Source organism: Pseudomonas sp. I3-I5, from assembly GCF_022699445.1.
In the GTDB taxonomy this organism is placed as follows: Bacteria; Pseudomonadota; Gammaproteobacteria; order Pseudomonadales; family Pseudomonadaceae; genus Aquipseudomonas; species Aquipseudomonas fulva.
This window is the reverse complement of the sequence record NZ_CP093940.1, coordinates 229,379-344,721: the sequence shown is the minus strand read 5'-3', so window position 1 is coordinate 344,721 and position 115,343 is coordinate 229,379. Positions and strand designations below refer to the sequence as shown.

Sequence of the window (115,343 nt, the reverse complement as noted above, 5' to 3'; positions counted from 1 at the left end):
GGGGGCCATGTTGCCGGTGGACATGATGCGCAGGTAGTCGCAGACGAACGCAGTCATGCGCTCATCGGCCAGTACGGTCGGGTACTTGGCAAAGATCGGGCTGGCCGAGGCGTCTTCGATGTCGGCCTCGATGGCCATCATGCCTTCGCGGCGGCTCTTGTTGAGAATCTCATAGACCAGCCCCAGCACTTCCAGGTAATAGCCATGGGTGAAGCGCGAGCCGAACATCTTCATCGACTTCTTCAGAACGTGCATCGTCATGTAGCCAGGGTTGGCTTGCAGGAACGCACCAAAGGCCGCGCCGCCGATGATCAGCACTTCGAACGGCTGGATCAGCGCCGCAATCTTGCCGTGGGAGAGGACGTAGCCGCCGAGCACGCTCGCGAATACGACGATGATGCCGATAATTTTAGCCATAGATTCAAAGCACTTGCTGTCGTGGTCAGGGAAAGAGGCGGGAGCGTCAAAACTCTTCTTCTCCTTATCGGCAGAACTGCGCCAGACTATAGCCACTAAAAGCGAAAAGCCAGTTTGGACTGATGTCAAAATGCCAATCGAAACCGAGGTATCCGGCCAGGCCCCACGTACGCTAGAGGCTTGGGTGAAGTTGCTGGAGAGTGTGCGCATTCCTGTGCCCAAGCACAGCTACGACCGGGTCATGGCGGCCATCAACGATAACCGGCGTTCATTGCGCGACATCGCCGAGCTGATGCAGGACAGCCCGGCCCTGGTGCTTTCGGTGATGCGCGAAGCCAACCACCCGACCAACGCCAGCCAGGCCGAACCGGCCGAAAGCCTGGAGATCGCCCTCAATCGCCTGGGGCTTGAGCGTAGCGCTCTCCTGCTCAGGCGCCTGCCAGCCCTGCCGATCGAAGACATCCCGCCGGTGCTGCGCCAGTTCCAGTTGATCAGCCAGCATGCCTCGCAGCAGGCCAGCGGCCTGTTCGCCAGCCGTCTGGCGCGGCTGTGGCAGGAAATTCACTGGGGTAGCCTGCTGTTCCTGTCCCCGTTATGGCCGCTGGCATTGGCCCACCCGAAGCTGCTCGACACCTGGGAGCTGCGGGTCATCCATAAAGGTGAAGACGCCGCCATTGTCGAGCAGGAGCTGTTCGGTGTTCGCATCATGGCGCTGTGCCAGGCCGTGGCCCAGCAGTGGCGCCTGCCGCAATGGGTGACCCAGGGCTATCGCCTGCTGCTCGAGGAGCGCGACCAGCTTGCCCAGGTGTTGAACATCGCTCGGGACGAAGACCTGCTCAATCAACAACAGCGGCTCGATGCCGAGCCCGGCCTGCGGCGCTGGTTCAACCAACCGGCCAACACCGTGCTGCTGGCCAACAACCTGGCACTGGCAGCGCAGGTGGGCTGGGACAATCCTCACCTGCTGCGCTGGCAACTGCTGACCGCACTCTACCTGCAGACCTCGCTCGAAGAGGTTCAACAGCAGGTTCACCAACAAGCTGCGGCCAGTGCCAGGCGTCATGCGCGCCTAGCACTGTTCCACCCTGCCGAGGCCTTGATCTGGCCCTGGCATCAACGCCGCCCCCACCCGGACATGCTGGCGCCCCCGCCCCCTACCGCCGAAGAACTGGCACGCTGGCGGTCGCTCTGTCAGGACTTGCTGGCCCAGCCCAGTCCTTTCACCAATACCGTGCACCTGGCGGCCCAGGCCCGTGAAGCGGTACTAGCGTGCGGCATGCAACGCCTGCTGCTGCTGGGCCTGGACCGTGCCAATGACTGCCTGCGCGTGCAGCAGGCAGCCGGGCTAGCGAAAGAGGCGAGCAGCCTGATATTGCCGGTGGCGGCGAATAAGCTGCTGCAAAAGCTGATGTCCAAGGCCGGGCAACTGCGCATTACACCCGAAAACCACACCCAGTTCGCCTCGTTGTTGCCGCCGCCCTTGCGTGCCCTGTTCCGAGGCGAGCATGTGCTGCTGCGCTCGCTGGCGGTCAATGACCAGGTGCTGATGCTCTTGGTGGCCGACCAAGGGTGCCGGCCCCTGGCCGACATCAGCGTGCAGGCTTTTGGCAAAACCTCGCAATGCATCGAACGGGCGCTATCGGTGTTTGCCAACCGCAAGGGCTGAGCCTTGCGCTACAATCGCCTCTTTGCACACTGGAGACCGTGGATGACCGACTTTTCCGGCCTGCCGCTGGTGATCGAAGCCGCCGACCTGTTGCCACGCCTGGGCTCGCCCGACTTGATCCTGGTCGACCTCAGCAGCGCCAATCGTTACGTCAGCGGGCATATCCCGGGCGCGCATTTCGTCGAGGGCAAGCGGACTCAGCTCGGTCAGCCGCCTGCACCGGGGCTGCTACCGCCGTTGAGCGACCTGGAAAAGCTGTTCGGCGAACTGGGCCACCGCAGCGATGCCGTCTATGTGGTGTATGACGATGATGGCGGTGGCTGGGCTGGCCGCTTCATCTGGCTGCTCGATGTGATCGGTCACACCCGGTACCACTACCTCAACGGTGGCATCCAGACCTGGCCTGCCGACCGGCTCAGTACCGATGTGCCTGCCAAGGGTACCCAGCCGGTGAGTTTGCACCTGCATCCGGAACCCACCGCCACCCGCGAATACCTGCAAAGCCGCCTGGGCGCCGATGACCTGGCAATCTGGGATGCTCGCGCCCCACAGGAATTCACCGGCGAAAAAATGCTCGCGGCCAAAGGCGGGCACATACCCGGTGCGGTCAATTTCGAATGGACCGCCGGCATGGACCTCAATGACCATCTGCGCATCCGCCCGGACATCGCCGAAGTGCTGCAGTCCCTTGGTATCACGCCTGACAAGGAAGTGATCACCCACTGCCAGACGCATCGCCGCTCCGGCTTCACTTATCTGGTGGCAAAGGCCCTCGGCTACCCGCGAGTCAAAGCGTACGCTGGCTCCTGGAGCGAATGGGGCAACCACCCGGACACGCCTGTAGAAGTTTAAGGAACCTGAATGAAATCCCGTCTGTTCATCATCAGCCAGTACCTGCTGCCGCATCACCTGCTGTCGCGCCTGGCCGGCTGCGTTGCCGAGTGCCGCGCCCGCTGGTTCAAGAACGCCTTCACCGCCTGGTTTGCCAAGCGCTACCAGGTCGACATGCGTGAGGCGCTGGTCGAAGACTTGACCGCCTACGAGCACTTCAACGCGTTCTTCACCCGTGCCCTGAAACCCGGCGCACGCCCCCTGGACCAGACCCCCGGCGCCATCCTGTGCCCGGCCGACGGTGCAGTGAGCCAGGTGGGACCGATCGAGCACGGCCGCATCTTCCAGGCCAAGGGCCACAGCTACAGCGCACAGGAACTGCTGGGCGGCGACCCGGCCATGGCGGCCCCCTTCATGGGCGGCGAGTTTGCCACTGTCTACCTGTCACCCAAGGACTACCACCGCGTGCACATGCCGCTGGCAGGCACGTTGCGCGAGATGGTCTACGTGCCGGGGCGGCTGTTCTCGGTCAACCAGACCACCGCAGAAAACGTGCCCGAACTGTTCGCTCGCAATGAGCGGGTGGTCTGCCTGTTCGACACCGAGCGCGGCCCGATGGCGGTCGTGTTGGTCGGTGCCATGATCGTGGCTTCCATCGAGACCGTCTGGGCAGGGCTGATCACGCCGCCCAAGCGCGAGCTCAAGACCTTCCGCTACGACGACGCCAGCCGTGCGCCGATTCACCTGGAAAAAGGCGCCGAGCTGGGTCGGTTCAAGTTGGGCTCGACGGCGATCGTGCTGTTCGGCCCCGACCAGGTCAAATGGGCCGAACACGTGGGCGCCGCCTCGGCCGTGCGCATGGGCCAGCTGTTGGCCACGCCGTTGCAGGCGTAATGGCCTGAGACGTGGCCCCAGGGTTCGGGCGCTAGCGCCAGAGCCCTGGGGCCGCTTTGCGCAAGCGCAGGCTGTATCAGCCGCGTGTGTCGCGATCGCGCAGGCCCAGCAGGTACAGCACGCCATCAAGGCCCAGCGTGGAAATTGCCTGCTTGGCCGACTGCCGCACCAGCGGCTTGGCGCGGAAGGCTACGCCCAGCCCCGCCAGCGCCAGCATCGGCAAGTCGTTCGCGCCATCGCCCACGGCGATGGTCTGTTCCAGTTGCAGGCCTTCTTCGCTGGCCAATTGCTGAAGCAGCTCGGCCTTGCGCTGGGCATCGACGATAGGCTCCACCGCCACGCCAGTCACCTTGCCATCGACCACTTCCAGCTCATTGGCAAAGACGTAGTCGATGCCCAGGCGCGCCTGTACCTGGCGGGCGAAGTAGGTGAAGCCACCCGACAGAATGGCGGTCTTGTAACCCAGGCGCTTGAGCTCGGCAAAGAGGTTTTCCGCACCTTCGGTCAAACGCAGCGATGCGCCGATTTCATCCAGCACGCTGACATCCAGGCCCTTGAGCAGCGCCATGCGCTCCTTGAAGCTGGCCCGGAAGTCCAACTCGCCACGCATGGCCCGCTCGGTGATCGCCGCGACCTGCTCGCCCACGCCAGCGGCCTTGGCCAGCTCGTCGATTACTTCAGCCTCGATCAGGGTCGAATCCATGTCGAACACGGCCAGGCGGCGGTTGCGGCGGAACAGGTCGTCCCGCTGGAAGGCGATGTCGATGTTCAGGGCCTCGGACAAGGCAAAGAACTCGGCGCGCAACGCCTGGCCATCGTCAGGCTCGCCGCGAACCGAAATCTCCACCGCAGCCTTGCCCTTGCTGGTGTCCGCGTCCAGGGCCACCCGGGCCGACAGGCGCTCGATGCGCTCGATGGTCAGCCCGTGCTGGCTGATGATGGCGCTGACACGCTGCAACTGGTCTGGCGAGATCTTGCGGCTGAGCAGGGTGACCACGTGCCGTGCTTCACCATGGCCATCGGCCCAGTGCTGGTAGTCCGCTTCGGAAATCGGTGTGTAGCGCGCCTGCAGGTTCAGCTCGTGCGCCTTGGCCTGGACGCTCTGCAGCAGCTTGGTCGCCACTTCGTTATCCGGAATATCCACCAGGATGCCGAACGACAATGTGCCGTGCATCACCGCCAGGCCGATATCGAGAATGCTCACACCGCCCTGCAGCAGGACGCCAGTGATGGCAGCAGTAAGACCGGGGCGGTCCTCACCGGTGATGTTGATCAGGACGATTTCGCGCACAACCAGGCTCCGACTTCGATGAAAAATGCGCATTCTACCGATTTTCCGTGACCATCGGGCGCTAACGCTACTTTGCCGACAAAACCCGGGTCGCTATACTCCCCCCCACTTCATGCCATTAAGAGCCGAGCTCAGTGAACCGGCCCACCTCAGTCAAAACAGACAATTTCTTCCTGATGATCTATCGCGCCCTGAGTCAACGTCGCGTGCCATTGGCATTGCGCATCGCCTGCACCAACATCTTCCTGGTGGCCCTGGCGCTGGTGATCTATGCCTGCGTCATGGGGTTGCAGTTCAAGCAGGCCATGCACGATCAGGCCGATGCCGTGGGCCAGAGCCTGACGACCCAGACGGCGACGTCGGCGACCGAGTTGCTGGTGGCCAACGATATCCTCAGCCTCAACGTGCTGCTGGGCAACCTGGTGAAGAACCCGCTGGTGGCACACGCCGCCATCTACAGCGTCGACAACCGCATCCTCGCCGAGGCAGGCCAGCGGCCGCGCAACAGCCTGCTGGGTGAGGCCGAGGGCGTCTATCAGACCAAAATCACCTTCCAGGACGTGGCTGCCGGGCAACTGCGCATGAGCCTGGACATGAGCCAGTTCCAGCAGCCCATGTTGATCAGCATGCAGAGCATGGCCATCCTGGCGGCCATTCTGCTGGTGCTTGCCCTGACCCTGAGCCTGCGCCAAGGCCGATTCATCACCTTGCCGCTGCTGCAACTGCGGGTCTGGTTGCGCGATCCGCAGTATTACACGCCCGCCACCGACCGCCAGGACGAGATCGGCGACATCGCCCGGCAACTGCATGCCCGCTTGGCCCCACCGCCTCCGCCAGAGCCGGAACCGGAGCCTGAGGACGACGAGCATTTCGATGACGCGCCCGCCCCCGTTTCCAAGCCTGCTCAGCGCACTACCGTCACGAGCGCGGACGATGACGACGAGGCGTTCGCCGGCCTGCTGGACGACGACGCACCGGCACACGCGGTCGAAGTGGAGTCCGATGAGCCTCAGTTCAGCGCGGTGCTTGCCGTGCAACTGGGTTCCCAGGAGCAGCTGCGGCGCTTGCCGCGCACCCGCCTGACCGAGCTGACCGAGCGCTATCAGGAGTGCCTGGAGCATGCGGCCTCGCTGTACGAGGGCGAAACCCACACCCTCAACGACGGCAGTACGTTGGTCCTGTTCCACAGCCGCCAGTGCGGCGAGGACTACCTCACCAATGCCATCTGTTGCGGCGAGTTGCTACGCGCCTTGGGCCATGCCTTGCAGATCGACGTCGCTGACAGCGGCATCACCTTGCAACTGCAACTGGGCCTTGCCATGAGCAATGACCTCGATGGCCTGGAACTGGTCGACCTGCTGATGGCTGAAAAGGTGCAGGACGCGCTGGCACTGTCTCAACACAGCCGCAACCTGCTGCTGGTCGAGCGTAAGGTCAACGACGACGGTTTGATCCGCCAGCGAGCTCGCATTCGCCCAATCGCAAGCCCGGAAGGGGCATGCTGCGTGGAGCGCCTGATGGAGCCGTACCCCTCGATGCTGGAACGCCAACTGGCCCGCATGCACGAACGCCGCGCCTGAGCCATTACAGGGTCGCTGCGCGGCCCTGTACAGCGCCCACGAAAAAGCCCGCCTTGATGCTAATGCTGTTCACTTAAGCGTGTTGGGGCCGTTTCACGGCCCATCGCGGCACAAAGGCCGCTCCCACGATGCCCAGTGAGCCCGCTAACTCAAGCGTCACGCAGTCACTGTGGGAGCAACTGTCTTGCCCGATTTATTTAAAATCTAGCCCGCCCCCCAGGGGGCGCGCTTGTCGCGCGGCCACGGGCGAAGCCCGTGCCATCCAGCGCGGTATTGGATTGATGGGCAAGCCCGCTCCTGTATGAGTTACGTCGGCTTCCTGCTCTAGGTCCGCATAGGCTGTGGCAAGACCAGATCAAGCCAAGGCTTGCCCGTCCTTAGCATGGCATTGAGCCGTACGATCAATACCCGCATACAGGCTACGAGGGCGACCTTGGCAACTTTTCCGCGTCCGCGCAGCGCCTCATAACGAGCCTTGAGTGCTGGGTTGTACTTTATCGCCACAAGGCATGACATATACAACGATCGCCTGGCCTCAAACCGCCCGCCCGAGATAGAGCGTTTGCCCACGGATTTTCCGCTGTCGTGGTTAAAAGGCGCCACCCCGACCAACGAGGCTATTTCTTTGGACTCTACACGCCCCAGTTCTGGCAGAAGTGTTATCAGCTTGCCCGCCGTTACCAGCCCAATGCCTTTGACCTGGACCAGCTGAGTAACCCGTTCATCTTTCAGGGCTTCCGTTTGCTGGCTGATCGCTTGCTCAATCAGCTTGATCTGCGACTTGAAGTGCTGAAGGTTGGCTTTCAGAAAGTCGGACACCGCGCTGAACTGCGCCTGTTTCAGGCGCCTGCGGTCGTCATCACGCTGCTGAACCAGCCGATCACGTTGCTGCAGCAATTCTCGCAACAGCGCACGCTCCGGGCTGATCCGCAGGGTGGGCTGGTCTGGAATGACCTCAGCGTAGTGGGCCAGTACTTCGGCATCGATGGCGTCGGTCTTGGCTTTGACTCCGATGGATTCTGCGAACGCTCGGGCTCGCCTGGGATTGACGCGTATGACCTTGTAGCCCGCGTCCTGCAAGAACCTCAGGATATTACGCTCATAGCCACCTGTGGCCTCCAGCAGAACACGCTTTATGCTGAGACCGCAAAGGCCATCGAGCAACGCTTCGAATCCCGCCGGATCATTGCTTACATGAAGTCTGGTGCCCTGAGGCCGTACCGCAGCATCAAGCGAAAGACTAGAAACATCGATACCCAGGTAGGAAACCATCGCCTAAATCTCCTAAACTCAACACTGTGAGAGGACTTTGGCTTGGCCCACGCTTGTGATTCGAGATCAGAGCCGCGTCCAACTGTTCGGGCTCTCGCCAAAGTGGAACGGTGAATGGCAGCTTGTGCTCCCACTCGTGCTCAAGGCACCTGCGGCCTTCAGCTTGCCATTCACCGCTCTCACTCCAGATTCTAATCTCTAATCAAGACACAAGCGGCCTTGTGCCGCGATGGGTCGCGGAGCGGCCCTAAATGAACAGCATTACGCCTTGAGGCGGGCTTCTTCATGCCTGGCCTTCGGTTAGAACCGATACACTTCCATGTCGGTACGAATCGGCGAGGCCATCGGGATTTTGGATTTCTCGGGCTGCTTCTTGACCTGCACAGGCGCTGCAGGCTTCTTGGGTGCGGCTTCGGCAATGGCCGGCTGGTTTGCCAACGGCTTCACCGCAGTGCTCAGTTGCTCGGCCAGCTTCTGCAGCAATTGACCTTGCGCCTGTACCTGCGAGGCCTCGCTACCTTCATGCTTCTGCTCCAAATGCACGATGCGGTTGTCGCGCACCTGGCCACGGCGGTCGAGCACACGCCATTGTGCATCCAGAACCGCGGGTTGGTTCTTGCCAGAGTCCAGCCGCGTGATCGACAGCAGCACTTGCACGTCCGGGCTGAAACCTGCCGTCGCCGGCGCCAGCACCACGCGCTGGCTATCCAGACGCCAGGCCAGCTGCCGCACCAGCAATTGGTCGATGTCCGAGGACAGGCTGCCCGCCCAGCGCCCGTCGGTGGCGGCGCTGAGGCTGCCGTCGGCCTGGCGTTGCAGGAACGTCTCACGTTGCAGGTAGTCGGCCACCGAAACCGGGCCGAGCACGACGGCCATGCCCGCGTGTTGCGACGGCTGGCCAGGATCACCGCTGTCGAGCTGGTACAAGGCAACCGGCTGGTGCATGGTGCACCCGCCAAGGCCCAATAGACCCGTCATCAACAGCGCAAAGGGAAGGCGCAGAAATTTCATCATCCCATCCAGGCGGCTGCCTTCAGGCATGCCGCAGTGATACGTATGGATTCAAACGGGCACACGGCTACGCCGGCACCGCAGGGGGCATATCATCCGCGAAATGAGTGCTCGACTCCAGCATTTCTGCCCGCAACGGCGGTGAAATCGCCATTGCGGGCCTGTCTGACGGTCAGGCGGGCAATTCGACCTGCAGCCCATCGACCCGCTGGAAGCCACGTGGCAGCTTGCTGCCGCGCCTGCCGCGTTCGCCCTTGTAGTGCTCCAGGTCATCGCCCTTGAGTGACAGGGTCCGCTTGCCGGCTTGCAGCACCAGCGTAGCCCCTTCGGCTACCACGGCCAGGTCGGTGACATACTCTTCCCGGCTGGCGACCCGGTCACCGGGCACGCCGATGATCTTGTTGCCCTTGCCCTTGCCCAACTGCGGCAAATCACTGACCTTGAACACCAACAGACGGCCTTCGGTGGTCACGGCTGCCAGCCAGTCCTGCTCCCGGTTGAGCACCGGTCGCGGCGTCATCACCTTGGCGCCGTTGGGCAAACTGAGCAGCCCTTTGCCAGCCTTGTTCTTGGCCTGCAGGTCTTCACCTTTGACCACGAACCCGTAGCCGGCATCGGAGGCCACCACGTACAGCGCATCGTCTTCGGGCAGCAGCACGCACTCGAAGGTGGCGCCCGGTGGTGGCGTCAGGCGCCCGGTCAGGGGCTCGCCCTGGCCACGGGCTGACGGCAGGCTGTGGGCAGCCACCGAGTAGCTTCGGCCGGTGGAATCGATGAGCACGGCAAATTGGTTCGAGCGCCCCGCGGCTGCGGCCTTGAACCCATCCCCGGCCTTGTACGACAGGCCCGTGGCATCGATGTCATGGCCCTTGGCACACCGCACCCAGCCTTTTTCCGACAGCACCACCGTGACGGGCTCGGTCGGCATCAGCTCGTTTTCGGAGAGCGCCTTGGCTTCTGCCCGCGCGACGATCGGCGAGCGTCGGTCGTCGCCATAGGTTTGAGCATCCTTGAGCAATTCGCTGCGCACCAACTTGCGCAGCTTCGCCTCGCTGCCCAGCAGCGCCTGCAGCTTGGCCTGCTCTTTGAGCAGCTCGTCCTGCTCGCCACGGATCTTCATTTCTTCCAGCCGGGCGAGCTGGCGCAGGCGGGTTTCCAGGATGTAATCGGCCTGGATCTCGGTGAGGTCGAAGCGGGCGATCAGCGCCTGCTTAGGGTGTTCCTCGGTGCGGATGATATGAATCACTTCGTCCAGATTGAGGAAGGCAGTGAGCAAACCATCCAGCAAGTGCAGGCGTTTTTCCACCTTGTCCAGACGATGCTGCAAGCGGCGCCGGACGGTGCCGGTACGGAACTCCAGCCATTCCAGCAGCAGCGCCCGCAGGTTCTTCAGCTGCGGACGACCGTCCAGGCCGATGATGTTGACGTTGACCCGGTAGCTGCTTTCAAGGTCGGTGGTGGCGAACAGGTGCTGCATCAGCTCGTCGGCATCCACGCGATTGGAGCGCGGGATGATGACGATACGGCACGGGTTTTCGTGATCGGACTCATCGCGCAGGTCAGCGACCATCGGCAGCTTCTTGGCCTGCATCTGTGCGGCAATCTGCTCCAGTACCTTGGCGCCGGACACCTGGTGCGGCAACGCCGTGACGACGATATCGCCATCCTCGACCCGGTACACTGCACGCATGCGAATCGAACCGCGCCCGCTTTCATACATCTTGAGGATGTCGGCCCGAGGCGTGACGATCTCTGCCTCGGTCGGGTAATCGGGCCCTTGAATGTGCTCGCACAACTGCTCGATGGTGGCCTTTGGCTCGTCGAGCAAACGCACGCAGGCACTGGCCACCTCACGCAGGTTGTGCGGTGGCACATCGGTGGCCATGCCCACGGCGATACCGGTGGTGCCGTTGAGCAGAATGTTGGGCAGGCGCGCAGGCAACACCGCCGGTTCCTGCAAGGTGCCGTCGAAGTTGGGCACCCAATCCACGGTACCTTGGCCGACTTCGTCAAGCAGCACCTCGGCATAACGCGACAGCCGTGCTTCGGTATAGCGCATGGCGGCAAACGACTTGGGATCGTCCGGCGCGCCCCAGTTGCCCTGGCCGTCCACCAATGTGTAGCGGTAGCTGAAGGGCTGCGCCATCAGCACCATGGCTTCGTAGCAGGCCGAGTCCCCGTGAGGGTGGAACTTGCCGAGCACATCGCCCACGGTACGCGCCGACTTCTTGTGCTTGGCATCGGCGTCCAGGCCCAACTCGCTCATGGCGTAGACAATGCGCCGCTGCACTGGCTTGAGGCCATCGCCGATATGCGGCAGGGCCCGGTCCATGATCACGTACATGGAGTAGTTGAGGTAGGCGTGTTCGGTGAAGTCAGCCAACGAGCGGCGTTCGACGCCGTCCAGACTGTCTTGTAGTTCGCTCATGCGAGCCTCGTCATTTCAGGTTCTGGCGCAGCAGCATGGTGCCGCCGCGCTGGGTAAATTCAAGTAGTTTCAAGGCGCTCATGCCCAACAGCACGGTGGTGCCATCCAGGCCCGGCACCACGATCGCGCGGATGTCGCGCAGGTGGATATCGCCCAATTGCAGGCTGTCCAGCCGGGTGCGATAGCCTTGCGTGCGACCGTTGGCCGTGCTGACGGTTACCGGGCTGCCACGTCTGAGCGCAAGGCCGTCGGCCAGGGATTCGGGTATGGCGACATCGGTGGCACCGGTGTCGAGCATGAAATGCACCACCTGGCCATTGATGGCGCCATCGGCCACGAAGTGGCCCTGGCCATTGCCCAGCAGGCGCACCTCGACGAACCCTTGCCCGTGGGAGGATTGGACCTGCGCATTGGGATTGCGCTGGCGGTCTTCCCACTGCCCGAAGAAGCGCGTAGCCAGAAACAGCGCCGCCGCCCAGGCCAGGATCATCAGCACCCTGCCCGCCCGTCTGCCCGGTGCCTGACTCACGGCTTGGCGCTCCAGCCGCCGGCAGGGGCCGCAAAGCGCCAGACGATCGGTCGGCGCTCGCCATCGGCACGCGCGCCTTCATTGTTGTCCAGGCCGATCCACGCCCCCTCGGCGTCGACCACCAGCGCCTCGGCCACACCGAACAGCTGGTCATAGCGGCGCGGCTCGGTCAACGCGTCGGCCGCAAATGACCAGCAGCGCTCGACCTGGCCGCTGTCGGCATCGCGGCGACAGATGCGATAGGCATTGCGCTCGAGCGTGAACAGTTTGCCGTCGAACCAGGCCAGGTCGGCGAAGTCCCGTGAAACCGGCCGCGCATCGGGTATCTGCGGCGGTTGCATCTCTACACCGGCTTCGCTGAACAGGACGCAGCGGGGCCCGCAGGCCCACACCGACTGTTGGCGCTCGATGGCCACCAGCCCGCGGCGCTCACGCTCGCCGGCCAGCCACAGGCGATCGCCAGCAGGGTTGACGGCCACACCCTCGAAGAGCGCATTGAAGTTCAGCAGCATGCCGCTGGCGCGCGCCTGGCGCACCATGGCCGAATCGATCTTCAGCCAGTCTGGCGTGCCCGAAACAGGCAGTTGCAGCACGGCGGCATGCGCCTCGCTGACCAGGTACAGGTTGCCGGCTTGGTCACAGGTGATGCCCTCGAAGTCAAGGTCGCCACCGCGCAGCCACGACGCCAGCCAGGTCCGCATCTTCAGCCCCCATGGTAAGCCGCTTTCCGGCACCGGTGGGGGGTCAAAGGCCACTGCCTGCGCCTGCCATGCACCGTCCTTGAGCTCGAAACGGTAAATACGGTCGTCGTCGCGGTCCGAGACACCCCACAAGCTGCCGCGGCATTGCGCAAGGCCCGACAGGTTACCGGCACGCATGCCATCGACGGGGTGCTCGCCGATCAGTTTGAGTTCAGGCCAGGTGTCTGCCAAGGTCGGCAAGGCCACCAGCGGCAGGCAAGCCGCCAGGAGCCAACGAATCAAACCATGACCTCGGCCAGGTTGCCCTTGGTTTCCAGCCAGGCCTTGCGATCACCTGCACGCTTCTTGGCCAGCAGCTTGTCCATCAGCTCGCACGTGGTCTGCACGTCGTCCAGGGTGAGCTGGACCAGGCGCCGGGTGTTGGGGTCCATGGTGGTTTCGCGCAACTGGGGCGGGTTCATCTCGCCCAGGCCCTTGAAGCGGGTGACCTGCGGCTTGCCGCGTTTTTTCTCTGCCACCAGGCGGTCGAGAATGCCGTCTCGTTCGGCTTCATCCAGGGCATAGTAGATTTCCTTGCCCAGGTCGATGCGGTACAGCGGTGGCATGGCCACATACACGTGACCGGCTTCGACCAGTGCCCGGAAATGCTGCACGAACAGCGCGCACAGCAAGGTGGCGATGTGCAGGCCGTCGGAGTCGGCGTCGGCCAGGATGCACACCTTGCCGTAGCGAAGCTGGGCCAGGTCGGTGGCACCTGGGTCTACGCCGATGGCGACGGCGATGTTGTGCACTTCCTGGCTGGCGAGTACTTCACCGCCGTCCACTTCCCAGGTGTTGAGGATCTTGCCGCGCAGCGGCAGGATCGCCTGGAACTCCTTGTCACGCGCCTGCTTGGCCGAACCGCCGGCCGAGTCGCCCTCGACCAGGAACAGCTCGGCGCGCATTGGGTCCTGGCCTGCGCAGTCGGCCAGCTTGCCCGGCAGTGCCGGGCCCTGGGTGATGCGCTTGCGCTCGACCTTCTTGCTGGCTTTCAGGCGGCGCCCGGCGTTACTGATGGCCAACTCGGCCAACTGCATGCCCAGCTCCGGGTGGGCGTTGAGCCACAGGCTGAAGGCATCCTTGACCACGCCTGAAACGAAGGCGGCGGCTTCACGCGAGGAAAGGCGCTCCTTGGTCTGCCCGGAAAACTGTGGGTCCTGCATCTTCATCGACAGCACGAAGGTGATGCGCTCCCAGACGTCTTCGGGGGCCAGCTTCACACCACGCGGCAGCAGGTTGCGGAATTCGCAGAACTCACGCATCGCATCCAGCAGGCCCTGGCGAAGGCCGTTGACATGGGTGCCGCCCTGGGCCGTGGGGATCAGGTTGACGTAGCTTTCCTGGATGCTGTCGCCCCCTTCGGGCAGCCACAGCAGGGCCCAATCGACCGCTTCCTTGTTGCCGGCCAGGTTGCCGCAGAACGGCTCGTCGGGCAGGCGCTGGAAGTCACTTACCGAATCCACGAGGTAGGAGCGCAGGCCGTCTTCGTAATGCCACTCCACCTTCTCGCCGCTGGCCTTGTCCTCGAAACTGACGAGCAGGCCTGGGCAGAGCACGGCCTTGGCCTTGAGCACGTGCTTGAGCCGGCTGATGGAAAACCGCGGGGAGTCGAAGTACTTGGGGTCGGGGCTGAAATAGACGCTGGTGCCGGTGTTGCGCTTACCGACCGTGCCGACCACTTCCAGCTCGCTTGCCTTGAAGCCATCGGCAAAGGTCATCTGGTACTCGTTGCCATCACGCTTTACGCGCACGCGCACCTGCGTGGACAAGGCGTTGACCACCGAAATGCCGACGCCGTGAAGGCCGCCGGAGAACTGGTAGTTCTTGTTGGAGAACTTGCCGCCGGCATGCAGCTTGGTGAGGATCAGTTCGACGCCCGACACGCCCTCTTCTGGGTGGATGTCCACCGGCATGCCGCGTCCGTCGTCGCTGACTTCCAGCGAATGGTCGGCGTGCAGGATGACCTGCACCGAACGGGCGTGGCCGGCGAGGGCTTCGTCGACGCTGTTGTCGATGACTTCCTGGGCCAGGTGGTTGGGGCGGCTGGTGTCGGTGTACATGCCCGGCCGCTTGCGAACCGGGTCAAGGCCCGAGAGGACTTCGATGGCGTCTGCGTTATAGGCGCTAGCGCTGGGATTGGCCATGGGGTCTCGTCGTCAGTCTGGTGAATGCAAAAAAATCAAAATACAGAAAAATCGAGTGCAGCGTACTGCGTCGGGGCAACACCGGCGAAGGCCAGCAGGGCCGGCAGGCGCTCGGCGAAGCCTTGAAAACTGTGGTCCCCACCGGCCTGGATACGCAGCGCGCAGTGGCGGTAGTACCGCTCGGCATGGCGATAGTCCAGGGTTTCGTCACCGGTCTGCAACCATACCTGGTAGCGGCTTGGGTCCGCAGGAGGCGGGACCTCCAGCTCGGCCAGCGCCTGGACGTGGTCGAGGGTCAACTCCCACGCCTGGCCTGTGTGATGGTTGTGCTGGGTACCCAGATAGCCGTCGAACGAGCGGTGCGGCCCTACGGCGGGATTGATCAGCAAGGCCTTGAGGCCATGGCGTTCGGCCAGGTAGGTGGCATAGTAGCCGCCCAGTGAGCTGCCCACCAGCAACGGCGCGTCCAGTTCGGCGATGCAGCCTTCAAGCTGCTCGATGGCCTGGCGGGGGTGGTGATGCAGCGCTGGCAGGCGCAGCCGGTCGATCAGCCCGAGGTGCTGCATGACGGCCTGAAGCTGCCTGGCCTTGGCTGACAACGGCGAACTGTTGAAGCCGTGTATATAAAGGATGGAACCCGACATGCTGCTCCCCGAAAGCTGTAGCGTTGCGCCTGTAGGCAGGCGCAGGGACGCGCAGTGTATCGCGTTCGCAAGGTTTTGGCGCCGCGCCGGTTTTTCTGAAACACATTCCCCGACGGGCAGGGTGAAGAGTCACTGAGAGGATTCGCAGCTTTGGTGTAAGCGGCGGGATGGGCGTCTGACCGGCATCTACACGGCAATGTGCTGGCTTGCTGATACGGCACCAGACAGTTGGGCCCACAAGCCCAAGAGCCCGTCAGCTCAGGCACCACACGGCCAATGGAGCGGCCTCGCGGTTCAATACCCGGGGCTATCGAAATCGAGCCTGACCTCGAAATCCAGCGCTCGCTCCACCCCCGTGTCCACCGTCCCATCAGCATGCAGGCGGATCCAGCGGTAGCCAGGATGCTGCTGACTCACCTCGAAATCCTCACTGCCTGGCGCGAACTGAATGCAGGTCGAAGGCGTGGCCAGCAGCCGCAGGTCGCCGCGCCATTGATCCCATTCCTGATGCACGTGCCCCCACAACAGCGCGCGCACCTGGGGATGACGATCGAGCACGGCGAACAGCGCATCGGCGTTGCGCAGGCCGATGGGGGCGATCCATGCGCAGCCGATGTCGACCGGTTGATGGTGCAGGCACACCAGGCAATGGCGCTCCCCTGCCGTGCGTAAGGCCGCCTCCAGCACACTGAGCTGGGCGTCCTGCAGCCAACCATGGGCCGCCCCTGGCACTGCCGTGTCGAGCATGACGATGCGCCAGACCCCGATGTCGGTAACTGGCTGCACCAACTCGGGCGCCACCTGCGCCATCACCTGCGCTTCGTCATGGTTGCCCGGTAGCCAGCGCGCCGGCGCGGCAAAGCCTGCGGTCAATTGCTCAAAGGCTGCGTAGGACGCAACGCTGGCGTCCTGGGACAGGTCCCCCGTGCACACCAGCAGGTGCGTGTCGTGCTGCTCGCGCAACGCCTGCTGCACCACATGGCGCAGGCTGTCGCGGGTATTGAGGCCCAGCATGCTGCCCTCGGGGCTGGCGAACAGATGGGCGTCGGTCAGGTGCACCACGTTAACGGTGCCGGCAGGGTTCGAGTGCGGCAAGGCCGTCTCCTTTCAGCGAGCGCTTACCAGTTCGTGGCCGCAGGCCAGGCAGTGGGAAAGCCATTCACCCAGGAACAGGTTCAGCTGGGCTTTCTCGTCCGGCTGATGCATGGCGGCGTTGGGGTAAGGATAGATGCTACGCAAGCGCCGGGCGTGCTCAGCACTCACCACTTCGGCCATGCGGGCATCGTGGTACACCTGCACCTCCATGACCGGGACCGGCAGCCAGGGCAGACTGTGCTCCTGGCGTATGCGCAGCGTGGTGGTATAGGGGCAGGCCAGGACCACGTCGAGCACCAGCACGCCCAGCATCTGGTCGCCCTGGGTCATGCCGATGCTGCGCGAACTCTGGGTGGTGCGCATGTCCGGGAGCAGGCGCATCAGCCGGGCATAGTTGGCCTCGCAGGCGGCCTGCAACCCGGCCAGGTCGACCCGGTAGCGCTCGCGCAACAGGTTCACTTCCACATACCTCGAACTTCGTCGCGGTTCAGGGCAAGCCATTGCAAGCCGATGATGGTCGCGGCATTACAGATGCGCCCGTCGCGTACCGCCTGCAAGGCATCCTCGAACGACCACACGCGCACCCGGATGTCCTCGCCTTCGGACTCCAGCCCGTGCAGGCCGCCGGCACCCTCGGCGCTGCAGCGGCCCAGGAACAGGTGGACGTATTCGTCACTGCCGCCTGGCGAAGGAAAATAGCGCGTCATCGGCCACAGCGCGCTGAAGGTCAGGCCGGCCTCTTCCTCGGCCTCGCGGTGCGCCACCTCTTCAGGTTGCTCGTCCTTGTCGATCAGCCCGGCGACCATCTCGATCAACCAGGGGTTGGCGACCTTGTCCAGGGCACCCACACGAAACTGCTCGATCAGGACCACTTCATCGCGCTGCGGGTCGTACGGCAGAACGCACACCGCGTCATGGCGCACGAACAGCTCACGGCTGATTTCCCGACCCATTCCACCGGCGAACAGCTCATGGCGAAGGTGGAGCTTGTCGAGCCTATAAAAGCCCTGGAAGCACTTGTCCCGCTTGACGATCTCGACCGCCTGGGGCACTGAATTCAACGTATCCGACATGAAAATCCTCGTTGCATCGCTGCTGCATCGCGCCATCCTACTCTGCACGCTGGCACGTTTCACCCCCCGGCGACAACCGTTGGCGTACATGGCACAGCAGGCCCGGTCTCTGTTAGCTTAGTGGCGAACTGAAGGCCATGCCGACGGTCAAAGGCCGACTTTTCCCTGTTCTTGCAAGGATCATCATGACACTTGTCAAACTGACATCCATCGCTGTGCTGGCCTTGGCGCTGGGCGCATGCCAGAGCCTGTTCGCCCCCAACTACCGAGCGCCGCTCGAGGTCAAGCGCGAAGCCTGGGAACACGTCAAGCCAGGCTGCAGCGAGCGTGATTGCCCGTTGGTGAATATTGACACCGTGCATTTCCCGGCGTTGCCCAAGCTCGACGGCATTGTCGAAAAGCGTCTGCTGCAACTGACCGAGGACAACCAGCACGGGGCGGCACCGACAACGCTGCAAGCCTACGAACAGCACTACCTGGCCAGCGCCGAGAAGCGCAACAGCAGCTACCTGCAGGCCAAAGTACGCGAACAGCATGACGGGCTGGTGATCATCGAGCTGTCCAGCTACCTGGATACCGGTGGTGCCCATGGCATGCCAGGTCGTGCGTTCATCAACTATTCACGCAAGCTGGACAAGGTCCTGACCCTGCAGGACATGCTGGTCCCCGGCCAGGAAGAAACGTTCTGGAAGACGGTGGAGGAATCACACCGGGCCTGGCTGATGAGTGTCGGCATGGACAAGGATGCCGAGTTCATCAAAACCTGGCCATTCAAGCGCTCGCCGCATATCGCCCTGACCTACGGCGCGGTGGTGGTGAAGTACGAGGTGTACGCCATCGCGCCGTATTCCATGGGCCATGTGGAGCTGAAAATTCCCTACCCACGCCTCAATGGCGTAATCAAGCCCGAACTGTTCCCCGGCCGCGGCTGAAGTTCAATACGCCATACAACACCCCTGCCAGCACCAACGCCGGCAGGGTCGCGCCCAGGTCCGGCGCCTGGGCGGCGATGATGTGATACGCCGCCACGCCTGCCGCCCATGCCAGCAATGCCGGCCAGTGCAGCGCCCCCACATGGGCTGGAATGCTGCGACGGCGAACCCAGTAATGGTCCGTCAGCACCACACCGAACAGTGGGGCGAACACCGAGCCGATCAGTAGCAGGAAGTTTTCGTACTGGGCAAGCGGTGCCAACAGGGCGATCAGGGTGCACAGCACGCCGATGGCCAGGGCCAGGTGTTCAACCTTCACGCGTGCCAGCACGCCGGCGGAGACCGCCGCCGAATGAATGTCGGCGAAGGCTTTTTCCGATTCGTCGAGCAGAATCAGTAGCAACGGAATACCCATGCCCGCCCCGGCGAGCGCCAGCAGCAGGGCATTGACTTCGCCTTGCGCCGCGAAGGCCAGGGTATAGGCCACCCCCAGGCTCATCAACCAGGTGTTGCCGATGAAATACCCCACCACCGTGCTGCCGAACACCTGCCTGCCGTCGCGGGCAAAACGCGAATAGTCGGCAATCAGCGGCAGCCAGGACAGGGGCATGGCGATGACGATGTCAAAGCCCACGGCCAGCGACATCGACCCATCCCCGCCGCGCTGCCACAACATCGCCAGGTCGGCCTTGGCGAACAGGTTCCAGGTCAGCCAGACACAGGCGCCCAGCAGCAGCCAGATGCCCCAGGCCCGCAGGATCTTGCGCACGAAAGCCAACGGTCCACTGACCGCCAGCACGGTGGCCAGCGCGCCAAAACACAGCGTCCATAGCACCGGGCTGTTCCAGATGCTGCCCTCACCGAAGGCTCGCGCACCCAACAGGCTGGCGGCATCGCGCATCACGATGATCTCGAAGGCGCCCCAGCCTATCAGCTGCAATACGTTGAGCAGCGCTGGCAAGCGCGCACCCTGCGCCCCCAGGCTGAGCTTGAGCGTACCCATGGCGGACAAACCGGTGTCGCTGCCGATCACACCGGCAGCACCCAGCAACAGCACACCGACCCCGGTGCCCAGGACGATGGCCAGGATGGCCCCGGACAGGCCAAGGCCCGGCGCCAGCATGGCACCGACTTGCAGCACCATCAGGCCGATGCCTAGGGAAAACCACAGTGAAAACAGGTCGCGGCCACCGAATACGCGCTGGCCGTTGGGAATGGGATGATCAGGGGAAAATTGACTGGACGTGGTCATGCTTGCTCGCACTCGGCAATGTGATTGTTGGGGTGGGCGCAAGGCAGGCCGCTAACCAGGTCCCTGATTCGCGGCCTGAGTGGCGCCCACCTTGGCCCAAAGGCTGGGCCTCAGACCTTGTGGTACAGCTGGCTGCCGGCTTGGCGGAAGCGCTCGGCCTGCTCGCGCATGCCCTGCTCCACCGAGACGTCCACGGTTTCGATCCGGGCAGCGTATTCACGCACCTCCTGGGTGATCTTCATGGAGCAGAACTTCGGCCCGCACATGGAGCAGAAATGCGCCACCTTGGCCGACTCCTTGGGCAGGGTCTCATCATGGAAGGCACGCGCCGTGTCGGGGTCCAGCCCCAGGTTGAACTGGTCTTCCCAGCGAAACTCGAAGCGCGCCTTCGACAGCGCGTTGTCGCGAATCTGGGCCCCTGGGTGACCTTTGGCCAGGTCGGCTGCATGGGCCGCAATCTTGTAGGTGATGATGCCGGTCTTGACGTCGTCCTTGTCGGGCAGCCCCAGGTGTTCCTTGGGCGTGACATAGCAGAGCATGGCGCAGCCGAACCAGCCGATCATGGCCGCTCCGATGCCGGAAGTGATGTGGTCGTAGCCAGGGGCGATGTCGGTGGTCAGCGGGCCCAAGGTGTAGAACGGCGCTTCGTCACAGCATTCGAGCTGCTTGTCCATGTTCTCCTTGATCAACTGCATCGGCACATGGCCGGGGCCTTCGATCATGCACTGCACATCGTGCTTCCAGGCAATCTTGGTCAGCTCGCCCAGGGTTTCCAGCTCGCCAAACTGCGCCGCATCGTTGGCATCGGCGATCGAGCCCGGGCGCAGGCCATCGCCCAGCGAGAAGCTGACGTCGTAGGCCTTCATGATTTCGCAGATTTCATCGAAGTGGGTGTACAGGAAGTTCTCCTGGTGATGCGCCAGGCACCACTTGGCCATGATCGAACCACCCCGGCTGACGATGCCGGTGACGCGCTTGGCGGTCAGCGGTACATAGCGCAGCAACACCCCGGCATGGATGGTGAAATAATCCACGCCCTGCTCAGCCTGTTCGATCAGCGTGTCGCGAAACAGCTCCCAGGTCAGGTCCTCGGCCACGCCACCGACCTTTTCCAATGCCTGGTAGATGGGCACGGTGCCGATGGGCACGGGGGAGTTGCGAATGATCCATTCGCGGGTTTCATGGATGTGCTTGCCGGTGGACAAGTCCATGACGGTGTCCGAACCCCAGCGAATGCCCCAAGTGAGCTTGGCCACCTCTTCTTCGATGGACGAACCCAGCGCACTGTTGCCGATGTTGCCGTTGATCTTCACCAGGAAGTTGCGGCCGATGATCATCGGCTCCAGCTCGGTGTGGTTGATGTTGGCCGGAATGATGGCGCGGCCACGGGCCACTTCCTCGCGCACGAACTCGGGGGTGATTTCCTTGGGAATGCTGGCGCCGAAGCTGTGACCGGCATGCTGCGTATCGAGCAGGCCTGCCGCCCGGGCCTCCTGCAGCTTCATGTTCTCGCGGATGGCCACGTATTCCATTTCGGCGGTGATGATGCCCTGGCGGGCGTAGTGCATCTGCGACACATTGGCGCCTGGCTTGGCACGACGCGGGTTGCGCACATGGGCGAAGCGCAGCTTGGCCAGCTCGGCGTCGTTCAGGCGCTGCTGGCCGAAGTGGGAGCTCAGGCCGTTCAGGCGCTCGGTGTCACCGCGTGCATCGATCCAGGCCGAACGCACGTCGGCCAGGCCCTTGCGCACGTCGATCAACACCTCTGGGTCGGTGTAGGGGCCGGAAGTGTCGTAGACCAGCACGGGCGCATTACGCTCGCCCCCGAAATCGGTGGGCGTGTCGGCCAGGCTGATCGCGCGCATCGGTACGCGAATATCCGGGCGCGAGCCCTGGACATAGACCTTGCGCGAGCGCGGAAACGGCTGCACGGACTGCTGATCGACTTGCGCCGATTCGCTGAGGTTCATCGCTTTTTCTTGTTGGGTCATCACAGGCTCTCCAGACGGCTTCCTAGCAGTGGAATGTCGGGGTGAACCTGAAGGACGCGGACGCACTCCTAGACGGGTGCGGTGCCAAAGACGGGGTGTCATGGGCTGCAAACAGCCGATGCTTTCCCGGACCTGGCACAAGAGGCTCCCCGGGAAGGCGAGCAATCTTGTTCCCTACGCAGGCGCTAACCTGATCAGGTTCAACGGGATCCGCACCTATGCGATCTCAGCCTTTGCTTCAAGGCACCCCGACAAGAACATGCGCAGTCTAGACTGGAGTTGCCGGCAAAGCCAAGCGAGCAATCCCGGGAATGATCAACGGCATCAGGGTGATTGTTGCCCGGAGCGCGTGGCACTACACTGCGTCATCAAGCAAAACTCAACAGTTCAGTAATTACATTTCGTACAAGGATTGCCCCTATGCTGCGCAAACTCTCACTGGCCCTGGCCGTGTCTTGTGCGTCCCATACGATGGCCTGGGCGGCGGACGTACCGGCAACGGTGAAAACCGATCTGGTGAGCGTTTACCAGGAAGCGGTAGAGAACAACGCCGACCTGGCAGCCGCCCGCGCCGACTACGGCGCGCGCCGCGAAATCGTGCCCCAGGCCCGTGCCGGCTTGCTGCCCAACCTGTCGGCCGGTGCCGAGATGCAAAGCACCCGCACCAAGCTCGACGAGCCGTCGATCACATCCAACCGCAGCGGCAATGCCTGGAGCGCGACCCTGGCCCAGCCCATCTTCCGCGCTGACCGCTGGTTCCAGTTGCAAGCGGCCGAGGCCGTCAACGAACAGGCCGCGCTGGAGCTGTCTGCCACCGAGCAGAACCTGATCCTGCAGACTGCGCAAAGCTACTTTGCGGTGCTGCGTGCGCAGGACAACCTGGCGGCCAGCAAGGCCGAGGAAGCGGCCCTCAAGCGTCAGCTCGACCAGTCCAACGAACGTTTCGACGTGGGGCTTTCGGACAAGACCGACGTGCTGCAGTCCCAGGCCAGCTATGACACGGCCCGCGCCAACCGCATCATCGCCGACCGTCAGGTGCAGGATGCTTTCCAGGCGTTGGTCACCCTGACCAATCGGGAGTACACCGCTATCCAGGGTGTGGTCCACAGCCTGCCGGTGCAGGTGCCCGTGCCCAACGACGCCAAGGCCTGGGTCGAAACCGCCGGCCGGCAGAACCTCAACCTGTTGGCGACCAACTACGCGGTGTCCGCGGCGGAAGAAACGTTGCGTCAGCGCAAGGCCGGTCACGCCCCGACCGTCGATGCCGTGGCCAAATACCAGAAGGGTGACAACGACAACCTGGGCTTCAGCAACCCATCGCCGCTGGGTGTTCGGTATGGGGGCGACGTGGAGCAGACCACCGTTGGCCTGCAGTTGAACATTCCCATCTACAGCGGCGGGCTGACCAGTTCACAGGTACGCGAAGCCTACCAGCGCCTCAGCCAGAGCGAACAGCAGCGCGAAAGCCTGCGCCGTCAGGTGGTGGAGAACACCCGCAACCTGCACCGTGCGGTGAACACCGACGTCGAACAGGTACAGGCGCGCAAGCAGTCGATCATCTCCAACCAGAGCGCGCTCGAGGCTACCGAAATCGGCTACCAGGTGGGCACCCGCAACATCGTCGATGTGCTCGACGCCCAGCGCCAGCTGTACACCTCGGTGCGCGACTACAACAACAGCCGGTACGCCTACATCCTCGACAACCTGAGCCTGAAACAGGCGGCCGGCACGCTGAGCCCGCAAGACTTGCAGGACCTCAAGCGCTACCTGAAACCCGACTACAACCCGGACAAGGATTTCCTGCCACCGGACCTGGCGGCAGCGGCGGCGAAGAATTTCGAGCGTAAGCCCTGAGGACGGGCAGCCTCATCTGGGGGAGCCGGCTTGCCGGCGATGGGCCGCAAAGCGGCCCTGATCACGCCAACCGCAACCATCGCCCCGACAGTGAGCGCTCAGGGCATCAGCCTTTCCAACCCCTCCAGCAAGCGCTGCAGCGCCCCTTGGTTGGCCCTCATCACCGCCCTACCCGCCTCACCCATGCGCCGGGCATCTTGCGGTAATTCGACCAGCCGTTGCACGGCACCGGCCAACCCCTGAGCGTCATCGACCTGCTGCAACGCACCCGCCTCGCGCAGCATGGCGCTGATTTCGAGGAAGTTGAACACGTGCGGCCCCATGAGCACCGGTAGCGCCAGGGCTGCCGGTTCCAACGGGTTGTGCCCGCCGGTCGGCACCAGGCTGCCACCGACGAACGCCATGTCGGCCAGGGCATACAAGAACAGCAATTCACCCATGGTGTCGCCCAGCAGCACCTGGGTCTGGGCAAGCACCGGTAGCCCGGTAGAGCGACGCACCGTGGCAAACTGCTGACTGCAGATGGCATGAACCGCGTCAAAGCGCTCCGGATGCCGGGGCACCAGGATCAGCAACGCATCCCCATGCACCTGCAGCAACTGCTGGTGTGCCTGGAGGATCAGGGCATCTTCGCCGTCGTGTGTGCTGGCGGCAATCCACACCGGGCGCGAAGTGGCGGCCCATTGCTGGCGCAAAGCCTGGGCGCGCGGCACCAGCTGCTCATCGATCTTCAGGTCGAACTTGATCGAGCCGGTGACCTGCACGCAGGCAGCACGCGCGCCGAGTGCCAGAAAGCGCTGGGCCTCGACCTCGGTCTGCGCGGCAATCAGGCTCATTTCGGCCAGCATGGGCCGGGTCAGCCTGGCAAACCGCCCGTAGCCACGGGCCGAGCGTTCGGACAGGCGCGCATTGGCCAGCGCCACGGGAATACCGCGCCTGGCGCATTGATGGATGTGATTGGGCCAGAGTTCGGTTTCCATGATCACGCCCAGCCTTGGCTGCACATGGTCGAGAAAGCGCCCCGCCGCCCACGGCAGGTCGTATGGCAAGTAGCAATGCTGGACCCGCGGCTCATCGGCGAACAGGGCGCCAATGCGCTCCGAACCGGTGGGCGTCATGCACGTCAGTGTGATCGGCAGCTCAGGGTAGGCCTTGAGCAGTGCGCGCACCATGGGGGCAGCTGCGATGCTTTCGCCTACGGAAACCGCATGGACCCATATGCCGCCCTTGCGCATCGTCGGCAGCTTGATGGCAAAGCGCTCGCCGATACGGCGCCCGTAGGCCGGCGCCTTGCGCGCGCGTAGGTACAGGCGAAGTGCAAGCAGTGGCAGGACAAGGTGAAACAGCAAGGTGTAGAGAGTTCTGTTCATGGCGACGCAGTTTACCCGATCGCACGCAAATGCACCGCAAAGCGCTCGGCCAGCCACTGCGCCGCAGGCCCCAGCGGCTCGTCCCGACGCCAGGCCAGCTCCACCACCAGCGCCGGTGGCCGCCAGTCGCTGGCCAGCTCCACCATATGCGCCTGATAGGTGGGGTACTGCACCACATGCCGCGGCAGCCAGGCCCAGCCCAGCCCGCGCATCAGCAGTTCGGCCATGGCATAGAAGCTGTCGGCCCGCCACACCTGTGGGCTGATCGCCTCACCCCCCGGGTAACCGCTCTGCTGGGGGGTGATCAGCAGCTGGCGATGGCGTGCCAGTTGCTGTCGGTCCGCCCGGCCGGCCTGCGCCAAGGGGTGGCCGACGGCGCAGACCGTGACCATTTCCACGCTACCCAAGGCCCGCCGTTCCAGCGACGCCGGTACGCGCTCATGGTGAAAGAACAACCCCAGGTCGGCACGCCGCTCCACCAGCTTGCGTGCAACGTCGCCCTGCGCGCCGCTGGCCAGTTGAACTTCCAGAAAGGGGTAACGGGTTGCCAACTCATCCAGGCTGTCGATGACAGGCTGATACGGCATCGCCTCATCCTGCGCCACCCGCAGCAGTGCTTCCTGGCCACGCATCAACGCCAGGGCCCGCCCATCCAGACGCTCGCACTGGCGCAGCAGCTCGCGGGCATCGGCAAGCAGCGCTTCGCCGTTTGCGGTGAGCTTCGGCTGGCGCCCACTGCTGCGTTCGAACAGGGTGACCCCAAGGTCCGTTTCGAGCAGGGCGATGGCGTTGCTGACCGCTGATTGAGCCTTGTGCTGTTCGCGCGCAACGGCAGAAAACGAACGCAGCTCAGCCACGCGCATGAACGTGCGCAACTGATCCAGACTCCATTGCTCGGCCATTCACCTATCTCCTTACCAGATAGGTAATGACTTTACCGCATTCGAGTACGGCCTAGAATGCGCCCATCCACTGGAGAACCGTCATGAATGCCTACACCTACCTCGCGATTGCCATCTGCGCCGAAGTCGTCGCCACCGCCTCCATGAAGGCTGTCAAAGGCCTTAGCACCCCATTGCCTCTGTTGCTGATGGTGGCGGGCTACGCCATCGCGTTCTGGATGCTGACGCTGGTGGTGCGCAGCATCCCGGTGGGCATCGCCTACGCGATCTGGTCGGGGCTGGGTATCGTGCTGATCAGCGTGGCGGCACTGGTGCTCTATGGGCAGAAACTGGACATCCCGGCGATGCTCGGCATGGCGATGATCGTCGGCGGCGTGGTGGTGATTCAGCTGTTCTCCAAGACCACGGGGCACTGAGCCGGGCCGTGGCAGCAGCGTCAGGATGCGTGGCGCACGCCAGCCCGTGCATCCGACCCTGAGCCTGTATACTTGCCAGCTGTCCCAGTTTTCGAGGTATCGCCATGCCATCTGCCATTTCCACTGACGTGCTGATCGTCGGCGCCGGGGTCGCAGGCCTCTGGCTCAATGCCCGCTTGCGCCGCCTGGGTTATTCGACAGTGCTGGTGGAGCGCGCCACGGTAGGCGGCGCACAGACGCTCAAGTCCCAGGGCATCATCCATGGCGGCACCAAGTACGCGCTGCATGGGGCGCTGACCGGCGCCTCGGAGGCGATTGCCGACATGCCGCGCCGCTGGCGCGAAGCCTTGGCGGGCAACGGCGAACTGGACCTGCGCCATACGCGCCTGCTGTCCGATGCGCACTACCTGTGGTCTCCAGGCACCCTGGCCGGCAATCTCACCAGCTTCTTCGCCAGCAAGGCGGTGCGCGGCCGGGTGGATCAGGTCAAAGGCGACCAATTGCCTGCGGCGTTGCAGGACCGTGCCTTCAAGGGCAAGGTCTATCGGTTGGCCGAACTGGTGATCGACGTGCCCAGCCTGCTGACCAACCTGGCCGAACTGGCCGGTGACAGCCTCCTGGCGGGCGAACGCATCGAGCCGCTGCGCGACGAGGGCGAGCTGGTGGGCCTGCGTGTGGACGGGCGTGACATCCGCGCCCAGCGCATCGTGCTCAGCGCGGGCGCCGGCATCGCGGACCTGTTGCAGGCACTGGGGCTCGAGCAGCCCGCCATGCAAACCCGCCCCCTGCACATGGTGATGGTCAAGGGAGCCAACCTCAAGCCACTTTATGCCCATTGCCTGGGCGCAGGCCCCAAGCCGCGGATGACGGTCACCACCCACCCGGCCGCCGACGGACAGTGGGTGTGGTACCTGGGCGGCGAACTGGCCGAAGCCGATGGCGTGGCCCGCGAGCCGGCCGCGCAGATCGCCGCCGCGCAGAAAGAAGTGGCCAGCCTGCTGCCCTGGGTGGATCAAAGCCAGTTGCACTGGGCCACGTTGCGAGTGGACCGTGCCGAGCCTGCCCAGTCCGGCCTGGTGCGCCCGGACAATGCGTTTCTTGCCGAACAGCAACGGCTGCTGGTGGGCTGGCCTACCAAGCTGGCCCTGGCACCTGACTTCAGCGACCGGGTTATCCGCCAGTTGCAACGCGACGCCGTGCAACCTCAGGCCCAGGCCGACCTGACCGACTTGCCGCGCCCGCCGCTGGGCCAGCCTGCATGGGAGACCCTCCTGCCATGAGCTTGCCAACTCTCCACGGTTTGCACCGCCCCCTGGGCAGCACGGGCTTGCAGGTTTCGCCCCTGGGGCTGGGCACGGTCAAGCTTGGCCGGGACCAGGGCGTGAAATACCCTTCAGGCTTCACCATCCCCGGCGACGATGAAGCCAGGCTGCTGCTTGGCCAGGCCCGCGACCTGGGCATCAACCTGCTAGATACCGCTCCGGCCTATGGCCGCAGTGAAGAGCGCCTTGGCCCGCTGCTGCGGGGTCAGCGCGATGCCTGGGTGCTGGTGAGCAAGGTGGGCGAGGAATACGACGCCGGTCAATCGCGTTTCGATTTCAGCGCGGCCCACACGCGCCGATCGGTGGAGCGCAGCCTGCGCCGGCTGGAAACCGACCGCATCGACCTGGTGCTGGTGCACTCCGACGGTAATGACCTGGCCATCCTCGAGCAGCAGGCGGTGTATGAGACCTTGGCCACGCTCAAGCGTGAAGGCAAGATCCTGGGCTTCGGGTTTTCAGGCAAGACTGTAGCCGGAGGCTTGAAGGCCTTGGAGCAAGGCGACTGCGCCATGGTCACCTTCAACCTGAACGAACAGGCAGAGCGCCCGGTACTCGACTACGCTGCGCAGCACGGCAAGGCCATCCTGGTCAAAAAGGCCCTGGCCAGCGGCCATGCCTGCCTGGCACCCGGCGTCGACCCGGTCCGTGCCAGCTTCGAGCTGCTCTTCGCCCACCCTGGCGTCAGCAGTGCTATCGTGGGCACCATCAACCCGTTGCACCTGGCCCATAACGTGGCCACCGTCGCCCGAATCCTGGGCCAGCATTGAGTCTGCCTGGCCACGCGCCGGGCGAGCCGTCGCAAGGAGGAGCAACGTGGCGCGAACGCTGATACGCAAGAACCCGAGCAACTTCAAGACGCTGCCGCTGCATGTCGAGGCCACGGCCGAAAGCCTTCTCTACCAGGGCACTGGCATGCCCCTCAATTTCGCCCAGACCCAACAACGTCGCAAACCGGTGGCGGTGGCAGATCCCCAGCGGTTCGTGGTCGAGCTTGCCAACTTGGGTGTTTCGGTGCGCCTGACGCTGAGCTGGCAGAACCGCGACTACTGGGTGCTGGTGCGTCAACGGCGCCAAGACCGCGGCGACGTGGTGCTAAAGCTGATCTCAGGTTACGTGCCCGCTCAGGAACTGAACCTGCCATTGCACACCGCCGTGCAGGAAGTAGCCGAGGAATGCCTGCTGGAAACCACAGAGGGCTGGCTGGGCGGCCGCTTCAACGACACCTGGCTACCTGTGCCCTATGCGGCAGCCTTGCACTACCGAGAAACGCCGCATTTTCAACTGACCCCGCAGTCCGGTGCCGCCCGCCCGGTCCACTGCGGCAACCTGGTCCTGCTGGAGCGGCCCCGTGCTTACGTGCACCTGCCGACCGCTTCGCTGCAACTGATCTACGACATGCGCCTGCAAGTGCCCAGGGAGGCCAAGAAGCTCAGCCTGTTCCATGTGGATGAACGTCTTGAGGGCGACCAGTTGGTGGCGCGGCTGAACCGCAAGCGCCCGGACCTGTACCTGATGCCGCTGCAGGACGGCCAACCCCTGGCCGAGCTCTATACCCTGAAGAAAGACGAACTGTTGCCGGCCAGCACGCGGGGGTTGTACCTGGCCGAAAGCTTCGCCCGGCAGGAGGGCTGGGTGGTCAACGAGGAACGGATACGCTGGAAGGATTGGGTGCGTCAACAAGGCCTGGTGGAACCCAAGCCTGCCCGAGCCTCCCACCTGCAACGGTTCGGTGCCAAGGCCCGAGCGCTGCTCAAGCGGGCGCGTACCTCGCTGCACAAGCCCTGAGCAAAGCGCGCATGCAGCGCGCCCCCGCTGGGGCCGGCGCAACAAGGGCTGCCGCGCAGCCCTGCCCTGTCAGTGCTTGCGGATCTTCTCGACGATGGCAGTGGTGGAGCTGTTTTCGACCAGCCCCAGCACTTTCACGGTGCCGCCATAGGCGTTGACGATGTCGGCGCCAACCACTTGGTCGATGCCGTAGTCGCCGCCTTTGACCAGCACATCCGGCTTGACCTGGCTCAGCAGGTTTTCTGGGGTGCCTTCGGAGAAACTGATCACCCAGTCCACTGCGCCCAAGCCTGCCAACACGGCCATGCGGCGATCGACGCTGTTGATCGGCCGGCCCGGGCCCTTCAGCCGGCTGACCGATGCATCGTCGTTGACCGCCACGATCAGGCGATCGCCTTGAGCGCGCGCCTGCTCCAGGTAGGTCACGTGGCCCGCATGCAGAATGTCGAAGCAGCCATTGGTGAACACGATACGCTCGTTGTGCGCCCTGGCATCGTCGATCGCTACCAGCAATTGCTCAAGGCCCAGCACCCCGCGCTCGGACCCTTCTTCGCGCTGGATGGCGCGGCGCAGTTCCGGCGCGCTGATCGCCGCAGTACCAAGCTTGCCGACGACAATACCCGCCGCCAGGTTGGCCAGGGCCACTGCCTGGGGCAGCTCTTCACCGGCGGCAATGGCGGCGGCAAGGGTGGAGATCACCGTATCGCCTGCGCCGGTCACATCGAACACTTCACGTGCACGGGCTGGCAGGTGCAGGGGCGGATGACCATTGCGCAGCAAGGTCATGCCGTGCTCGCCACGGGTCACCAGCAAGGCGCCCATGTCCAGCTCCTGGAGCAGCTGCAAACCTTTGGCAACCAGCTCCGCCTCGTCGGTACAACGCCCAACGATGTTCTCGAACTCGCTGAGGTTGGGGGTAATCAGGCTGGCCCCGCGATAGACGGAGAAATCCTTGCCCTTGGGGTCGGCCAGCACCGGGATGCCCTTGGCCCGTGCGGCCTGGATCAGCGCCTGGTGGTTTTTCAGCGCGCCCTTGCCGTAGTCCGACAGCACCAGGACCTTGACGCCTTCGAGCAAACCGTCGACTTCTGCGCTGAGCGACACCGGGTCGGTGGCGAAGGATTCTTCGAAATCGATGCGCAGCAGCTGCTGGTGCCGGCTCATGACCCGCAGCTTGACGATGGTCGGCTGATGCGCAATGCGCTGGAAGACCGAACGCACGCCTGCCGCCTGCAGGCTGTTGGAAAGGCTGTCGGCAGCTTCGTCCTGCCCGGTGACGCCCACCAGGGACGCCGGCGCGCCCAGTGCGGCGATGTTCAAGGCCACGTTGGCCGCACCGCCTGGGCGATCCTCGATCTGATCGACCTTGACCACCGGCACTGGCGCTTCCGGCGAAATACGCGACGTACCGCCATGCCAGTAGCGGTCGAGCATGACATCGCCGACCACCAGTACCGGGGCTTGATCGAAACGCGGCATGGACAACTTCATGGGCAACCCATATGACAATAGTGAACAGGGACGGGATATTAGCACAGCGCGGCTGGCGGCTTTAGGGCCAGTTCGCGCTGAGGAATACCCCGAAACAGAAGGGGCACCGAGGCCCCTTGGCAGGTAGAATCAGGTGATGTCGGCCTTGGCCGGCTCATCCAGGCCCATGGCATGCAGGCGCGCATAGTAACCGTTGGCGGCCAGCAGCTCGGCATGGGTGCCCCGCTCCACCAGACGGCCCTGATCCATGACCAGGATCTGGTCGGCCTTCTCGATGGTCGACAGGCGATGCGCGATCACCAGCGTGGTGCGCCCCTGCATCACGCGGTCCAGCGCAGCCTGGATGTGCCGCTCGGACTCGGTATCCAGGGCCGAGGTCGCTTCGTCCAGGATCAGCAGTGGCGAGTTCTTCAACAGCGCGCGGGCGATGGCCAGGCGTTGGCGCTGGCCACCGGAGAGCAACACCCCGTTTTCGCCGATCTGGGTATCGAAACCTTTGGGCAGCTGATCGACGAAATCCTTGGCGAAGGCTGCCTCAGCCGCCGCTTCGATGTCGGCACGCGGCGCCCCGGCCAGGTCACCGTAGGCAATGTTGTTGGCGATGGTGTCGCTGAACAAGGTCACATGCTGGTTGACCTGGGCGATGTGTCGACGCAGGTTGAGCAACTTGAAGTCTTCGATTTCCACGCCATCGAGCAGTATCTCGCCGCTGCTGTGGTGGTAGAAGCGTGGAATCAGGCCGGCCAGGGTGGACTTGCCGCTGCCGGAGCGGCCCACCAGCGCGACCATCTGCCCAGGCTCGACGGTGAAGTTGATGTCGCTCAGCACCTGGCGATCGGTACCGGGGTAGGTGAAGCTGAGGTTGCGCACTTCCAGGCGCCCGCTGACCGCATCGCGCTCGACGGTACCGGTGTCCACTTCTCGCTGCTCGTCGAGCTGCTCGAAGATGCTCTCGGCACCGGCCACGCCCTTCTGGATGGTCGAACTCACTTCCGAAAGCTGGCGAATCGGCTTGGGCAGCAGGCCGGCCAGGGTGATGTAGGCCACCATGTCGCCTGCCGAGGCATCGCCACGAAGGTACAGCACCAGGAACATCAGCACGGCCATGGCAACGTAGATCACCAGTTGCAGCAGGGGCGTATAGATGGCGCTGGTACGGGTCATGCGCAGCTGCTTGTCGGTGTTGCTCTGGCTGGCCTTGAGGAAGCGCTGGCGCTCGTAGGCCTCGCCGCCGAAGCTGCGCACCACGCGGTAGCCCTGAATGGTCTCGGACGCCACGTGGGTGACGTCGCCCATGGCAACCTGGATCTTCTTGCTCTGTTTGCGGAATTTCTTGCTGGCACGGCCCACCATGAAGGCGATCAGCGGCAGGATGGCCAGCATCACCAGCGTCAGGCGCCAGTTCATCAACAGCAGCGAGCCGAACAGGAACACCACCGTCATGCCTTCGCGAATGACCACCTTGATGGCGTCGGTAGCCGCCCCAGTGACCATGGTCACGTTGAAGGTGATGCGCGAAATCAGGTGCCCGGAGTTGTTCTGGTCGAAGTAGCGGTTGGGCAGGCTCAGCAGGTTGTTGAACAGCTGCACCCGCAGGTCATGGACCAGGCCCAGCGAGACCTTGGCCAGGAAGTAGTTGCCCAGGAACGAACCCAGGCCTTGCCAGGCGGCGATGATGATGATCAGCGCCGGCACCGTGTGCAGCAGGTTCAGGTCGCGCAGGTGCGGGACGTTGGGAAACAGCGAGGCATCCGGGTTGGACAGGCCGTCGACGAAATACTTGAGGATGTAACCCAGCATTGGCTGGGTCGAAGCAAAGATCAGAAAGCCCAGGATACTCAGCAGGAACACGCCGATGTAGGGTCGGACATAGCCAAGTAGACGGAAATAGATCTTCATGCTCGATGGGCTCTGGGAGCCGTTGGCGTCTGTCATATCACGGAACATGCTGAAAATGGGGTGCTGACTTTACCACACGTTGGCAGCGACGTCGGACCACTCGGCCCCCGCCGCTTACCAGCAGCAATGCGCGCAAAGCTGGGGTAACATTGCCCGTTCTTTCGACCTGGGCCCTCTTTCTCCATGTTCCCAAGCAGCCTACACAACGCCGGCAACCGCTTTTTCGATTTCGTGTGCCTGTGGCTGCTGCCGGCCGGCATGCTGGCGCTGCTCGGTGCCCTGTTCTTCCTGCCCGAACGCAGCCTGCACCACAAGCTGTACTACGGCCTTTTCAGCATCCCGACCCTGCTGGCGCTATGTGTCCGGCCTCGTGAACTGAAAACCCTGTTTCGTGAACCGTTGCTGTGGCTGTTCGTGGCCTTCGCCGGCTACGCCATCCTCAGCCTGAGCTGGTCACCCTCGGCGGCGCAGGCGGACAACCTGATCAAGCGGCCCCTGCACACCCTGATGCTGTTCCTGGGCACCGGGCTGATGCTGCGTTACCGGCCCGAGGCGCTCAAGGGCCTTTTCCTGGGGGCTGCGCTACTGGCGCTGCTGGCCACGCTGCGGGACCTGACCACGTTCATGCTCACCTACACGCCAGGCAGCCGGCTGATCGGCGCAGGCGCTCTGGATAACCCGCTGCTCAGCTCGCACTTGTACGGTTTCTTCGGGACCTACTGGCTATGGATGGCGGTCAACGGCAAGCGGGCGCTGACCGTGTCGCTGTGCATGGCGGCCTTTGCGGTCATGTTCGCCGCGGTGGTGGCCACCGGTTCCCGCACGCCCCTGGTGGCCATGACCCTGGCGGTGAACTGGATCGCCCTGCTGTGCCTGGACCGTCGTTCGATCCCCCTGTTCCTGGCCGCTCCGCTGTTCATCGCCGCAGTACTGGTGGTGGACCCGCAGTTGATCATGGCGCGCGGCGACTCGTACCGTTTCGATATCTGGCGCATTACCTGGGACCTGTTCCTCCAGCACCCGCTGATTGGCCACGGCTACGACGCGCCCTTGTCCATCGATGTCGGCGTGGGCTACCTGCTGAGCGAGCCCCACAGTTTCGTCATGGGCGTGCTGTATTACGTGGGCATCCTGGGCTTGCTGCCGTGGCTGGGCATGATCCTCTACGCGCTTTACAGCGGCTGGAAGTACCGCACCCACCCTGCCCTGCAGATGGCCTCGGCACTGCTGGTGTTCGGCATTGGTGCGGGCCTGACCGAGGGCGGCGGTATCCTGTCGCGGCCCAAGGAGCACTGGTTCCTGCTGTGGATTCCGCTGGCACTGGTCGCGGGGCTGAACATCGCCCGCCGGGGCGGCAGGCTGGTGGCGGCCAACCGCGCTCGCTTGAGCGAGGCGCAGGCCAGGCAGCTGCATGAGGGTGCCCGCATCATCGAAGAGGACGGGCTTGGGCCCAAGGTCCTGCTCCTGCAAGATGGCAGCTTCCTGAAGTTGTTCCGCCCGCGCGCCTGGTACACCGCCGGCGCCTTCTACCCCTACGCGCGCCGCTTTGCCAGAAACAGCCAGCAACTGGCACTCGAAGGCATTCCCACGCCCCCCGTCGTGGAACTGCTGAACTACGCCGATGGCACCCAGGGTGTGCGCTACATCCCCCTGGCAGGCCAGACCGTGCGCCAGGCGCTGCAGGCCTGTCCCTCGCTGGCAGCACGCAAGGCCCTGGTGCAGCGGCTGGGGCGCTTCATGGGTCAGTTGCACCAGCAAGGCGTCTACTTCCGGTCCTTGCACCTGGGCAACGTACTGCTGATGGACAACGGCCAATTTGGCCTGATCGACCTTGCCGACATGCGCCTGCTGCCTTCGCCACTGTCGGCAGACCTGCGCCAGCGCAACCTGCGCCACATGCAGCGCTACGCCGAAGACAAGCAGTGGCTGTTCGAGGAAAACGTCCAGGCCCTGCTGGAGGGCTACAGTGCAGCGGCCAGCCAGACCATGAGCCACGCCCTACGCCAGAAGCTCGAACTGGCCCCTGGAGCGGATCGCTGACATGGGCTACCTCGCGCCGCTGCTCAGTTTCCTGGTGTTCGGCCTGGCCCTGTTGCTGGCAGGGCTGCTGCTGCGCAGCCCTTGGGTGGCGCGCCATCTGGAGCCGGTGGCGGGGCGCTGGGCCACCCTCGATGGCTTGAGGGGCTACCTGGCACTGGGGGTCTTCATCCACCATGCCGCCATTGCCTGGCATTACCAGCACACTGGCCAGATCAACATGCCACCGGAGCGCTTCTTTGCCCAGATCGGGCAAGCGAGCGTCGCCCTGTTCTTCATGATCACCGGGTTTCTGTTCTGGAGCAGGCTGGTTCGCCAGGGCCGCGCCTTCGATTGGCGGGCCTTTGCCATTTCCCGGGTCATGCGCCTGTACCCCCTGTATTTCGGCCTGCTGGCTGCGGTGCTTGTGACGGTGTTCTATCTGCAAGGCTGGGAGCTGCTGGATACGCCGACCGCCCTGGCACAACAGCTTTCAGCCTGGCTGCTGTTCCACCGTCCCGACATCAACCAGTTGGCCGGCACCGGCAACCTGATCTCGAACGTGACCTGGACCCTGAACTACGAAATCTACTTCTACCTGGCCTTGCCGTTGCTGGGCCTGATGTTCGTCTACCGCGGTACGCTCTTGAGGGCCATTGCCTGCGTGGTCGCCCTGTACCTGCTGGCAAAGCTCGTGGGCTGGGAACATGCGCTGAAGAAGAAATACCTGATGAGCTTTGCAGGCGGCATTGCGGCGGTGTACTGGATACGCAGCCCGAGGCTGGTGCAATGGGCCAAGGGCAGGTACGGCACCTGGATGGCCATCGGCTTGCTGGTGCTGGTGATGACAGTGCTGCACAAGACCTTCGCGGTATTCCCGCTGCTGCTGCTGAGCCTCGTGTTCTGCATCATCGTCTCGGGCAACGACCTGCTGGGCGCCCTGGCCCTGCGCAGTGCCCGCTGGCTGGGTGAAATCAGTTACAGCCTCTACCTGCTCCATGGGCTGGTGCTGTGGTGGCTCGCCTATCGCCTCTACCCCTCTTACGGGTTCACCTACGACGACCACGGGGCATTCATGGCCGTGATCGCCATCGCCTGCACCGTCCTGGTGGTCTTGAGCAGCGCCACGTTCCTCATACTGGAAAAGCCGGGGATCGCCCTGGGCAAGCGCCTGGCTCAGCGCCGGCAGACCAAGCCTGACAACCTGAAGTCAGGTTCGACCCGCCAGGCCTGAGGCGCGCTGCTCGGCATAGGCGAGAAACGCCTGGATATCATCGCTGCACAGCTTGCCCGCCACGTGGGCAATCTCGGCAGGTGGCCAGTCCCACCAGGCGCTGGCCAGCAGTTGCACGCGTACCGCTTCCGGGAATCGCCAGCGCACGACGCTGGCCGGGTTGCCGCCGACCACCGCGTAAGCGGGTACATCCCGCGTCACCACGGCCCCAGCGGCCACGATGGCGCCGCTGCCAATGTTCACCCCCGACAGGATCGTGCAGTTGGAGCACAGCCACACGTCGTTGCCGATGGTCACATCCCCGCGGCTGAAGGCATAGCCCTCTATGACCGATGCCTCGGGCAGCATGGCCGGGAATGGGTAAGTGGTGACCCAGTCGGCCCGATGATGCCCGCCAAGGAAAATCTGCACGCCTTCGGCAATCGAGCAATAGGCGCCGATGCGCAGCGTCGTGCCCTCTTGCCAGTCATGCACCTCGGGCACGCCATAGCTGCCCACGCCGAAAGCGTACTGGGGGTAACGCGCGGCAAATCGCGCCTGCCCGCGCTCGATGGCCGGCAGCTTGCGAATCGCCCGCTTGGCCCGTTTTTCCCGGTAGCGCGATAGCCAGCCCATGGCCCTTCAGCCCTTTTCCAAGGGCGAGAAGAACAACCGCCCCAGCCCGCGCCAGGTCTTGCGCGTATAGGCGCGCAGTGGAATCTGCGCCAGCAGTTCGCGGGCCAGCTTGCGGTCACGGTTGGCCACCTTGAGGAACATCGAGTTCAGCGCCTTGAACTTGACCTGCTCGTAGGCCGGGTGATCCTTGAACTTGGCATAGGTACGCAGGATGTTGTCGATCATGAATCGGTGGTTCTTGTACGAGTTGCTGGCATGTTTGCGGTAGCGCGCCATGACCACGCTCAGGCCATCGATGAAGTACCCGGCATGGGTCACCTTCAGTTCGATCAGCAGGTCTTCCAGGCGGATATCCGGGTCGAAACCGCCCACCTTCTCCAGCGCCTCGCGGCGGATCAGCAGCGTGGGCGCAGGTGGGTAGGGTTTGCGCTCCAGGAACATGTCCTCGAAGTCCAGGCGCCTGAACGGAACCTCGCGGCGCTGCCGCGCTTCGGGGAACAGCTCACCCTGGGAATCGATGAGTTCGATGTTGCCAGCGCAGATACCCACTTCGGGCTTGTCGGCCATGTACTGGACCTGGATCGCGATGCGATCCGGCATCATGATGTCGTCGGACCCGAACGGCGCGATCAGCGTGCCCCTGGCCCGCGCAATGGCCTCGTTGAGCGTGTGGGTCAGGCCTTTGTTGCGCTGCACGCGAAAATCGAAGCCATGTTGCGCCTGCAGGCGCTCGATACGCTCGACGCTGTCATCGGTCGAGCCGTCGTCCACCACCAGCAGCTCGATGTGCGGGTAGGTCTGGTTCAGTACGCTGAGAATGCTCTGCTCGATGTAAGGGCCATGGTTGTACGATGCGATGATCACCGTGACCAGGGTTGGGTCCGCACTCATTTCGGCTCCTTGGCAGCCAAGCCCGACTCGATCAGCGCCAGGTATTGCTCACGGAACACGTCGATGTCGTGGTGTTGATTGAGGTAGTGGTAGGCCTGCTCGCCCTTGGCATGCAACGCCGCGTCATCCAGCGCCAGGTAGCGGTCCAGGGCCGTGGTCAGGCTGTCAACGTCCGCGGGCTTGACCACCTCGCCGCCCGCGCCGGTAATCAGCGGCAACATGGCCGGCACGTCGCTGGCGATGACCGGCAAGCGCCCGCTCATGCCTTCGAGCAGGGCAAGGCCAAGGCCTTCGGCCAGCGATGGCATGGCCCAGATGTCGAAGGCACGGACGTAGCGCAGGGCGTTGTCACGAAAGCCCAGCAGGTGCGCCCTGCCCGTCAGCCCCAGGCGATCGATCTCAGCCTGCAGGCGCGCCTGCTCACGACCAGCACCGATGATCGCCAGCTGCGCGGTGGGGTACTTGTCCTTCAGGGCGGCAAACGCCTGGATCAGGTAGGTATGGCCTTTGACCGGCACCAGGCGGCCCAGCGCCCCGACCATGCGAACGTTCTGGGCCAGGCCAAGTTGCGTACGGGCCTCGGCCTTGTCCAGCTGCAACGCCTGGGCCTGATCCGTGTCGATGGCGTTGGTGATGGCGTGGGTGTTGGCATCGGTGAAACCGCAGCTGCAATCCAGCAGGTACTGCTTGACTGCCGGCGACACGCCTACGAACTGCCAATGCCCGTCGATCAGGCGCTGGGTCTGACGACGGCGGTAGGCGCGGTCGTACTCGCCGAAGCCATGGGAAATGCCGATGCACAACGGGATCTTCAACCAGCGGTTGAGCTGCAACAGCATGTTCACAGGCTTGAAGCGGTTGCAGATCACCACGTCGAAGCGTTCGCGCCGGCAATACCGGTAGAGCTGCCACAAGGCCTTGAGACGCATGCCCTTGAGCGCACTGTCGCTGAAGTCGAAGTACACCGAATGGTCGGCGCGGCTGACCGGTTGGCCAGGCGCAGGCCGGCCCTTGAGAAAGGCCATGGTCGTTTCGAAGCGATCCGCTGGCAGCGCCTTGAAGATCTGCTCGGCCAGGTCGGCGAAATCGTGCTGCTTGATGTTGTAGTCCGGTTGCAGTTGCAGGACTTTGAAACGCTTCATACGTTTTCCCGATGTACACCCTGGTGGCGGTCCGTCAGAACCCAGAACAGCTCGTGGCGACGCACGGCCTTGCGGAAAAATTCGTTCTCGCCGTAAGGCGAACTGCGCCGGCCTGCCAGCCAGCGCTGGATCACCCGTCGCACTCGGCGCTTGAAGGGCGGGCGGGGCTGAAGGTCGTGCATCATGCCCAGAGCCATGGCCTTGTCCAGTTGCAGAGGACGGTCCAGCACCAAGGTGCACGGCTGCCCGACCGACAACGCGTGGGTGACCGGCGGCAAGGCCACGCCTGCACCGCTGTCGCCCATGGGCCAGCGGTCGTTGTCGTGCAGGTGATTGGCATAGCCCAGCAGGATCTCGGGTTGCCACGGCAGGCCCTGCAACGCTTCCTGCAGGGCTTGCTGGGCAGCCACGTGGTCAGGATGCGGATCGAGCACCGGGTGCGGCATCACGATCACTTCCGGACGCGCCTGTTGTATCAACGCGCGCACGTCGGCCAGCAGGTTGTGCCAAGTCGGGACGCCGTCGTCGCCGGGCAGAGGCAACGCGTTGAGGGTACGGAAGGGGCGCGTGTCGGCCATGTCCGCTTCACGCGAGCCGAAGGGGGTCGTCGGTGCCTGCCGCATGGCCGGCAATTGCAGGCAGAAATAGCCCAACTGCACGCAGCGCGCTTGCGCAACGCCTGCCCAGCGAGGCACCGCGATACTGTCCCAGGCCCGCAAGCGCCCCTTGAGCCGCGCAGCCTCGACAGATGACAGGCCCATGGCCTGGTAGTGCTCGGCCTCGATTTCGCCAGCGGTCAGGGTCACGATCCAGGCTTCGTCTGCCTGGCTGTACAGGCCGTAGGCGGCAAGTTCGGCATCATCGGCATGGGGCGCGATGACCATCACCCGCTTACGACGCAGGTCTGGCTGCTGGAACATCCACAGGCGCGGCTGGCCCACCAGCCGGCAGAAGCGCCCGCGCAAGGTGATCTGGCCCTGACGCAGCGCCGTGTCGAGCCCAGTCAGGTTGAGGTAGCGCTTGCCGCGAACACCGCGCTCGAACACCTGCAGGTCTTCGCCACCTGCGCCTTCGATGGACACGCCGGGGTCAAGAAACCTGCCCAGCAGGGCGCAACGCAGCTCAACCTGCAGCACCCACGTGGCGCCTTCTGCGACGGGCAATGCAGGTAGCTGCAAGCGGCCGTCCTTCAAGCTTACGCCCGCCACTTCATCGGCCTCATCGAAGGCGTAGGTGTAGTCGTCGGCCGGGGTGTAGAACAGGTGATCGGCCAGCCACGCCTCGTGGGCCACCCACAGCAGCGGCAGCAGCAACAACGGCAGCCACCAGGTGACCAAACCCAGCGCAATCAACGCCGCCAGGGCCACCAGGAGCGCGAGGCGCTTGTTGCGCCGGTGGCGCTTTAGCAACTGCTGCTTGCGGCTCACGCCTGGTACACCGGCACGGGGTGGCACCAGCGGTCCTTGTACTCGCGGTCGGCACGGCCGAACGAGAACCGCAATGGCTTGTTGCGCGCACGGGCGTCTTCCCAGGCGGCCTGGGTGTTGAGGAAACTCAACACGCTGCCGGGGCTGAACGCCTTGGTCTCGGGGTCGACGCCGCCATTGACGTATTCGACGCTGATCCACTCAGGCGCCTCGACGCGGTACACCAGCTGGATGGCGATAGGCTTGTTTTCGAGCAGCAGGACCGAGCCGATCAGCAGGTCCCGCAGCCGCGCGATCACGTCGCCCATGCGCTCGGCGCCGGTGGCTGCGAACCCCCAGCGACGCTGGAAAAGGTCGCAATACATGGCGGCGATGGTAGCGGCATCGAAGTCGCTGATCGGCCGCACCACGCCACCGGCTTCTTCCAGTAACCGCAGCTCACGGCGCTGGTTGTAACGGAATTTCTTCGACAGGTCTTCGGGCGCACGGGCCATCGCCAGCTGTTCTTTCTGCGCCTTGAGACCAACAAAGCGGCCCTGGTTCAGCTCGGACAGGTAGCGTGCGCCATGGCGCAGCGGCGCAGCGGCGTCGGCCGCCGCCGGCAGGATGATTTCGGCATTGCCCAGGTCAAACAACGCCTTCTTGCCGCTGCGCTTGAGCACGTCCTTGGACAGCGCCAGGTGGCGCCCCCAGGTGGGAATGGCTGCCTTGAGCTCCCCGCCCTGATGCCAGGCCAGGTAACGCACGGGGATCTGCGCCAGGTCCGCCAACTGCGAGACCACCAGGGGATGAGTGGCGACACTGCCGCCGAAACGCGCCCAGGCCTGGGCATAGGTTTGCGCGTCGATGACTTGCCAGCCACGCTCGCGCAGGGCTTTTACATGATTGAACATCAGGCCCCCACCAACGCGCGAACCTGGGGCAGTTGCCAGAAGGTATCGCGCACCGCCTGGTCCGAGAAACGCTCGCGCAGGCGTTCGAGCATATGCTCGGCGCACGCCTGGCGTTGCGAGTCGTCCAGCGCAGCCATGCGTTCGAGGCCTTGCGCCAGCTGGCTGGCCTCGCCCAGTGGGAACAGCATGCCGACACCCTCGACCACTTCCCGCGCGCCGCCACAGGCCGTGGCCAGCACCGGGACGCCAGCGACCATGGCTTCGAGCAGGACCATGCCGAAAGGCTCATGGTCGGAACTCAAGGCGAACACGTCGAAGGCCTGGAAATAGCGACGCGCATCGGGCACCTGCCCCAGGAAGTCGACCTGATCGGCAACGCCCAGCTCGCGGGCCAGGGCCTTCAGTTTGGGTTCCAGGCGGCCCTTGCCCAGGATGGCCAGGCGCGCACCACCCGGCAAGGCCGGCAATGCCTGGGCAAAGCCGCGCAGCAAGGTGGCCTGGTCCTTGTCCGGGTGCAACCGACCGACGTTGCCCACCACCCAGGCCTGCGCATCCAGCCCCAAGGCTTCGCGTGCCTCGGCACGCGGCACCAGGGCAGCTTGCAGGGCCGCGATGTCGATGCGGTTGTACAGCGTCTGGATGCGCTCGGCGGGCCACTGCGCCAGGCAGCGGCGCATGTCGTCGCGCACTGCGTCGGATACACCCAGCAGGCTCAAGCGCTTGCTGAACAGGTTGGCGAACAGGCGCCGGCCTTTGCGCTCATAGTCGCCAAAGGCATGGTGCACGCCTATCACCGGTAACCGGGTGCCGAGCAAGGCGACGTAGATCGGCTTGAAGCGGTGAGCTATGCAGAATGCGAAGTTGCGCTGGGCCGCGACCTTGCGCAACGCCCGAATCGCGCCAAGCTTCAGGCCACGGACCGCCTTGGAGCTGAACTCCAGAAACAGCACTTCATCCGACGCACAGCCGGCCGCCACCTGCGGGTCGGCTGCGCCGGTCAGGAACACGGTCGTAACCTTGTAGCCGCTGCCCTCGAACAGGCTGGCGTATTGACGGGCACAATCCAGGAAAGGCCCGTCATAGCCATGGCAGAACTGCAGGATGCGCGGTTCAGAGCGGCTGTTCATAGGCGGCAGCGCCGTCCTTGACGACAAGGATGTCTTCCATGATCAGGTACTGCAGATCCGAGCCGAAGAACATGTTCAGGGCATCGGTCGGCGAGCAGATCATCGGTTCGCCCCGGCGATTGAGCGAGGTATTCAGCGAGACGCCATTGCCGGTCAGGTCTTCGAGCGCCTTCATCATGTCGTAGTAGCGCGGGTTGTATTCGCGCTTGAGCACTTGGGCACGGGAGGTGCCGTCCTCATGGACCACTTCTGGCACGCGGGTTTTCCATTCTTCAGCCACTTCGAAGGTGAAGGTCATGAATGGCGCCGGATGGTCGACCTTGATCATTTGCGGGGCGACCGTATCGAGCATGGACGGGCAGAAGGGTCTCCAGCGCTCACGGAACTTGATCTGCTCGTTGATGCGGTTGGCAACGCCCGGCACGCTCGGGCAGCCAATGATCGAGCGACCACCCAGGGCACGCGGGCCGAACTCCATGCGGCCCTGGAACCAGGCCACCGGGTTGCCATCGACCATGATCTTGGCGATGCGCTGCGGCATGTCGTCGAGCTTGCGCCATTTCGGGGCGTTGGGATGACGAGCACAGGCCGCGATCACATCTTCGTTGGAGTAGGACGGGCCAAGGTAGACGTGCTCCATCTTCTCGACCGGCACGCCGCGGGCGTGGGACACGTAGGCTGCCGCGCCCACTGCCGTACCGGCGTCACCGGAGGCCGGCTGCACGAACAGCTCCTTCACATCGGAACGGGCAATGATCTTCTGGTTGAGTTTCACGTTCAGCGCACAACCGCCGGCGAACGCCAGCTTGCCGGTTTCGCGCAGGGTATCGCCCAGGTAGTGGTCGATCATCTGCAGGGCGATCTTCTCGAACAGCGCCTGCATGCTGGCTGCGTAATGGATGTACGGCTCGTCGGCGATGTCGCCTTCGCGCTTGGGCCCCAGCCACTCGATCAGCTTGGGCGAGAAGTAGAAGCCCTTGCCTTTTTCCTTGTAGCGACGCAAGCCGATGACGTTGGCGTAATCGGTGTTGATCACCAACTCGCCGTTTTCGAAACTGGCCAGGCGCGAGAAGTCATATTTGCTGGCATCGCCGTACGGCGCCATGCCCATGACCTTGAACTCACCGTCGAGCATTTCGAAACCGAGGAATTCGGTAATAGCGCCGTACAGGCCACCCAGGGAATCCGGATCGAAGAACTCCTTGATCTTGTGGATCTTGCCGTTCTCGCCGTAGCCGAAGAAGGTGGTGGCGTACTCGCCTTTGCCGTCGATGCCCAGGATCGCGGTCTTTTCCTTGAAGCCCGAGCAGTGGTAGGCGCTGGAGGCATGAGCCAAGTGATGTTCCACGGGCTCGATCTTGACCTTTTTCGGGTCGAAGCCCAGCTGCTCCAGACACCAGACGATCTTCTTGCGGTAGCGCTTGTAGCGGCGGTTGCCCATCAGGATCGCGTCGAGGGCGCGGTCCGGTGCGTACCAGTAGCGCTTGGCGTAGTGCCAGCGCGCCTTGCCGAACAGGCTGATGGGCGCGAACGGGATGGCAATGACATCGACGTCGGCGGGCTTGATGCCGGCTTGTTCCAGGCAGAACTTCGCCGATTCGTAGGGCATGCGGTTTTTCGCATGCTTGTCGCGCACGAAACGCTCTTCTTCGGCGGCGGCAATCAGCTTGCCGTCGATGTACAGGGCCGCGGAAGGGTCATGGCTGAGGGCGCCGGACAGGCCAAGAATCGTCAATGCCAAGGGATAGGCCTCTTCATTCGGTAGAGATGCGCCAGCGGCCCGGTGGGCGGGTGGCGGCTAAAAGGCGGGATTATAACGCAAAGCGCAGCGTACGCATGCCTCTGCAAAGGCTACGCCTTCGGCCACGGCACAAACTCCACAAGCACGGCAACCGCGCAACTTGTCCATCACGCGGTCACTGTGGGAGCGCCCTAGCGCCGCGATGGGCCGCAAAGCGGCCCCTGCACTACGCGCTGCGAAGCTGAAACCCTGCGGCCACTTTGCGGCCCATCGCTGACTAGGCCGCTCCACGCTCTGTGGGGCTACTCACTCAGGCGTCACGCGGCCTGTGTGGAGCAGCCTCGCCGGGGCGGCCTTATTCGGCGATCAGCCAGTCCATGCGATAGCTGCCTTCGGTCTGCGCCAACTCCCGGGCGAGCCAGGGCAGCAGCTCCTTGAGTTCATCTTCCAGCCCCCAAGGCGGGTTGGCGATGGCAAGCCCAGATCCATTGAGGCCTTGCGGGCTGTCCTGGTGATGCACATACAGCTCGACGCGCAGCAGCTTGGGCGCCCCAGTGCTGGTAAGGTCCTGGTAGAAACGGGTCAGCGAGCGCTGGTCCTTGATGGGGTACCAGATGGCCGCCACCGTCTGGCGCATCCGACCAATGGCTTCCTTCATCGCGGCTGTGCAACGCTTGAGTTCATCGGCCTGCTCGAACGGCGGATCGATGAGCATGACCGCGCGTTTTTCCTGCACGGGCAACAAGGCGCGCGGCACGTGCCAGCCCTCGCCCAGGTGCACGAACACGCGCGGATCCTTCTTCATGTTTTCCTTGAGCAGCGGCCCGTCCTCCGGGTGCTTCTCGTTGAGCAAGGCGCGATCCTGCTGACGCATCAGGCGACGCGCCAATTCAGGTGAACCTGGGTAGTAGCGCAGCTCGCCGTCTGCGTTCAGACGCTTGATGACGCGCAGGTAATCGGCGGTCATGGCCGGCAGGTCGTCACGGTTCCACAGCCGCGCGACCCCCTCGAGGTACTCACCGGTCCGGCTCGCCTGGTCACCCTTGAGGTCGTACAGCCCCAGCCCGGCATGGGTGTCGAGGTAGGCGAACGGTTGCTCCTTGCGCGACATCAGGGCGATGAGGCGGGTCAGCACGATATGTTTGAGAACGTCGGCATGGTTGCCGGCATGGAAGGCGTGACGATAGTTCATGGCAACTCCTGCGCAGAGCGCAAGTTTACCCTGCCTGGCAAACGACGTCAGGCCTGACGGTCGTCAGAAAACAACGAACCCGCTACCGCAGTGCAGCACGAACCTTTGAAGGCCGTGCGGACACTGCAGGAGCGGGCCCGTCTTTCAGCTAGCAGCGCGCCTTGGCGCTGTCACTTGTCAGCGTGATACGCCGCATCAGCCGTCTCGAAGCGGCTCACCATCGCCTGCGAAGGACGGCCCAGCTTGCTCACCAGGACGATGGCGATGCTGGCGAACAGGAAGCCAGGGATGATTTCGTACAGCCCCATGGTGTCGAAGCTTTTCCACAGGATCACGGTCAGGGCACCCACCACGATACCGGCCAGCGCGCCATTGCGCGTCATGCCCTTCCACAGCACCGAGATCAGCACGACAGGGCCGAACGCAGCACCGAAGCCCGCCCAGGCGTAGGCCACCAGGCCCAGCACGCGGTTTTCAGGGTTGGCAGCCATGGCGATGGCGATCAGGGCCACGGCCAGTACCATCAGACGACCGACCCACACCAACTCTCGCTGGGAGGCATTCTTGCGCAGGAAGGCCTTGTAGAAGTCTTCGGTCAGCGCACTCGAGCACACCAGCAGCTGGCAGCTCAGGGTACTCATCACCGCCGCCAGGATGGCCGACAGCAGGACACCGGCGACCCACGGGTTGAACAGGATCTTCGCCAGCTCGATGAACACGCGCTCGTGGTTTTCGTTCACCGGCCCGGCCACCTCAGGGTGGGCCGAGAAATAGGCGATGCCGAAGAACCCAACGGCGCAGGTACCGGCCAGGCACAGGATCATCCAGGTCATGGAAATACGGCGCGCCTTGGCGATGGACTTCACCGAATCGGCCGCCATGAAGCGCGCCAGGATATGTGGCTGACCGAAGTAGCCCAGCCCCCAGCCCATCAGCGAAATGATCCCGATGAAGCTGGCGCCCTTGAGCATGTCGAAGTGGGCCGGGTTGACGGCCTCGATCGCGGCGAAGGTCTGGTCTAAGCCGCCGGTGGAGATCAGCACGATCACCGGGGTCAGGATCAGCGCGAAGATCATCAGCGACGCCTGGACCGTGTCGGTCCAGCTCACGGCCAGGAAGCCTCCGACGAAGGTGTAGATGATGGTGGCGGCTGCCCCTGCCCACAGCGCTGTCTCATAAGACATGCCGAAGGTGCTCTCGAACAGGCGAGCACCGGCCACGATGCCAGAGGCGCAATAAATGGTGAAGAACACCAGGATGACGATGGCCGAGATGATCCGCAGCAGGCCGCTCTTGTCCTCGAAACGGCTGGAGAAGTAGTCCGGCAGGGTGAGCGCATCGCCGTTGTGCTCGGTCTGCACGCGCAGGCGCCCGGCGACGAACAGCCAGTTCAGGTAGGCGCCGACGGTAAGGCCGGTGGCAATCCAGACTTCTGACAGACCCGCGAAGTAGATGGCGCCGGGCAGGCCCATCAGCAGCCAGCCACTCATGTCGGATGCACCGGCCGACAACGCGGTGACCACGCTGCCGAGGCTACGGCCGCCGAGAATATAGTCGGAAAGGTTCTTGGTGGCGCGGTAGGCAGCGAAGCCGATCAGCACCATTGCTGCGATGTAGACCACGAATGTGATCGTTAAGGGATTACCCATGTGTTGGCCCTGGCGTTTGTTGTTATCTCATGCGCACCCACATCGTTGGTGGTTGCACCCAGGCGGCAGATGCTATTCAACAACGTAAATCCGGTGCAACCATTTTTCACTGTGAAGTTGCACCCAAGTATGCATTTTCAGACAAAGCCTCGTTTTTGCTCCCTAATGGGGCAGATGAGGCTCTTTTTTAGAACAAATCCTTCCTCGCCTGACGCTTTGACCCTCACTGAAAACGACAGCCTGACGAGTTGCACCCTATTCACGACATTTTAGGGTTGCACCTGGTTGCACCCGCGTTTTCCTGAAGATAATCTTGTCGCCAGCTTAAGCCACACTCGTGGCAATAATGAGGATAAGAAATGGCGACGACCACCCTTGGAGTCAAACTCGACGACCCTACCCGTGAACGACTCAAGGCCGCTGCGCTGTCCGTGGACCGCACGCCGCACTGGTTGATCAAGCAAGCGATCTTCAGCTACCTGGAGAAGCTCGAGGGTGGCGCGACCCTGACCGAAATCAATGGCCAGACCCTCGGCCTGAACGATGAAGCCGGCGACGTGCAGCCCGAGCAGGGTCACCAGAGCTTCATGGAGTTCGCCGAAAGCATCCTGCCGCAGTCGGTGCTGCGCTCGGCCATTACCGCCGCCTACCGTCGGCCCGAGCAGGAGATGGTGCCGATGCTGCTGGAGCAGGCGCGCCTGAGCGCTCCGCTTGCCGACGCGGCCAACAAGATGGCTGCCGGCATCGCCGAGAAGCTGCGCAACCAGAAGAGCACCGGGGGCCGGGCCGGCATCGTTCAAGGCCTGCTGCAGGAATTCTCGTTGTCGTCGCAGGAAGGCGTGGCGCTGATGTGCCTGGCCGAAGCGCTGCTGCGCATTCCCGACAAAGGCACCCGCGACGCCCTGATCCGCGACAAGATCAGCACCGGCAACTGGCAGCCGCACCTGGGCAACAGCCCGTCGCTGTTCGTCAATGCCGCCACCTGGGGCCTGTTGCTAACGGGCAGGCTGGTAAGCACCCACAACGAATCGGGCCTGACCTCCTCGCTGACCCGCATCATCGGCAAGAGCGGCGAGCCGATGATCCGCAAGGGCGTGGACATGGCCATGCGCCTGATGGGCGAGCAGTTCGTCACGGGCGAAACCATTGCCGAAGCACTGGCCAACGCCACGCGTTTCGAGTCCAAGGGCTTCCGTTATTCCTATGACATGCTCGGTGAAGCGGCACTCACCGAGCACGATGCCCAGAAGTACCTGGCATCCTATGAGCAAGCCATCCACTCGATCGGCAAGGCATCCAACGGCCGCGGCATCTATGAAGGCCCGGGCATCTCGATCAAGCTCTCGGCCCTGCACCCACGCTACAGCCGTGCCCAGTACGAGCGGGTGATGGAAGAGCTGTACCCGCGCCTGCTGTCGCTGACCCTGCTGGCCAAGCAATACGACATCGGCCTGAACATCGATGCCGAGGAAGCCGACCGCCTTGAGCTGTCCCTCGACCTGCTCGAGCGCCTGTGCTTCGAGCCCGCACTGGCCGGCTGGAACGGTATCGGTTTCGTCATCCAGGCGTACCAGAAGCGCTGCCCGTATGTGATTGACTACGTGATCGACCTGGCCAAGCGCAGCCGCCACCGCCTGATGATCCGCCTGGTAAAAGGCGCCTACTGGGACAGCGAGATCAAGCGTGCCCAAGTCGAAGGCCTGGAGGGCTACCCGGTCTACACGCGCAAGGTCTACACCGACGTGTCCTACGTCGCCTGCGCCCGCAAGCTGCTGGCCGTACCCGAGGCCATCTACCCGCAGTTCGCCACGCACAACGCCCATACCCTGTCGGCCATCTACCAGATCGCCGGGCAGAACTACTACCCCGGCCAGTACGAGTTCCAGTGCCTGCACGGCATGGGTGAGCCGCTGTACGAACAGGTGGTCGGCAAGATCGCCGATGGCAAGCTGAACCGCCCTTGCCGCGTATATGCACCGGTCGGCACCCATGAAACCCTGCTGGCCTACCTGGTTCGTCGCCTGCTGGAAAACGGCGCGAACACCTCGTTCGTCAACCGCATCGCCGACCAATCCATTTCCATCCAGGAACTGGTCGCCGACCCGGTCACCAGCATCGAGCGCATGGGTACCCAGGAAGGCCGCATCGGCTTGCCACACCCCCGCATTCCACTGCCGCGTGACCTGTACGGCACCGAGCGGGCCAACTCCGCCGGCATCGACATGGCCAACGAGCACCGCCTGGCTTCGCTGTCCTGCGCCATGCTGGCCACCGCCAACAACGACTGGAAAGCCGGTCCGCTGCTGGCCTGCACCGCCAGTGACAGTGCGGCAACGCCGGTTCTGAACCCTGCCGATCACCGCGATGTGGTCGGCCACGTTCAGGAAGCGACCGTTGCAGACGTTGACAATGCCATCCAGTGCGCACTCAACGCAGCGCCCATCTGGCAGGCCACCCCGCCAGCCGAGCGCGCCGCCATCCTGGAACGCACGGCCGACCTGATGGAAGCCGAAATCCAGCCCCTGATGGGTCTGTTGATCCGCGAAGCCGGCAAGACCTTCGCCAACGCCATCGCCGAAGTGCGCGAAGCCGTCGACTTCCTGCGCTACTACGCCGTCCAGGCGCGCAACGACCTGAGCAACGATGCCCACCGCCCATTGGGCCCTGTGGTGTGCATCAGCCCTTGGAACTTCCCGCTGGCGATCTTCACCGGCCAGGTAGCCGCAGCCTTGGCCGCCGGCAACCCGGTACTGGCCAAGCCTGCCGAGCAAACCCCGCTGATCGCCGCCCAGGCGGTGCGCCTGCTGCTCGAAGCCGGCATTCCGGAAGGTGTCCTGCAACTGCTGCCGGGCCGCGGCGAAACCGTCGGTGCTGGGCTGGTGGGTGACGAGCGCGTCAAAGGCGTGATGTTCACAGGTTCCACCGAAGTGGCGCGCCTGTTGCAACGCAACGTGGCGGGTCGCCTGGATAACCAGGGTCGCCCAGTGCCACTGATCGCCGAAACCGGCGGCCAGAACGCGATGATCGTCGACTCCTCGGCCCTGACCGAGCAGGTGGTGATCGATGTCGTGTCCTCGGCCTTCGACAGTGCCGGCCAGCGTTGCTCCGCCCTGCGCGTACTGTGCCTGCAGGAAGACTCCGCCGACCGCGTGATCGAGATGCTCAAGGGCGCCATGGCCGAAAGCCGGCTCGGTTGCCCGGACCGGCTGGCCGTGGACATCGGCCCGGTGATCGACGCTGAAGCCAAGGCTGGCATCGAGAAGCACATCCAGGGCATGCGCGAGAAAGGCCGCTCGGTCTATCAGGTGGCGATTGCCGACAGTGCCGAGATCAAGCGTGGCACCTTCGTGATGCCAACCCTGATCGAACTGGACAGCCTCGACGAGCTCAAGCGCGAGATCTTCGGCCCCGTCCTGCACGTGGTGCGCTACAACCGCCGCAACCTGGACCAGTTGATCGAGCAGATCAACAATTCGGGGTACGGCCTGACCCTGGGTGTGCACACGCGTATCGACGAAACCATCGCCAAGGTGGTCGAGTCGGCCCATGCCGGCAACATGTACGTCAACCGCAACATCGTCGGCGCCGTCGTAGGTGTACAGCCGTTCGGTGGCGAGGGCCTGTCGGGCACTGGCCCGAAAGCCGGCGGTCCGCTGTACCTGTACCGCCTGCTGTCGACCCGCCCGGCGGACGCCATCGGCAGCCACTTCCAGCACCAGGACGGCGAAGCCAAGCCAGACCGCGCACTGCACGAGCAGTTGGTCAAGCCGCTCCACGCGCTGAAGGCGTGGGCCGAGAGCAATCAGCTGTCCGACCTTGCCGTGCTGTGCAGCCAGTTCGCCAGCCAGTCGCAGAGCGGTATCGCCCGTCTGCTGCCAGGCCCGACCGGCGAGCGCAACACCTACACCATCCTGCCGCGCGAACACGTGCTGTGCCTGGCTGACAACGAAGCCGACCTGCTGGCGCAGTTCGCTGCGGTGCTCGCGGTAGGCAGCTCGGCGGTGTGGGCCGACGGCGAACCGGGCAAGGCCCTGCGCGCCCGACTGCCCCGTGACTTGCAGGCCAAGGTGAAGCTGGTACCCGACTGGAACAAGGACGAAGTGGCGTTCGATGCCGTGATCCATCACGGCGATTCGGACCAGCTGCGCAGCGTCTGCCAGCAGGTGGCCAAGCGTGCCGGTGCCATCGTCGGGGTACACGGCTTGTCCAGCGGCGATCATCAGATTGCACTGGAGCGCCTGGTCATCGAGCGTGCGGTGAGTGTGAACACTGCGGCGGCTGGGGGTAACGCCAGCTTGATGACCATTGGCTGAGGCTGAGGGTTGTTGAAGGAAAACGGAGAGCTTCGGCTCTCCCTTTTTATGGAGTGCATGACTTGAGACTGGGGATGGGCAGACAGTCTCACAGTCGCCACCCTTTGCAGCGCCGGCGAGACCGAACACCGCGCGGCATCAGCCACACTATCTTTCCAAGATGGGCGATCCAGAGGTACGCCAAAGCCGCCAGATACTCCATCCCTTAATCGCCTCTGAGGCAATTAACAACCCAACCCATATCCAGTTATTGATGCCAGCAACCACCATAGGTAAGAGCAAAACTACCGAAATTGACGGAACAATGAAAAACAATCTGAGTGGTATCTGCACCACCGCCAAAAACACCACGAATTTCTGATACTTGAAAAAACTCACACACGTAACAATAACTGAAAGCTGTAAAAACAGCCCAACCCAAATCACAAACTCTGAACCACCCCAACTCCGCACCACTTCAAGACCACTGCTTAAATCCGACCAGAATGGTATTGCGCCTCGAACGACACTACGTAAGATGTACAAAACAACATAAAACGCATCCATACTTGCCCAAAACAAATGTAAAGATCTTTGCTGATTGATATTTGAGACCATCAATATGCGCCCTTTTTATACTCATACTCTTCGTCGGGCACCACAGGACGCCAGTGCCAAGACTGCCCCGTGATCGCCCATGCATCATCAGCCTGTACATAGTTTTGCGTTATCCGTCGTACATCGCCATATCGATGTATAGCCGACAGCCTGGCGAAACTCCGCTCATTTTCACCCAACGGTACCCACCTCTGACTCACAAGCCTACGGGTATTGGCATAGTCTTTCCCCTCGCTCGAAAAAAGACGCCCCTCATCCCCTCGAGATGTTACAAAGTTTGCGGCCAATGCCAAACCCGACCACAGTAAATTTGTATCAATACTGAATATTTTCCACTTTCCAGGACCTTCGACCACTGGGTATTTACTCTCAGATAGCAGTAGATCCAGCTTTGATTCCGCCCATCTCAAGCAAGGGTAATGCGCTACATCAATCGGAGAAATTGGTTTCTCCCGAATAACAAACCACCTGCCGTCCTCCACCAGCTTCAAAGCTCGCTCGATATCAGCCTGCAGCAGAGGACGCCCAGGCGGCAGATCACAAGCCTTCTGGAAATCACGCAGTCCACTCAGGGTGGTATTTTCCAGCAAAGCTTTCCGAACTACCGAACAAGCAAAAAAAGGATCTTCAACCCTTTCTAACTCTTCTTTCCAGACGTCTCGCCACTCACAAATCCTGTCCATAGAATTCCTCCACAGCGAAAAATCAATATCTACTTCATTTTTCACCATCGCGGTCGTAGGAAGCTTCTGTAACGCACGCAGGAAGCTTCCTGCTGTCTTCTCCGAACAAGTCTCTGATGGCTCAAATTCTGCATGCCGTCAGTGGAATAGCAGAGTTTAAAAGGTGCCAAGGCTGACAGATGCATGTCTTTTGATCTCACAGGAGCTGCAATATTACTGTGAACACCTGCTTCTCTTGACGCTCACTCAACCCAGCCCCTTCGCCCCGTCAACCAACATCAGACGTTCCAAATACGAGAATCTGTGACTGAACATCATCTGAATCAATCATGGTAGCCAGCCCTGTTTGGCCAATCCTAGACTCGCACCAAGCCCGCTCTAGGACCGCCCCATGCCCGAGACCCTGCTCAGCCCTCGCAACCTGGCCTTCGAGCTCTACGAAGTCCTCGACGCCGAAAGCCTCATACAGCGCCCTCGCTTTGCCGAGCACAGCCGTGAAACCTTCGACGCTGCGCTGACCACTGCGCGCACCATCGCCGAAAAATACTTCGCGCCCCACAACCGCAAAGCTGACGAAAACGAGCCGCGCTATGTAGACGGCCGCGCTGAGCTGATCCCAGAGGTCAAGCCTGCCGTCGATGCCTTTCTTGAAGCCGGGTTCCTCAACGCCAACCGCGACTTCGAGGTCGGGGGCATGCAGTTGCCCAGCCTTGTGTCACAAGCCTGCTTTGCGCATTTCCAGGCTGCGAACGCCGGCACCACCGCCTACCCGTTCCTGACCATGGGCGCGGCCAACCTGATCGAGAGCTTCGGAAGCGAAGAACAAAAGCGCCTGTACCTGCAGCCGATGATCGAGGGCCGCTACTTCGGCACCATGGCGCTGACCGAACCCCACGCAGGGTCTTCGCTGGCCGATATCCGCACCCGCGCAGAACCTGCCGGTGACGGCAGCTACCGGCTCAGGGGCAACAAGATTTTTATTTCCGGCGGTGACCATGAGCTGTCGGAAAACATCGTGCACATGGTCCTGGCCAAACTGCCGGACGCCCCACCGGGGGTCAAAGGCATCTCGCTGTTCATCGTGCCCAAGTACCTGGTCGGGCCCGACGGTAGCCGGGGCTCGCGCAACGACGTAGCGCTTGCGGGGCTGTTTCACAAAATGGGCTGGCGCGGCACCACGTCCACTGCGCTGAACTTCGGCGACAACGGCCAGTGCGTGGGCTATCTGATCGGCCAGCCACACCAGGGCCTGGCCTGCATGTTCCAAATGATGAACGAAGCACGCATCGGCGTCGGCATGGGTGCGGTGATGCTCGGTTACGCCGGTTACCTGTACTCGCTGGACTATGCGCGTCAGCGCCCACAGGGCCGATCAGCCGACAACAAGGACCCGCAAAGCCCGGCCATCCCGATCATTGAGCACACCGATGTCAAAAGGATGCTGCTTGCACAAAAGGCCTATGTGGAAGGCGCTTTCGACCTGGGCTTGTATGCGGCGCGGCTGTTCGACGACACCCACACCGCACCCGATGAAAACACTCGCCAGCAGGCCCAAGCGTTGCTCGACCTGTTGACGCCCATCGTCAAATCCTGGCCCTCGGCGTATTGCCTGAAAGCGAACGAACTGGCCATCCAGATTCTCGGTGGGCACGGCTATACCCGGGAGTACCCGGTCGAGCAGTATTACCGTGACAACCGCCTGAACCCCATCCACGAAGGGACCGAGGGCATCCAATCGCTCGATCTGCTGGGCCGCAAGTTGGCCCAGAACGGGGGGGCCGGGCTCAAACACTTGATGCGCCTGATCGCTGTCACTGGCGAGCGCGCCAGCCATCATCCCAACCTCGACCCGCTGCGCCATCCCCTGGAGCAGCTGGTCAACCGCTTGCAAGGTGTCACCCTGGCCCTGCTCGGCGACCTGGCCCAAGGCAAGGTTGCCGGCGCCCTGGCCAACTCGACCCTGTACCTCAAGGTCTTCGGCCATTGCGTGATTGGCTGGCGCTGGCTGCAACAGGCGATTCATGCCGAACTCGGTCTGCTTCAGTGCGGCGCCACTGACCGCGACTTCTACCTCGGCAAGCTGCAGGCAGCCCGGTATTTCCTTACCTGCGAAATACCGGGCTGCCATGCAGACCTGGCTTTGCTCGAGGCGCGCGATGACACCAGCTTGAACATGCAACCAGGGTGGTTCTAGAAGGTGGCCCAAACCCGCTCATCGTTGCGGGCACTCCCCTGACGACCGCACACGTCGAGCGGTGCGGGTGATGGCAATGCCTGTGGCGACTATCGCGATACCCAGATAGGTCGTCCAGTGAATGGCATCGCCGAACATCAACGCCGCCCAAATGAGCGTTACAGGGGGTTCCAGGTAAACCAACGCGGACACCCGTGTGGCAGACAGTTTGGTCAAAAGTATCCACAGGCTCAGGTAGGCGATGAAGGTCGAAAACAACGTCAACCACGCCACCGCCACCCAGACCTGAGCGCTGCCGGGCAGCTCAATCAGGCGCAACGGCACTCCCGTGACGCTGAGCAGTACCAGCGTCGCGCTCGATTGCAGGAAGAGCGGCATCAACAAGCCTTCTTTACTGTGATCCGTGCCCATGACCGACTGTCGCCGTTGGTAGACGGTGGCAATTGATAACGTGATCGCGGCAATCAGCGGTAGCGCATACAGCCAGGGTTCGAGCCGGGTGGAAGACAGGCGGTACTCACCAAGAATCACCACACTGACACCGGCAAACCCAAGTACCAGCCCAAGCCACTCTTGCCTGCCGCTTCGCTCCTGCTGATCCGCGCTGCCCATCGCCGCCGTGATCAGGGGCTGCAGCGCGCAAATGATTGCGGCTATCCCCGCCGGCAAGCCACCGCGTATGGCAATGTAGACACTTATCAAGTACGCGAACTGGGCCAGAAATCCGATGACCGCGTTGTAGCGAACTTGCGCCCAGGACAGGTTGCGTAATCGATGCCATACAAACGGCAACAGACAGCAACTGACCAACAGGAAGCGCCAGAACAGCAAGTTCACCGCGCCTGCATCCTGCGTGCCGAGCCGTGCGCCAATGAAACCGGAACTCCAGGACAGGACAAAGACAACTTGCAAGATCAGCATGTAGAGCGCACTCGAAGGCATGGTCACGCCCCTGTCTGACGTAATTCTTCGAAGGTGATGGGTTCGATACCCAGCCTGGCGTAGTGACGGGCTGCCGATCGATGGAGCGCCCATCGCAAGGCTAACCAATTGGGGAGTGTTCGAGGGATGCCGTCATCCGACGCCAAGTGCCAGAAGCGGTTGGAATCGTCGATGAAGTAAGGGCAATGAAAGGACAACACGAGCGACATTCGTCGCCCACTGAGTACCGGTCGCACACCGTGGAACAACCGACTGCCGAAGATGAACAGCGCATCGCCCGATGCGTTCAGATGCGCCGTCTCGAAGGTCCGGTAGTCCAAGGCGTCGAACGTATCGACTGTGCCATTGTGATACAGGAATTCGCCGCCGGTATAACTGGCCGGTCCCGTTAACACGATGTTCAACACATAGTTCGTGCCGTCGGTGTGCCACATGCCCCTTTGCTGCTGTTGCTCGGGCGGTTTCGGGTAGTAATAGTTGACCTGCGAGCGGGCATTGAGCATCGGATAAGGCACCAGTGGCACGCCCGCGATGCGCGAGACAGCCAACAGAAATGCACGGCTGCTCATCATGTCGTTGATAAACGGCGAGCGTGCCGTCACCCCCCGCGTGCGCCGGGAAATGATCCAGTCACTGTCACCTGCCACGTGCTCAAGGCGTGCGCAGATGTCTTGCAAAATGGTGACGCACTCAGGTGTGAACAGCCGATGAACCGCCGCAACCCCTGTGATCGTATCAACGGCCAAGCTCGCATGTGGGCTCTGGCTGTATCCCAGTTCGCCCAGCGTACGGATGTCTGCAATAGCAGGCCCCACTGGCTGCAGCAGATCGTCCCGCCAGCAAGCGTGACCGTCAGAACAGGCCGTTGATGGCCGAGGCGCGCCCTTGAAGGTCGACTTGAGCGCCAGCTTGATTCGGCCCAGGCCGCGTTCGAACAAGGGCAAGGTATTCGAATGGCTCATGACGTCTATCTCCGTTTGATCACGCTATTGGAGGTATTCAGCGATCTGATAGCGCACCGAACCATCACCGCTGGCAAATTCATCGACCACCCTGCAGTTGCAATGCCGAGCCCGGGTGCGGCGAAACTGCTCCGGGGTGAATTTCAGACAGATGTTGGTCAACAGGAACCCCTCTGTTTGCCCGTGTAGGACAGGCTGCAAGGTGACTGCCACATAAACGGTTTCGTCGAGTATGCGCAGGGACACCAGCAAGGCTTCATGCTCAGCCATGGGGCAGAAACCTTGTTGCAGGGCAACCAAACGGGAGAACTGAACCATATTGGCATTGGCGTAGAAACCGAGAATGGTTTGCTCCAGGCCAGGCTCGTATACCTGCATTTCAGAAAGAACGTAGGTCCCTTTGCCGGCCAATGTACGAATCAGTCTGCCCGTACTGACCGGCCATTCATTGCCTTCCTGGAAGCCCAGCAAGGTAATCAGTGTGATGTCCTCATCAGGATGCAACGCTTCGCGGGTCACGGTGCGATAGTCGGCAGCGATATAGTTGAAGCTGCCCTGGGCGCTCAGGATCGGACCCAGGGCATCCCTCATGGCCGGTTCGGAAGTCTGATTGATGTCGATGGCGGTGTAGCGAACGGCCGTACAGGTGTCAGCCATATGCTTGAGCAAACAAGCACTCTTGACCGGTTCCGGCCCTAGTTCAACGTAGTGAGCACTGCGGTCGCGGCCTAGAGCAGCCAGTCGTTGTGCTACATCACCAATAACGCTGCGCAGTGGTCCCCTGCCTTGCGCATCGGCGCACAAGCCAGGTTCATTCAAGCCCTGCTCGTTGAGGGCGCGCATGAGCAAAAATATCTCTTGGTTGAAGCGGTAGGTGTCTTGAGTGCCCTGTTCAGGCGGCGCGAGGGTTGAGTATTTCTCGTGGTTTTCGACGGACCATAACCGTGCCCGTTGATAGGAAGGGGTATGCACAAGAGCGTCTACAACAAAGTCGTTCAGGCTCATCCGTATCATTCCTTTGCATTTCGGCAGTGGCGCACGCTTTGACCTCACGTTAAGAGGGGCTATAAAGCCTGTACAGTTGATTAAATCGAAGTGCTGATTCGATCCAGCCAAATCAGGTGGTTTCATGGGCAAAGGTCTAGATATCAATGTGTTGAGAACTTTCCAGGCCGTGGCTCGACTCGGTCGTTTCAACGCAGCGGCAGACTATGTCCATCGCAGCCCTTCAGCGGTGACCACGCAGATACAAAAGCTCGAAGAGCAGGTTGGCCAACAGCTGTTTGCGCGTAGCAACCAGGCGGTGGCGCTCACGCCCGCAGGCCGGCATCTGCTGGGCGAGGCGACACGCTTTCTGATCGCCCACGACAAGCTGCTGGCGACGCTATCTCCCCGGCAGCTGACCGGCAAAGTCCGTCTAGGAGTACCGGACGGCTATGCCGCCACACTCATGAGTGAGTGTCTGCCGGTGTTCGTTGCCAGTAATCCGAAGATGGAGCTGGAAGCTGTGGCGTGCTCCAGCGCGCAGTTGCTGGACTTGTTTGCCAGGCAGCAGCTGGACCTGGCCGTGGTGGTCAGCAGCGAGCAGATCCAGCAGGGTGACTGGCTGCGCTCCACAGGACCCCGTTGGGCTGCCGCGAAGGGCTTCATCCGCGATGACAGCCGCCCGCTACCCCTGGCATTGCAATTAAAGGGCTGTCCATACCGGGAGGCAGCGCTCCAGGCATTGAAAGCCAAAGGCATCGCGTACCGTATCCTGCTGGAAAGTGCCAACTGGCATGCGGTACTGGCCTGCGTCAAAAGTGGCCTGGCAGTTGGCATCGTCGAGGCGCTCGAAGCCGACGACGCGCTCGTCTTTTTGCAAGACCAGGATCTGCCGGCGCTTCCCCCGCACGGCATCTACCTGTTGACGGACACCGCGCACCCTGTGGCAGTGCACTTGCACGCACTGCTCAAGGCTGCCATACAAAAAGAAGCCGACTAAGGGTTCGCAGCAACGCAAACGACCGTTAATGCCTGACCAGCACATCAGCAGGCTGCCATAATGACCCGGCATTGCCCGAGCCCGTAGCGCGGCCCGCCTTGGCATTGCCCAGCGCGTGGTTCCAGGGAGCCACCGTGTATCCGGAGGCTTGTCCATGTTCGATTCCAGCACCCTGCTGCGCCAGCGCTTCGCCGCCCTGCGCAGCACGGCCGATCTGTTTTCCTTGCGCCATGTCAGACAGTCGCACCAGGCCTTGTCCGTGCGCCGTAACGTTGCCGAACCGCCTGCCTTGAGCCAGGACGAGGGCGCCATGCTGACCGTGCGCATCAACGGGGTGGAGGCCTACGCTGCCACGGCCGATCTGTCCCAAAGCGGCCTTCAGCGCGCATTGGAGCAGGCTGAAAACCTCGCTCGACAGATTGCCCGCTACAGCCTGCTGGACCTGCGCGATCAGCCTGTGCCCACCGGGCGTCACGATTACCTCTCGCCTCATTTCGACCAGCCCATGCCGGGCCTTGCCGACTGCCTTGGCCTGCTCGCCGAAGAATCGGCCAGCGTGCCGTCGGACTCACGCCTGGTGGACTGGCAGGCGAGCCTTGGCATGAGCCTGGTGGAGCAGACGTACCTGAACTCGGCCGGTGCCGAACTGCGCCAGGCCCAGCGCTTTCTGTTCCCTGGTCTGGCGGTGACGGCCAGCGATGGCCAGGACAGCCAGAGCCGCAGCCTGGGCAGGGAGAACTTCGGTCAGCAGGGTGGCTTCGAAATCATCGAGCGCTGCGGCCTGAGGGGCGCTGCCCGGCAGGTTGCCGACCAGGCCCTGCAATTGCTGCAGGCGCCGAACACGCCCAGCGGCGTGCGCGACCTGTTGTTGATGCCTGACCAGATGATGCTGCAGATCCACGAGTCCATCGGCCACCCCTTGGAGATGGATCGCATCCTGGGCGACGAGCGCAACTACGCCGGGACCAGCTTCGTCAAAGCCGCCGACTTTGGCCGATTGCAATATGGTTCCTCCCTGCTGAACGTAACCTTCGACCCGACCTTGAGCGAAGAGCTGGCCAGCTACAGCCACGACGACGATGGCACGCCGGCCAGCAAGCAATTTCTCATTCAGGATGGCGTGCTGCTGCGCCCGCTGGGCGGTGCCCTTTCCCAGTTCCGCTCTGGTCTGGGCGGCGTGGCCAACAGCCGCGCCTGCGGCTGGAACCGGGCGCCGATCGACCGCATGGCCAACCTGAACATCGAGCCGGGTGATCAGTCCCTGGATCAACTGATCGCAGGAATCGAGCATGGCATTCTGATGCGCACCAACCGGTCCTGGTCCATCGACGATGCGCGCAACAAGTTCCAGTTCGGCTGCGAATGGGGCCAACTGATCGAACATGGCGAACTCAAGGGCATCGTGAAGAACCCGAACTACCGCGGCATCTCCGCACGGTTCTGGCGCAACCTGGCCGCCGTCGGCGACCGCAGCACCTTCCAGGTCCTGGGTACCCCAAATTGCGGCAAGGGCGAGCCCAACCAGGTGATCCGGGTCGGCCACGCCTCGCCGGCTTGCGTGTTCAGCGCCATCGACGTGTTTGGAGGAGATGCATGATGAAACAGGCCTTCCAATCCCTCATCGACACCCTGGACTCTGCCCTTCAGGCAGGCGAACACTACACCCTGGGGTTGAGCGCCGAGCAGTCGCAGTTCGTGCGCTTGAACCACGCCAAGGTCCGTCAGGCGGGCGAGGTAAGCCAGGCCAGTGCTCACCTGCGTCTGATCCACGCCGGTCGTCAGGCCGAGCAACAGCTGACCCTTAGCGGTGATAGGCACCTGGACCGTCAGCGCTTGCTCGACGCCCTGTCGCAACTGCGCCAGATGCTGCCACTGCTGGCAGCAGACCCGTACCTGAGCCTGGATGACAGTGCCTGGCGCAGTGACAGCCAACAGACGCAGGCCCTGCCCGACCTGAATGAGGTGCTGGCCCTGCTGGAACAGGAAGCCGGTGACCTGGACCTGGTCGGCATTTATGCCGCAGGCCCGATCTGGCGCGGTTTCGCCAGCTCATTCGGCGCCTTTGGCTGGCACCAGGCCAATAGCTTCAACATCGACTGGAGCCTGTTCCACGAGAGCGGCCAGGCGGTCAAGGCCAACTATGCCGGGCAGGTATGGCGCGCCGACGACTTTACCGCTCGCCTGCGCCAGGCTCGGGCGCAGTTGGGCCACTTGGGGCGTGCGCCGGTGGTACTCCAACCCGGCAGCTACCGCGCCTACCTGGCGCCTGCGGCCATGGACGAAATCGCCGGCATGCTGTGCTGGGGCGGTTTCTCGGCGCAGGCCCTGGCGACCGGCAGCAGTGCCTTGCAGCGTTTGTACAGCGGTGATGCCACACTCAGCCCACTGATCAGCTTCACCGAGCAGGTCAGCGGCTCATTGAGCCCGGCGTTCTCCGACGAAGGTTCACCGCGCCTGGACGTGGCGCTGATCGAGCAGGGCAAACCAGCACAACGCCTGGCCTGCGCGCGCAGCGCAGCCGAATTCGGGGTGTTGGCCAATGGTGCCGACAGCTACGAGTCGCCCTGCGCACTCAGCCTCGCACCCGGCCAATTACCCCGTGAACAGGTCCTGGCGCGGCTCGGCACCGGCCTTTACATCAGTAACCTCTGGTACTTGAACTACTCCGACCTGCCCGCAGCGCGCATGACCGGCCTGACCCGCTTCGCCACGTTCTGGGTGCAGGACGGGCAGATCCAGGGGCCGGTCAACACGATGCGCTTCGATGACAGCCTGTACAACCTGCTGGGCGACCAACTGGAGGCGCTGACGTGCGAGCGGGAGCTGATCCTCTCCACCAGTACCTATGGGCAACGCAGTACCGGATCGAGTCATTTGCCGGGCGCGCTGGTCAAAGCGCTGACGCTGACATTGTGATTGGAATTTGCCGGCCCCTTCATGGCGGTCGCCACGCCTGCCTTGCCCCGTAGGCGCGGCGTTCGCCGTGAAGAGGCCAGTACAGACAGACGAGGACGTCATGCCCGAACGCACCCCGCTCGACCCCATCACCGCCCGCTGGCTGCCATGGGTGGTGGCGATCGCCTTCTTCATGCAGTCGCTGGACGGCACCATTCTCAACACCGCCCTGCCCGCCATGGCCCGCTCCCTGGCCGAAGACCCTCTGCGCATGCAGGGTGTGATCATTTCGTACATGCTCACCGTGGCCTTGCTGATCCCCGCCTCGGGCTGGATCGCCGACCGCTTCGGCACCAAGCGCATCTTTTTCAGTGCCATCTTGCTGTTCAGCTTCGGTTCGTTGCTGTGCGCGGTGGCCAACAGCCTGGGCTTTTTGATCTTCGCGCGGATCGTGCAGGGGCTCGGCGGGGCGCTGATGCTGCCGGTCGGCCGGCTGGTAGTGCTGCGTGCCTACCCTCGCACCGAACTGGTGCGCATCATGAGTTTCATCACCATCCCCGGTCTGCTCGGGCCATTGCTGGGCCCGACGGTAGGTGGCTGGCTGGTGGAGATCCTGAGCTGGCACTGGATCTTCCTGCTCAACTTGCCGGTCGGCCTGCTGGGCTGCTACGCCGTCTGGAAGTTCATACCCGACCTGCGCGGCGCCGAGCGCACTACGTTCGACGGGCCGGGCTTTTTGCTGTTCGGCGCCGCGATGGTGCTGATCACTATCGCCATGGAAGGCCTGGGCGAGCTGCACCTGCCGCACTTGCGCGTCATGTTGCTGCTGTTCGCCGGCATGGCCTGCCTGGCGGCCTACTGGCTGCGGGCCGGGCGCGACCCGGAGCCGTTGTTCTCTCCCAGCCTGTTCCGGGTACGTACCTTCGCCATCGGTATCTTGGGCAACCTGTTCGCCCGCCTGGGCAGCGGGGCACTGCCGTTCCTGGTACCGCTGCTGCTGCAGGTAGCGCTTGGCTATTCACCGGCACAGGCGGGCATGAGCATGATCCCCTTGGCGGCGGCGGCCATGGTCGCCAAGTCCGTGGCCAGGCCGCTGATCGAACGCCTTGGTTATCGCATCATCCTGACCGGCAATACGGTGCTGCTGGGCGTACTGCTGGCCGGCCTGGGCCTGGTGGACGAGCAGACCCCGTACTGGCTGCTGCTGGTGCAACTTGGCCTGCTGGGCGCCGTGAATTCCCTGCAGTTCACTGCCATGAACACGGTGACGCTGATCGACCTGGACGATGCCAGCGCCAGTAGCGGCAACAGCTTGTTGTCGGTGGTCGCCCAGCTGTCGCTGAGCCTGGGGGTGGCCTGTGCCGGTGCGCTGCTGGGCGGTTTCACGGCAGCAGGCAGCGCCGAAGGCGTGGAAACCACCCTGGGTGCGTTCCAGCTGACGTTCTTCACCATTGGCATCATGGCCATGCTGGCGGCGGCCATCTTCCTGCAACTGGCGCCGACGGACGGAAGGCGTGCCCGTCGTCCGGAAGAGCACGTGGAGTCTTAGGGCGAATGGCGTCGGGGCTGGTAGACTGTGCAGCATTTTTCGCTTCGCACCGTAGGCCCGCCTCGTGACCACCGATTCCACCGCCTTTGCCACCTTGCCGTTGTCCGCCGCCATGCTGGCCAACCTGGACGCCCTCGGCTACACCTCGATGACGCCGATCCAGGCCCAGAGCCTGCCGGTCATTCTCAAGGGCCAGGACCTGATCGCCCAGGCCAAGACCGGCAGCGGCAAGACCGCCGCCTTTGGTATCGGCTTGCTCAACCCGATCAACCCTCGGTACTTCGGCTGCCAGGCGCTGGTGCTGTGCCCCACGCGCGAGCTCGCCGACCAGGTGGCCAAGGAACTGCGTCGCCTGGCCCGTGCCGAAGACAACATCAAGATCCTGACGCTGTGTGGCGGCGTGTCGCTGGGCCCTCAGATCGCCTCCCTGGAGCACGGTGCGCACATCATCGTCGGCACCCCGGGCCGCATCCAGCAGCACCTGGACAAGGGCACGCTGGTTTTGGGCGGCCTGAACACGCTGATCCTCGACGAAGCCGACCGCATGCTCGACATGGGCTTCTTCGATGCCATCGCCAGCATCATCGCCAAGACCCCAGCGCGCCGCCAGACCTTGCTGTTCTCCGCCACCTACCCCTCCAGCATCAAGCAGCTGGCGGCCGATTTCATGCGCGACCCGCAGCAGGTCAGGGTCGAGAGCCTGCATACCGACAACCAGATCGAGCAGCGCTTCATCGAAATCGCCCCCGAGCAGCGCCTTGAGGCGGTGACCCGTGTGCTGGCCCATTATCGTCCCCAGTCCTGCGTGGCGTTCTGCTTCACCAAGCAGCAGTGCGAGGACGTGGTGGCCCACCTCACGGCCAAGGGCATCGTGGCCCAGGCGCTGCACGGTGACCTGGAGCAGCGTGACCGCGACCAGGTGCTGACCATGTTCGCCAACCGCAGCAGCTCGGTGCTGGTGGCCACCGATGTGGCCGCCCGCGGCCTGGACATCGACGGCCTGGACATGGTCATCAACGTGGAACTGGCGCGTGATGCCGAAATCCACGTGCACCGGGTGGGCCGCACGGGCCGCGCTGGCGAGAAGGGTATCGCGGTCAGCCTGGTCGCGCCTGCCGAAGGCCATCGCGCCCAGGCCATCGAAGCCTTGCAGAAGAGCCCGCTGCGCTGGGACCTGTTGGACAGCCTCAAGAACAAAGGCGGCGAGCCACTGCTGCCGGTCATGAGCACGCTGTGCATCGCAGCCGGGCGCAAGGACAAGCTGCGCCCGGGCGATATCCTCGGTGCGCTGACCGGTGATGCCGGCATCCCCGGCAAGCAGGTGGGCAAGATCGCGATCTTTGATTTCCAGGCATTTGTGGCAGTGGAGCGGGCACTGGCCAAGCAGGCCATGCAGCGCTTGAATAGCGGCAAGATCAAGGGCCGCTCCCTGAAAGTCCGCATCGTCTGACATTTATTTCGGGCCGCGTTGCAGCCTGTCGCAAACAAGCCAGCCCCCACAGGGTCATCACAGGCCTCAAGCCGGTGCCGTCCCTGTGGGGGCTGGCTTGCCTGCGATGGGCTGCAACGCGGCCGCGGCTATTGATGAGGTAACACCGTGCACTCCACCGACGTGATCATCCTGGGCGCAGGCGCTGCCGGCCTGATGTGTGCCCAGCTCAGCGCCCGCCGGGGCCGCCGGGTCCTGCTGCTCGACCACGCCAACAAGCCAGGCAAGAAGATCCTGATGTCCGGCGGCGGGCGCTGCAATTTCACCAACCTGTACACCGAGCCGAGCAACTTCCTCTCGCACAACGCGCACTTCTGCAAGTCGGCCCTGGCGCGTTACACCCAGTGGGACTTCATCGAGCTGGTGTGCAAGCATGGCGTGCCCTACCACGAGAAAAAGCTGGGCCAGCTGTTCTGCGACAACAAGGCCAGTGACATCCTTGACATGCTCCTGGCCGAGTGCGACGAAGCCGGCGCCGAAATCCGCATGCACACCAGCATCGAGCAGATCGACAAGACCGACAGCGGCTACCTGCTGCGCACCAGCGCTGGCCCATTCGCTTGCCAGTCGTTGGTGATCGCGACGGGCGGCCTGTCCATCCCGACGTTGGGTGCGACCGGTTTCGGCTACCAGGTGGCCCGACAGTTTGGCCATACCTTGCTGCCAACCCGCGCGGGCCTGGTGCCGTTCACCATCACCGAGCCCCAGCTCAAGGCCATGTGCACCGAACTGTCCGGCACCTCGCTGGACTGCACCGCCAGTTGCAACGGCACCAGCTTCCGTGAAAATCTGCTGTTCACCCACCGGGGCCTGAGCGGCCCGGCGATCTTGCAGGTTTCTTCATTCTGGGAAGCTGGCGATACGCTTGAGATCAACCTGCTGCCTGACCGCGATGCGCTGGACTGGTTGCACACCCAGCAAACCGAGCGCGGCAATGCTGAACTCAAGACCGTACTGGGCGAGGTGTTCACGCGCAAGCTGGCCACTTTGCTGGCCGAGCAGTGGTTCGAATCCAAGCCGATGAAGCAGTACACACCGGCCGAACTGGCCCTGATCGCCGACAAGCTGGCACGCTGGCAACTGGTGCCTGCCGGCACCGAAGGCTACCGCACCGCCGAAGTGACCCTGGGCGGCGTGGACACCCGTGAGGTCTCGTCCAAGACGATGGAGTCGCTCAAGAGCCCGGGGCTTTACTTCATCGGTGAAGTGCTGGACGTGACGGGGCACCTTGGCGGCTTCAACTTCCAGTGGGCCTGGGCATCGGCCAACGCCGCGGCGCAGTTCGTCTAGGGTAGAATCCAACGCGCAGCACGGAACGCTTCTTGCTGGCACGTGCTCAATAGCGGGTGGCGGGGCATCTGGCTGCCCGCTCATCGCTACGGTATTTCTACGATCACTGCCCGGCAGGCCATCATGTCATCGAGCTCGTTACGTCATTCATTGCGTCGCCTGTGGGGCCAGGACAAGTTCAGCTACAGCATCCGGGTGACCATTGCCCTTACCGGCAGCCTTGCCCTGTGCTGGCACCAGAACGAAATGGCCCTGTTGATCCCGCTGTTTCTGGGCATCATCGCCAGTGCCCTGGCTGAAACCGATGACAGCTGGCAAGGCCGCCTCAGCGCCCTGGCGGTCACCCTGGTGTGTTTTGCCATCGCGGCGCTCGCGGTCGAACTGCTGTTCCCCTACCCCCTGATCTTCGTCTGCGCCCTGGCCCTGGCAGCGTTTGCCTTGACCATGCTGGGCGCTTTGGGCGAGCGCTACGGCGCCATCGCATCGGCAACGCTGATCACAGCGGTTTACACGATGATCGGTGTGGACCAGCGCGGCGGGCAGGTGACGGACTTCTGGCACGAACCCATGCTGCTGGTGGCGGGTGCGGCCTGGTATGGGCTGCTCTCGGTGCTGTGGCAGGCACTGTTTTCCAACCAACCGGTGCAGCAAAGCCTGGCGAAACTGTTCTTCGAACTGGGCAGCTACCTCAAGCTCAAGGCCAGCCTGTTCGAGCCTGTCCGCACCCTGGACGTCGAGGCACGTCGGCTTGAACTGGCCCAGCAAAATGGCAAGGTGGTGGCGGCCCTCAATGCGGCGAAGGAAATCATCCTGCACCGGGTGGGCAACAGCCAACCCAACTCCAAGGTCAGCCGCTACCTGAAACTCTACTTCCTGGCCCAGGATATCCATGAGCGGGTCAGCGCCTCCCACTACCCCTACAATGCACTGGCCGAAGCCTTCTTCCACAGCGATGTGATGTTCCGGTGCCAGCGCCTGCTGCGCAAGCAAGGCGCCTCGTGCCAGGAGCTGGCACGCTCGATTCGGCTGCGACAACCTTTCGTGCTGGCCAGCGGCTTTACCGAGGCACTAGAAGACCTCAACGCTTCGCTCGAACACCTGCGCGGCCAGAACAACCCGGCCTGGCGCGGGCTGCTGCGCTCATTGCGTGCACTGGCGGCCAACCTGGCCACGCTCGATCGCCTGCTCGGTGCTGCAAGCAATCCCGACAGCCTGGCCGATGCCAGCGACAGCAGCCTGCTGGACCGCTCGCCGCGCTCGCTCAAGGACATGGGCAAGCGCCTGCGCACGCAATTGACGCCCACCTCGCTGCTGTTCCGCCATGCTCTGCGCCTGCCGCTGGCCCTGTCCATCGGTTACGGCATGGTGCACCTGATCCACCCAACCCAGGGCTACTGGATCATCCTCACCACCCTGTTCGTGTGCCAACCCAACTACGGGGCGACCCGGCGTAAACTGGTGCAGCGCATCATCGGCACCGCCGTAGGCCTGACCGTTGGCTGGGCGCTGTTCGACCTGTTCCCCAACCCGGTCATCCAGTCGCTGTTCGCGGTCGTGGCGGGGGTGGTGTTCTTCGTCAACCGGACCACGCGCTACACCCTGGCCACGGCCGCGATCACACTGATGGTGCTGTTCTGTTTCAACCAGATCGGCGATGGCTACGGGCTGTTCCTGCCAAGGCTGTTCGATACCCTGATCGGGAGCCTGATCGCCATCCTTGCCGTGTTCCTGTTCCTGCCCGACTGGCAAGGCCGCCGCTTGAACAAGGCGCTGGCCAACACACTGATCTGCGCCAGCGAATACCTGCGCCAGATCATGCAGCAATATGCCTACGGCAAGCGCGACGACCTGGCCTATCGCCTGGCGCGGCGCAATGCCCACAATGCCGATGCAGCGCTGTCGACGACCCTGGCCAACATGCTCATGGAGCCTGGCCACTTTCGCAAGGAGGCCGATGTGGGCTTCCGCTTCCTGGTGCTGTCGCACACCCTGCTCAGCTACCTGTCGGGACTGGGCGCCCACCGCGACACGGCCCTGCCGGCCGAGGCACGGGAGCACTTGATCGAGGGTGCGGGCAGCCGCCTGGCGAACAGCCTTGAGGAGATAGCCAATGGCCTGGCGGCGCGTTCACCGGTAGCGATTCACAGTGATGCCGAAGAAGCGCTCGCCACCGCTCTTGAACAGATGCCCGAGGAGGTGGATGAACATCAGCGCCTGGTACAGACGCAACTGGCATTGATCTGCCGCCAGTTGGCCCCTTTGCGCACGTTGGCGGCGCATTTGATCAAGAAGAATGCTTCGGCAGGTAACGCCTCGCGTTAGGTCTGGCGCGAGGGTATATAGCCTGTTTTGCCTACGAAGACGGGCAAATCTCCAAGCGCTGCGGACCGGCCATGATCAGCTGCGAAGCTCAAATCCGAAGCCACTGCCAAGCCGGCGCCTGGGAACGCCACCCGCTCGCCTAGAACCCATACTGATGCAGTAACCGGTCATAACTGCCATCGGCCTTCATGGCGGCGATGGCCGCGTCGAAGCGCGCGACGATCGACTGGTGGTCCGGATGCTTCAGGCTGACCAGGATGTGCAGCGGGTTCTCGCCCAGTACAGGCTCCATCAGCTCTACCTTGTCACGCACATTGTCCGGCTCGCGCTGCAGGTGATAGCGGGCCACGTACTCGTCCTCCACGGCCAGGCTTACACGCCCCGCCGCCAGCATGCGCACGGCGGACGAAAAGGTACTGACCGCAACCTTGTGCAAGCGGGTATTGCCGTCGAACGCGCTCGAGTAGGCGTAATCACGCACCACGGCGATGCTGTAGGGGTACAGGTCCGAGAGGTGCTCGTAATGCAGGCCCGCGTCCTTGCGCTGCAGCAGGCGGATGCGGTTGCTCAGGTAGGCGCTGGAAAACTGCCCGATGCGTGCGCGCGCGTCGTTGTGCCAGGCGTTGATCAGTATGTCGTAACGGCCGTCACCGACGCCTGCCAGGGCCCGCGCCCAGGGTGCCTCCTCGAAGCTGCTGCTGTAGCCCGCCCGCGTCAGCGCCGTGGTCACGATGCTGATGGCCAAACCGCCGCCAGGCATGCTGGCGTCAGTGAAGGGCGGCCAATGGTCCGATACCAGCCGCAGCTTGGCGGCGGCTGCGGCCGGGGGCACCATGACAGTGGCCAGTAACCCGAGAACACAAAGCATCAGCCGCATGCCCAAGCCCTTGTGCGGTGAAGAAACGTACACTGCGAATGAGCTTACACAAAGGCTCTGGCCGGGGCAGCGGCCAATAGTGTCATCTAGCCTCTATTCTGGCCGAACCTGCGATTTTTATTGCAGCGGCCTTAGCGGGTACAGGTCAGGGATAACCCAGTACCTGGCGTACCTGATTCAGGTGAAGCTCGATCCACTGCCGGTCGATGGCCCCCCAGTCCTGTATACGGTAGTGACCTGCGTGATTGCGCGCGCCTTCCTGCTGCTCGAAGGTGCAGACGATGTCCAGATCGGCCAGCGCCGCAAGGGTGTCCTGGGCCGTGCGCCGGGGCATGCCCGTAGCCTGCATCAGCGCAGGCACGCTGGTAGCGGTCTGGCTGTCGATCAGCCAGGCGACGTAAAGACGGCGGTAGAAACTGCTTTTTGTCTTGCTCACTTCCATGCTGCGGGGTCCTCAAGCGTTGCCCGGCAATTCCCGATAGGTCAGGTAGACGCGCAGGTCGAATTCCAGTTGATGGTAGTCCGGCTCCATGTGCTGACAGAGCTGGTAAAACGCCTTGTTGTGGTCACGCTCGCGCAAATGCGCCAACTCGTGCACCACGATCATGCGTAGAAATTGCGGCGCGGCCTCCTTGAACAGCGAGGCGATGCGGATCTCCTTCTTGGCCTTGAGTTTGCCGCCCTGCACGCGTGAGACAGCAGTGTTCAGGCCCAGCGCCCGGTGGGTCAGGTCCAGGCGGTTGTCGAACAGCACCTTGTCCAGCGGCGGTGCACTGCGCAGAAAACGCTGGCGCAGTTCCTGGGCGTAGCCGTACAGGGCCTTGTCGCTTTGTACCTCGTGGCGCTCTGGATAGCGCTTGTGCAGGTACTCGCCAAGGCGGTCGCTGTCGATCATCTGCCGCACTTGCTGTTGCAGGTGCGGTGGGTAGGCTTGCAGGTAGCGTAGGACGGTCATGGCAGTACGGTCGGCGTAACGAGCGCCAATTCTAACCCGCCAGCGGATCAGGCCAGGGGAAAATTGCCGGGAAGTTGCCGGCATCGGCAGCTGTCATGGGGTGCGCTACCAGAAAGCCCTGAACGTATTCGCAGCCTGCGGCTTTAAGCCATTGAGCCTGAGCCTGGGTTTCAACGCCCTCGGCAATCACGGTGATCCCGTAATCGGCACACAGCCCGATGACGCTGCGTGCCAGCGCCGCATCGGTCGACGCGTCCGGCAAGCGCGCCACCAGGTGGCGATCGAGTTTCAGGGTGTCGATGGGCAAATCGCGCAGCATGCGCAGCGAACAGTCACCGGCGCCGAAATCGTCCAACGCCACCCGCACACCCAGCGCACGCAACCGGTCGACCTGCTTGACCGCCGCATCGATGTTGTACATGAGCGAGGTTTCGGCCACTTCCACTTCCAGGTGCGCCGGCTGCAGGCCATAGCGCTGGATGACCCGTTGCAGCTCCTCGACCAGGCTTGGCGAGACGAACTGGGCCCGGCTCAGGCTGATGCCCAACACGATGTCGGTTGCAAAGCGTTGATACCAGGCCTGGCGCTGGGCAGCACTCTGACCGTAGATCCAGCCGGCCAGGCGGTTGATCAGCCGCGCCTCCTCAAGCAGGGGGATGAACAGGCCTGGCGGCACATCGCCAACGCTGGGGTGCTGCCAACGCAGCAGGGCTTCGAAGCCGCGCAGGCGACCATCGGCGAAGGCCACTTGCGGCTGGTACACCAGGGTGAAATCCTGCTGCTCGATGGCTGTACGCACGCCGTCTTCGAGCATCAGGCGGGAGCGGGCGCGGCCATTGAGCTCCTGGTCGTAGAAGCGATACTGCTGGCGCCCTGCCTGCTTGGCAGCGTACATGGCCGCATCGGCTGCGCGCAGCAAGCCTTCTACGTTGCCACCGCAGTCAGGGTACGTGGCGATACCGATGCTCACGCCCAGGCACACGTCCAGCCCATCGATCTGATGGCTGATGGCAATGCGCTCGAGCAGCCGCTCGGCGTAGCGCCCGGCTTGCTCGGCATAGGGCAAGCCGTCGAACAGCGCGGTGAATTCGTCCCCGCCCATGCGTGCCAACAGCGCTTCACTGCCCAGGCAATCCTTGAGTTGCTCGGCCACCCAGCGCAGGACCCGGTCACCGGCATCATGACCAAGGGAGTCGTTGATACGCTTGAAGCCATCGAGGTCCATGTACATCAAGGCCTGCGCCCGGTCCGAACGCTCATTGCGCAGCAACGCCCCTTCGGCCGCCTGGTAGAACCCACGGCGATTGAGCAGACCGGTGAGCGGGTCGGTAATGGCTTGGTATTCGAGTTGTTGGTGCAGGTTGTGCACCGCCGACATGTCCAGCACGGTTACCACCATCGCCTGTTGCTCGGCAGGCAGGGGCGCACATGACAGGGCCACCGGCAGCAGCTCGCCGCTCGGGCGACGCAACTGGGCGTCATGCATGCGGTGGATGCGCCTGGCCAGATAGCTTTGGTGGAACGTCGAATCCTGCCACGTACTCGGCGTGCTCAGCTGCAACAGCCCCAGCAGATCGACGTTCTGCAACTGTTCGATAGGCGTTGCCAGCAGGGAGCAGATAGCCGGGTTGGCGAAGCGGATGATGCCCCCGGCATCCACCACCAGAATACCCTCGGCCGCATTGTCCAGAATCGATGCATTGAAGGCGCGGGCCTCGTCGAGTTCACGGGTCAGCGCCTGCAGGCGCCGCCGATTGCGCTGCTGGTCGAGCAGGGCCTGCACCTTGGGCTTGAGAATCCGCGGGTCGAACGGCTTGAACATGTAGTCCACGGCGCCGTTGGCGTAGCCTTTCAACACGGCGGCCTGGGACTGCTCGTTGGCTGTCAGGAAGATGATGGGCGTGAGTTGGGTTCGCTGGCTGCCGCGCATCAGGCGAGCGACTTCGAAGCCGTCCATCTCAGGCATGTGCACATCCAGTAAAACCAGGTCGACATCGTTTTCCAGCAATGCGCTCAGGGCTTCTCGGCCCGAACTTGCCGTCAGCACCAGCCAATCCTGGCGCGACAACAAGGCTTGCATACTGATGAGGTTCTCTGGGTAATCGTCGACTACCAGAAGCACCGAGCTGCCATCCTGTGGCATGAGTTGAAGGTGAGCGCCATCCATGCTGCATCTCTGTTATATGACCGACTACAAACTGGCCGTTGGATCCAGTTTTACCCCAGGCATGAGCTGATAGCACGCATCACAAGCCAAAAACCATCAGCCACTGACTGAAGGTAGCCGACCGATCGCGGTTTCGCTGACATTCTGTGACATGCAATGGCAGAACGCTTTCGCAGCCACCGCCAGAAACGAAAAACCCGCATCGCTGCGGGTTTTCCGGGGGCCGGTTTGCTTAGTTGACTTTTGCGGCCAGCTCGCCTTTGGCGTAGCGCTGGAACATGCCTTCCAGGGAGATCGGCTTGATCTTCGAGGCATGGCCGGCAGTGCCGAATGCTTCGTAACGGGCGATGCACACGTCGCGCATGGCTTTTACGGTTTCAGCGAAGAACTTGCGCGGGTCGAACTCGCTCGGGTTCATGGCCATGTGACGACGGATGGCACCGGTGGACGCCAGACGCAGGTCGGTGTCGATGTTGACCTTGCGCACGCCGTACTTGATGCCTTCGACGATTTCCTCGACCGGCACACCGTAGGTTTCCTTGATGTCGCCGCCGTACTGGTTGATGATCGCCAGCCACTCCTGCGGTACGGAGGAGGAGCCGTGCATCACCAGGTGGGTGTCGGGAATGCGCTTGTGGATTTCCTTGATGCGGTCGATGGCCAGCACGTCACCGGTAGGCGGCTTGGTGAACTTGTAAGCACCGTGGCTGGTGCCGATGGCGATGGCCAGGGCATCGACCTGGGTCTTCTTGACGAAGTCGGCAGCTTCTTCAGGGTCGGTCAGCATCTGGCTGTGGTCGAGCACGCCTTCGGCACCGATACCGTCTTCCTCACCGGCCATGCCGGTTTCCAGCGAGCCCAGGCAGCCCAGTTCGCCTTCTACCGACACACCACAGGCATGGGCCATGGCAACGGTCTGCTGGGTGACGCGCACGTTGTATTCGTAATCGGTCGGGGTCTTGCCGTCTTCGCCGAGCGAGCCGTCCATCATGACCGAGCTGAAGCCCAGCTGGATGGAGCGCTGGCAGACATCCGGGCTGGTGCCGTGGTCCTGGTGCATGCACACCGGGATGTGCGGGAATTCTTCGATGGCCGCCAGGATCAGGTGACGCAGGAACGGCGCACCTGCGTACTTGCGCGCACCGGCCGAGGCCTGGACGATCACAGGGGAGTCGGTCTTGTCAGCCGCTTCCATGATGGCGCGCATCTGCTCAAGGTTGTTGACGTTGAAAGCCGGTACGCCATAACCGAACTCGGCGGCGTGGTCCAGCATCTGGCGCATGCTAATGAGTGCCATTGTGTATCTCTCTCCCGACAAGCGTCGTTGTTTCGTGCAAGCCTGCCGCAGGGGCAGTTGCTGTTCAAGTAGTGTGGGCCACCTAGCGGCCCGGCCAGTCACGGTGCCTTGCAGCCCCGCCCTATCAGATCGTTGGTCGCCACCCAGTACACCAGGCCTTCTTCGCCCTTGGTGTGAAACGCCAGCATGCCGTCGCTGTACAGCGCGCCGGAGGCGCCGGGCTCGGCCTTGAGCCGGTACACCTGGTCGCCGTCGCCAAGGCGTACGTCAACCTGGTCACGCTGGGGGTCGGCAAACCGCCACAGCACTTCGGCCTGGGTGTCGCAGACCCACCGGGTCCAGTTGTCCGCCGGCGCGGTCTGCGCCGGTTGCAGCATTGAACATCCTGCCAGTGTCGCCAGGGCCATTACGGCCAAGAGCGCTTTCATTCAGTTACCTCGATGGGCAGCACACGGCCCTTCTCCAAGACCACAAACCGGCCTGCAGGTTGCCAGCGGCCCGATCAAGGGCAGCCGGGCGCCTTGCGCTGGTGCTCTTCGTCGTACTTTTCCAGCCCTTCCGGGCCTACGCGCTTGCTGATCACTGGCACGGTTTCGGCTTGCCATTCGGACTGATAGCAACCGCCCTTGGGCGGTTGCGCCGGGTCGTCCTGGGCATCCGGGCTGCCGGCGCAGGCGCTCAGCAGCCCGACCAGCAGCAACACAGGCAACTGCTTGGCCATCAGGCCACTCCTTTTGCCAGGCGCCGTGTTCATCAGGCTTTGGCCCGCTCTTCGAGCATGGCCACCGCTGGCAGAACCTTGCCTTCGACGAACTCGAGGAAGGCGCCGCCACCGGTAGAAATGTAGGAGATATCCTGGCTGACGCCATATTTGTCGATGGCTGCCAGGGTATCACCGCCACCGGCGATGGAGAACGCGGCGCTGTCGGCGATTGCCTTGGCCAGCACCTGGGTGCCATTGCCGAACTGATCGAACTCGAATACACCAACCGGGCCATTCCACAGGATGGTCTTGGAGGACTTGAGCAAGTCGGCGAACTGGGCGGCGGTCTGCGGACCGATGTCCAGGATCATGTCGTCGGCCGCAACATCGGCAATGGCCTTGACGGTCGCTTCGGCGTCTTCGGCGAAGGCCTTGGCAACCACCACATCGACAGGCAGCGGCACGCTGACCTTGGCGGCAATGGCCTTGGCCGTTTCGACCAGATCGGGCTCGTACAGCGACTTTCCGACCGTGTGCCCGGCAGCCGCCAGGAAGGTGTTGGCGATGCCGCCACCGACGATCAGCTGATCGCATACCGAGCTCAGGCTGTTGAGCACGTCCAGCTTGGTGGACACCTTGGAGCCGGCGACGATGGCGGCCATTGGCTTGGCCGGGGCCTTCAGCGCCTTGCCCAGGGCATCCAGCTCAGCTGCCAGCAACGGGCCAGCCGCCGCGACCTTGGCGAACTTGGCAACGCCGTGGGTGGAACCCTCGGCGCGGTGAGCCGTGCCGAAGGCGTCCATCACGAACACATCGCACAGCGCCGCGTACTGCTGGGCCAGCTCATCGGCGTTCTTCTTCTCGCCCTTGTTGAAGCGCACGTTCTCGAACAGCACCAGCTCGCCTGCCTTGACCTCGACGCCACCCAGGTAGTCACCCACCAGCGGCACGTCACGGCCCAGCGCCTTGCTCAGGTACTTGGCAACCGGTTCAAGGCTGTTCTCGGCAGAGAATTCACCTTCAGTGGGGCGGCCCAGGTGCGAGCAGACCATCACCGCCGCACCCTTCTCCAGGGCCAGCTTGATGGTCGGCAGCGCTGCCTGGATGCGCGCATCGCTGGTCACCACACCGTCCTTGACAGGCACGTTCAGGTCTTCGCGAATCAGTACGCGCTTACCTTGCAGGTCCAGGTCGGTCATCTTCAACACGGTCATGAATGCGGTCCTTCAGGGCTGTTTGTTGCGGGTTGGGTGGACGACGTGCAGAAAATGTCCGGCAACGTCGAGCATACGGTTTGCAAACCCCCATTCGTTGTCGAACCAGGCCAGCAGGTTGACCAGGCGCGGGCCTGATACACGGGTCTGGCTGGCATCGACGATGGCCGAATGCGGGTCGTGGTTGAAATCACAACTGGCGTGGGGCAGCTCGGTGTAGGCCAGCAGCCCCTTGAGCGGCCCGGTCAGCGCCGCCTCGCGCAGTACCCTGTTGACCTCGGCTGCGGTGGTGTCGCGAGCGGTCTGCAAGGTGATGTCCAGGCACGAGACGTTGACCGTCGGCACGCGTACCGCTTTGGCCTGGATTCGCCCGGCAAGTTCCGGGAGCAGACGCTCGATGCCGCGCGCAAGGCCGGTGGACACCGGAATCACCGACTGGAACGCCGAACGGGTACGGCGCAGGTCTTCATGGTGATAGGCGTCGATCACTGGCTGGTCGTTCATGGCCGAGTGAATGGTGGTGATCTGTACATAGTCGATGCCAAATGCCTGATCCAGCACCCGCAGCAGCGGTACACCGCAGTTGGTGGTGCACGAAGCATTGGAGACCAGCCGCTCAATGCCGGTCAGGCAGTGCTGGTTGATGCCGTACACCACCGTGGCATCGACGTCAGCCTCGCTGGCCATGGGCTGGGAGAACAGCACCCTTGGCGCACCGGCCTCGAGAAAGCGCTGGCCATCGGCACGGGTGTTGTAGGCGCCGGAACACTCCAGGACCAGGTCCACGTCCAGGGCCGCCCAGTCGATGCCTTCGGGCGTGGCGCTGCGCATCACCTTCACGCAATCGCCATTGATGTGCAGGCAATCGCCATCGACCTTGACCTCGCCGGGAAAGCGCCCATGGGTGGAGTCGAAGCGGGTGAGGTATTCCAGGCTGGCCTGGTCGGCCAAGTCGTTGAGTGCGACGATCTCGAAATCGGCCCTGCTGCCCCGCTCGAACAGCGCGCGCAGAACACAGCGGCCGATACGGCCATAACCGTTGAGTGCAACTTTATAGGGACGCAAGTGGGACATTCGTTGACTCGCTAAGCGTGATGGCTTCGAGGCCGCATGGCGGCCTATCGCGGCACAAGGCCGCTTCCACAGGTACTACGCCGTGGCTGGCGACAGTACCTGTGGAAGCGGCCTCATGGCGCGATGGAGGGCGACGCCCTCCCCTCGCACGACCAGGAGGGCATCCTGCCCTCCCTGATACATCAGTCTTCCAGCAGCTCTTCGGCGGTACCGAGGATGTTCTCCAGGGTGAAGCCGAATTCTTCGAACAGTGCCGAGGCCGGCGCCGACTCACCGTAGGTGGTCATGCCGATGACGCGGCCTTCGAGGCCGACGTACTTGTACCAGAAGTCGGCATGTGCCGCTTCGATGGCGATACGGGCACTGACTTCCAGTGGCAGCACCGACTGCTTGTAGGCAGCATCCTGGGCATCGAACACGCTGGTCGATGGCATGGACACCACGCGTACATTGCGGCCTTGCTCGGTCAGCTTGTCGTAGGCCTGAACGGCCAGGCCCACTTCGGAGCCGGTGGCGATCAGGATCAGCTCAGGCTCGCCAGCGCAATCCTTGAGCACGTAGCCGCCACGGCTGATGGCAGCGAGTTGCTGCGCATCGCGGGCCTGGTGCTGCAGGTTCTGGCGCGAGAAGATCAGCGCCGATGGACCATCCTTGCGCTCCAGAGCGTTCTTCCAGGCCACGGCGGACTCCACGGCATCCGCCGGGCGCCAGGTGTCCAGGTTCGGCGTGGTGCGCAGGCTGGTCAGCTGCTCGATCGGCTGGTGGGTCGGACCGTCTTCGCCCAGGCCAATGGAGTCGTGGGTGTAGACATGGATCACGCGCTGCTTCATCAGCGCCGACATGCGCACGGCGTTGCGGGCGTATTCCATGAACATCAGGAACGTCGCGCCGTAAGGCACCAGGCCGCCGTGCAGGGCCACGCCGTTCATGATGGCGGTCATGCCGAATTCACGCACGCCGTAGAACACGTAGTTGCCGCTGGCATCGCCAGCTTCCACGCCCTTGCAGCCCTTCCACAGGGTCAGGTTGGAACCGGCCAGGTCCGCCGAACCGCCGAGGAACTCGGGCAACATCGGGCCATAGGCGTTCAGGGCATTCTGGCTGGCCTTGCGGCTGGCGATGGTTTCGCCCTTGGCCGCCACTTCCTCGATGTAGGCCTGGGCCTTTTCGCTGAAATCGGCAGGCAGGTCACCGGCCATGCGGCGCTTGAACTCTGCGGCCAGCTCCGGGTGCGCCTGAGCGTAGGCGTCGAAACGCTGGTTCCACTCGGCTTCGGCCTTGGCACCGGCTTGCTTGGCGTCCCACTCGGCATAGATGTCGGCGGGGATTTCGAACGGACCGTGGTTCCAGCCCAGTGCCTGACGGGTCAGGGCAATTTCGTCGTTGCCCAGCGGCGCGCCGTGGGACTCTTCCTTGCCCTGCTTGTTCGGCGAGCCGAAACCGATGGTGGTCTTGCAGCAGATCAGGGTCGGACGGTCGCTCTTGCGGGCGGTCTCGATGGCCGTCTTGATCTCTTCGGCGTCGTGGCCGTTGACGTTGCGGATCACCTGCCAGTTGTAGGCTTCGAAGCGCGCCGGGGTGTTGTCGGTGAACCAGCCATGCACTTCACCGTCGATGGAAATGCCGTTGTCGTCGTAGAAGGCAACCAGCTTGTTCAGCCCCAGGGTACCGGCCAGCGAGGCCACTTCGTGAGAAATGCCTTCCATCATGCAGCCATCGCCCAGGAACACATAGGTGTTGTGGTCGACGATGGTGTGGCCGTCACGGTTGAACTGGGCCGCCATGACTTTTTCGGCCAGGGCGAAGCCCACGGCGTTGGCGATGCCTTGGCCGAGCGGGCCGGTGGTGGTCTCGACGCCAGGGGTGTAACCGTGCTCCGGGTGGCCAGGGGTACGGCTGTGCAGTTGACGGAAGCCCTTGAGGTCGTCGATCGACAGGTCGTAGCCGGTCAGGTGAAGCAGCGAATAGATAAGCATCGAACCGTGGCCGTTGGACAGCACGAAGCGGTCGCGATCGGGAAATGCCGGGTTGCTCGGGTTGTGCTTGAGGTAGTCGCGCCAAAGAACCTCGGCGATATCCGCCATGCCCATGGGGGCACCGGGGTGGCCGCTGTTGGCCTTTTGCACGGCATCCATGCTAAGGGCACGAATGGCGTTGGCACGTTCACGACGGCTGGGCATCGCTGATCTCCTGGGGGCTTGAATAGGTGGTGATACGAAAAAGGCGTCCATTTTCGCCCACTGGGGCGCTTGGGGCAAACATTTAAGCAGCAAGCGGCGTGCATTGGTCCGATCATCGACCGCAATGGCAACACAAGGGTAATGGCTAATGGGCAACGGACCTGCAATATCAAAACTTTTTGATATAGGCCTTGCTAGGGCAACGATGCCTGTCTAGACTCCCGCACCATGAACCTTCGTGCGCAAGCGATACCGGAACAACGCGAGGCACTGGCCGCCCTGTGCAAGGCCAGTGGCGACGAGTTGCGCCTGAATGTGCTGCGCGCCCTGGCCAACGATTCCTTCGGCGTGCTGGAGCTGGCGCAGATCTTCGACATCGGCCAGTCGGGCATGAGCCACCACCTCAAGGTGCTGGCCCAGGCCGACCTGGTAGCCACCCGTCGGGAAGGCAACGCCATTTTCTATCGCCGCGCCCTGCCCGACAGCTTGCGCTTGGGCGGACGCTTGCACGCCGCGCTGCTCGACGAGGTCGATGACCTGGCCTTGCCCGCCGAGGTGCAAGGCCGCATCGCCCAGGTGCAGCAGCGCCGCGCGGCAACCAGCCAGGACTTCTTCCTGCGCGTGGAAGAGCGCTTTCGCGCCCAGCAGGACCTGATCGCAGGCTTGCCGCAATATCGCGAGAGCCTGCTGGCGCTGCTCGACAAGCTGCATTTCGACCCAAGCGCCAGCGCGCTTGAGGTCGGCCCCGGCGATGGGGGGTTCCTTCCGGACCTGGCTCGGCGTTTTGCGCAGGTTACCGCGCTTGACAACAGCCCGACCATGCTCGAACTCGCCCGCCAGGTCTGTCAGCGCGAAGGGCTGGACAACGTGAACCTGCAGTTGGCCGATGCACTGGGTGCAACGGATGTGGTCGCCGACTGCGTTGTGCTGAACATGGTCCTGCATCATTTCAGCGATCCGGCCCTGGCGTTGTGCCAGCTGGCCAAACGGGTGAAGGCAGGCGGCAGCCTGTTGATCACCGAATTGTGCAGCCATGACCAGGGGTGGGCGCGGGAAGCCTGCGGCGACCTGTGGCTCGGCTTCGAACAGGACGACTTGGCCCGCTGGGCCAACGCGGCAGGCCTGTCCCACGGGGATAGCCTGTACGTAGGCCTGCGTAACGGTTTCCAGATCCAGGTCCGCCATTTCCAGCGGACGGCTGGCGACATACACCATCGGTAAATTTCAGGAACCTTCGAGATGAGCGAATACTCCCTTTTCACCTCCGAGTCCGTGTCCGAAGGGCATCCGGACAAAATCGCCGACCAGATTTCGGACGCCGTGCTGGACGCGATCATCGCCCAGGACAAGTACGCCCGCGTCGCCTGTGAAACGCTGGTCAAGACCGGCGTGGCGATCATTGCCGGCGAGGTGAGCACCTCGGCCTGGGTCGACCTCGAGGACCTGGTACGCAAGGTCATCATCGACATCGGCTACAACAGCTCCGACGTCGGCTTTGACGGTGCCACCTGCGCCGTGATGAACATCATCGGCAAGCAGTCGGTGGACATTGCCCAAGGCGTCGACCGTTCCAAGCCAGAAGACCAAGGCGCCGGTGACCAGGGCCTGATGTTCGGCTACGCCAGCAACGAGACCGAAGTGCTGATGCCAGCGCCGATCTGCTTCTCGCATCGCCTGGTCGAGCGTCAGGCCGAAGCACGCAAGTCCGGCCTGCTGCCCTGGCTGCGCCCGGATGCCAAATCGCAGGTCACCTGCCGTTACGAAGGTGGCAAGGTCGTGGGTATCGATGCGGTGGTGCTGTCCACCCAGCATAACCCCGAGGTGTCGCAGAAAGACCTGCAGGAAGCGGTCATGGAGCTGATCGTCAAGCACACGCTGCCTGCCGAACTGCTGCACAAAGGTACCCAGTACCACATCAACCCGACGGGCAACTTCATCATCGGCGGCCCGGTCGGTGACTGCGGCCTGACCGGTCGCAAAATCATCGTCGACTCCTACGGTGGCATGGCCCGCCACGGCGGCGGCGCGTTCTCGGGCAAGGACCCGTCCAAGGTCGACCGTTCCGCCGCCTATGCCGGCCGCTACGTGGCCAAGAACATCGTCGCCGCCGGCCTGGCCGAGCGCTGCGAGATCCAGGTCTCGTATGCCATCGGCGTGGCCCAACCGACCTCCATCTCGATCAATACCTTCGGCACTGGCAAGGTGTCGGACGAGAAGATCATCCAGCTGGTGCGCGAGTGCTTCGATCTGCGTCCATACGCCATTACGACCATGCTCGACCTGCTGCACCCGATGTACCAGGAAACCGCTGCTTACGGCCACTTCGGTCGCACCCCGCAGCAGAAAACCGTGGGTGACGACACCTTCACCACCTTCACTTGGGAACGCACTGACCGCGCTGAAGCGCTGCGTGACGCTGCCGGCCTGTAATTTCCTACAGCGCTGAGCGAAAGCCCCTGCCGAGCAATCGGCAGGGGCTTTTTTGTGACATATCGCCTGACAAACCGCCCGAGGCGAACACCGTGAAAACCCCATAGGCTCGGCACACTTCAAGCCACGCAAGGAAGCGGGCCATGCCAATCGTATTGCTGCTGATCATGGTGGTGTTGCACCTGCCGCCGACCTGGGCCAACCCGTGCCCGGACTGGACACCGGCACGCTCACACGCACAGATCGCCCAACTGAGCGCAACGCTCGCCCATTGGGACGAACGTTATCACCGTGACGGCGTGGCACTGGTGGCCGATGAGCTGTATGACCAGAGCCGCGATCACCTGGCCATGTTGCAGCGCTGCGTTGGCCTTGCGACCGAGGCCTCGCCGCTGGCCAGGGCGGGCGGTCCGGTCGTCCATCCCGTGCCGCACACCGGCGTGCAGAAGCTGGCCGACTTCCAGCGGGTTGCCGGCTGGATGACTGGCAAGACCGACCTGTGGGTACAGCCAAAGGTCGATGGCGTGGCGGTGTCACTGATCTACCGCCAGGGCCGGCTGACCCAGTTGATCAGCCGAGGCGACGGGGTCCGGGGGCACGATTGGAGCCGCCATATCCCACAACTCGAAGGGATTGTCCGGCAGCTGCCCCGCCCGCTCGATCTGTCGCTGCAAGGCGAGCTCTACTTGCGCCTTGAAGGCCACATACAGGCAAGCGCAGGGGGCCTCAATGCCCGTGGCACGGTCGCCGGCCTGCTCGCTCGCCACCAGATCGACGAGGAACAAGGCGCCCGCCTCGGTCTGTTCGTCTGGGAGTGGCCCAAGGGGCCTGAACAGCAAACCGAGCGCCTGTCACAGCTGGCCCAACTGGGCTTTGCGGACAGTCAGCGCTACAGCGTTGCGATAAACACCCCCGAAGAAGCTGCGCGGTGGCGGGACCACTGGTTCGGCACGCCGCTACCCTTCGCCAGCGATGGGGTGATCCTGCGCCAGGGCGAACGCCCGCCTGCCCAACGCTGGCAGGCCAAGGCGCCGTACTGGATCGCAGCCTGGAAATACCCCTACGCACAAAAATTGGCGCAGGTGCGCGAGGTGCGCTTCCAAATCGGACGCACAGGTAAGGTCACCCCCATCGTTCACGTCGAGCCGGTGACCCTCGATGACCGACGCGTGACCCGTGTCAGCCTGGGCTCGCTGTCACGCTGGCAGGCATTGGACGTTCGTCCAGGCGACCAGATAGCCATCAGCTTGGCAGGGCTGACCATCCCCCGTTTCGACCAGATCGTGCATTACTCGGTCGAGCGCCAGCCAGTCACTGCACCGGCAATCGACCAATACCATGCCCACAGCTGCTGGCGTGCCGGAGAAGGCTGTAATGAGCAGTTCATCGCTCGCCTCAGCTGGCTGGCCGGCAAACAAGGCCTGGCCCTGCCAGGAACGGGCCCAGGAACCTGGCGACGGCTGGTCGAGGCAGGCCTGGTTTCGACGATGACCGACTGGCTGGAGCTCGATGCCGGGCGCCTGCAACAGGTGCCAGGCATCAGCACCCTGAGGGCAGCCCAGTTGCTGGCCGCCTTCGAACAGGCCCGCTTGCGTCCATTCACACAATGGGTTCGCGGTATCGGGACACCTATCGGCAAGGGGGTGGCGCTGCCCGGTGACTGGCCGACGGTGGTTGCCCAGACGCGTGGGCAGTGGCAAGCCCAGCCTGGCATCGGCTCGAAACGGGCGGACGAACTTGCGCGATTCTTCGCCAGCGCCGAGGTGCAAGCCATTGGGTCACATCTGGCCGGGCAAGGTGTAGACGGGTTCTCGGAGCAGCCGCTCAGGCCTGAGCAATGATTATTTACCAAAAAAACTGTAGGAAAAGCCGGAGATTTAGCGGCCCAGTCTTATCAAGGGTTCCTAAATGGCCAAAACCAAGGCAGGATTTCCATCCAGAATTTTTCTCGTTGCCCTGCCCCGTCCAGGAGGCTTTTCATGAAACGCTTTTCTTCCCTTTTTCTGCTCGCGGCCTTGGGCCTGGGCGCAGGCGCTGCACAGGCCGCCGCGCCCGATGCCGGCCTGACCGGTTGCGATGCCAAGCGCAGCGCGATCGAGAACCAGCTCAAGATCGCCCGTGAGCACGGCAATGCCGCGCAGGCGGCCGGGCTGGAGGAGGCCTTGCGTGGCGTGGCCAACTGCACCGAGGCCAGCCTGCGCAAAGAGCGTGAGCAGAAGGTGCTCGATGCGCGCCATGAGGTGGCCCAGCGGGAGAAGGACCTGAAAAAGGCCGAGAAGAAAGGCGATGCCGAAAAAATCAACAAGCGCAAGGACAAGCTCGCCGAGTCCCGCAAGGAACTGCAGGACGCGGTAGACGACCTTGACCGCTGAGGCCAGCGCCTGAGGCGGCGCACGGGCCAGCCGCCGCCTGCCGCGTCATTCAATGGTTACGAAATTCGCTGTGGCACGCCCGGCATGCGTTTTCGACCTTGTCCATGGGTGCCTTCAACTGCGCAGCGTCCAGCGACGGCTGGCGGGTCGCTTGCACCAGCGCTCCGGTGGCTGCCTCCAGCTGCCGGGCCAGGTCTTGAAAGCGGGCCTGCCGTTGCCACACCTCGGGGCGCGCCGCGCTGCCTTCGCCCTCGGGTACCTGCGCAAAGTGCTGCCAGGGTTGGTGAGACAGCGTATCCAGGGTGTCCGCCCCTTGGGCGAAGCGACCGGCGTCGAACGGCAGTCGACCACGCAACATGCCGCCCAGGTCCTCGCTTGTCTTGAGCATGTCCTTGAAGATGGCCTTGCGCTTGCCCAGTGGCGAGTTGGGGTCAACGCCCCCGCAACCTGTCAGGCCACTACCCAAGGTCAATGCTGCAAGCACCACAACGCCCAACCGCTTAAACATCTCGCCTACCCATGCCTGGAAAAAGGGCCGGCCAGTATCGCTGCCAATGGGCGAAAGACCAATAGCCACATAAAAAACAAGGGTGAACCGCGTGTTCGTCCATGACAGGAATACACCGATGAAACATGCCTTGCGCCACCTGGCCTGGACACTCCCGCTACTGGCCTTGCTGGCCGGCTGCGACAACGACCAGACGGCAAAGCCCGAGCCCCACGCCATCGCAACCTACGCGCCTGGTACCTGGAAAGACCTGCCCACGGTCAGCGACGAAGACCTGCTCGCCGGTTTCTATGCCTGGCGCAGCGGCTGCGAAAAGCTCAAGCGCGACCCGGTCTGGGCGGCCACCTGTGAAGCCGCTGGGAGCCAGCCGGCAAGCGCTGCACAGGTGCGCACCTTTCTCGAGCAGAACCTTGAGGTCTATGGCCTGCGTTCGGCTGACAACAGTGCCAACGGCTTGATCACCGGCTATTACGAACCTGTCTACCCCGGCAGCCTGACCCCCTCTGCCACCTATGATGTGGCGGTCTACGGCCCTCCCGAAGACATGATCACGGTGGACCTGGCCAGCGTGTACCCCGAACTCAAGGGCAAGCGCCTGCGTGGTCGCCTCGAAGGGCGCGTGCTCAAGCCCTACGACACTGCTGAGGTCATCAACCGCAACGGCGCCAAGGCCCCGGTACTGGCCTGGCTGACCGACCCGATGGACTTGCAGTTCCTGCAGATCCAGGGCTCTGGTCGCGTCCAATTGGAGGACGGGCGCCAGCTGCGCCTGGGTTACGCTGACCAGAACGGTCATCCGTATCGTCCGATTGGCCGCTGGCTGGTCGAGCAAGGGCAGCTGAAAAAAGAAGACGTGAGCATGGGCGCCATTCATGCGTGGGCCCAGTCCAACCCTTCACGGGTTCCCGAATTGCTGGCCAGCAACCCCAGCTACGTGTTCTTCAGCACGCGCCCCGACAGCAACGAAGGGCCACGTGGCTCGCTCAACGTTCCACTGACGGCGGGCTACAGCGTGGCTATCGACCGCAAGGTCATCCCGCTTGGCAGCCTGCTGTGGCTATCGACCACCCGACCGGACGGCAGCCCCGTTGTGCGCCCGGTCGCGGCCCAGGACACTGGGGGCGCTATCGCAGGCGAGGTTCGCGCCGACCTGTTCTGGGGGACCGGCCAGGCAGCCGGAGACCTGGCCGGGAACATGAAGCAGCAGGGCCAGATCTGGATGCTGTGGCCCAAGGGCCAACCGCTGCCTGAAGTGCCCAAGGTCCCGTGACAGGGGCCTCGGCACCGGGCGATGCGGTCAGGCCGAGACCACGAAGAACGCCACGATGATTGCAAGGCCAGCGAACCAGACCAGCGAGCGCAGTGCCGCCCAGTCGGCGAGGTAGCAGATGATGTAGAGCAGCCGACTGGTGATGTACATCACACCCAGCACATCCTGGGTCACCTGTTCGGCGTTGCCGACGATGTCTGCCACCAGCACAGCGGCGGCGAATGCCGGAAAGGCTTCGTAACCGTTCTGCTGGGCTGAGTGCGCGCGGCGCGGCAGCCCCGACAGGGTATCGAGGAAGGCGCGCGGGTCATGGTTGTGCTTCAAGCCGAACCGGCCGCTCGCCAGCTTGGCGATCAGCGCACAGAGCGGCGGCAGGATCAGCGCGATCAGGATGCACCACAGGGCAACGGTCATGGACGGGGTTCCTCATTTGTCAGTCGGTCAGAGCTTCATTACCAGCATACCTGCCAGTACCAGCCCGCAAGCTAGGAGTCTTGGCCCGCCGAAAGGTTCTTTGAGGTAGCGCATCCCCAGCAACACCACAAGGATCACGCTCAGCTCGCGCAGCGCCGCTGCCTCGGCCACCGACCCCAGGTGCATCGCCCAGAGCACCAGGGCATAACTGAACAGCACGCACAGGCCGACGGCAAGGCCCAGCCGCCACTGGGTTTTCCAGAACAGCACGAACGGTGCCCGTCGCGCCACTGCGGCCAGCGCGGGGAATTGCCAGGCACTGAGCAGCGTCAGCCACACCAAGTAGTCCCATGGCTTGCCCCATTCGCGCACGGCCTGACCGTCGAACCAGGTATAGCACCCGATGCACAGCCCGATCAGGGCCACCACCGGCAACATCGACCACGGCAGCCGGTCTCCGCCACCGCCCTGCCACAACAGGCAGGCCATGCCACAGGGAATCAGCAGAATGCCGATGATCTGCTGCTGGCTCAGGGGTTCTCCGGCAAACGCCAGGGTCAGCGCCAGTACGACCAGAGGCGACAGCCCACGCATCAGCGGGTAGACCAGGCCCAGGTCACCCACGCGGTACGCCTTGATCAGCAGCCAGCGGTACAGCTGCTCGGCAAACGCCGAAGCCAGCAACCAGGGCCAGATACCGGCAGGCGGGATGTCCACGAAAGCCACCGCAGGCATCACCAGGGCCAGGGCCACCGTGTCCATGCTGGCAATGACCAGCAGGCGCTCGCCGCTGAATTTGATCAGGGTGTTCCAGGTCGCATGAAGCAAGGCAGCGATCAGCACCAGAGACGTGGCCAACACGCGGTGGGTCCTCAAGGGGTTACCGGACGCAGACTATAAGCCCTGGCCAGGTGAGCGCGTCAATCACGAAGCGGCCTCGCCCCCCTGTTACAGCCCGCCCACCGCCTTTGGCAGGGCGCTAATGGGAGCGATTAATGCAAAATCGGTCAAACCCTGTGCCCCGAACCCCTCGTCAGGTCATCAAAGAGCTGCCCGAGTCATTCGGGTGACGACTTGGAAGCCACTGTTACAGGAATCGGGATGCTTGAATTAGTTGCCGCGTTTATCTGCCTTACCACCCTTCTCACCTATGTGAACTACCGATTCATCGGCCTGCCACCTGCGATCGGCGTGATGGTCACGGCCTTGCTGTTCTCGCTCATGCTTCAGGCATTGAGCCTGATCGGCTTTCCTGGCCTGGAAGCCCGCGTCGAAGCGCTGATGAACCAGATCGACTTCAATGACCTGCTGATGCACTGGATGCTGGCGTTCCTGCTGTTCGCCGGTGCCTTGCACGTGAACTTGTCCGACCTGCGCAGCTACCGCTGGCCCATCGGCCTGCTGGCGACCGTGGGCGTGCTGATCGCCACCGTGGTCATCGGCTACCTGTCGCACTGGGTGTTCGCGATGTTCGGCTGGCAGGTGCCGCTGATCTACTGCCTGCTGTTCGGCGCGCTCATCTCGCCGACCGACCCGATTGCGGTGTTGGGCGCCCTGCGTACGGCCAATGCTCCTAAACCCCTGAAGACCACCATCGTCGGCGAGTCGCTGTTCAACGACGGTACTGCCGTTGTGGTCTTCACCGTGCTGCTGGGCATCATCCAGCTCGGTGAAACCCCGAGCATCGCCGACACGGCGCTGCTGTTCGTTCGCGAGGCCATCGGTGGCGTGCTGTTTGGCGGTGTGATCGGCTACGCCACCTACCGCATGATCAAGAGTGTGGAGCAATACCAAGTCGAGGTCATGCTGACCCTGGCGCTGGTGATCGGTGGCTCGGCGATGTGCTATGAGTTGCACGTCTCGGCCCCTATCGCGATGGTGGTGGCGGGCCTGATCATCGGCAACCTGGGGCGCAACCTGGCGATGAACGACATGACCCGTCGCTACATGGACGGTTTCTGGGAGTTGATCGACGATATGCTCAACGCGCTGCTGTTCGCGTTGATCGGCCTGGAGCTGCTGTTGCTGCCTTTCAACTGGCTGCACATGGCCGCCGGCAGTGTATTGGCGCTGGCCGTGCTGCTCTCGCGCCTGCTGACCGTGGCGCCGGCCATCGTGTTGCTGCGGCGTTGGCGCCCGGTGCCCAAGGGCACGGTGCGGGTGCTGACCTGGGGTGGCCTGCGTGGTGGAGTATCGGTAGCCCTGGCGCTGTCGTTGCCTTTGGGTGAAGAGCGTGACCTGCTGCTGTCGATCACCTACATCGTGGTGCTGTCCTCGATCCTGGTGCAGGGCCTGAGCATCGGCAAGGTGGTACGCAGGGTCAGCGTACAACCCTGAAAGAAGCGGGGCTGCACCCTGCAGCCCCAGACCGTCACTCCACGGCGGAGTCGGGGAACTGGTCCTGCACGTACTTGATTTCGGTACGCCCGTGGGGCGCAGGCAGCCCGTCCTCGCCCAGGTTCACGAAGACCATGCGTTCGACGGTCAGGATGCTCTTGCGCGTGATCTTGTTGCGCACTTCGCAGCGCAGCGTGATCGAGGTGCGGCCGAACTCGGTGGCGGTGATGCCCAGTTCGATGATGTCGCCCTTGCGCGAGGCACTGACGAAATTGATTTCGGACATGTACTTGGTCACCACGCGCTGGTTGCCCAGCTGCACGATGGCATAGATGGCCGCTTCCTCGTCGATCCAGCGCAGCAGGCTGCCACCGAACAGCGTGCCGTTGGGGTTGAGGTCTTCGGGTTTAACCCATTTGCGGGTGTGGAAGTTCATCGGGACTCCTGAGCATCCTGGCTTGCGTAAAACGATGATGGCAGAGCGGCCAGCGCCGCTCCACCCAACATCGACTATCGTCTCGATTAATCGACAGAAAACCTTGGGGATGGTGCCGCACCCGGCTATAATCGTGGCCGTTTTACATGGCCGTCCACAGCGGCGCCATGCCCGCCACCTGTCCGAGGGGCGCTGCAGCAGGCTCGACCTGTCAGGCTCGGATGGGGCGTTGTCCGCTCCCGCGGACGCTCAACGCACAACGGCGCCCATTCGCACACTACGAATGGAGGCTCTGATGAGCGCTGCAAACATGCCTGCTGGTTTTACCGATTTCAAAGTTGCCGACATCTCCCTGGCCGCCTGGGGCCGTCGCGAAACCATCATCGCCGAATCGGAAATGCCTGCGCTGATGGGCCTGCGCCGCAAGTACCAGGCCGAGCAACCGCTCAAGGGTGCCAAAATCCTGGGCTGCATCCACATGACCATCCAGACTGCCGTGCTGATCGAAACCCTGGTCGCCCTGGGTGCCGAAGTGCGCTGGTCGTCGTGCAACATCTTCTCCACCCAGGACCAGGCCGCCGCCTCCATCGCAGCCGCCGGTATCCCGGTCTTCGCCTGGAAGGGTGAAACCGAGCAGGAATACGAATGGTGCCTGGAACAGACCATCCTCAAGGACGGCCAGCCCTGGGACGCCAACATGGTCCTGGACGACGGTGGCGACCTTACCGAACTGCTGCACAAGAAGTACCCACAGGTGCTCGAGCGCGTCCACGGCGTGACCGAAGAAACCACCACCGGCGTGCACCGCCTGCTGGACATGCTGGCCAAAGGCGAGCTGAAGGTTCCGGCCATCAACGTCAACGACTCGGTCACCAAGAGCAAGAACGACAACAAGTACGGCTGCCGTCACAGCCTGAACGATGCCATCAAGCGCGGTACCGACCACCTCCTGTCGGGCAAGCAGGCCCTGGTGATCGGCTACGGTGACGTGGGCAAGGGCTCGGCTCAGTCGCTGCGTCAGGAAGGCATGATCGTCAAGGTCACCGAAGTCGACCCCATCTGCGCGATGCAGGCGTGCATGGACGGTTTCGAAGTGGTATCGCCCTTCCTCGATGGCCTGAACGATGGCACCGAAGCCAGTGTCGACAAGGCGCTGCTGGGCAAGATCGACCTGATCGTCACCACCACCGGTAACGTGAACGTCTGCGACGCCAACATGCTCAAGGCCCTGAAAAAGCGTGCCGTTGTCTGCAACATCGGTCACTTCGACAACGAAATCGACACGGCCTTCATGCGCAAGAACTGGGCATGGGAAGAGGTCAAGCCGCAGGTGCACAAGATCCACCGTACCGGCGCCGGCAGCTTCGATCCTCAGAACGACGACTACCTGATCCTGCTGGCCGAAGGCCGCCTGGTCAACCTGGGCAATGCCACTGGCCACCCAAGCCGCATCATGGATGGCTCCTTCGCCAACCAGGTCCTGGCACAGATCTTCCTGTTCGAGCAGAAGTACGCCGACCTGTCGGCCGAGAAGAAAGCCGAGCGCCTGACGGTCGAAGTGCTGCCCAAGAAGCTCGACGAAGAAGTGGCCCTGGAAATGGTCCGCGGTTTCGGCGGCGTGGTCACCCAGTTGACCAAGCAGCAGGCCGACTACATCGGCGTAACCGTTGAAGGCCCGTTCAAGCCAGACGCCTACCGTTACTGATCGGTACGCTTCAAGCGCCAGGCAGTGCCAGACTGTGGCATTGCCGCTTGAAGTGCACGCCTGAAAGAAACGTGAACGATGCCAGGCCAGGTCGGCCATCACCGACCTGGCTTCTACTTGCAGCTTGCAGCTTTGGGCTTGCTGTTAGAGGAACGAGTGATGTCACAAGAACGCCGTTACAGTTTCGAGTTCTTCCCGACCAAAACCGACGCAGGTCATGAAAAGCTGATGGGCGTGGCGCGCCAGTTGGCCGCCTGCAACCCTGACTTCTTCTCCTGCACCTACGGCGCCGGCGGTTCCACCCGCGACCGCACGCTCAACACGGTATTGCAGCTGGAAAGCCAAGTGCAGGTGCCGGCTGCGCCCCACCTCTCGTGCGTAGGCGATACCAAGGCCGAGTTGCGCGCGCTGCTGGCCGAGTACAAGCAAGTCGGCATCAAGCGTATCGTCGCACTGCGCGGTGACCTGCCTTCGGGCATGGGCATGGCCAGTGGCGAGCTGCGTTATGCCAGTGACCTGGTCGAGTTCATCCGTCAGGAAACGGGTGACCATTTCCACCTCGAAGTCGCCGCCTACCCCGAGATGCATCCACAGGCACGCAACTTCGAAGCCGATCTGGCCAATTTCGCGCACAAGGTCAAGGCCGGTGCCGACAGCGCCATCACCCAGTACTTCTTCAACGCCGACAGCTACTTCTACTTCGTCGAGCGAGCCCAGAAGCTGGGCGTGGACATCCCCGTGGTGCCCGGCATCATGCCGATCACCAACTACAGCAAGCTGGCGCGTTTCTCCGACGCTTGCGGCGCCGAAATTCCACGCTGGATTCGCAAACAGCTCGAAGCCTATGCGGACGATACGGCCAGCATCCAGGCCTTCGGTGAAGAAGTCATAACCCGCATGTGCGAGGAGCTGCTGCAAGGCGGTGCACCGAGCCTGCACTTCTACACCTTGAACCAGGCAGAACCGAGCATGGCGATCTGGAACAACCTCCAGCCGTCTCGTTGAAGCCCGATGGACCACGTGCTGGTAGCTGACCGGCGCCTGGTTCATACGCACGTGTCGCAGGCCCCACCTGCGGCGCCCTGCCTCGCCCAATCCGGCACTGGTCTTGACCTGGCCGAGCGCGTAATCTCCGGGCATGCCAATCTCCGCCCGTCTGATCTGGATCCTGCTGCTTTTTTGCCTCAGCCCGTTCGCGCTGGGCGAGCGCTTGCGCCTGGTAAGCGATGACTGGGCACCCTATGTCTATCAGCAAAACGGCCAGCCGCGTGGCATCGACTACGAGGTCACGACCGAGGTATTGCGTCGTCTTGGGTACGAGGTCCAATGGCAGTTCATGCCCTTCAAGCGGTGCCTGGCAATGATCGAGCAGGGCCAGGCCGACGGCATCATGGATGTCTTCCAGGTCGAGTCCCGCCACCCTTATTTGCTGTATGTCCCGGAACCCATGTCCACGGCCGAGTTGATCCTGTTCCAGACCAAGGCTCGCCGCCATGAGGTATCGAGCCTGGATGCGCTGGCCGGCCTGACCGTGGGCACCTCGCCAGGCTACAACTACAGTGCGGCGTTCAATGAGGCTACCTTCTTCAAGCGCGAAGCGGCGCCGACCCATGAAGCGAACTTTGGCAAGCTGGCGCTGGGGCGCATAGACCTTGCGATTACCGACCGCAGGGTCGGCCTGCATGTCATCCGGCTCATGGGTCTGGAGCAGCAGATCGAAGCCTTGCCGCTTGTCGTCAGTCGCCAGCCCCAGTACCTGGGCCTGGCCCGCAAGCCTGGGCGTGAGGTACTGGCCCAGGCCTTTGCCGAGGAACTGCGGCGATTCAAGCAGGAACCGGCCTACGCGGCCATCATGGACCACTACACACACGACCCTGAGAACCTTGCGAACGCCGTTGAGCAGCAGGAAAGCAGCACAGCGCGCTAGCTCTGTTATACTCGGGCCTTCCCGCCCGGCTCACGCCCGGACGCTCGGCCTCGCAACAGGCATCCCGATCGGCATCGACGCACTCTGGCGTCAGCCCTCCGTTTCCCGGATGTGCAGTGAAAGCCCAGCTGGACCGGACGCGATCGCATCTTGCCGATGCCCGTCGCGCCAGGCAGAACATCCCTACGGGCCCAGCCCACACGAGAACAGGATTGCCCATGTCCTTTGCTTCCCTCGGTCTCTCCGAGGCTCTTGTCCGCGCCATTGAAGCCGCGGGCTATACCCAGCCGACCCCCGTGCAACAGCGGGCAGTTCCCGCCGTGTTGCAAGGCCGCGACCTGATGGTCGCCGCACAGACCGGTACCGGTAAGACCGGCGGTTTCGCCCTGCCGATTCTCGAACGTCTGTTCCCGGCAGGTCACCCGGACAAATCCCAGCGCCATGGCCCACGTCAGCCACGGGTCCTGGTACTGACCCCTACCCGCGAACTCGCGGCCCAGGTGCACGACAGCTTCAAGCTGTATGCCCGCGACCTGCCGCTGGTCAGTGCGTGCGTCTTCGGCGGCGTCGGCATGAACCCGCAAGTGCAGGCCATTGCCAAGGGCGTCGACGTCCTGGTTGCCTGCCCTGGTCGCCTGCTCGATCTGGCCGGTCAAGGCAAGGTCGACCTGGCCCATGTAGAAATTCTGGTATTGGATGAAGCTGACCGCATGCTCGACATGGGCTTCATCCACGACGTCAAGAAAGTGCTGGCCCGCCTGCCTGCCAAACGCCAGAACCTGTTGTTCTCGGCCACGTTCTCCAAGGACATCACTGACCTTGCCGACAAGCTCCTGCACAACCCGGAGCGCATCGAGGTCACCCCGCCAAACACCACCGTCGAGCGCATCGAGCAGCGTGTCTACCGCCTGCCGGCCAGCCACAAGCGTGCCCTGCTGGCGCACTTGATCACCCTGGGTGCGTGGGAGCAGGTACTGGTCTTCACCCGTACCAAGCATGGCGCCAACCGCCTGGCCGAGTACCTGGAAAAGCACGGCCTGACTGCCGCAGCCATCCATGGCAACAAGAGCCAGAACGCACGCACCAAGGCCTTGGCTGACTTCAAGGCCAACAACATTCGCGTGCTGGTCGCCACCGACATCGCCGCCCGTGGCCTGGACATCGACCAACTGCCCCACGTCGTCAACTTCGAGCTGCCCAACGTCGAAGAAGATTACGTGCACCGCATTGGCCGTACTGGCCGCGCCGGTCGCTCTGGCGAGGCCATTTCCCTGGTGGCACCTGACGAGGAGAAACTGCTCAAGAGTATCGAGCGCGTGACCCGTCAGAAGATCGCTGACGGCGACCTGATGGGCTTCGATGCCAGCCAGGTCGAGGCCGAGAAGCCTGAAGTACGCGAATGCCAGCAGCCCAATGGCCGTGGCGGTCGTAGTCAGCAGGCCCGCGGCGAGGGCAGCAAGGACGCCAACGGTGGCCGCAAGGATAAGGGCAAGGACAAGGGCAAAACCCGCCAGCAGGCTGCGGACAAACCCGCTGACAAGGAAAAGTCCGGCGACAGGCAGCAACAGCCGCGCAAGCCACGTGACAAGAAGCCTCGTCAGCAACAGGCCAGCAACGCGACCCCTCCGGCCATGCAGCCCAACCGCGATCCGGAAGAGTTTCTGGATGACGATGTGGATAACTTCGGTAACCGGGCTGACTACGTGAGCCCGTACCAGAATGGCAAGGGCCAAGGCCGCAACCGTCGCCCAGCCGGTAATGGTAGTCAACCGCAAGGAGGTACGCCGCGTACCAATGCCGGTGGTCAAGGCCGCAACAACGGTCAACCCCGTACTGGCGGTGGTGAGAAACGCCCGCCTCGTGCCAATAATGGCGGCACTGCTCGTCGTGACGGCGGCGCGCGTGGTGGTCGCCCACCGCGTGACGCAGCTGCCCGCCAGGAACCGGCCGTAGGCAACACGCGCCAGCCACAGCATCAGCCTGTGATCATCCGCAAGGAATCCAAGCTGGACCGTTATCCGACCCCCGAGCAACTGGACGATCTGCCAAGCCGTCCGCGGGGCGAACGCCCGGCACTGCTGACCCGCAAGGGGTCGTAAACGAAAACGGGGCCGCTTGCGGCCCCGTTTTTCATTCGGCTGACACGTATTACTTCTGCTTCACGCCTTCGACACTGATATCCAGATCCAGCGTCTGCGAGGTTGGGCCGGGGCCTTCGATGCCGAAGTCATTCAGGTTCAAGGTGGTGGTGGCATTGAAGCCAGCGCGCTCACCGCCCCATGGGTCCTTGCCTTCACCGTTGAAGGTGGCCTTGAAAGTCACCGGCTTGGTCACGCCGTGCAGGGTCAGGTCACCCATGACGTCAGCGGTCTTGTCACCGGTGGACTTGACGCTGGTGGACACGAACTTGGCATCCGGATACTTCTTAACGTCCAGGAAGTCGGGGCTGGCAATGTGCTTGTCACGCTCGGCGTGGTTCGACCACAGGCTGGCGGTTTTCAGGTCGACACTGATCTTGCTGGCTTCAGGCTTGGCACTGTCCCACGTGAAGTTACCGTCGAAATCCTTGAACGTACCGTGAATGAAGCTGTAGCCCAGGTGGCTGATCTTCCAGTCCACGAAAGCGTGCTGGCCTTCCTTGTCGATCTTGTACTCGGCTGCCATGGCCTGGCCAGCGGAGAACAGAGCAGTACCGAGCGCCAGAGCGGCAAAAGTCTTTTTCAACATCGTTACTTCCTTCCTTTGCGATTGAGGTTGAGCGTCAAGCTTTGCGGCCCAGCATACGCATGAGGGTCGCGTCACGGTCGATGAAATGGTGCTTGAGTGCGGCCAGGGCATGCAACCCCGCAAAAACCACCACCCCCCACGCCAGCCACAGGTGGATGACACCGGCCAGATCCGCCTGGTCTGGCAGATTGCTGACCAGGGCAGGCACCTCGAACAGGCCAAACACCGGGATCCCCACGCCGTCGGCGGTGGAAATCAGGTAACCGGCAATCATCACGGCGAACAACCCCAGGTACAGGGCCAGATGCCCCAGCTTGGCACCCAATCGGGTGAGCGGGCCATAACTGGCAAGTGCCGGCGGCGGCGGGCTCACAAAACGCCACAGCACGCGCAACAGCATCACCGCCAGCAGCATCAGACCAATGCTTTTATGCAGGTCTGGGCCGGCCTTGCGCCATGGGTCATAGTAGTCGAGCCCGACCATCCACAATCCGAGGCCGAAAAGACTGAAGACGGTCAGCGCCACGCCCCAGTGCATGAGAATGCTGACAGCGCCGTAACGTGAAGATGAATTGCGCACTTGCATGTTGGCGTTCTTCCCCGTGAAAGCTATGCAAAGACTAGCGTCAAACGTATCGAATAAAAGCGGAAAAACTTGCTTTGGATTATCGACAAATCCGATAGCAATTTTCATAGAAGGCTATTAAGGAAACGTTAACGCCGATATCAGGCAGCGAGCGCTTCGATCAATGCGCATGGCACAGGGCTCAGTCGAGTGGCTGAGCCCTGCGGTTAGGCGCCGCCGGGGCGGTACCGGGCAGGCCGGCGGTATCAGCTCGCTTTGGCCTGGCTATCGGTCAAAGGCTTCTTGGCTGGCGCCGGCTTGGTAGCCGCTTTTTTGCTGTCGGCAGGCTTGTGAGCTGGCTTGTGGGCCGATTTGGCCGCTGGCTTGTGGGCCGGCGCCTGCTTGACCGGGGCGGCCTTGGTGGCTGCCGCCTTGGTGGGTGCTGCCTTGACGGCGGGCGCCGGGCTGGCCGGTGCCTGCTGTGGCGCTTGCGCTGCAGGCTGCGCGACGGGGGGTGCTACAGGGGCTGCGTCAATTGCCTTTGCCGCCGGTTGAGGCTCTGGCGCTGGGGTTTCCTTGGCACCGAACAGGCGAGCGAAGAAGCCTGGCTTCTTCTGACCCGTCGCGTCGGCCGATTGGGCCTCAGGCTTGGCCGGCGCTTGGTCGCCTGCCTTGTCTTTGTTGGACGCGCCGCCGAAGAGGTTGGTGAAGAAATTGCCCTTGCTCTTGGCCGCTGCCGCACCTGCTGCGGCTGTCGCGGCAGCCGGCACGGCCTTGACTGGGTCGAACGACTTGCCGGCCAGCAGGTCCTGCACTTGGCCGGCAGCCCGTTGACCGCTACGCAGTGCGCCTTCAAGCGTGCCTGGGTACAGGGCATCGGTGTGCTCACCGGCAAACGCGATGCGTTGCACCGGGCGCTCCCAAAGACGCCAGTACTTGCTGATCTGGCCAGGTCCATAGGCCAGGTAGGCACCCCCAGTGCCGGCATCGGCGCTGTAGCGCTTGACTTCATAGCCGGTGAAGGCGCCGCGGGCCTGAGGGTAGAAGGTGTGCAGGCGAATGAGCACCTGGTCGACCATTTGCTTGTCGCCAAAGGCCTGCAGCAGGCGGGCGTTGTCGCCGGAAAGGTTGATCACCACATTGGCACCGCCCTTGAGGGCCGGCTCGATCCACAACATGCCCAGGCCGGTATTGCTGAAGATCTCGCCCGACATGCGCGCCCGGCTTTCCCACACCGGTTTCTTGAACTTGAGCATGACCTGGTCGCGCCAGCCGTAGTTGGTGCCCTTGAGCGCCGCCACATGCTGGTTATCCAGGCCAGGTGTCATCTGGATCTTGGCCAGTGCGCGCAGGGGCACGGCCATCACCAGGTAATCGGCGCGATAACCCACGCTGCCGACTTTCACGGTGACGCCATCCTTGTCCTGAACGATTGCACTTACCGGCGAGTCGGTCTTGATGGTCTTCAGTTGCTTGACGAATGCCTGCGCCAACACCGGGCTGCCGCCAGGAAGCCGCGCTGCACGCAGATCACGGTCGCTCACGTCACGGTAGACGCGGTTCTGCTGAGCGAAATACAACAGCGACAAGCGCGATGGCTCGTCGTAGCGGCTGCGGATCTGCTGGTTGACCAGCTGACGGGCGGTGGCAGGCAGCTGCAACTTGTCCAGCCAGGAGGACACGTTGATCTGGTCCAGGGCGAACAGGGTGCTGGTCGCCTGGGGGTTGAGCGGATCGTCGATCGAACGGGCCAGGTCGTCCAGGGTTTTCTCGTAGCGCTTGAGGGCTTCGGCCGTGGCCGGCTGCTTGAGGGCCAGGTCTGCGGCGCTGAAATACTCGCCATCGATCAGGTAGCCAGGGGTGCGCACGAATTCCGGCGCTGGCAGCGTGTCGAGCTTGAAGCGATCAACGTACTGGTTGAGTACAGGCTGCGCCTTGGTATTGCCGATCCATTCGCTGGTGGCCAGGCCCGAGCGGCCGCCCATGCCTGCCTTGGCTTCGAGCAAGGTCACCTGCCAGCCCTTGTTCTGCAGCTCATAAGCTGCGGTCAGGCCTGCCATGCCGCCACCCACGACGATTGCCGTGGGCATCTTGTCACTCGCCAGCGCGGCACCGCTGGAAACACCAATCAATACCAACGCGCACAGGCGCACCCAAGCAGCAGCCATGTTGGCGAACTCCGAGTCAAAGGTTGCAGAAAACAGAGAGAGGCGGGATGCCCCGAGAGAGGCGCTAGAATACGTCACCGCTGCCAGGGCTGCCAGCGTAGTGACATCAAGTGGTCTGGCTAAATGACATTTTCTGGCGGGTTGTTCTCACCCGTGCCATTGCTTAGGCTTACGCCCCCACGCCGCCAAGCCAGGAGAAATGCTCATGGGCCTCAATGATCAGTGGATGCAGCGCGACCTCAAGGTCCTCTGGCACCCCTGCACCCAGATGAAAGACCACGAGCAACTGCCGCTGATACCGATCAAGCGCGGGGAAGGCGTGTGGCTCGAGGATTTCGAGGGCCGGCGCTACCTGGATGCCGTGAGCAGCTGGTGGGTCAACGTGTTCGGCCATGCCAACCCGCGTATCAATCAGCGCATCAAGGAGCAGGTCGACCAGCTTGAGCACGTGATTCTGGCAGGCTTTAGCCACCAGCCTGTGATCGAGCTGTCCGAACGCCTGGTGGCCATGACACCGACTGGGCTCGACCGGGTGTTCTACGCCGACAATGGCTCCTCGTGCATCGAAGTGGCGCTGAAGATGAGCTTCCACTACTGGCAGAACGTCGGCAAGCCGGACAAGAAGCGGTTCGTCACCCTGACCAACAGCTATCACGGTGAAACCATCGCGGCCATGTCCGTCGGTGATGTCCCGCTGTTCACCGAAACCTACAAGGCGTTGCTGCTCGACACCCTGAAAGTCCCAAGCCCCGATTGCTACCTGCGTCCGGAGGGCGTCAGTTGGGAGGCGCATTCGCGCACCCTGTTCCAAGTCATGGAGCAGACCTTGGCCGAGCATCATGCCTCGATCAGCGCGGTCATCATCGAGCCGTTGATCCAGGGCGCCGGTGGCATGCGCATGTACCATCCGGTCTATCTCAAGCTTTTGCGCGAAGCCTGCGATCGCTACGACGTGCACCTGATCCATGACGAGATCGCGGTTGGCTTCGGTCGTACGGGCACGATGTTCGCCTGCGAGCAGGCAGGTATTCGCCCGGACTTCCTGTGCCTGTCCAAGGCCCTGACCGGGGGGTATCTGCCCCTGGCCGCCTGCCTGACCACCGACAAGGTGTACCAGGCGTTCTATGACGACTACCGCACCTTGCGCGCGTTCCTGCATTCGCACAGCTACACGGGTAACCCACTGGCGTGCGCGGCCGCATTGGCCACCCTCGACATCTTCGAGCAGGACAACGTGATCGAGGCCAACAAGGCGCTGGCCACGCGCATGGCCACCGCCACCGCGCATCTGGCCGACCATGCCCACGTGGCCGAGATTCGCCAGACCGGCATGGTCCTGGCCATCGAAATGGTCCAGGACAAAGCCGGCAAAGTGCCCTACCCCTGGCAGGCGCGACGCGGCCTTAAAGTGTTCGAGCATGCCCTGACCCGTGGCGCGCTGCTGCGTCCGCTGGGCAGTGTGGTGTATTTCCTGCCACCGTATATCATCACGCCCGAACAGATCGACTTCCTGGCCGAAGTGGCCAGCGAAGGCATCGACATCGCCACCCGCGACAGCACCTGCGTGACGGTGCCCAGCACCTTCCACCCGGATTTTCGCGATCCGGGCTGATTACGGGGCGAAGGCCAGGCCTTCGACCGCGCCGGAACCTGCGCTGCGCATGCGTCATGCCAGCGCGGGCCTTCCGGTTGTCCTTACCTTTTCAGAGCTTACCCATGAGACTGTCCCGCTTTTTCATCGACGCTACCCTGAGCCTTGGGGAACACGACCTGCCCGAGGCACAGGCCCACTACATCGGCCGCGTATTGCGCATGGCGGCGGGTGACCCCGTGCAGCTGTTCGACGGCAGCGGCCAGGAATACCGTGGGCAGTTGCTGGAGGTGGGCAAGAAGGCCGTGCGTGTGAGCCTGGACCAGGCATTCGCTGGCCAGGCCGATTCCCCCCTGCAGGTGCACCTGGGTCAAGGGCTGTCGCGGGGCGAGCGTATGGACTGGGCCATCCAGAAAGCCACTGAGCTGGGCGCCAATGAAATCACCCCGATCGTCAGCGAGCGGTGCGAGGTGCGCCTGAAGGACGAGCGTGCCGACAAACGCCTGGCCCACTGGCGGCAAGTGGCGATCAGCGCCTGCGAACAGTGTGGCCGCTCCAGCCTGCCGATCATCCACCCACCCATCACCTTGACTGAGTGGCTGGCCGCAACCCAGGCGCAGCTCAAGCTGGTGTTGCACCCGGTGGCCGAACCGCTGGTCAGCCATGCCAGACCGGCAAGCCTGGCTTTTCTGATCGGTCCCGAAGGCGGCTTGAGCGAACCCGAGGTCGAGCAGGCCAAGGCAGCGGGCTTTCATGCAGCGCGCCTTGGCCCGCGGGTATTGCGCACTGAAACTGCGCCGGTGGTAGCCCTTTCGGTGGCGCAACAGCTCTGGGGCGATTTCTAAGCCTTCTCAGGGGAGCAGAGGCTGCTCACAGGCTGGGTTCATCAGCGCACGTAGTGCGACACTGCCACGAAATGCATCAGGCTGCCGGCAATCACGAACAGGTGCCAGATGCCATGCCAGTGGCGAAAGCGCCGGTCGAATGCGAAAAATATGATGCCCACGGTGTAGAACACGCCCCCTGCGGCCAACCAGGCAAAACCGGCCGTACCCAGCGCCTCCAGCAACGGGTTGACCGCGACCAGCACGATCCAGCCCATCACGGCGTAGATCACGATGGACAAGACGCGTGCTTCGGAGCGGGGCTTGATTTCCTGCAACATGCCCAGTACGGCCAGCCCCCAGACGATGCCGAACAGGCTCCAGCCCCAGGGCCCGCGCAGGCTGATCAGGCAGAAGGGCGTGTAGCTGCCAGCGATCAGCAGGTAGATGGAGAGGTGATCGAGCTTGCGCATGATCACCTTCGCCCGCCCTCGCGTGCTGTGATACAGCGTGGAAATGCTGTACAGCAACAGCAGCGTGCCACCGTAGATGGAGAAACTGACGATCTTCCAGGGGTCCCCCTGCAAGATGGCGCCGATGATCAGCCAGAGGGCACCGAGGCCTGCCAGCAACGCACCCACCAAGTGGGTCCAGGCATTGAAGCGTTCACCGTAATACATGCATTTAAAGACCTTTCGAAACCCAGCTAGTTTCAGCCGCGACACTCGACGCGTACCGGCGGCACGCTCTAACCCGGCGTTTGCAGCCTGCCGCTGCGCTGTGCGTCCCTGACCAGGCGCTCGAGCCCGACCAGGTCAGGCACGCGCGCCACCTGATCCCCTACCTGGACAGCGGCCAACTCAAGGGGTGCCAACGCCACGTCAACGTAGTTGAGCTGGCTGTCGAGCTTGCACGAGCGCGGTATGTCTTGCAGCAACAAGGCCAGGTAACGCAACCCCGTGTCGCCCAGTGCGTTGAGCACCACCACACGGGCCCGTTCTCCACAGGGCGTATGGCTGTCACAGGCCGCTTCGAAGCCGATCAGGGGCAAGCGCTGCTGGCGCCAGTCGACCCAGCCCAGGTGCCAGGGCAGGTCACCGCGCTGACACGCTACATTGCGCAGCCCACTGAGTTCGGCTACGGCCACATTGGGCAGCACCAACGTACGGTCGCCCAATGGCAGCAACAGCCCGGTAAGGCTGCTGCGCTGCCCGGCTATCAGTTCAAGCATGGGACTGGCTCCACCGGAGGATGCTGTGCAGCAAGACCGACTCCTGATAAGGCTTGCCGAGGTATTCGTTGACCCCGATGGCCATGGCTCGGTCGCGGTGCTTGTGCCCCGTACGCGAGGTGATCATGATGATGGGCAGCGCCTTGAGGCGGGCGTCCTGGCGAATGCGGGTCGCCACTTCGAAACCGTCCATGCGCGGCATTTCGATATCCAGCAGCAACACATCGGGCCGGTGCCCTTCCAGCACCGCCATGGCATCCACCCCGTCCTTGGCGGTGATCACGCTCATGCCATGGCGCTCAAGCAGGCGGCTGGTGACCTTGCGCACCGTGACCGAATCGTCTACCACCATCACCAGCAAGGTGCGGTCCGGGGTCGCTGCCGGCAGCAACCCACGCGGCGTGCCTCCAGGCAAACGAGCAAGCCGCCGTTGCTGGCCACGCAATTGCCCCAACAGGTCGAGAATCAACACGACGCGCCCATCCCCCAGCAGCGTTGCACCCGACAGGCCGGCAACGGCCGCAAACTGCGGGCCCAGGCTTTTGACCACGATCTCCCGGCTGGGCGACAGGCTGTCGACCTGAACGGCGAACGACTGCTCCTGTGAATGCACCAGCAACAAGGGCAGCGGCACGCTCTGGCCCAGCAGCGTAGGACGCGGCGCGCCCTGCACCAGCTCGCCCAGGTAGCGCAGCTGGTACTGATGGCCTGCGTAGGTGTAGCGCGGCGGCTCCTGCTCGTAGCAACCTGCCAGCTCAGCGGGCGGTACCCTCACGATGCCTTCGATGGTGTTGAGCGGGATGGCGTACTGCTCGTCGCCCAGGTGCACCATCAGCGCGCGGTTGATCGACACCGTGAACGGCAGGCGAATCTGAAAACGCGCCCCTTTGCCCTGGGCCGACTCGATGGTCATCGAGCCGCCCAACTGCTTGACCTCCTCGTGGACCACGTCCATGCCCAGGCCTCGCCCTGAGATCTGCGTGATCTTTTCGGCCGTGGAAAAGCCCGGCCTGAGGATGAACTGCAGTATCTCGTGGTCGCTCAGCTGTGCCTGCGGGTCGAGCAGGCCGCGCTTGATCGCCTTGAGTCGGACGGCTTGTAGGGGTACGCCGGCGCCATCGTCGGTCATCTCGATGACGATGTCCGCCCCCTCGTGCAGCAGGTTCAGGTGGATCGTGCCCTGCTCAGGCTTACCCGCAGCCAATCGGGCTTCGCGGCTTTCCAGGCCATGGTCGACGGCATTGCGCAACATGTGTTCAAGCGGCGCCACCATGCGTTCCAGCACACTGCGGTCCAGCTCGCCCTCGGCGTTGCCCACCACCAGCTCGACCTGCTTGCCCAGCTCGCTCGCCACCTGCCGCACCACGCGCTGCAAGCGTGGCACCAGGCGTTCGAAAGGCACCATCAACGTTGCCGTCAGGCCCTCCTGCAACTGGCTGTTGACCCGCGCCTGCTGCTGGAGCAGGCCGTAGGCTTCCTGGGCGCGCTGGGCCATGGTTTCCTTCAGGTCCAGCAGGTCCGAGGCCGACTCGAACAGCGCCCGCGACAACTGCTGCAGCTGGGAGTGGCGGTCCATTTCCAGTGGGTCGAAGTCTTCATAGACATCGCCCTCCAGCTGCTGGCGGCTGGAGATCCGCCCCTGAGTTTCGATATCCAGGCGCAGCAGCTGGTCACGCATGCGCTCGAGCGTGGTTTCCATTTCGTTGAGGGTGAACTGGGCGTCATTGACCTGCTGCTCGATGCGTCCACGGATGATCGAGTGCTCACCGGCCAGGTTGCCCAGGTCGTCCAGCAATTCGGCATCGACCTTGACCATGTCCCCCGGCACTCGCTCGGGGGTTACTGCCGGACCTTCGCTGGCGGCAGTTTCGACCGGGCTGGTGCCGGCCGCGCTGTCGGTCAGGCCTGCGCTGCTGAAGTTGCGGATGTAATCGATCAGCGCCGTGGCGGCGTGCAGCGGTTGCCCCAGGCGCACCGCATCGAGCATGTGCGCCAGGCGGTCGTGGCAGTTCTGCAACAGCGAGAACAGGGCCCCGCTCGGTGGCAGGCGCCCTGCCGCGAGCAACTCGTACAAAAATTCCAGTTCATGGGCCAGGTCACCGATGGGGCCGATTTCGACCATGCGTGCCACCCCTTTGAGGGTGTGCAGGTCGCGCATCAGGTTGTCCACCTCCACCGTGCTGCGCGGGTCGGCCTGCCATCGCGCCAGCGCTGCAGCGGCGCTCTCGACGATGTCCGAGCTTTCTTCGAGGAAAACCTCCATCAGCTCTTCCCCGGCGCTTTCCGGAGCTTGTGACGGCGGCACTGGCGCGGGGTCGAGGGCCAGGTCTGGGGCTGGCGTGTCGATCAGTTGCACGTCCATGTCCGGGTGCAGCGGTGTGACGCTGTCGAGGCCCACGCGCCCGGTGGCATCGGGTGCCAGCCCTTGCCCCTGAAGTTCGCGCAGGCGAGCCACCAGCGGCGTACGCGGGACTACGTCCTGGCCGGCAGCCAGCTCGTCGAGCATGTCCAGCAGCGCCTCGTGGGCGTGCTGGGCATGGGTGAAGAACTGCGCATCGGCAGGCAGGCTGCCCTCCTCCACTGCACCGTACAGGTCCAGCAAGGCTTCGCACACCTCATCGACCTGCCACAGATCGGCCGAATGGGCGGCATGGGCAAGCTCGGTCATGTCATCGAGCAGTGTCTCCAAGGCCGCCCGTTGAGCCGGGCGCCGCTGCCAGTCGGCCAGCAACGACTCGGCGTCCAGCAAACGATCCATGGCTTGCGACAGGAAAGCTGCGACCTGTTGCGGGTCGCGGGCGTTGCCGGTCGAGGCATGCGCATCGCCGCCCAGGGCGGCGATGCGCGTATCGATGGCCAACTCGACCTGCTCGATCAATTGGGCCGCACCAGGCAGTGGCTCGAACGGGGTGGTGGATAACTGCGCCAGGCCCTGCCCGAACATCGAGGCGGCGGACTTGAGCCAGTGCAGCTCTGTTTCATCGAGCAGCAGGTCGTGCGCCTTGTACTCGCGCACCAGTCGGTCGAACACGGTGGCAAGTTCGGCGATGGGCACAACTCCGGCCATGGCCGCACTGCCCTTGAGGGTGTGCAAGGCCCGCTGCAGGGCGTCGTCTACAGGGACGCCGTGCTGGGCATTTGCCAGGAACCCGTCGAGGCTGGCCAGGTGGCCTTGGGCCTCGCCACGGAAGATGTCCAGTAACTGCGGGTCGAGCCCCTGCGCGCTGGCCGCGGCTGGCAGGTCGCGCTCGGCAAGGGCATGCAGGTGGCCCACCAGTTGCTGTACGGCGCTCACATGCGGCAGGTGCCCCGCGGCGAAGTCGGCGAGCACCTCGGGCAGTTGCGCGAACGCTTGCTCAAGCGCCATCTGCCCGTCCGCACCAAGCACGTTGCGCCCGGCAAGCACACGGTTGAGCAAGTGCTCGGCGGCCCAGGCCAGCTCTGCCAACGCCTGGGCATGCACCAGGCGGCCTGCGCCCTTGAGCGTATGCAATGCCCTATGCACTTCGATCAGCGCGTTGTGCTGCTGGTGGTCGGCACGCCAAGTCAACCAGTGCCGCTCAATGTCCTGAAGCAATGCTTGGGCTTCTTCGATGAATACGCCACGCAATTCGTCCTGAAGGCCATCCGCCTCTTCCAGATCGGCATGCTCTTCAACGGTGGAACAGTGCACGCCCAACGCCCCCAGGCGCTCGCGAGCCATGACGATGAAGCGCTGAGCGTCGGCCAGCGGGTCGGCCACGCGCCATTGCAGATAGCATTCGCCAGCGCTCAAGGCTTCGGCCAGCAGCGTCAGTTCCTCGGACGAGGGGTCGGCCTGCGCCTGTTGTACCCAGCCCTGGACAAACACCGTGCAGCGCGCGAACACCTCGGCAGCGGCCGGCAACATCAGCATGGCCAGGGCGCCGCGCACCTGCTGGAGCAAGCCTGGCAAGGCCTGCAGGTGCTGACGGGGCCAGCCCGACTCCAGGCAATCGCCCATCAGGTCCTTGGCCTGCTGCAACACGTTCAGCGACTCTCGCAGCACGACCAGGCGAATCTCGGCGACATCGGCGCCCGGCAGGCCTGGCTCCCCCCCTTCTTCGAGTGGTCCGACCATGCCGTTGAGCGTGGCTTCCACGTACAACAAGGCCCCCGCCACATCCATCAGCACCGCGTCATCCACGGCCCGATCGCCCTCGGCCAGCCCTTGCAGCGTCATCACTTGATCGATGATGACCCGACGCGGCTGCTGGAAACCCAGCACGGCCAGGGTATCGGCCACGTGGCGCAGGGGCGCGAGCAACACCTCCAGTTGTTCATTGTGCTGCCGGTCGCTGCGCACGAACTGGTCCAGGCGGTCCTTGATGCGCATGAGGTCGTCACACAATGCCGCCACTACCGACCTTAGCGCGTCGCGGCCCTCCCCAGCCTGCAACTGCTCGCGCCAGTTGCCCAATGACACGTCAAGGTTCGCCAGGTCCTGGGCACCTGCCAGACGCTGGCCTGCATTGCCGAGCAGGCGGCCATGAACCACCGGTTCCGCGCCCCGGCAGGCACGTAGCTGGTTCAGGAGCGGCAACATCACCAGTGGCAAGTCATGGCGTGCACCGCGCAGACGTTCCAGGTAGGAAGGCAACAGCTCCAGGCCCTTGAACAACGCGCCCAGGCAGTCGCCTCGCGGGGTGACCTTACCGTTGGCCAGGTCGGTCACGAGCATCTCCAGCTCCTGGGCAAGGCGCGTTGCCCCAGGCAACTCCAGCATCACCAGGCAACCGTGCACCTGGTGCAGGTTGTCCGCCACGAAGGTGAGTAGCGACAGGTCTTCAGGCTCGCCAGCAAAGCGTTCCAGCGCCTGGCGCCCCTGCCCCAGGCAATCGAGCAGGGCAGCCTTGGTCCAGGCCAGGCCCACGGTATCGTGGCGGGCGGGGCCAGCAATGGGGCCGGGCATGGGCGTGGACATGGGCATTTCTCAATGGGGCTCGGCAGGTGCCGGCAGGGTGAATCCGGAGACCGAGCGGCGCATCTCGCTGGCCATGCGCGCCAGGTGACGAATGCTGTCGGCGGTGGCGCTGGAACCTGCGGACGTCTGGGCGGTGATCTGCTGGATGACGGCCATGGTGTGTGAGATCTGGCCCGCCGAGGACGTCTGCAATTGGGCCGCATCGGAAATGCTGTGGATAAGGTCGGCAAGGTTCTGCGAAACCCCTTCGATCTCAGCCAGCGCCACGCCGGCGTCCTGCGCCAGCCTGGCGCCGCGCACGACTTCGGCCGTGGTCTGTTCCATGGAAATGACCGCTTCGTTGGTGTCGGCCTGAATGGTCCGCACCAGGGCTTCGATCTGCCGCGTGGCAGAGGACGAGCGCTCGGCCAGGCGCTGGACCTCGTCCGCGACCACGGCGAACCCCCGCCCTGCCTCACCGGCCAGCGAGGCCTGGATCGCGGCGTTCAAGGCCAGGATATTGGTCTGGTCGGCAATGTCGTCGATCAGGCTCACGATATCGCCGATCTCCTGGGACGATTCGCCCAGGCGCTTGATGCGCTTGGCGGTGTCCTGGATCTGCTCGCGAATGTTGTTCATGCCGTCGATGGTGTTGTGCACCACCTCATTGCCTTTGTTGGCAATGGCCACGGACCGCTCGGCGACCTTGGCCGACTCGTAGGCATGGGCCGAAACACGGTCGATCGACTCGACCATGTCCCCGACTGCCTCGGAGGCCTCGCTGATCTGCTCGGCCTGTTGCTCGGATGCCTTGGCCAACTGGCGGGCCGTGTTCTGCGTATCCTGCACCGCCGAGGCGACCTGCACCGCGCTGTGGTTGATGGTGGCGACCAGGTCTCGTAATTGGTCGACGGAATAGTTGATGGAGTCGGCAATGGCGCCGGTGAAGTCTTCGGTCACCGACACGGTCACCGTCAGGTCGCCATCTGCCAACTCTTCGATTTCATCGAGCAGGCGCATGATCGCCTGCTGGTTGCGTTCGTTCTTTTCGGCGGTCTCACGCAACTGACGGTTGGTGGTACGCACCATGACCAGGCCGATGAGGATGATCGAGGCCAGCGCCAACAAGCCCAGTGCATACCCCCCAACGGTATCGAGCGTGCGCCCGCTGGCCAGGTTTTCGAACCCGTTGGCCAGGTGCGAGGCTTCCTCGAGCAAGGTCTGCGACAGGCTGAAGATGCTGCCGGCCGCCTCCCGCACCCGGAACAGCTCCGGCGAGGTTTCGAGAATTTCATCGACCGAGCCGGCCACGAACTGGAACAGCTCGGCGATTTCCGCCAGCCGCGCCCTGGCATCGGCGTCCTCGACACGGGTGACGCCAATGCCAGCGTCGCCCTTGAGCATGCCCTCGAGCACCTGGCCGAAGCGGCCGGCATCACGACCGAAGGCATCGGCGGCCTGCGCCGCCGCCGCATCGCCGGCCAGTACGGTATTGACCGACCCCAGGATACGTTCGGCCAACAGCAGTTGGCGCTGAGCCACGGCGACCTGGCTGGCCGGGGCGCCACTTTGCAGCAGAATTTCGACCACTTTTTCGTATTCGACCTGCAACTGCGGGACGGTTTCGGCCAGGGTTGCCGCCACCTGGTGCAAGGACAGCACGGTCTGTTCGCTGGCCAGGATGGTGTCGGTGCTCTTGCGCAGGCTCTCCCAGTCATCGCGCACCGCTTCCATTTCTTCGCGCACCGAGGGTGGCGCTGCGGGCAGGCCAGTGGCCTTGTCGCCTTCGCGCAGGTAGCCCCAGCGACGCTCGAAGTCGTTGCGCGCATCGGACAGCAGCCTGAAGGCCACACCCTTGCCGGCAGCCGCTTCAGTGGCGTTCTTGGCAATGCGCTGCGACAACACGCGCAGCTCGCCGGCATGGCCGATGTACTGCTTGTCGTAGTTGGACTGGGTGTTGAGGTAGGCGAAATTGGCGAACAGCAGAATGATCGAGAGGATCAGGATCAGGAACAGCACGGTGATCTGCGCAATGCTGCGGGTGCGGGGGCTCACGGTGGTGGCGGTGACGGGGGGAGCAGGCTGGTTCACGTTTGCAAGGTCCTATAACGCCACATCGAGAAAGCCCGGTGCCTGGGCCAGGGCAAAGGGGCTGAAGATCGCCCAGTAGTCGTGGTCGCGTTCGAAGCGCCCCTGAACGAAGGGCCCGGCAGCATCGGTCACTGGCAGCGCAGGTTGCAGGCTGTCGATAGCAAAGTGCTGCAGGCCCACCACTTCGTCCACCAGCAGGCCAACGAAAAGCGCCTCGTGATCGAGCACCAGGACGCGGCGCTGCTTGCCTGGCACGGCACTGCCCAGGCCGAGGAAACGGCCCAGGTCCATCACGGGCAGTAGCCGGCCACGCAGATTGGCCACCCCGCATACCCAGGGTTGTACACCGGGTACTCGGCTACTGCGGGGCTCACGCAGCACTTCGGCCACCTCGCCCATGGGGGCGACGAACCATTGCCCGGCTACACGAAAACCGATGCCGCTCCACTGCTGCAACCTGTCACCCGAAGCTGGCTGGTCGGCCACCAGCAGCCGGCAGCGGCGATCGATATCCAGCAACAGTTCGAAGGCGGTCAGCGACGCCCCCTGCGGGCGTGTGGTCAAGCCCCCAGCACCTCTTGGAGCTTGCGCACCAGCGCATCTTCTTCCACGGGCTTGGTCAGGAAGTCACGTGCGCCCTGGCGCGTCGCCCAGATGCGGTCGGTCTCCTGGTCCTTGGTGGTCACCACAATGACCGGAATGGCCTTGGTCTCCGGGTCCTTGCTGAGCTGGCGAGTGGCCTGGAAGCCGTTCATGCCTGGCATCACGATGTCCATGAGCACTGCATCCGGCTTCTCTTGCCGGGCAAGGGCTACGCCATCGGCGCCGTTATTGGCCTTGAGTACCTCGTGCCCGTGCTTTTCCAGCCAGTGGGTCAACTTATACATTTCAGTCGGCGAATCGTCGACAATCAGAACGCGGGCCATACTGGTTCCCCATCAGGATTCGTAAGACCGTGCCAGAGCAGGGCACGGTCAGGGTGCTGTTTGTTGGGCTGTGGCAAACCCAGGCACATGGGCCTGTATTGCCTCGATCAGTTCTTCCTTGGTAAACGGCTTAGTCAGAAACTGATCAGAACCGACCACACGCCCGCGGGCCTTGTCGAACAAACCGTCGCGCGACGACAACAGAATCACCGGGACGTCCTTGAAGGTGCTGTTCTGCTTGATCACCGCGCACGTCTGGTAGCCGTCCAGACGCGGCATCAAGACATCGACGAAGATCACGGCCGGGTTGTGATCGACGATCTTGGCCAGGGCATCGAAGCCATCGCTGGCAGTGATGACCTCGCAGCCCACCTCACTGAGCAGCATCTGCGCCGTGCGGCGAATGGTGCGTGAATCGTCGATCACCATCACTTTCAGGGGTTGTTCCATAGACGCCTACCCGGGGGAATTGAGCTGCATGGTGCAAGCGGCACGCGACAGGAAAGCCCCATGGGCCCATGGCCGCTTTTCGCTTGAAGCGTGTAGCCAAAGGCTTGAAGCTGCATTTTTAGCACAGTCCGGGTAGCCATTCCATCTGCCGCGCCCCTTGACCGGCGGCGTTGGCGGCGCCACCCTGAGCCACTTTTCTTTCGATCCATCGCGGCCACGCCGCCAAGAGGAACCACCCCATGAGCGTTCGCCTCGGCATTGTCATGGACCCTATTGCGTCCATCTCCTACAAGAAGGACAGTTCGCTGGCCATGCTGCTGGCTGCCCAGGCACGCGGCTGGAGCCTGTTCTACATGGAGCAGCGCGACCTGTATCAAGGCGAAGGCAAGGCCCGTGCGCGCATGCGCCCATTGACGGTGTTCGCAGACCCGGCCCGCTGGTTCGAGCTGGGCGAGGAGCAGGACAGCGCCCTGGCCGAACTGGACGTGATCCTGATGCGCAAGGACCCGCCTTTCGACCTGGAATTCGTCTACAGCACCTACCTGCTCGAACAGGCCGAAAGCGAAGGCGTGCTGGTGGTCAACCGCCCCCAGAGCCTGCGTGACTGCAACGAAAAGCTGTTCGCCACGCTGTTCCCGCAGTGCACCCCGCCTACCCTGGTCAGCCGCCGCCCGGACATCATCCGCGCATTCGCCGCCGAGCATGGCGATGTGATCCTCAAGCCCCTGGATGGCATGGGCGGCACGTCGATCTTCCGTCACCGGGCGGGCGACCCAAACCTGTCGGTGATCCTCGAAACCCTGACCTTGCTGGGCACTCAACAGATCATGGCCCAGGCCTACCTGCCGGCGATCAAGGACGGTGACAAACGCATCCTGATGATCGACGGCGAGCCGATCGACTACTGCCTGGCCCGTATTCCGGCCAGCGGCGAAACCCGTGGCAACCTGGCAGCCGGTGGTCGCGGCGAGGCACGCCCCTTGAGCGAGCGCGACCGCTGGATCGCGGCCCAGGTGGGCCCGACACTGCGCGAGAAAGGCCTGCTGTTCGTCGGCCTGGACGTGATTGGCGACTACCTCACCGAAATCAACGTGACCAGCCCCACCTGCATCCGCGAAATCGACGCCGCCTACGGCACCGACATCGGCGGCCAGCTGATGGATGCCATTGATCGCCAGCTCAAGGCGCGTTGACCACGGACATTCGGTAACGGGCTGGCGTGGGGTATCATGCTCACCCGCAAGCGACAGGCTGCAAGCCCGGCACGGCCGCCCCGTGCTTCTGCTGACTGTCGCGTGCCGTTTGTAGCTCGACGATGCCCCTGGATACCTGATGACGCTGCCCGCTGACATCCCCGCCGACCTGTTGCCGCCCCGCGTTCGCCCGGTGGACAGGCTGGGCTTCACGCTGTTTCTGGCGGCGCTGGTGCACCTGGCGTTGATCCTCGGAGTGGGCTTTACCGTGGTCAAGCCGGCGCAGATCAGCCGCACCATGGACATCACCCTGGCCACGTTCAAGAGCGAAAAGCCGCCGGAAAAGGCTGATTTCCAGGCGCAGGACAACCAGCAAGGCAGCGGCACCCTGGACAAGAAGGCCGTGCCCAAGACCACCGAGCTTGCGCCTTTCCAGGACACCAAGATCAACAAGATCACGCCGCCTCCTGCCGCCAGGCCCGAGGTACCGCCGCCTCCACAGAAGTCGGCGGTCGCGACCAAAGCCCCCAAGGCGCAGAAGGTCGAGCCCAAGCCCCGGGAAAGCAAGCCCCAGCCCAAGCCGAGCACGCCCGTGCGCGAGTTCGACAGCTCGCAGCTGTCCAGCCAGATCGCCAGCCTTGAAGCCGAGCTTGCCAACGAGCAGCAGCAATATGCCAAGCGCCCGCGTATCCATCGCCTGAATGCGGCCTCGACCATGCGCGACAAGGGCGCCTGGTACAAGGAGGAGTGGCGCAAGAAAGTCGAACGCGTGGGCAACCTGAACTACCCTGACGAGGCACGCCGGCAGCAGATCTACGGCAACCTGCGCATGATGGTCTCGATCAACCGCGACGGGTCACTCTACGAAGTGCTGGTGCTCGAATCCTCCGGTCAGCCCGTGCTGGACCAGGCGGCCCAGCGCATTGTGCGCCTGGCTGCACCGTTCGCACCGTTCACCGGTGACCTGGCCGAGTACGACCGCTTGGAAATCATCCGCACCTGGCGCTTCGCCAGAGGCGATCGGTTGTCCAGCAACTGAGCCGGCACGCTTGCAGCTGTGGCCGGGTGGCGCCACACTATCCCCCATGAAGAACCTCACGCCGAGCTACCTCAAGCACCAGTTCCTGATCGCCATGCCGCACATGGCCGACCCGAACTTCGCCCAGACCCTCACGTACATCGTCGAGCACAATGCTCATGGCGCGATGGGGCTTGTGGTGAACAAGCCGCAGGAACTGAACCTGGCCGACATCCTCGAGCAGTTGCGCCCGGACGAAACCCCGCCGACCAGCACGCTGCAGGTGCCCATCTACCAAGGTGGCCCGGTGCAGACCGACCGCGGCTTCGTGCTGCACACCAGCGAGTGCAGCTACCAGGCCACGGTGGAACTCCAGGGCCTCTCGCTCTCCACGTCCCAGGACGTGCTGTTCGCCATCGCTGAAGGCGTGGGCCCGGAAAAGAGCCTGATCACCTTGGGTTACGCCGGCTGGGAAGCGGGCCAGCTGGAGGCCGAACTGGCCGATAACGCCTGGCTCAACTGTGCGTTCGACCCGGATATCCTGTTTGCCATGACCAGCGAGCTGCGCCTGGAAGCGGCGGCCGCGAGCCTTGGCATCAACCTTCACCTGCTGACCAGCCAAGCGGGCCACGCCTGATGGCCGACGCACTTGCCGCACCCCGGCTGCTGCTGGGCTTCGACTATGGCACCAAGCAGATTGGCGTTGCTGTCGGCCAGGCGGTCACCGGCCAGGCCCGTGAGCTGTGTACGCTGCGCGCCCAGAATGGCGTGCCGGACTGGGCCCAGGTCGAGCGCCTGATCGCCGAATGGAAACCTGACGCCATCGTCGTCGGCCTGCCGCTGAACATGGACGGCACCCCCAGCGACATGAGCGCCCGCGCCGAAAAATTCGCCCGCCGCCTCAATGGGCGCTTCAACCTGCCGGTGCATACCCATGACGAACGCCTGACCACGTTCGAGGCCAAGGGCGAGCGCATGGCCCGTGGCGGCCAGCGCGGCACGTACCGGGACAACCCGGTCGACGCCATCGCCGCCGCCCTGCTGCTGCAAGGCTGGCTGGAGGCCAATACCTGATCATCTTCGCGGCCGGATGCCTCCGGCGCACCCTTCCGAGGAACCTGCAATGAGCCTACCTGATCCTGCCGCGCTGATCCGGCAGATGGCTGTCGACCTTCGCGCCCATCTGGCCCGCCGCGCCATCGCCGAGCCACGCTACATCGGCATTCGCACCGGCGGTGTGTGGGTGGCCCAGGCGTTGCAACAGGCCATGGACGACACCAGCCCCATGGGTACGCTTGACGTGTCGTTCTATCGAGACGACTTCAGCCAGAATGGCCTGCACCCGCAGGTGCGCCCCTCGGAGCTGCCGTTCGAAATCGAAGGCCAGCACCTGGTGCTGGTAGACGACGTGCTGATGAGCGGTCGAACCATTCGTGCCGCCCTCAACGAACTGTTCGACTATGGCCGCCCGGCCAGCGTCACCCTGGTCTGCCTGCTGGACCTGGATGCAGGCGAGCTGCCCATCCGCCCGAATGTGCTCGGCGCCACCTTGTCATTGGCGGCCCATGAACGGGTAAAATTGACCGGACCCACGCCGCTCGCCCTCGAGCGCCAGGACCTCGCCCCCGCTACCGCCCTTTAAGAGTCCCCCGCGATGACGCCAATCGACGCCAAGCGCCCGCTGCAGCTCAATGATCAGGGCCAGCTGCGCCATTTCCTTTCGCTTGACGGTTTGCCCCGCGAACTGCTGACCGAAATTCTCGACACTGCCGATTCCTTCCTGGAAGTCGGCGCCCGCGCCGTGAAGAAAGTGCCGCTGCTGCGTGGCAAGACGGTGTGCAACGTCTTCTTCGAGAACTCGACCCGAACCCGGACCACGTTCGAGCTGGCCGCCCAGCGCCTGTCGGCCGACGTGATCAGCCTGAACGTGTCGACCTCCTCGACCAGCAAGGGCGAGACGCTGTTCGATACCTTGCGCAACCTTGAAGCCATGGCGGCCGACATGTTCGTGGTGCGCCACTCGGATTCGGGCGCGGCGCACTTCATTGCCGAGCACGTGTGCCCGGAGGTTGCCGTGATCAACGGCGGTGATGGCCGCCATGCGCACCCGACCCAGGGCATGCTCGACATGCTCACCATTCGCCGTCACAAGGGCGGCTTCGAGAACCTATCGGTTGCCATCGTCGGCGATATCCTTCATTCGCGCGTGGCGCGTTCGGACATGCTGGCGCTCAAGGCGCTGGGTTGCCCGGACATTCGCGTGATCGGCCCCAAAACCCTGATCCCCGTCGGCATCGAGCAGTATGGCGTGAAGGTGTACACCGACCTGGCAGAAGGCCTCAAGGATGTGGACGTGGTGATCATGCTACGCCTGCAACGTGAGCGCATGACCGGTGGCCTGCTGCCCAGCGAAGGCGAGTTCTACCGTCTGTTCGGCCTGACCACCGCCCGCCTGGCAGGCGCCAAGCCGGACGCCATCGTCATGCATCCCGGCCCGATCAACCGTGGGGTGGAAATCGAATCGGCCGTGGCCGATGGCAAGCATTCGGTGATCCTGAACCAGGTTACCTACGGGATCGCCGTGCGCATGGCCGTGTTGTCCATGGCCATGAGCGGGCAAAACGTACAACGTCAACTCGACCAGGAGATCGCCCAGTGAGCATCAGCATTCTTGGCGCCCGGGTCATCGACCCTCAAAGCGGCCTTGACCAGGTCACCGACCTGCACCTGGAGGGTGGCCGCATTGCCGCCATGGGCGCCGCGCCCGCTGGCTTTGCTGCTAGCCGCACCCTTCAGGCCGATGGCCTGGTCGTCGCCCCTGGCCTGGTGGACCTGGGCGTGTCGCTGCGCGAGCCCGGCTACAGCCGCAAAGGCACCATCGCCAGCGAGACCCGCGCGGCCGTGGCCGGTGGCGTGACCAGCCTGTGCTGCCCGCCGCAGACCCGCCCGGCCCTGGACACCTCGGCAGTGGCCGAGCTGATCCTGGACCGCGCCCGCGAGGCGGGCAACAGCAAGGTCTACCCGATTGGTGCGCTGACCAAGGGCCTGGAGGGGGAGCAGCTGGCCGAACTGGTAGGCCTGCGCGACACCGGCTGCGTCGCTTTTGGCAATGGCCTTAAGGAAATACCCAACAACCGCACTTTGGCCCGTGCGCTGGAATACGCCGCCACGTTCGACCTGACGGTGGTGTTCCACTCCCAGGACCGCGACCTGGCCCAGGGCGGCCTTGCCCACGAAGGGGCCATGGCCAGCTTCCTGGGTTTGCCCGGCATCCCTGAAACTGCCGAAACCGTGGCCTTGGCGCGCAACCTGCTGCTGGTGGAGCAGACAGGTGTTCGCGCTCACTTCACCCAGATCACCAGCGCCCGTGGCGCCCGGTTGATCGCCCAGGCGCAAAGCCTTGGCCTGCCGGTGACTGCCGATGTCGCGTTGTACCAGCTGATCCTGACCGACGAATCGCTGCGTGAATTTTCCAGCCTGTACCACGTGCAACCGCCACTGCGTAGCGCTGCCGACCGCGATGGCCTGCGCGAGGCGGTGAAAACCGGCGTGATCCAGGCGATCGCCAGCCATCACCAGCCTCATGAGCGCGATGCCAAGCTGGCCCCGTTCGGCGCCACGGAGCCGGGTATCAGCAGCGTGGAAGTGTTGCTGCCATTGGCCATGACGCTGGTACAGGATGGCTTGCTCGACCTGCCCACGTTGCTGGCGCGCCTGACCTGCGGTCCTGCTGAAGCGATGCGGCTGCCGGCTGGCCGGTTGCAGGTGGGGGCAGCGGCTGACCTGGTGGTATTCG

At 63.4% G+C, this 115,343-nt stretch carries 96 protein-coding genes and 2 riboswitches (2 of these 98 running past the window's edge); of the genes, 40 read left to right on the top strand and 56 right to left on the bottom strand.

What is annotated here, in order from left to right; all coding sequences use genetic code 11:
- Positions 1-417: the beginning of a flagellar motor stator protein MotA gene (gene motA / locus MOP87_RS01450; protein ID WP_023532967.1), read on the bottom strand. It extends 435 nt beyond the left edge of the window; only the first 417 of its 852 coding nucleotides appear in the window; it begins with the start codon at positions 415-417; the stop codon falls past the left edge of the window.
- 130 nt (positions 418-547) lie between these two features.
- Here motA and MOP87_RS01445 point away from each other — a divergent pair, with 130 nt between their 5' ends.
- The 3 genes from MOP87_RS01445 to asd are packed head-to-tail and all read left to right on the top strand — an operon-like array spanning position 548 to position 3,808.
- Positions 548-2,083 carry an HDOD domain-containing protein gene (locus MOP87_RS01445; protein ID WP_242810037.1) on the top strand — a complete coding sequence of 512 codons (1,536 nt, stop codon included), beginning with the start codon at positions 548-550 and terminating at the stop codon, positions 2,081-2,083.
- Between the two features lie 42 nt (positions 2,084-2,125).
- A complete protein-coding gene (locus MOP87_RS01440) occupies positions 2,126-2,935 on the top strand; it encodes a rhodanese-like domain-containing protein (protein ID WP_027913963.1) in 810 nt (269 codons plus the stop codon).
- Between the two features lie 9 nt (positions 2,936-2,944).
- Entirely contained in the window at positions 2,945-3,808 is an 864-nt protein-coding gene (asd, locus tag MOP87_RS01435) for an archaetidylserine decarboxylase (RefSeq protein ID WP_027913964.1), read from the top strand.
- Positions 3,809-3,884: 76 nt separating this feature from the next.
- On the opposite strand, the gene serB is transcribed toward asd, so the two are convergent.
- Positions 3,885-5,099 (bottom strand): phosphoserine phosphatase SerB, encoded by a 1,215-nt coding sequence (gene serB / locus MOP87_RS01430; protein WP_028687877.1) that lies wholly within the window; start codon positions 5,097-5,099, stop codon positions 3,885-3,887.
- 134 nt (positions 5,100-5,233) lie between these two features.
- On the opposite strand from serB, the gene MOP87_RS01425 reads away from it, so the two are divergent.
- Entirely contained in the window at positions 5,234-6,679 is a 1,446-nt protein-coding gene (locus tag MOP87_RS01425; RefSeq protein WP_027913966.1) for a histidine kinase, read from the top strand.
- 324 nt (positions 6,680-7,003) lie between these two features.
- Here MOP87_RS01425 and MOP87_RS01420 read toward each other — a convergent pair whose 3' ends face one another.
- The 10 genes from MOP87_RS01420 to MOP87_RS01375 form a co-directional block, all read right to left on the bottom strand.
- Positions 7,004-7,951 (bottom strand): IS110 family transposase, encoded by a 948-nt coding sequence (locus MOP87_RS01420; protein ID WP_059183221.1) that lies wholly within the window; start codon positions 7,949-7,951, stop codon positions 7,004-7,006.
- A gap of 300 nt (positions 7,952-8,251) precedes the next feature.
- A complete protein-coding gene (locus MOP87_RS01415; RefSeq protein ID WP_023532908.1) occupies positions 8,252-8,962 on the bottom strand; it encodes an ABC-type transport auxiliary lipoprotein family protein in 711 nt (236 codons plus the stop codon).
- Between the two features lie 172 nt (positions 8,963-9,134).
- Positions 9,135-11,390 carry a DNA topoisomerase IV subunit A gene (parC, locus tag MOP87_RS01410; RefSeq protein WP_027913967.1) on the bottom strand — a complete coding sequence of 752 codons (2,256 nt, stop codon included), beginning with the start codon at positions 11,388-11,390 and terminating at the stop codon, positions 9,135-9,137.
- Positions 11,391-11,400: 10 nt separating this feature from the next.
- The gene (locus tag MOP87_RS01405; RefSeq protein WP_104925731.1) at positions 11,401-11,919 is read right to left on the bottom strand and encodes a TIGR02281 family clan AA aspartic protease; all 519 of its coding nucleotides are present in this window, start codon (positions 11,917-11,919) and stop codon (positions 11,401-11,403) included.
- Positions 11,916-12,902 (bottom strand): esterase-like activity of phytase family protein, encoded by a 987-nt coding sequence (locus tag MOP87_RS01400; protein ID WP_104925730.1) that lies wholly within the window; start codon positions 12,900-12,902, stop codon positions 11,916-11,918. The genes MOP87_RS01405 and MOP87_RS01400 overlap by 4 nt, the downstream gene beginning before the upstream one ends.
- Positions 12,899-14,803, bottom strand: a complete 1,905-nt coding sequence (parE, locus tag MOP87_RS01395) for a DNA topoisomerase IV subunit B (protein ID WP_027913970.1) — start codon at positions 14,801-14,803, stop codon at positions 12,899-12,901. The genes MOP87_RS01400 and parE overlap by 4 nt, the downstream gene beginning before the upstream one ends.
- A 35-nt stretch (positions 14,804-14,838) precedes the next feature.
- On the bottom strand, positions 14,839-15,447 hold the full coding sequence (locus tag MOP87_RS01390) for a YqiA/YcfP family alpha/beta fold hydrolase (protein WP_027913971.1): 609 nt from the start codon (positions 15,445-15,447) through the stop codon (positions 14,839-14,841).
- Between the two features lie 294 nt (positions 15,448-15,741).
- On the bottom strand, positions 15,742-16,461 hold the full coding sequence (cpdA, locus tag MOP87_RS01385) for a 3',5'-cyclic-AMP phosphodiesterase (protein WP_232097643.1): 720 nt from the start codon (positions 16,459-16,461) through the stop codon (positions 15,742-15,744).
- A gap of 93 nt (positions 16,462-16,554) precedes the next feature.
- Positions 16,555-17,007 carry a DUF1249 domain-containing protein gene (locus tag MOP87_RS01380; protein ID WP_027913973.1) on the bottom strand — a complete coding sequence of 151 codons (453 nt, stop codon included), beginning with the start codon at positions 17,005-17,007 and terminating at the stop codon, positions 16,555-16,557.
- Entirely contained in the window at positions 16,998-17,615 is a 618-nt protein-coding gene (locus MOP87_RS01375; RefSeq protein WP_023532940.1) for an NUDIX domain-containing protein, read from the bottom strand. The genes MOP87_RS01380 and MOP87_RS01375 overlap by 10 nt, the downstream gene beginning before the upstream one ends.
- Before the next feature lie 185 nt (positions 17,616-17,800).
- Between MOP87_RS01375 and MOP87_RS01370 the strand changes: the two genes are divergently transcribed.
- Positions 17,801-18,547 carry an RsiV family protein gene (locus tag MOP87_RS01370; protein WP_028687909.1) on the top strand — a complete coding sequence of 249 codons (747 nt, stop codon included), beginning with the start codon at positions 17,801-17,803 and terminating at the stop codon, positions 18,545-18,547.
- Here the strand turns inward: MOP87_RS01370 and cytX are convergent.
- Both cytX and thiC read right to left on the bottom strand, forming a co-directional pair.
- Positions 18,516-19,799 carry a putative hydroxymethylpyrimidine transporter CytX gene (gene cytX / locus MOP87_RS01365; RefSeq protein WP_027913975.1) on the bottom strand — a complete coding sequence of 428 codons (1,284 nt, stop codon included), beginning with the start codon at positions 19,797-19,799 and terminating at the stop codon, positions 18,516-18,518. The two genes, MOP87_RS01370 and cytX, sit on opposite strands and share 32 nt — an antisense overlap.
- A 110-nt stretch (positions 19,800-19,909) precedes the next feature.
- Positions 19,910-21,790 carry a phosphomethylpyrimidine synthase ThiC gene (thiC, locus tag MOP87_RS01360; protein ID WP_027913976.1) on the bottom strand — a complete coding sequence of 627 codons (1,881 nt, stop codon included), beginning with the start codon at positions 21,788-21,790 and terminating at the stop codon, positions 19,910-19,912.
- Between the two features lie 154 nt (positions 21,791-21,944).
- Positions 21,945-22,051: riboswitch (TPP riboswitch) on the bottom strand.
- A 159-nt stretch (positions 22,052-22,210) separates the two neighbouring features.
- Between thiC and MOP87_RS01355 the strand changes: the two genes are divergently transcribed.
- Positions 22,211-23,644 carry a TolC family outer membrane protein gene (locus tag MOP87_RS01355; RefSeq protein WP_023532888.1) on the top strand — a complete coding sequence of 478 codons (1,434 nt, stop codon included), beginning with the start codon at positions 22,211-22,213 and terminating at the stop codon, positions 23,642-23,644.
- A 98-nt stretch (positions 23,645-23,742) separates the two neighbouring features.
- Here MOP87_RS01355 and waaA read toward each other — a convergent pair whose 3' ends face one another.
- Together waaA and MOP87_RS01345 are read right to left on the bottom strand one after the other, a co-directional pair.
- Positions 23,743-25,014 carry a lipid IV(A) 3-deoxy-D-manno-octulosonic acid transferase gene (gene waaA / locus MOP87_RS01350; RefSeq protein ID WP_242810036.1) on the bottom strand — a complete coding sequence of 424 codons (1,272 nt, stop codon included), beginning with the start codon at positions 25,012-25,014 and terminating at the stop codon, positions 23,743-23,745.
- An 11-nt stretch (positions 25,015-25,025) separates the two neighbouring features.
- Positions 25,026-25,916, bottom strand: a complete 891-nt coding sequence (locus MOP87_RS01345) for a LysR family transcriptional regulator (protein WP_027913978.1) — start codon at positions 25,914-25,916, stop codon at positions 25,026-25,028.
- An 83-nt stretch (positions 25,917-25,999) separates the two neighbouring features.
- Between MOP87_RS01345 and MOP87_RS01340 the strand changes: the two genes are divergently transcribed.
- The 4 genes from MOP87_RS01340 to MOP87_RS01325 all read left to right on the top strand — a co-directional run bounded on the left by MOP87_RS01340 (position 26,000) and on the right by MOP87_RS01325 (position 29,439).
- Entirely contained in the window at positions 26,000-26,332 is a 333-nt protein-coding gene (locus MOP87_RS01340) for a multidrug efflux SMR transporter (RefSeq protein ID WP_027913979.1), read from the top strand.
- 104 nt (positions 26,333-26,436) lie between these two features.
- A complete protein-coding gene (locus tag MOP87_RS01335) occupies positions 26,437-27,612 on the top strand; it encodes an FAD-dependent oxidoreductase (RefSeq protein ID WP_027913980.1) in 1,176 nt (391 codons plus the stop codon).
- A complete protein-coding gene (locus MOP87_RS01330) occupies positions 27,609-28,421 on the top strand; it encodes an aldo/keto reductase (RefSeq protein WP_027913981.1) in 813 nt (270 codons plus the stop codon). Before MOP87_RS01335 ends, MOP87_RS01330 begins: the two co-directional genes overlap by 4 nt.
- Positions 28,422-28,467: 46 nt before the next feature.
- A complete protein-coding gene (locus tag MOP87_RS01325) occupies positions 28,468-29,439 on the top strand; it encodes a metal ABC transporter ATPase (RefSeq protein ID WP_242810035.1) in 972 nt (323 codons plus the stop codon).
- Between the two features lie 69 nt (positions 29,440-29,508).
- Here the strand turns inward: MOP87_RS01325 and hldE are convergent, their stop codons facing one another.
- Positions 29,509-30,930, bottom strand: coding sequence for a bifunctional D-glycero-beta-D-manno-heptose-7-phosphate kinase/D-glycero-beta-D-manno-heptose 1-phosphate adenylyltransferase HldE (gene hldE, locus MOP87_RS01320; RefSeq protein WP_027913983.1), 1,422 nt, complete (start codon positions 30,928-30,930; stop codon positions 29,509-29,511).
- A gap of 129 nt (positions 30,931-31,059) precedes the next feature.
- Entirely contained in the window at positions 31,060-32,865 is a 1,806-nt protein-coding gene (gene msbA, locus MOP87_RS01315; RefSeq protein ID WP_027913984.1) for a lipid A export permease/ATP-binding protein MsbA, read from the bottom strand.
- 147 nt (positions 32,866-33,012) lie between these two features.
- On the opposite strand from msbA, the gene MOP87_RS01310 reads away from it, so the two are divergent.
- Together MOP87_RS01310 and MOP87_RS01305 are read left to right on the top strand one after the other, a co-directional pair.
- Positions 33,013-34,869 carry a bifunctional O-antigen ligase/aminoglycoside phosphotransferase family protein gene (locus MOP87_RS01310; RefSeq protein WP_242810034.1) on the top strand — a complete coding sequence of 619 codons (1,857 nt, stop codon included), beginning with the start codon at positions 33,013-33,015 and terminating at the stop codon, positions 34,867-34,869.
- Between the two features lies 1 nt (position 34,870).
- Positions 34,871-36,079 (top strand): acyltransferase, encoded by a 1,209-nt coding sequence (locus MOP87_RS01305; RefSeq protein WP_242810033.1) that lies wholly within the window; start codon positions 34,871-34,873, stop codon positions 36,077-36,079.
- On the opposite strand, the gene MOP87_RS01300 is transcribed toward MOP87_RS01305, so the two are convergent.
- From MOP87_RS01300 to putP, 9 genes are all read right to left on the bottom strand, one after another.
- On the bottom strand, positions 36,056-36,694 hold the full coding sequence (locus tag MOP87_RS01300; protein ID WP_128610982.1) for a CatB-related O-acetyltransferase: 639 nt from the start codon (positions 36,692-36,694) through the stop codon (positions 36,056-36,058). The genes MOP87_RS01305 and MOP87_RS01300 overlap by 24 nt on opposite strands.
- 6 nt (positions 36,695-36,700) lie before the next feature.
- Positions 36,701-37,585, bottom strand: coding sequence for a glycosyltransferase (locus MOP87_RS01295; RefSeq protein ID WP_028687916.1), 885 nt, complete (start codon positions 37,583-37,585; stop codon positions 36,701-36,703).
- Positions 37,582-38,727: a glycosyltransferase gene (locus MOP87_RS01290; protein WP_028687917.1), complete on the bottom strand. Its 1,146-nt coding sequence runs from the start codon at positions 38,725-38,727 to the stop codon at positions 37,582-37,584. Before MOP87_RS01290 ends, MOP87_RS01295 begins: the two co-directional genes overlap by 4 nt.
- The gene (locus MOP87_RS01285; protein ID WP_128611144.1) at positions 38,724-40,154 is read right to left on the bottom strand and encodes a PIG-L family deacetylase; all 1,431 of its coding nucleotides are present in this window, start codon (positions 40,152-40,154) and stop codon (positions 38,724-38,726) included. The genes MOP87_RS01290 and MOP87_RS01285 overlap by 4 nt, the downstream gene beginning before the upstream one ends.
- Positions 40,151-41,047 (bottom strand): antimicrobial resistance protein Mig-14, encoded by an 897-nt coding sequence (locus MOP87_RS01280; protein ID WP_027913990.1) that lies wholly within the window; start codon positions 41,045-41,047, stop codon positions 40,151-40,153. The genes MOP87_RS01285 and MOP87_RS01280 overlap by 4 nt, the downstream gene beginning before the upstream one ends.
- The gene (locus tag MOP87_RS01275) at positions 41,047-42,174 is read right to left on the bottom strand and encodes a glycosyltransferase (protein ID WP_027913991.1); all 1,128 of its coding nucleotides are present in this window, start codon (positions 42,172-42,174) and stop codon (positions 41,047-41,049) included. The genes MOP87_RS01280 and MOP87_RS01275 overlap by 1 nt, the downstream gene beginning before the upstream one ends.
- A complete protein-coding gene (locus tag MOP87_RS01270) occupies positions 42,158-43,915 on the bottom strand; it encodes a carbamoyltransferase (protein WP_027913992.1) in 1,758 nt (585 codons plus the stop codon). Before MOP87_RS01270 ends, MOP87_RS01275 begins: the two co-directional genes overlap by 17 nt.
- Positions 43,916-44,270: 355 nt before the next feature.
- Entirely contained in the window at positions 44,271-45,107 is an 837-nt protein-coding gene (gene rlmJ / locus MOP87_RS01265; protein WP_027913993.1) for a 23S rRNA (adenine(2030)-N(6))-methyltransferase RlmJ, read from the bottom strand.
- A gap of 170 nt (positions 45,108-45,277) precedes the next feature.
- Positions 45,278-46,756, bottom strand: a complete 1,479-nt coding sequence (putP, locus tag MOP87_RS01260) for a sodium/proline symporter PutP (RefSeq protein ID WP_242810032.1) — start codon at positions 46,754-46,756, stop codon at positions 45,278-45,280.
- A gap of 359 nt (positions 46,757-47,115) precedes the next feature.
- On the opposite strand from putP, the gene putA reads away from it, so the two are divergent.
- Positions 47,116-51,069 carry a trifunctional transcriptional regulator/proline dehydrogenase/L-glutamate gamma-semialdehyde dehydrogenase gene (gene putA, locus MOP87_RS01255; RefSeq protein ID WP_027913995.1) on the top strand — a complete coding sequence of 1,318 codons (3,954 nt, stop codon included), beginning with the start codon at positions 47,116-47,118 and terminating at the stop codon, positions 51,067-51,069.
- Between the two features lie 147 nt (positions 51,070-51,216).
- On the opposite strand, the gene MOP87_RS01250 is transcribed toward putA, so the two are convergent.
- Together MOP87_RS01250 and MOP87_RS01245 are read right to left on the bottom strand one after the other, a co-directional pair.
- On the bottom strand, positions 51,217-51,666 hold the full coding sequence (locus MOP87_RS01250; RefSeq protein ID WP_231977354.1) for a hypothetical protein: 450 nt from the start codon (positions 51,664-51,666) through the stop codon (positions 51,217-51,219).
- Entirely contained in the window at positions 51,666-52,394 is a 729-nt protein-coding gene (locus MOP87_RS01245; protein WP_242810031.1) for a hypothetical protein, read from the bottom strand. The genes MOP87_RS01250 and MOP87_RS01245 overlap by 1 nt, the downstream gene beginning before the upstream one ends.
- Before the next feature lie 346 nt (positions 52,395-52,740).
- Here MOP87_RS01245 and MOP87_RS01240 point away from each other — a divergent pair, with 346 nt between their 5' ends.
- Positions 52,741-54,543: an acyl-CoA dehydrogenase gene (locus MOP87_RS01240; RefSeq protein ID WP_242810030.1), complete on the top strand. Its 1,803-nt coding sequence runs from the start codon at positions 52,741-52,743 to the stop codon at positions 54,541-54,543.
- Positions 54,544-54,561: 18 nt separating this feature from the next.
- Here the strand turns inward: MOP87_RS01240 and MOP87_RS01235 are convergent, their stop codons facing one another.
- From MOP87_RS01235 to MOP87_RS01225, 3 genes are read right to left on the bottom strand one after another with little or no spacing between them, the layout of a single operon-like run.
- The gene (locus MOP87_RS01235) at positions 54,562-55,485 is read right to left on the bottom strand and encodes a DMT family transporter (protein ID WP_110606953.1); all 924 of its coding nucleotides are present in this window, start codon (positions 55,483-55,485) and stop codon (positions 54,562-54,564) included.
- Positions 55,486-55,487: 2 nt separating this feature from the next.
- Positions 55,488-56,447: a 2OG-Fe(II) oxygenase gene (locus MOP87_RS01230; RefSeq protein WP_242810029.1), complete on the bottom strand. Its 960-nt coding sequence runs from the start codon at positions 56,445-56,447 to the stop codon at positions 55,488-55,490.
- 24 nt (positions 56,448-56,471) lie between these two features.
- Positions 56,472-57,452: a hypothetical protein gene (locus MOP87_RS01225; RefSeq protein ID WP_242810028.1), complete on the bottom strand. Its 981-nt coding sequence runs from the start codon at positions 57,450-57,452 to the stop codon at positions 56,472-56,474.
- A 124-nt stretch (positions 57,453-57,576) separates the two neighbouring features.
- On the opposite strand from MOP87_RS01225, the gene MOP87_RS01220 reads away from it, so the two are divergent.
- From MOP87_RS01220 to yccS, 7 genes are all read left to right on the top strand, one after another.
- Positions 57,577-58,431, top strand: coding sequence for a LysR family transcriptional regulator (locus tag MOP87_RS01220; RefSeq protein WP_242810027.1), 855 nt, complete (start codon positions 57,577-57,579; stop codon positions 58,429-58,431).
- Between the two features lie 154 nt (positions 58,432-58,585).
- On the top strand, positions 58,586-60,028 hold the full coding sequence (locus tag MOP87_RS01215) for a TldD/PmbA family protein (RefSeq protein WP_242810026.1): 1,443 nt from the start codon (positions 58,586-58,588) through the stop codon (positions 60,026-60,028).
- Complete coding sequence (locus tag MOP87_RS01210; RefSeq protein WP_242810025.1) at positions 60,028-61,347, top strand: metallopeptidase TldD-related protein; 1,320 nt, start codon at positions 60,028-60,030, stop codon at positions 61,345-61,347. The genes MOP87_RS01215 and MOP87_RS01210 overlap by 1 nt, the downstream gene beginning before the upstream one ends.
- A gap of 100 nt (positions 61,348-61,447) precedes the next feature.
- A complete protein-coding gene (gene mdtD / locus MOP87_RS01205) occupies positions 61,448-62,875 on the top strand; it encodes a multidrug transporter subunit MdtD (RefSeq protein WP_023533030.1) in 1,428 nt (475 codons plus the stop codon).
- A gap of 112 nt (positions 62,876-62,987) precedes the next feature.
- Positions 62,988-64,325 carry an ATP-dependent RNA helicase DbpA gene (gene dbpA / locus MOP87_RS01200; protein WP_230396040.1) on the top strand — a complete coding sequence of 446 codons (1,338 nt, stop codon included), beginning with the start codon at positions 62,988-62,990 and terminating at the stop codon, positions 64,323-64,325.
- A gap of 147 nt (positions 64,326-64,472) precedes the next feature.
- The gene (locus MOP87_RS01195; RefSeq protein ID WP_027914004.1) at positions 64,473-65,654 is read left to right on the top strand and encodes an NAD(P)/FAD-dependent oxidoreductase; all 1,182 of its coding nucleotides are present in this window, start codon (positions 64,473-64,475) and stop codon (positions 65,652-65,654) included.
- Positions 65,655-65,777: 123 nt separating this feature from the next.
- Entirely contained in the window at positions 65,778-67,976 is a 2,199-nt protein-coding gene (gene yccS, locus MOP87_RS01190; RefSeq protein ID WP_242810024.1) for a YccS family putative transporter, read from the top strand.
- Positions 67,977-68,115: 139 nt separating this feature from the next.
- On the opposite strand, the gene MOP87_RS01185 is transcribed toward yccS, so the two are convergent.
- From MOP87_RS01185 to tkt, 10 genes are all read right to left on the bottom strand, one after another.
- Positions 68,116-68,853 (bottom strand): transporter substrate-binding domain-containing protein, encoded by a 738-nt coding sequence (locus tag MOP87_RS01185; protein WP_027914006.1) that lies wholly within the window; start codon positions 68,851-68,853, stop codon positions 68,116-68,118.
- Between the two features lie 145 nt (positions 68,854-68,998).
- On the bottom strand, positions 68,999-69,295 hold the full coding sequence (locus MOP87_RS01180) for a winged helix-turn-helix domain-containing protein (protein ID WP_027914007.1): 297 nt from the start codon (positions 69,293-69,295) through the stop codon (positions 68,999-69,001).
- A 12-nt stretch (positions 69,296-69,307) separates the two neighbouring features.
- Positions 69,308-69,808 carry a M48 family metallopeptidase gene (locus MOP87_RS01175; protein WP_023532914.1) on the bottom strand — a complete coding sequence of 167 codons (501 nt, stop codon included), beginning with the start codon at positions 69,806-69,808 and terminating at the stop codon, positions 69,308-69,310.
- A 31-nt stretch (positions 69,809-69,839) separates the two neighbouring features.
- Positions 69,840-71,975 (bottom strand): EAL domain-containing protein, encoded by a 2,136-nt coding sequence (locus tag MOP87_RS01170; protein ID WP_027914008.1) that lies wholly within the window; start codon positions 71,973-71,975, stop codon positions 69,840-69,842.
- A gap of 232 nt (positions 71,976-72,207) precedes the next feature.
- Positions 72,208-73,272, bottom strand: a complete 1,065-nt coding sequence (gene fba, locus MOP87_RS01165) for a class II fructose-bisphosphate aldolase (RefSeq protein ID WP_023533056.1) — start codon at positions 73,270-73,272, stop codon at positions 72,208-72,210.
- A gap of 98 nt (positions 73,273-73,370) precedes the next feature.
- Positions 73,371-73,700, bottom strand: a complete 330-nt coding sequence (locus MOP87_RS01160; protein WP_197873962.1) for an MliC family protein — start codon at positions 73,698-73,700, stop codon at positions 73,371-73,373.
- 74 nt (positions 73,701-73,774) lie between these two features.
- The gene (locus MOP87_RS01155) at positions 73,775-74,026 is read right to left on the bottom strand and encodes a hypothetical protein (RefSeq protein ID WP_027914011.1); all 252 of its coding nucleotides are present in this window, start codon (positions 74,024-74,026) and stop codon (positions 73,775-73,777) included.
- The gene (locus MOP87_RS01150) at positions 74,026-75,189 is read right to left on the bottom strand and encodes a phosphoglycerate kinase (protein ID WP_028687244.1); all 1,164 of its coding nucleotides are present in this window, start codon (positions 75,187-75,189) and stop codon (positions 74,026-74,028) included. Before MOP87_RS01150 ends, MOP87_RS01155 begins: the two co-directional genes overlap by 1 nt.
- A gap of 12 nt (positions 75,190-75,201) precedes the next feature.
- The gene (gene epd / locus MOP87_RS01145) at positions 75,202-76,263 is read right to left on the bottom strand and encodes an erythrose-4-phosphate dehydrogenase (protein ID WP_140174829.1); all 1,062 of its coding nucleotides are present in this window, start codon (positions 76,261-76,263) and stop codon (positions 75,202-75,204) included.
- 182 nt (positions 76,264-76,445) lie between these two features.
- Positions 76,446-78,443: a transketolase gene (gene tkt / locus MOP87_RS01140; RefSeq protein ID WP_059183444.1), complete on the bottom strand. Its 1,998-nt coding sequence runs from the start codon at positions 78,441-78,443 to the stop codon at positions 76,446-76,448.
- 228 nt (positions 78,444-78,671) lie between these two features.
- On the opposite strand from tkt, the gene MOP87_RS01135 reads away from it, so the two are divergent.
- From MOP87_RS01135 to MOP87_RS01120, 4 genes are all read left to right on the top strand, one after another.
- Entirely contained in the window at positions 78,672-79,664 is a 993-nt protein-coding gene (locus MOP87_RS01135) for a metalloregulator ArsR/SmtB family transcription factor (protein WP_027914015.1), read from the top strand.
- An 18-nt stretch (positions 79,665-79,682) separates the two neighbouring features.
- Complete coding sequence (metK, locus tag MOP87_RS01130; RefSeq protein WP_023532964.1) at positions 79,683-80,873, top strand: methionine adenosyltransferase; 1,191 nt, start codon at positions 79,683-79,685, stop codon at positions 80,871-80,873.
- 143 nt (positions 80,874-81,016) lie between these two features.
- Positions 81,017-82,714 carry an NAD-dependent DNA ligase LigB gene (gene ligB, locus MOP87_RS01125; protein WP_242810023.1) on the top strand — a complete coding sequence of 566 codons (1,698 nt, stop codon included), beginning with the start codon at positions 81,017-81,019 and terminating at the stop codon, positions 82,712-82,714.
- Between the two features lie 138 nt (positions 82,715-82,852).
- On the top strand, positions 82,853-83,245 hold the full coding sequence (locus tag MOP87_RS01120) for a DUF1090 domain-containing protein (protein WP_027914017.1): 393 nt from the start codon (positions 82,853-82,855) through the stop codon (positions 83,243-83,245).
- Positions 83,246-83,294: 49 nt separating this feature from the next.
- Here MOP87_RS01120 and MOP87_RS01115 read toward each other — a convergent pair whose 3' ends face one another.
- Entirely contained in the window at positions 83,295-83,753 is a 459-nt protein-coding gene (locus tag MOP87_RS01115; RefSeq protein ID WP_027914018.1) for a cytochrome c, read from the bottom strand.
- Between the two features lie 118 nt (positions 83,754-83,871).
- Between MOP87_RS01115 and MOP87_RS01110 the strand changes: the two genes are divergently transcribed.
- Positions 83,872-85,023 (top strand): murein transglycosylase A, encoded by a 1,152-nt coding sequence (locus MOP87_RS01110; protein ID WP_027914019.1) that lies wholly within the window; start codon positions 83,872-83,874, stop codon positions 85,021-85,023.
- A 27-nt stretch (positions 85,024-85,050) separates the two neighbouring features.
- Here the strand turns inward: MOP87_RS01110 and MOP87_RS01105 are convergent, their stop codons facing one another.
- Positions 85,051-85,437 carry an MAPEG family protein gene (locus MOP87_RS01105; RefSeq protein ID WP_023533046.1) on the bottom strand — a complete coding sequence of 129 codons (387 nt, stop codon included), beginning with the start codon at positions 85,435-85,437 and terminating at the stop codon, positions 85,051-85,053.
- 27 nt (positions 85,438-85,464) lie between these two features.
- Positions 85,465-86,298, bottom strand: a complete 834-nt coding sequence (locus tag MOP87_RS01100) for a DMT family transporter (RefSeq protein ID WP_028687247.1) — start codon at positions 86,296-86,298, stop codon at positions 85,465-85,467.
- A gap of 240 nt (positions 86,299-86,538) precedes the next feature.
- Between MOP87_RS01100 and MOP87_RS01095 the strand changes: the two genes are divergently transcribed.
- Entirely contained in the window at positions 86,539-87,774 is a 1,236-nt protein-coding gene (locus MOP87_RS01095) for a sodium:proton antiporter (RefSeq protein WP_027914021.1), read from the top strand.
- 34 nt (positions 87,775-87,808) lie between these two features.
- Here MOP87_RS01095 and MOP87_RS01090 read toward each other — a convergent pair whose 3' ends face one another.
- On the bottom strand, positions 87,809-88,210 hold the full coding sequence (locus MOP87_RS01090) for a hotdog domain-containing protein (protein WP_023533000.1): 402 nt from the start codon (positions 88,208-88,210) through the stop codon (positions 87,809-87,811).
- A gap of 178 nt (positions 88,211-88,388) precedes the next feature.
- A riboswitch (S-adenosyl-L-homocysteine riboswitch) is annotated at positions 88,389-88,485 on the top strand.
- 20 nt (positions 88,486-88,505) lie between these two features.
- Here MOP87_RS01090 and ahcY point away from each other — a divergent pair.
- The 4 genes from ahcY (at position 88,506) to MOP87_RS01070 (ending at position 93,941) form a co-directional block, all read left to right on the top strand.
- Positions 88,506-89,915 (top strand): adenosylhomocysteinase, encoded by a 1,410-nt coding sequence (gene ahcY / locus MOP87_RS01085; protein ID WP_027914022.1) that lies wholly within the window; start codon positions 88,506-88,508, stop codon positions 89,913-89,915.
- A gap of 159 nt (positions 89,916-90,074) precedes the next feature.
- A complete protein-coding gene (metF, locus tag MOP87_RS01080) occupies positions 90,075-90,920 on the top strand; it encodes a methylenetetrahydrofolate reductase [NAD(P)H] (protein WP_027914023.1) in 846 nt (281 codons plus the stop codon).
- A 133-nt stretch (positions 90,921-91,053) separates the two neighbouring features.
- Positions 91,054-91,842, top strand: coding sequence for a transporter substrate-binding domain-containing protein (locus MOP87_RS01075; RefSeq protein ID WP_027914024.1), 789 nt, complete (start codon positions 91,054-91,056; stop codon positions 91,840-91,842).
- Positions 91,843-92,060: 218 nt separating this feature from the next.
- Positions 92,061-93,941 carry a DEAD/DEAH box helicase gene (locus MOP87_RS01070; protein WP_242810022.1) on the top strand — a complete coding sequence of 627 codons (1,881 nt, stop codon included), beginning with the start codon at positions 92,061-92,063 and terminating at the stop codon, positions 93,939-93,941.
- Between the two features lie 49 nt (positions 93,942-93,990).
- Here the strand turns inward: MOP87_RS01070 and MOP87_RS01065 are convergent, their stop codons facing one another.
- From MOP87_RS01065 to MOP87_RS01055, 3 genes are all read right to left on the bottom strand, one after another.
- Positions 93,991-94,569 carry a YceI family protein gene (locus MOP87_RS01065; RefSeq protein WP_145279391.1) on the bottom strand — a complete coding sequence of 193 codons (579 nt, stop codon included), beginning with the start codon at positions 94,567-94,569 and terminating at the stop codon, positions 93,991-93,993.
- Between the two features lie 34 nt (positions 94,570-94,603).
- Positions 94,604-95,155 (bottom strand): cytochrome b, encoded by a 552-nt coding sequence (locus MOP87_RS01060; RefSeq protein WP_027914027.1) that lies wholly within the window; start codon positions 95,153-95,155, stop codon positions 94,604-94,606.
- A 245-nt stretch (positions 95,156-95,400) separates the two neighbouring features.
- Positions 95,401-97,302 (bottom strand): flavin monoamine oxidase family protein, encoded by a 1,902-nt coding sequence (locus tag MOP87_RS01055; RefSeq protein ID WP_242810021.1) that lies wholly within the window; start codon positions 97,300-97,302, stop codon positions 95,401-95,403.
- 205 nt (positions 97,303-97,507) lie between these two features.
- Between MOP87_RS01055 and MOP87_RS01050 the strand changes: the two genes are divergently transcribed.
- Positions 97,508-98,914 carry an adenosylmethionine--8-amino-7-oxononanoate transaminase gene (locus tag MOP87_RS01050; RefSeq protein WP_027914029.1) on the top strand — a complete coding sequence of 469 codons (1,407 nt, stop codon included), beginning with the start codon at positions 97,508-97,510 and terminating at the stop codon, positions 98,912-98,914.
- Positions 98,915-99,018: 104 nt separating this feature from the next.
- Positions 99,019-99,738, top strand: a complete 720-nt coding sequence (locus MOP87_RS01045) for a 16S rRNA (uracil(1498)-N(3))-methyltransferase (RefSeq protein ID WP_027914030.1) — start codon at positions 99,019-99,021, stop codon at positions 99,736-99,738.
- A gap of 41 nt (positions 99,739-99,779) precedes the next feature.
- Here the strand turns inward: MOP87_RS01045 and MOP87_RS01040 are convergent, their stop codons facing one another.
- From MOP87_RS01040 to MOP87_RS01010, 7 genes are all read right to left on the bottom strand, one after another.
- The gene (locus MOP87_RS01040) at positions 99,780-100,397 is read right to left on the bottom strand and encodes a hemolysin III family protein (protein WP_027914031.1); all 618 of its coding nucleotides are present in this window, start codon (positions 100,395-100,397) and stop codon (positions 99,780-99,782) included.
- Between the two features lie 68 nt (positions 100,398-100,465).
- Positions 100,466-100,948 (bottom strand): chemotaxis protein CheW, encoded by a 483-nt coding sequence (locus MOP87_RS01035; RefSeq protein ID WP_023532942.1) that lies wholly within the window; start codon positions 100,946-100,948, stop codon positions 100,466-100,468.
- Positions 100,941-105,890 carry an Hpt domain-containing protein gene (locus MOP87_RS01030; protein WP_242810020.1) on the bottom strand — a complete coding sequence of 1,650 codons (4,950 nt, stop codon included), beginning with the start codon at positions 105,888-105,890 and terminating at the stop codon, positions 100,941-100,943. Before MOP87_RS01030 ends, MOP87_RS01035 begins: the two co-directional genes overlap by 8 nt.
- Positions 105,891-105,899: 9 nt before the next feature.
- Positions 105,900-107,924: a methyl-accepting chemotaxis protein gene (locus MOP87_RS01025; RefSeq protein WP_225806697.1), complete on the bottom strand. Its 2,025-nt coding sequence runs from the start codon at positions 107,922-107,924 to the stop codon at positions 105,900-105,902.
- 48 nt (positions 107,925-107,972) lie between these two features.
- On the bottom strand, positions 107,973-108,524 hold the full coding sequence (locus MOP87_RS01020) for a chemotaxis protein CheW (protein WP_027914034.1): 552 nt from the start codon (positions 108,522-108,524) through the stop codon (positions 107,973-107,975).
- Positions 108,521-108,886, bottom strand: coding sequence for a twitching motility response regulator PilH (gene pilH / locus MOP87_RS01015; RefSeq protein WP_110606966.1), 366 nt, complete (start codon positions 108,884-108,886; stop codon positions 108,521-108,523). The genes MOP87_RS01020 and pilH overlap by 4 nt, the downstream gene beginning before the upstream one ends.
- 48 nt (positions 108,887-108,934) lie before the next feature.
- The gene (locus MOP87_RS01010) at positions 108,935-109,336 is read right to left on the bottom strand and encodes a response regulator (protein ID WP_027914036.1); all 402 of its coding nucleotides are present in this window, start codon (positions 109,334-109,336) and stop codon (positions 108,935-108,937) included.
- Positions 109,337-109,575: 239 nt separating this feature from the next.
- Between MOP87_RS01010 and gshB the strand changes: the two genes are divergently transcribed.
- From gshB to MOP87_RS00975, 7 genes are all read left to right on the top strand, one after another.
- Positions 109,576-110,529, top strand: coding sequence for a glutathione synthase (gene gshB / locus MOP87_RS01005; RefSeq protein ID WP_027914037.1), 954 nt, complete (start codon positions 109,576-109,578; stop codon positions 110,527-110,529).
- A gap of 139 nt (positions 110,530-110,668) precedes the next feature.
- Positions 110,669-111,568: an energy transducer TonB gene (locus MOP87_RS01000; RefSeq protein ID WP_027914038.1), complete on the top strand. Its 900-nt coding sequence runs from the start codon at positions 110,669-110,671 to the stop codon at positions 111,566-111,568.
- Between the two features lie 46 nt (positions 111,569-111,614).
- Positions 111,615-112,184, top strand: a complete 570-nt coding sequence (locus tag MOP87_RS00995; protein WP_242810019.1) for a YqgE/AlgH family protein — start codon at positions 111,615-111,617, stop codon at positions 112,182-112,184.
- Complete coding sequence (gene ruvX / locus MOP87_RS00990) at positions 112,184-112,621, top strand: Holliday junction resolvase RuvX (protein WP_023533019.1); 438 nt, start codon at positions 112,184-112,186, stop codon at positions 112,619-112,621. The genes MOP87_RS00995 and ruvX overlap by 1 nt, the downstream gene beginning before the upstream one ends.
- 49 nt (positions 112,622-112,670) lie before the next feature.
- Positions 112,671-113,189: a bifunctional pyr operon transcriptional regulator/uracil phosphoribosyltransferase PyrR gene (gene pyrR, locus MOP87_RS00985; protein WP_023533003.1), complete on the top strand. Its 519-nt coding sequence runs from the start codon at positions 112,671-112,673 to the stop codon at positions 113,187-113,189.
- A 12-nt stretch (positions 113,190-113,201) separates the two neighbouring features.
- Complete coding sequence (locus tag MOP87_RS00980) at positions 113,202-114,206, top strand: aspartate carbamoyltransferase catalytic subunit (RefSeq protein ID WP_027914040.1); 1,005 nt, start codon at positions 113,202-113,204, stop codon at positions 114,204-114,206.
- A protein-coding gene (locus MOP87_RS00975; RefSeq protein ID WP_145279384.1) for a dihydroorotase crosses the window boundary here: on the top strand, positions 114,203-115,343 show its 5' portion. Its footprint extends 131 nt past the window's final position; 1,141 of the gene's 1,272 nt are visible here — the first part of the coding sequence; the start codon lies at positions 114,203-114,205; its stop codon lies beyond the right edge, outside the window. The genes MOP87_RS00980 and MOP87_RS00975 overlap by 4 nt, the downstream gene beginning before the upstream one ends.

Bases quoted from the DNA above. Each gene is read 5' to 3' on its own strand.
- MOP87_RS01305 (WP_242810033.1), top strand. From the start codon at position 34,871: ATGGGCTACCTCGCGCCGCTGCTCAGTTTCCTGGTGTTCGGCCTGGCC.
- MOP87_RS01415 (WP_023532908.1), bottom strand. From the start codon at position 8,962: ATGAAATTTCTGCGCCTTCCCTTTGCGCTGTTGATGACGGGTCTATTG.
- MOP87_RS01225 (WP_242810028.1), bottom strand. From the start codon at position 57,452: ATGAGCCTGAACGACTTTGTTGTAGACGCTCTTGTGCATACCCCTTCC.
- MOP87_RS01155 (WP_027914011.1), bottom strand. From the start codon at position 74,026: ATGAACACGGCGCCTGGCAAAAGGAGTGGCCTGATGGCCAAGCAGTTG.
- MOP87_RS01000 (WP_027914038.1), top strand. From the start codon at position 110,669: ATGACGCTGCCCGCTGACATCCCCGCCGACCTGTTGCCGCCCCGCGTT.
- MOP87_RS01035 (WP_023532942.1), bottom strand. From the start codon at position 100,948: ATGCTTGAACTGATAGCCGGGCAGCGCAGCAGCCTTACCGGGCTGTTG.
- metF (WP_027914023.1), top strand. From the start codon at position 90,075: ATGTCACAAGAACGCCGTTACAGTTTCGAGTTCTTCCCGACCAAAACC.
- asd (WP_027913964.1), top strand. From the start codon at position 2,945: ATGAAATCCCGTCTGTTCATCATCAGCCAGTACCTGCTGCCGCATCAC.
- MOP87_RS01420 (WP_059183221.1), bottom strand. From the start codon at position 7,951: ATGGTTTCCTACCTGGGTATCGATGTTTCTAGTCTTTCGCTTGATGCT.
- parE (WP_027913970.1), bottom strand. From the start codon at position 14,803: ATGGCCAATCCCAGCGCTAGCGCCTATAACGCAGACGCCATCGAAGTC.
- MOP87_RS01295 (WP_028687916.1), bottom strand. From the start codon at position 37,585: ATGAGTGCGGACCCAACCCTGGTCACGGTGATCATCGCATCGTACAAC.
- MOP87_RS01180 (WP_027914007.1), bottom strand. From the start codon at position 69,295: ATGGAAGTGAGCAAGACAAAAAGCAGTTTCTACCGCCGTCTTTACGTC.
- MOP87_RS01065 (WP_145279391.1), bottom strand. From the start codon at position 94,569: ATGTTGAAAAAGACTTTTGCCGCTCTGGCGCTCGGTACTGCTCTGTTC.
- MOP87_RS01235 (WP_110606953.1), bottom strand. From the start codon at position 55,485: ATGCCTTCGAGTGCGCTCTACATGCTGATCTTGCAAGTTGTCTTTGTC.
- MOP87_RS01230 (WP_242810029.1), bottom strand. From the start codon at position 56,447: ATGAGCCATTCGAATACCTTGCCCTTGTTCGAACGCGGCCTGGGCCGA.
- yccS (WP_242810024.1), top strand. From the start codon at position 65,778: ATGTCATCGAGCTCGTTACGTCATTCATTGCGTCGCCTGTGGGGCCAG.
- MOP87_RS01340 (WP_027913979.1), top strand. From the start codon at position 26,000: ATGAATGCCTACACCTACCTCGCGATTGCCATCTGCGCCGAAGTCGTC.
- MOP87_RS01335 (WP_027913980.1), top strand. From the start codon at position 26,437: ATGCCATCTGCCATTTCCACTGACGTGCTGATCGTCGGCGCCGGGGTC.
- hldE (WP_027913983.1), bottom strand. From the start codon at position 30,930: ATGAAGTTGTCCATGCCGCGTTTCGATCAAGCCCCGGTACTGGTGGTC.
- msbA (WP_027913984.1), bottom strand. From the start codon at position 32,865: ATGACAGACGCCAACGGCTCCCAGAGCCCATCGAGCATGAAGATCTAT.
- MOP87_RS01175 (WP_023532914.1), bottom strand. From the start codon at position 69,808: ATGACCGTCCTACGCTACCTGCAAGCCTACCCACCGCACCTGCAACAG.
- MOP87_RS01290 (WP_028687917.1), bottom strand. From the start codon at position 38,727: ATGAAGCGTTTCAAAGTCCTGCAACTGCAACCGGACTACAACATCAAG.
- MOP87_RS01045 (WP_027914030.1), top strand. From the start codon at position 99,019: ATGAGACTGTCCCGCTTTTTCATCGACGCTACCCTGAGCCTTGGGGAA.
- MOP87_RS01090 (WP_023533000.1), bottom strand. From the start codon at position 88,210: ATGAACTTCCACACCCGCAAATGGGTTAAACCCGAAGACCTCAACCCC.
- mdtD (WP_023533030.1), top strand. From the start codon at position 61,448: ATGCCCGAACGCACCCCGCTCGACCCCATCACCGCCCGCTGGCTGCCA.
- MOP87_RS01185 (WP_027914006.1), bottom strand. From the start codon at position 68,853: ATGCGGCTGATGCTTTGTGTTCTCGGGTTACTGGCCACTGTCATGGTG.
- metK (WP_023532964.1), top strand. From the start codon at position 79,683: ATGAGCGAATACTCCCTTTTCACCTCCGAGTCCGTGTCCGAAGGGCAT.
- MOP87_RS01275 (WP_027913991.1), bottom strand. From the start codon at position 42,174: ATGAACAGCCGCTCTGAACCGCGCATCCTGCAGTTCTGCCATGGCTAT.
- MOP87_RS01170 (WP_027914008.1), bottom strand. From the start codon at position 71,975: ATGGATGGCGCTCACCTTCAACTCATGCCACAGGATGGCAGCTCGGTG.
- gshB (WP_027914037.1), top strand. From the start codon at position 109,576: ATGAGCGTTCGCCTCGGCATTGTCATGGACCCTATTGCGTCCATCTCC.
- MOP87_RS01280 (WP_027913990.1), bottom strand. From the start codon at position 41,047: ATGTTCAATCATGTAAAAGCCCTGCGCGAGCGTGGCTGGCAAGTCATC.
- parC (WP_027913967.1), bottom strand. From the start codon at position 11,390: ATGAGCGAACTACAAGACAGTCTGGACGGCGTCGAACGCCGCTCGTTG.
- waaA (WP_242810036.1), bottom strand. From the start codon at position 25,014: ATGAACAGAACTCTCTACACCTTGCTGTTTCACCTTGTCCTGCCACTG.
- rlmJ (WP_027913993.1), bottom strand. From the start codon at position 45,107: ATGAACTATCGTCACGCCTTCCATGCCGGCAACCATGCCGACGTTCTC.
- MOP87_RS01330 (WP_027913981.1), top strand. From the start codon at position 27,609: ATGAGCTTGCCAACTCTCCACGGTTTGCACCGCCCCCTGGGCAGCACG.
- MOP87_RS01370 (WP_028687909.1), top strand. From the start codon at position 17,801: ATGACACTTGTCAAACTGACATCCATCGCTGTGCTGGCCTTGGCGCTG.
- MOP87_RS01310 (WP_242810034.1), top strand. From the start codon at position 33,013: ATGTTCCCAAGCAGCCTACACAACGCCGGCAACCGCTTTTTCGATTTC.
- MOP87_RS01135 (WP_027914015.1), top strand. From the start codon at position 78,672: ATGAACCTTCGTGCGCAAGCGATACCGGAACAACGCGAGGCACTGGCC.
- pyrR (WP_023533003.1), top strand. From the start codon at position 112,671: ATGAGCCTACCTGATCCTGCCGCGCTGATCCGGCAGATGGCTGTCGAC.
- cpdA (WP_232097643.1), bottom strand. From the start codon at position 16,461: ATGCTGGGCCTCAATACCCGCGACAGCCTGCGCCATGTGGTGCAGCAG.
- MOP87_RS01220 (WP_242810027.1), top strand. From the start codon at position 57,577: ATGGGCAAAGGTCTAGATATCAATGTGTTGAGAACTTTCCAGGCCGTG.
- ruvX (WP_023533019.1), top strand. From the start codon at position 112,184: ATGGCCGACGCACTTGCCGCACCCCGGCTGCTGCTGGGCTTCGACTAT.
- MOP87_RS01075 (WP_027914024.1), top strand. From the start codon at position 91,054: ATGCCAATCTCCGCCCGTCTGATCTGGATCCTGCTGCTTTTTTGCCTC.
- MOP87_RS00980 (WP_027914040.1), top strand. From the start codon at position 113,202: ATGACGCCAATCGACGCCAAGCGCCCGCTGCAGCTCAATGATCAGGGC.
- MOP87_RS01120 (WP_027914017.1), top strand. From the start codon at position 82,853: ATGAAACGCTTTTCTTCCCTTTTTCTGCTCGCGGCCTTGGGCCTGGGC.
- MOP87_RS01010 (WP_027914036.1), bottom strand. From the start codon at position 109,336: ATGGAACAACCCCTGAAAGTGATGGTGATCGACGATTCACGCACCATT.
- MOP87_RS01215 (WP_242810026.1), top strand. From the start codon at position 58,586: ATGTTCGATTCCAGCACCCTGCTGCGCCAGCGCTTCGCCGCCCTGCGC.
- epd (WP_140174829.1), bottom strand. From the start codon at position 76,263: ATGTCCCACTTGCGTCCCTATAAAGTTGCACTCAACGGTTATGGCCGT.
- MOP87_RS01055 (WP_242810021.1), bottom strand. From the start codon at position 97,302: ATGGCTGCTGCTTGGGTGCGCCTGTGCGCGTTGGTATTGATTGGTGTT.
- MOP87_RS01105 (WP_023533046.1), bottom strand. From the start codon at position 85,437: ATGACCGTTGCCCTGTGGTGCATCCTGATCGCGCTGATCCTGCCGCCG.
- MOP87_RS01355 (WP_023532888.1), top strand. From the start codon at position 22,211: ATGCTGCGCAAACTCTCACTGGCCCTGGCCGTGTCTTGTGCGTCCCAT.
- MOP87_RS00995 (WP_242810019.1), top strand. From the start codon at position 111,615: ATGAAGAACCTCACGCCGAGCTACCTCAAGCACCAGTTCCTGATCGCC.
- MOP87_RS01070 (WP_242810022.1), top strand. From the start codon at position 92,061: ATGTCCTTTGCTTCCCTCGGTCTCTCCGAGGCTCTTGTCCGCGCCATT.
- MOP87_RS01240 (WP_242810030.1), top strand. From the start codon at position 52,741: ATGCCCGAGACCCTGCTCAGCCCTCGCAACCTGGCCTTCGAGCTCTAC.
- fba (WP_023533056.1), bottom strand. From the start codon at position 73,272: ATGGCACTCATTAGCATGCGCCAGATGCTGGACCACGCCGCCGAGTTC.
- tkt (WP_059183444.1), bottom strand. From the start codon at position 78,443: ATGCCCAGCCGTCGTGAACGTGCCAACGCCATTCGTGCCCTTAGCATG.
- putP (WP_242810032.1), bottom strand. From the start codon at position 46,756: ATGGGTAATCCCTTAACGATCACATTCGTGGTCTACATCGCAGCAATG.
- MOP87_RS01115 (WP_027914018.1), bottom strand. From the start codon at position 83,753: ATGTTTAAGCGGTTGGGCGTTGTGGTGCTTGCAGCATTGACCTTGGGT.
- thiC (WP_027913976.1), bottom strand. From the start codon at position 21,790: ATGACCCAACAAGAAAAAGCGATGAACCTCAGCGAATCGGCGCAAGTC.
- MOP87_RS01095 (WP_027914021.1), top strand. From the start codon at position 86,539: ATGCTTGAATTAGTTGCCGCGTTTATCTGCCTTACCACCCTTCTCACC.
- ahcY (WP_027914022.1), top strand. From the start codon at position 88,506: ATGAGCGCTGCAAACATGCCTGCTGGTTTTACCGATTTCAAAGTTGCC.
- MOP87_RS01445 (WP_242810037.1), top strand. From the start codon at position 548: ATGCCAATCGAAACCGAGGTATCCGGCCAGGCCCCACGTACGCTAGAG.
- ligB (WP_242810023.1), top strand. From the start codon at position 81,017: ATGCCAATCGTATTGCTGCTGATCATGGTGGTGTTGCACCTGCCGCCG.
- MOP87_RS01210 (WP_242810025.1), top strand. From the start codon at position 60,028: ATGAAACAGGCCTTCCAATCCCTCATCGACACCCTGGACTCTGCCCTT.
- MOP87_RS01375 (WP_023532940.1), bottom strand. From the start codon at position 17,615: ATGTCGGATACGTTGAATTCAGTGCCCCAGGCGGTCGAGATCGTCAAG.
- MOP87_RS01300 (WP_128610982.1), bottom strand. From the start codon at position 36,694: ATGGGCTGGCTATCGCGCTACCGGGAAAAACGGGCCAAGCGGGCGATT.
- MOP87_RS01110 (WP_027914019.1), top strand. From the start codon at position 83,872: ATGAAACATGCCTTGCGCCACCTGGCCTGGACACTCCCGCTACTGGCC.
- MOP87_RS01030 (WP_242810020.1), bottom strand. From the start codon at position 105,890: ATGTCCACGCCCATGCCCGGCCCCATTGCTGGCCCCGCCCGCCACGAT.
- MOP87_RS01345 (WP_027913978.1), bottom strand. From the start codon at position 25,916: ATGGCCGAGCAATGGAGTCTGGATCAGTTGCGCACGTTCATGCGCGTG.
- MOP87_RS01390 (WP_027913971.1), bottom strand. From the start codon at position 15,447: ATGTCGGGTTCCATCCTTTATATACACGGCTTCAACAGTTCGCCGTTG.
- MOP87_RS01440 (WP_027913963.1), top strand. From the start codon at position 2,126: ATGACCGACTTTTCCGGCCTGCCGCTGGTGATCGAAGCCGCCGACCTG.
- MOP87_RS01250 (WP_231977354.1), bottom strand. From the start codon at position 51,666: ATGGTCTCAAATATCAATCAGCAAAGATCTTTACATTTGTTTTGGGCA.
- pilH (WP_110606966.1), bottom strand. From the start codon at position 108,886: ATGGCCCGCGTTCTGATTGTCGACGATTCGCCGACTGAAATGTATAAG.
- putA (WP_027913995.1), top strand. From the start codon at position 47,116: ATGGCGACGACCACCCTTGGAGTCAAACTCGACGACCCTACCCGTGAA.
- MOP87_RS01060 (WP_027914027.1), bottom strand. From the start codon at position 95,155: ATGCAAGTGCGCAATTCATCTTCACGTTACGGCGCTGTCAGCATTCTC.
- MOP87_RS01050 (WP_027914029.1), top strand. From the start codon at position 97,508: ATGGGCCTCAATGATCAGTGGATGCAGCGCGACCTCAAGGTCCTCTGG.
- dbpA (WP_230396040.1), top strand. From the start codon at position 62,988: ATGCTGGCCAACCTGGACGCCCTCGGCTACACCTCGATGACGCCGATC.
- cytX (WP_027913975.1), bottom strand. From the start codon at position 19,799: ATGACCACGTCCAGTCAATTTTCCCCTGATCATCCCATTCCCAACGGC.
- MOP87_RS01040 (WP_027914031.1), bottom strand. From the start codon at position 100,397: ATGTATTACGGTGAACGCTTCAATGCCTGGACCCACTTGGTGGGTGCG.
- MOP87_RS01160 (WP_197873962.1), bottom strand. From the start codon at position 73,700: ATGAAAGCGCTCTTGGCCGTAATGGCCCTGGCGACACTGGCAGGATGT.
- MOP87_RS01150 (WP_028687244.1), bottom strand. From the start codon at position 75,189: ATGACCGTGTTGAAGATGACCGACCTGGACCTGCAAGGTAAGCGCGTA.